Origin of the sequence: Shigella sonnei, from assembly GCF_002950395.1 — a bacterium.
GTDB lineage: Bacteria > Pseudomonadota > Gammaproteobacteria > Enterobacterales > Enterobacteriaceae > ECMA0423.
On the sequence record NZ_CP026802.1, the window covers coordinates 1,093,002 to 1,208,344 of the forward strand.

The following is a 115,343-nucleotide window of genomic DNA, read 5'->3' on the forward strand; positions in this document are numbered from 1 at the left end:
AATGAATAAATGGCACGCGGCTTTTCAGCGTCGCGATGTGCGAAATGAGAGCAAAGTCTTGCGCTTCCTGGACGTTTGCCGCACACAACATCGCGCAACCCGTCTGGCGCACCGCCATGACGTCGGAATGATCGCCAAAAATAGAGAGTGCATGTGTGGCAACGGTACGTGCCGCTACATGCAGGACAAACGGTGTGAGTTCGCCTGCCAGTTTGTACAGTGTCGGGATCATCAGCAGCAAACCCTGCGATGACGTAAACGATGTTGAAAGGGCACCCGTCTGCAAAGCGCCATGCACGGTAGCGATAGCACCCGCTTCCGACTGCATTTCAACCACGCATGGTGTGTCTCCCCAAACGTTCTTCAAGCCGTTTCCGGCCCAGGCATCAGCCTGTTCTGCCATCGTGGAACTGGGGGTAATAGGGTAGATGGCGATAACTTCACTGGTGCGAAACGCCACCGAAGCAACCGCGCCATTACCATCAATAGTAATCATATGACACCCTTACATTGCGCAAATGAGGGGCGCACGAAATTGCTGCGCGCCCAGTAGTAATCCTTCAATTTTAGCAAATGGCTTTCTTCTGCATTTTCGCTTTTGTGTCCCCCACATCAGCGTAATGAATGTTTTGATCAAACAGAGGGCAAAAAAATAGCCATAAAAAAGTAAAAATGCGGGGCAACGCGCAGGACAGCTCTCGACGCCGCCCTCTGTGCTGCCTATTATTTATGGCGGTGTCGTTTGGCTTGAAGATCAGAGGAAGAAGAGATGCGAGCAGCGTTTTGGGTAGGGTGTGCCGCTTTATTGTTGTCGGCGTGTAGTAGTGAACCTGTTCAGCAGGCGACTGCGGCGCACGTAGCGCCAGGTTTAAAAGCGTCGATGTCCAGTAGTGGAGAAGCAAATTGTGCAATGATCGGCGGTTCGCTTTCTGTTGCCCGTCAACTGGATGGTACGGCGATTGGGATGTGTGCATTACCCAACGGCAAACGCTGTAGCGAACAGTCACTTGCCGCCGGGAGCTGTGGCAGCTATTAATTCATTAAATCCGCCAGCTTATAAGTTAATGTCTGTTTCGCGGTCGCCAGCGTTAACTGGTTCGCGGTCAGATCCACTTGTGCACCTTCTTTCAGCATTTCGCTAATGGTGTTATCGAGTTCATTAAGCTGCGGGTTAGCGCACATCATACGGGTCATTGCCAGCCCTTTGGCTGTCAGTTCACCATTAGACAGTTTGCCTTCACCGCTAAAGCGGTTACACATGCTGCCGGAAATCATCATTTTTTCACCAAAGCTGATTTCTGGCGGATTTTTATCGCTGGTCACGGGCTTACCGTTTACGCTTTCCAGCACAAAGCGATGATGCTGTAGCTGTTCTGGCGTAACAGCAATTTTGTCATTACTTACACATCCCGCCATCAGCAGGCTTAGCGCAACAAACGCGGCTACTTTCTTCATTGTGGTTCTCAATTACAGTTTCTGACTCAGGGCTATTTTAAGAATAGAAGATGAAAGGTCTTTGGGGATTATCTGAATAAGCTCCCCTGGAATGCAGGGGAGCGGCAAGATTAAACCAGTTCGTTCGGGCAGGTTTCGCCTTTTTCCAGATTGCTTAAGTTTTGCAGCGTAGTCTGAGAAATACTGGTCAGAGCTTCTGCTGTCAGGAATGCCTGGTGCCCGGTAAACAGCACGTTGTGGCAGGCAGACAGGCGACGGAATACGTCATCCTGGATCACGTCGTTGGATTTATCTTCAAAGAATAGATCGCGTTCGTTCTCATAGACGTCCATACCCAACGACCCAATTTTCTGATTTTTCAGCGCTTCAATTGCTGCCTGAGAATCAATCAATGCACCGCGACTGGTATTGACGATCATCACGCCATTTTTCATCTGATCGAAGGCGGCTTCGTTCAACAGATGGTAGTTTTCCGGTGTCAGCGGGCAGTGCAGAGAGATAACGTCTGATTCAGAGAACAGGGTTGGCAGATCGACATACTCCACACCGAGTTCCAGCGCCGCTGCACTTGGATACGGATCGAACGCCAGCAGACGCATACCAAAACCTTTCAGAATGCGCAGCATCGCCACACCGATTTTACCGGTACCGATAACGCCTGCCGTTTTGCCATACATAGTAAAGCCGGTCAGACCTTCCAGAGAGAAGTTAGCGTCACGGGTACGCTGATACGCGCGGTGAATACGGCGGTTCAGCGTCATCATCATACCGATGGCGTGTTCAGCAACGGCCTCTGGATCATAGGCTGGAACACGGACTACTTTCAGCCCCAGTTCTTTTGCCGCGTCAAGGTCGACGTTATTGAAACCGGCACAGCGCAGGGCGATATATTTAACGCCGTGCTTTTTCAGCTCTTCCAGCACCGGGCGGCTGCCGTCATCGTTTACGAAAATACATACCGCTTCGCAGCCATTGGCAGTTTTAGCGGTTTTTTCCGTCAGCAGAAAGTCAAAAAATTCCAGCTCAAAGCCAAAGGACTCGTTCACCTGTTGCAGGTACTTCTTGTCGTACTGTTTTGTGCTATAAACGGCGAGTTTCATAAGACTTTCTCCAGTGATGTTGAATCACATTTAAGCTACTAAAAATATTTTACAAAATTTCAAATATAATTGAAAGCTATGGCGATATTGAAAAATTCATCAACAACAATGCTTAGTGTAGGCGCAACCTTCAACTGAACGGTTAAACATGCCACAATACCCGTATTGAATGCTTAATTTTTCGCTAAATCAGGATATTAACTACCCATGCTGGGTAAATATAAAGCCGTTCTCGCGCTGTTATTACTGATTATTCTTGTGCCGTTGACGCTGCTGATGACGCTCGGGCTGTGGGTTCCCACGCTGGCGGGCATCTGGCTACCGCTCGGGACACGTATTGCATTAGATGAAAGCCCACGCATTACGCGTAAAGGTTTAATCATTCCCGATCTCCGTTATCTGGTGGGAGATTGTCAGCTTGCGCATATCACCAACGCCAGCCTTTCACATCCCAGCCGCTGGTTATTGAACGTCGGCATGGTAGAACTTGATTCTGCTTGTCTGGCGAAATTGCCGCAGACGGAGCAATCGCCAGCTGCTCCAAAAACCCTCGCGCAGTGGCAGTCCATGCTGCCTAACACCTGGATCAATATCGATAAACTGATTTTTTCTCCCTGGCAGGAATGGCAGGGAAAACTCTCTCTCGCATTAACCTCTGATATTCAGCAACTGCGTTATCAGGGCGAAAAAGTTAAATTTCAAGGCCAGCTGAAAGGGCAACAACTTACAGTCAGCGAACTGGATGTCATCGCGTTTGAAAATCAGCCGCCGGTTAAACTGGTGGGGGAATTTACTATGCCGCTCGTGCCGGATGGACTTCCTGTAAGTGGGCATGCTACTGCGACGTTAAACTTGCCGCAGGAACCGTCACTGGTGGATGCAGAGCTGGACTGGCAGGAAAATAGCGGGCAATTGATTGTGCTGGCACGGGATAACGGCGATCCGTTGCTCGATTTGCCGTGGCAAATTACTCGTCAACAATTGACCGTAAGCGATGGTCGCTGGAGTTGGCCGTATGCAGGTTTTCCTTTGAGTGGCCGACTGGGTGTCAAAGTCGACAACTGGCAGGCAGGGCTTGAGAACGCTCTGATCAGCGGACGACTGAGTGTGCTGACCCAGGGGCAAGCGGGTAAAGGCAACGCGGTGCTAAATTTTGGCCCAGGAAAATTAAGCATGGATAACAGCCAGCTGCCTCTGCAGCTGACCGGTGAAGCGAAACAGGCGGACCTCATTTTATATGCCCGCTTACCCGCGCAGCTAAGTGGAAGTCTGACTGACCCAACGCTGGCCTTTGAGCCAGGCGCGTTATTACGTTCGAAGGGAAGAGTCATCGATTCGCTGGACATCGATGAAATCCGCTGGCCTTTAGCGGGTGTAAAAGTCACCCAACGTGGTGTTGACGGACGTTTGCAGGCCATTTTGCAGGCGCATGAATATGAACTGGGCGATTTCGTGCTGCATATGGATGGGCTGGCGAATGATTTTCTCCCTGACGCGGGCCGCTGGCAGTGGCGCTACTGGGGAAAAGGCAGTTTTACACCGATAAATGCCACCTGGGATGTCGCAGGAAAAGGTGAATGGCATGACAGCACGATTACGCTGACCGACCTCTCCACCGGTTTCGACCAGTTACAATACGGTACGATGACGGTAGAAAAGCCGCGATTAATTCTCGACAAGCCCGTCGTCTGGGTACGTGACGCACAGCATCCCTCCTTCAGCGGCGCGCTGTCACTGGACGCCGGGCAAACGCTGTTCACTGGCGGCAGTGTGTTACCGCCATCAACCTTAAAATTTAGCGTCGATGGGCGCGATCCGACGTATTTCCTCTTTAAAGGCGATTTACATGCTGGTGAGATTGGCCCGGTTCGGGTAAATGGTCGCTGGGACGGTATTCGTCTGCGCGGTAACGCCTGGTGGCCAAAACAATCACTGACTGTATTCCAGCCGCTGGTGCCACCCGACTGGAAGATGAACTTACGCGATGGGGAACTGTATGCTCAGGTTGCATTTTCTGCTGCGCCTGAACAAGGATTCCGCGCGGGAGGACACGGCGTGTTGAAAGGCGGTAGTGCCTGGATGCCAGATAATCAGGTTAACGGTGTCGATTTTGTCCTGCCTTTCCGTTTTGCCGATGGAGCCTGGCATCTGGGGACTCGCGGCCCCGTTACGTTGCGAATTGCCGAAGTGATTAATCTGGTGACAGCGAAAAATATTACGGCTGATTTGCAAGGGCGTTATCCGTGGACTGAAGAAGAACCCTTGCTGTTGACTGATGTTAGCGTCGATGTGTTAGGCGGTAACGTACTGATGAAACAATTACGTATGCCGCAACATGACCCGGCGCTGTTGCGGCTGAATAATCTCTCATCCAGCGAACTGGTTAGCGCCGTCAATCCGAAACAATTCGCCATGTCCGGGGCATTTAGTGGTGCATTGCCGTTATGGCTAAACAACGAAAAATGGATAGTGAAAGATGGTTGGCTGGCAAATAGCGGGCCAATGACCTTGCGGCTGGATAAAGACACCGCAGATGCGGTGGTGAAAGACAATATGACTGCGGGTTCAGCAATTAACTGGTTGCGCTATATGGAAATTAGCCGGTCATCGACAAAAATTAACTTAGATAATCTCGGTTTATTAACCATGCAGGCCAACATTACAGGTACCAGTCGCGTTGATGGTAAAAGCGGTACGGTAAACCTTAATTACCATCATGAAGAGAATATTTTTACGCTGTGGCGCAGTTTACGCTTTGGCGATAATCTCCAGGCATGGTTGGAGCAGAACGCACGTCTGCCGGGAAATGACTGTCCGCAAGGAAAAGAGTGTGAGGAAAAACAATGAAAATTTTACTGGCTGCGTTGACGTCATCTTTTATGCTGGTTGGCTGTACGCCGCGTATTGAAGTCGCTGCGCCCAAGGAACCGATCACTATCAATATGAACGTTAAAATTGAGCATGAGATCATCATCAAGGCAGACAAAGATGTCGAAGAGCTGCTTGAAACTCGTAGCGATCTTTTCTGAGGCGATGATGAAGAAAACATTACTTCTTTGTGCGTTTCTTGTTGGGCTGGTAAGCAGCAATGTAATGGCATTGACTCTGGATGAAGCCAGAACTCAGGGGCGGGTAGGTGAAACATTTTATGGTTATCTGGTTGCGCTGAAAACGGATGCTGAAACAGAGAAATTAGTAACCGACATTAATGCCGAACGTAAAGCGAGTTACCAACAACTGGCAAAGCAAAATAATGTGTCGGTAGATGATATCGCGAAACTCGCCGGGCAAAAGCTCGTAGCTCGGGCCAAACCGGGGGAATATGTACAAGGGATAAACGGTAAATGGGTGCGAAAATTTTAATAGCAAAACCGCAATATCGGGATAACGCTACAGGAGAAAGCGATTGATCTATTTTCCTGAAACAAGGTGAATATTCAAAAACTCCTGTCAAATTGCCTTTTGCCCTGAAAAATGCATAGTCAAATATCTGTTTTAACTAATTGGCGTTGCAGTACACACAACGCGAATTAGTTAACGGAATTTACGTCGATACTCGCCTGGCGTCATCCCAAAGCGTTGCTTAAATACCGTTGAAAAATGACTCTGGTCAGAAAATCCCCAATGAAAGCCGATGCCTGCCAGTTTTTCATCATCTGCGGCATGGCGAATCGCATCTGCACAAAAATCGAGACGACGGTTACGAATATTGGATTTGCCCCTATATTTCCAGACATCTGTTATCACTTAACCCATTACAAGCCCGCTGCCGCAGATATTCCCGTGGCGAGCGATAACCCAGCGCACTATGCGGATGCCATTCGTTATAATGCTCGAACGCCTCTGCAAGGTTCTTTGCTGCCGTTAACCCGTCTGGTTTGGGCATGATACTGATGTAGTCACGCTTTATCGTTTTCACGAAGCTCTCTGCTATTCCGTTACTCTCCGGACTCCGCACCGCCGTGTTCTTCGGTTCAAGTCCCAACATCCGGGCGAACTGGCGTGTTTCATTAGCCCGGTAGCATGAACCATTATCCGTCAGCCACTCCACTGGAGACGACGGAAGATCGTTGCCGAAGCGGCGTTCCACCGCTCCCAGCATGACGTCCTGTACTGTTTCACTGTTGAAGCCGCCGGTAGTCACCGCCCAGTGCAGTGCCTCACGATCACAGCAGTCCAGCGCGAACGTGACACGCAGTCTCTCTCCGTTATCACAGCAGAACTCGAACCCGTCAGAGCACCATCGCTGATTGCTTTCTTTCACGGCCACTCTGCCTGTATGTGCCCGTTTCGATGGCGGTACAGCAGGTTTTCGCTCAAGCAACAGCGCATTCTGGCGCATGATCCGGTAAACACGTTTGGCATTGATCGCAGGCATACCATCAAGTTCTGCCTGTCTGCGAAGCAGCGCCCATACCCGACGATAACCATACGTGGGCAGCTCTCCGATAACATGGTGTATACGGAGAAGCACATCCGTATCATCAGTGTGACGACTGCGGCGGCCATCCATCCAGTCATCGGTTCGTCTGAGAATGACGTGCAACTGCGCACGCGACACCCGGAGACAACGGCTGACTAAGCTTACTCCCCATCCCCGGGCAATAAGGGCGCGTGCGCTATCCACTTTTTTGCCCGTCCATATTCAACGGCTTCTTTGAGGAGTTCATTTTCCATCGTTTTCTTGCCGAGCAGGCGCTGGAGTTCTTTAATCTGCTTCATGGCGGCAGCAAGTTCAGAGGCAGGAACAACCTGTTCTCCGGCGGCGACAGCAGTAAGACTTCCTTCCTGGTATTGCTTACGCCAGAGAAATAACTGGCTGGCTGCTACACCATGTTGCCGGGCAACGAGGGAGACCGTCATCCCCGGTTCAAAGCTCTGCTGAACAATTGCGATCTTTTCCTGTGTGGTACGCCGTCTGCGTTTCTCCGGCCCTAAGACATCAATCATCTGTACTCCAATGACTAGTCTAAAAACTAGTATTAAGACTATCACTTATTTAAGTGATACTGGTTGTCTGGAGATTCAGGGGGCCAGTCTAAATATATTGCGCGACTACCAAACCTTTATCGGCAAACATTCGGTACAAACTACGTACTGACATACCTGTCTCTCCGGCTATCCACTCCGGGCGTAATATCTCTTCGCGAATATTATCGTCTATCAACGTAACCACTTTTTGAAACTGACGTTCACGGCGAGGTTGAACAGATTCCCGCTGATGAAGTACCGGGCGCAGCAGACACACCATCGCCTGTAGCGCAGCTTCACTTTCTGTTTCAGAAAGTGCCGGATTATTCATGCTCTCCTGTAACAGGCGATGACTGAGTTGCACCATGGGTAAGTCAGCGTCCAGTCTTTCTGCGCAGACAGGTTTTTGATGGGGAAAATATTGTTCCAGCAGAGTGCGTGGCAAAAGTAATGAAATCTGTTTAGAAGACTCCTGCCAGTAAAGCGAACAGGGGCGTGAGGCATCGAGTAACGTAATATCGCCAGCGCCAATCTGCACCTGACGCTCATCCTGCTCCATTATTGCCTGACCACTAAGCTGAAAAACGGTGTAAAACCAGGCATCGTCGCTGCCTTTTACTTCCTGCCAGGTGAGGTAGCCTGAGTTTAACGGACACTCCTTCCTGAAATAGAATGGCATCAGAAGGAGCTAATAATGAGCAGAAAAACCCAACGTTACTCTAAAGAGTTCAAAGCTGAAGCTGTCAGAACGGTTCTTGAAAATCAACTTTCGATCAGTGAAGGCGCTTCCCGATTATCTCTTCCTGAAGGCACTTTAGGACAATGGGTTACCGCCGCCAGAAAAGGGCTCGGTACTCCTGGTTCCCGCACGGTGGCTGAACTGGAATCTGAAATTCTGCAACTGCGTAAGGCGTTAAATGAAGCTCGCCTTGAGCGAGATATATTAAAAAAAGCAACAGCGTATTTTGCACAGGAGTCGCTGAAAAATACGCGTTAATCGAACAATGGCGACAACAATTTCCCATTGAAGCGATGTGTCAGGTATTTGGTGTATCCAGGAGCGGTTATTACAACTGGGTACAGCATGAACCCTCAGACAGAAAACAAAGTGATGAGCGGCTAAAACTGGAGATTAAGGTGGCACATATCCGCACTCGCGAAACATATGGAACCCGGCGGCTCCAGACGGAGCTGGCAGAGAATGGCATCATCGTTGGTCGTGACCGACTGGCACGTCTTCGTAAGGAGCTAAGGCTACGCTGTAAGCAGAAACGCAAGTTCAGAGCGACTACGAACTCGAACCACAATCTGCCAGTTGCGCCAAATCTGCTGAACCAGACGTTCGCTCCTACAGCACCAAATCAGGTCTGGGTGGCGGACCTGACGTATGTTGCCACACAGGAGGGATGGTTGTACCTCGCTGGCATCAAAGATGTTTATACGTGCGAAATTGTCGGCTACGCCATGGGAGAGCGCATGACAAAAGAGCTGACAGGTAAAGCCCTGTTTATGGCGCTCAGGAGCCAGCGCCCACCTGCCGGGCTAATCCACCACTCTGATCGAGGTTCACAGTACTGCGCATACGATTACCGGGTCATACAGGAGCAGTCTGGTCTGAAAACATCAATGTCGCGTAAAGGTAACTGTTACGACAACGCTCCGATGGAAAGCTTCTGGGGAACGCTGAAAAATGAGAGCCTGAGCCACTATCGTTTTAATAACCGGGATGAAGCCATCTCAGTAATACGGGAATACATTGAGATTTTCTACAATCGTCAGCGTCGTCACTCTCGTCTGGGGAATATCTCCCCGGCAGCCTTCAGGGAAAAATATCATCAGATGGCTGCTTAAAAAAAGAACAAATGGTAGTGTCCGCTATTGCCAGTACACCTCACTTTTCGCGTTGTTAATTTTAGCAACGCTGATAAACCGTTTTCTGCTATGGCGGTTACCGGAGAGAAAAGGGGGTGAGGTTACATTACGTATTCGTACCTGGTGGGGCATCGTCATTTGTTTTTCACTGGTGATTTCAGGTCCACGCTGGATGACGTTGGCGTTTTTTGCGCTGATAAGTTTTCTGGCATTGAAAGAATATTGTATGCTTATATCCGTACATTTTCCGCGGTGGTTATATTGGGTTATTCCTCTTAACTATTTGCTTATCGGTTTTAATTGCTTTGAGCTGTTTCTGTTATTTATACCTTTGGCTGGGTTTCTGATATTAGCCACCTGGCGAGTTTTTGTGGGTGACCCCTCCGGTTTTCTGCATACCGTGAGCGCCATTTTTTGGGGCTGGATAATGACCGTTTTCGCCTTGAGTCATGCCGCCTGGTTATTAATGTTGCCATCCATGAATATCCAGGGCGGGGCCTTACTGGTGTTATTTCTTTTGGCATTAACCGCGTCAAACGATATTGCACAGTATTTATGGGGGAAATCCTGCGGCAGAAGAAAAGTGGTCCCCAAAGTCAGCCCGGGAAAAACGCTGGAAGGTCTGGTCGGCGGCGTAATCACCACCATGATAGCGTCGATGATCATTGGACCGTTACTGACACCGCTAAATACATTACAGGCAATATTAGCGGGTTTGTTAATTGGTATTAGTGGTTTTTGCGGCGATGTAGTGATGTCAGCCATCAAACGAGATGTTGGTGTTAAAGATAGCGGGAAACTATTACCTGGACATGGCGGAATCCTTGACAGGATTGACTCATTAATTTTCACCGCTCCGGTATTTTTTTATTTTATTCGTTACTGCTGTTACTGAAGGAAAATAGAGAAAATGGAAAATTCACGCATCTCTGGGGAACATTTTTTTACCACCAGTGATAATACAGCGTTGTTTTATCGGCACTGGCCCGCTTTACAGCCAGGGGCGAAAAAGGTCATCGTCTTATTTCATCGTGGCCATGAACATTCTGGTCGTCTACAACATATCGTTGATGAACTGGCGATGCCAGATACTGCTTTTTATGCATGGGATGCCCGGGGGCATGGAAAAACTTCGGGGCCGCGTGGTTATAGCCCATCTCTTGCGCGTTCAGTGCAGGATGTCGATGAATTTGTCCGTTTTGCTGCCAGCGACAGCCAGGTTGGACTGGAAGAGGTGGTTGTGATCGCGCAAAGCGTCGGCGCAGTGCTGGTTGCCACATGGGTTCATGATTATGCGCCTGCAATTCGCGGGCTGGTGCTGGCTTCTCCGGCCTTTAAGGTTAAATTGTATGTGCCGCTGGCACGTCCTGCGCTGACGCTATGGCATCGTCTGCGTGGTCTGTTTTTTATTAATTCCTATGTGAAAAGACGCTATTTGACCCACGATCGGCAACGGGTGGCGAGTTTCAATAATGATCCGCTGATCACACGGGCGATTGCCGTCAATATCTTGCTCGATCTCTATAAAACGTCTGAACGTATTATTAGAGATGCGGCGGCGATTACGCTCCCCACGCAACTTCTGATATCAGGCGATGACTATGTGGTGCATCGCCAACCGCAGATTGATTTTTATCAGAGATTACGTAGCCCTCTGAAAGAGCTGCATCTGCTGCCAGGCTTTTATCACGACACGTTGGGTGAAGAGAACAGGGCGCAGGCATTTGAAAAAATGCAAAGCTTTATTCGTCGTTTATATGCTAACAAGTCACAAAAATTTGATTATCAGCATGAAGACCGCACTGGACCATCAGCGGATCGCTGGCGCCTCCTTTCAGGTGGACCCGTGCCATTATCGCCGGTTGATTTGGCGTATCGCTTTATGCGTAAAGCGATGAAATTGTTCGGGACGCACTCTGCGGGCCTGCATCTCGGAATGAGCACTGGCTTTGATTCAGGCAGTTCGCTGGATTATGTCTATCAAAATCAACCGCAAGGCAGTAACGCATTCGGGCGCTTAATCGACAAAATCTACCTGAACAGTGTTGGCTGGCGCGGTATTCGCCAGCGCAAAACTCATTTACAAATACTGATTAAACAAGCCGTTGCCGATCTCCACGTCAAAGGTTTAGCCGTCCGCGTGGTTGACATTGCCGCAGGGCATGGGCGCTATGTACTGGATGCACTGGCAAACGAGCCTGCCGTAAGCGATATTTTATTACGTGATTACAGTGAGTTAAATGTTGCACAGGGGCAAGAGATGATTGCCCAACGGGGAATGTCTGGGCGGGTGCGTTTTGAACAGGGCGATGCGTTTAACCCGGAGGAACTCAGCGCGTTAACTCCGCGGCCTACGCTGGCGATTGTCTCTGGACTGTATGAGCTGTTTCCCGAAAATGAGCAGGTAAAAAACTCACTCGCAGGTCTTGCCAATGCCATCGAACCGGGTGGCATTCTCATCTACACCGGGCAGCCGTGGCACCCACAACTGGAGCTGATTGCCGGGGTGTTAACCAGTCATAAAGATGGTAAACTGTGGGTAATGCGCGTGCGTACGCAAGGGGAGATGGATTTGCTCGTGCATGATGCTGGATTTGATAAATGCACACAACGGATTGATGAGTGGGGCATTTTTACGGTTTCGATGGCGGTGCGTCGTGATAACTGAACGCCGGAACGTATTGCTACAAGGAGCTGGCTGGTTATTGTTGCTGGCCCCGTTTTTCTTCTTCACCTATGGATCTCTTAATCAGTTCACCGCGGTTCAGGACAGTAATAGCCATGATATTCCCAGTCAGGTATTCGGTTGGGAAACGGCGATCCCTTTTCTTCCCTGGACTATTGTTCCTTACTGGAGTCTGGATCTTTTATATGGATTTTCGCTGTTCGTTTGTAGCACGACATTCGAACAGCGCCGACTTGTCCACCGGCTTATTCTGGCAACGGTAATGGCCTGCTGCGGTTTTTTGCTCTATCCGCTGAAGTTTAGTTTTATCCGTCCTGAAGTGAGTGGGGTGACGGGATGGCTATTTTCGCAACTTGAACTGTTTGATCTGCCTTATAACCAGTCTCCTTCGCTGCATATTATTCTCTGCTGGCTACTTTGGCGTCACTTTCGTCAGCATCTGGCTGTGAGGTGGCGTAAAGTCTGCGGCGGATGGTTTTTACTCATCGCCATTTCGACGCTGACGACATGGCAGCATCATTTTATTGATGTCATCACAGGGCTGGCGGTAGGTATGTTGATTGACTGGATGGTGCCCGTCGACCGTCGGTGGAATTATCAGAAACCTGATCAACGTCGAATCAAAATAGCACTGCCATATGTCGTAGGCGCGTGCGCGTGCATTGTGTTGATGGAGCTAATGATGATGGTTCAGTTATGGTGGTCAGTCTGGTTATGTTGGCCAGTATTATCGCTACTCATTATTGGCCGTGGGTACGGTGGGCTTGGCGCGATAACAACAGGGAAAGATAGTCAGGGGAAACTCCCGCCCGCCGTTTACTGGCTGACATTGCCCTGGCGCATCGGGATGTGGCTATCTATGCGTTGGTTTTGTCGTCGCCTGGAGCCGGTGAGCAAAATGACTGCTGGTGTTTATTTAGGGGCGTTTCCACGACATATTCCGGCACAGAATGCGGTTCTGGACGTCACCTTTGAATTCCCTCGTGGACGAGCGACAAAAGATCGACTCTATTTCTGTGTACCGATGCTAGATCTGGTGGTTCCGGAAGAGGGGGAGCTCCGACAGGCCGTGGCGATGCTGGAAACATTACGCGAAGAGCAAGGCAGCGTTCTGGTCCATTGCGCACTGGGATTATCGCGCAGTGCGCTGGTAGTGGCGGCATGGCTGTTATGTTACGGATACTGTAAAACCGTTGATGAAGCGATTAGCTTTATTCGAGCCAGACGCTCGCATATTGTGCTTAAGGAAGATCACAAAGCGATGCTGAAATTATGGGAAAACAGGTAAGTGGATTGGGATGTGGACTGGACTACAGTCCACATCAAGATCGTGTCCGGTTATGCAGCAACAATGCTGTCGATGGCTGCTTTCGCGTCAGACTGCGCTTTCGCTGCCATTTCCGGACCGTATGCGATCCCTTCGGCGAAGACAAATTTCACATCAGTAATGCCGATAAAGCCGAGGAACGTGGACAGATACGGCGTCACCAGGTCCGTTGGTCCATCTTTGTGGATCCCACCGCGGCTGGTAATAACGATGGCTTTTTTACCCGTTACCAGACCTTCCGGACCGTTCTCGGTATAGCGGAAAGTAACGCCTGCGCGTGCAACCAGGTCAAAATAGTTTTTCAACTGAGTTGAGATGTTGAAGTTATACATCGGTGCCGCAATAACGATAACGTCGTGGGCTTTCAGCTCGGCAATCAGCTCATCGGAAAGCGCCAGAGCTTCCTGCTGACGCGGAGTCAGCGGCGCATCGCTCGGACGCAGTGCACCAACCAGTTCGCCATCCAGTACCGGAATCGGATTTGCAGCCAGGTCGCGAACGGTGATTTCATCAGCGGAGTGCTTTTCGCGCCATTGTTCAACAAAATAATCGGACAACTGATTAGACTGAGAGTACCCTGCCAGGATGCTGGATTTAAGAACTAATACCTTGCTCATGGTGTTTCCTTATAGATGTTTGAATGGGCGATGCCCCGTTGCTTGTTGACACTTTATTCACAATCCTGCCACAGAGATAGCGCAATAAATCGAAGCCTATGTTCGAATTTATTGAACAACGCATAGAAAGCCGTGATGTGGTACTCTATATCTATCATTTCAAAGAAAATTAATCAGGCAGACTACTGCCCACTAACGTTATGACAGAACAACAAAAATTGACCTTTACGGCCTTGCAGCAGCGGCTGGATTCGCTGATGCTGCGTGACAGACTGCGTTTTTCTCGCCGTCTGCACGGCGTGAAGAAGGTTAAAAATCCTGATGCACAACAGGCCATTTTCCAGGAGATGGCGAAAGAGATTGACCAGGCGGCAGGGAAAGTCCTGCTGCGTGAAGCGGCACGACCGGAAATTACTTATCCTGACAATTTACCGGTTAGTCAGAAAAAACAGGACATTCTCGAAGCGATTCGTGATCACCAGGTGGTGATCGTCGCCGGGGAAACGGGTTCTGGTAAAACGACTCAGTTACCGAAAATCTGTATGGAGCTGGGGCGCGGGATTAAAGGGCTGATCGGCCATACCCAGCCGCGTCGCCTGGCGGCAAGAACGGTGGCGAACCGTATTGCGGAAGAGCTGAAAACGGAGCCGGGCGGTTGCATCGGTTACAAAGTGCGTTTCAGCGATCACGTAAGTGATAACACGATGGTCAAGCTGATGACCGACGGTATCCTGCTGGCGGAGATCCAGCAAGACCGCCTGCTGATGCAGTACGACACCATCATTATTGACGAAGCGCACGAACGCAGCCTGAATATCGATTTTCTGCTCGGCTATTTGAAAGAGTTGCTGCCGCGGCGTCCTGACCTAAAAATCATTATCACTTCCGCGACTATCGACCCGGAACGCTTTTCGCGCCACTTTAATAATGCGCCGATTATCGAAGTCTCCGGTCGGACCTATCCGGTGGAAGTGCGCTATCGACCGATTGTTGAAGAAGCCGATGACACCGAGCGCGATCAGTTGCAGGCGATTTTTGACGCCGTAGACGAACTGAGTCAGGAAAGCCCTGGCGACATTCTGATCTTTATGAGTGGTGAGCGGGAAATTCGCGATACCGCCGATGCGCTGAACAAGCTGAACTTACGCCATACCGAAATCTTGCCGCTTTATGCGCGGCTTTCGAACAGCGAACAGAACCGCGTGTTCCAGTCGCACAGCGGACGGCGCATTGTGCTGGCGACCAACGTCGCGGAAACCTCGCTGACCGTACCGGGGATTAAATACGTCATCGACCCCGGTACAGCGCGTATCAGCCGCTACAGCTATCGCACCAAAGTGCAGCGTTTGCCGATTGAACCCATTTCGCAGGCGTCTGCCAATCAGCGTAAAGGCCGCTGTGGTCGTGTGTCCGAAGGGATCTGTATTCGTCTCTATTCCGAAGACGATTTCCTCTCGCGCCCGGAGTTTACCGATCCGGAGATTCTGCGTACCAACCTGGCCTCGGTTATTTTGCAGATGACCGCGCTGGGGCTGGGCGATATCGCTGCGTTCCCGTTTGTCGAAGCACCGGATAAACGCAATATCCAGGATGGCGTGCGTCTGCTCGAAGAACTGGGCGCGATCACCACGGATGAACAGGCCAGCGCCTATAAACTGACGCCGCTCGGTCGCCAGCTCTCGCAGTTGCCTGTCGACCCACGTCTGGCGCGTATGGTGCTGGAAGCGCAAAAACATGGCTGCGTGCGTGAGGCGATGATTATCACGTCCGCGCTCTCCATTCAGGATCCGCGCGAACGTCCGATGGACAAACAGCAGGCATCGGACGAAAAACATCGTCGCTTCCACGACAAAGAATCCGACTTCCTCGCGTTTGTAAATCTGTGGAATTATCTTGGCGAGCAGCAAAAGGCGCTTTCTTCCAACGCCTTCCGTCGCCTGTGTCGTACCGATTACCTCAACTATCTGCGCGTGCGCGAATGGCAGGATATCTACACCCAGTTGCGCCAGGTGGTGAAAGAACTTGGCATTCCGGTCAACAGCGAACCGGCGGAGTATCGTGAAATTCACATCGCCTTACTGACCGGTTTGCTTTCCCATATCGGCATGAAAGATGCCGATAAACAGGAATATACCGGTGCACGTAACGCGCGTTTCTCCATCTTCCCCGGTTCTGGTTTATTCAAAAAGCCGCCGAAATGGGTAATGGTGGCGGAACTGGTAGAAACCAGCCGCCTGTGGGGGCGCATTGCTGCGCGTATCGACCCGGAATGGGTAGAACCCGTTGCTCAGCATTTGATTAAACGCACCTACAGCGAACCGCACTGGGAACGGGCGCAGGGCGCGGTGATGGCAACGGAAAAAGTCACTGTTTATGGTTTGCCGATTGTTGCTGCGCGCAAGGTCAACTACAGCCAGATCGATTCGGCGTTATGTCGTGAACTCTTTATTCGCCACGCTCTGGTGGAAGGTGACTGGCAGACGCGTCACGCATTCTTCCGTGAAAACCTGAAACTGCGGGCCGAAGTGGAAGAGCTGGAACACAAATCACGTCGCCGCGATATTCTGGTTGATGACGAAACGCTGTTTGAGTTCTACGACCAGCGCATCAGCCACGATGTAATCTCCGCTCGTCACTTCGATAGCTGGTGGAAAAAAGTCAGCCGCGAAACGCCTGATTTGCTCAACTTTGAAAAGAGCATGTTGATCAAAGAAGGGGCGGAAAAAATCAGAAAGCTGGATTACCCGAACTTCTGGCATCAGGGCAATCTCAAGCTGCGTTTGAGCTATCAGTTTGAGCCAGGCGCGGACGCGGACGGTGTGACCGTACATATTCCGCTGCCGTTACTTAACCAGGTTGAGGAAAGCGGGTTTGAATGGCAGATCCCCGGTCTGCGCCGCGAATTGGTGATTGCTCTGATTAAATCGTTGCCGAAACCGGTACGCCGTAATTTTGTGCCTGCACCAAACTACGCCGAAGCGTTTTTAGGCCGCGTCACACCGCTGGAGTTACCGTTGCTCGACAGCCTTGAGCGCGAGTTACGGCGGATGACCGGCGTTACCGTTGACCGCGAAGACTGGCACTGGGATCAGGTGCCCGATCACCTGAAAATCACCTTCCGCGTGGTGGATGACAAAAACAAGAAGCTAAAAGAAGGGCGCTCGCTACAAGATCTGAAAGATGCGCTGAAAGGCAAAGTGCAGGAAACGCTGTCTGCGGTGGCGGATGACGGTATCGAGCAGAGCGGACTGCATATCTGGAGTTTTGGTCAGCTGCCGGAAAGCTACGAACAGAAGCGTGGCAACTACAAAGTGAAGGCGTGGCCAGCGCTAGTGGATGAACGCGACAGTGTGGCGATCAAACTGTTTGATAATCCGCTGGAGCAAAAACAGGTAATGTGGAACGGTCTTCGCCGTCTACTGCTGCTGAATATTCCCTCGCCGATCAAGTATTTACATGAGAAGTTACCAAACAAAGCCAAGCTGGGGCTGTACTTTAACCCGTATGGCAAAGTGCTGGAGCTGATCGACGATTGTATCTCCTGCGGTGTGGATAAATTGATCGACGCCAATGGTGGCCCGGTCTGGACGGAAGAAGGCTTTGCTGCGCTGCATGAAAAAGTGCGTGCCGAACTGAACGACACGGTGGTGGATATTGCGAAGCAGGTCGAGCAAATCCTTACGGCAGTGTTCAATATCAACAAACGTCTGAAGGGGCGGGTGGATATGACGATGGCGCTGGGGCTTTCTGACATTAAAGCGCAGATGGGCGGGCTGGTATATCGCGGTTTTGTCACTGGTAACGGCTTCAAACGGCTGGGCGACACGCTGCGATATTTGCAGGCGATTGAAAAACGGCTGGAAAAACTGGCGGTTGATCCACATCGCGACCGTGCTCAGATGCTGAAAGTCGAAAACGTCCAGCAGGCGTGGCAGCAATGGATCAACAAACTGCCGCCTGCACGTCGTGAGGATGAAGACGTGAAAGAGATCCGTTGGATGATAGAAGAGTTGCGTGTTAGTTACTTCGCTCAACAACTTGGTACGCCTTATCCGATTTCAGATAAGCGTATTTTGCAGGCGATGGAGCAGATTAGCGGTTAACCCTGCTATTTGCCTGATAAAGAAAAAACCCGGTAAGCATTTAGCGCCGGGTTTTTTATTAATTCTAAAACGGTAAGGGTAAAAATTCAGGAATTCAGAAAAATACAATTCTCTGCTGCAAGATGAATAATGTTTATCTACAGCATTTCCTTAAAAGATATGTCAGGCTTGCGGAGTGGCGGTTAAGGAAATACGACTTCCTCCTTTCAGAGTGCTCCGCTTCTCACTATTATCTCACGCAGTATTCTTAAGGGAACGATAAGGAGGAACCATGAACATTACCCCGTTTCCGACGCTTTCGCCGGCAACTATAGATGCCATAAATGTTATCGGACAGTGGCTGGCGCAGGATGATTTCTCCGGTGAGGTGCCGTATCAGGCCGATTGCGTGATCCTTGCAGGCAATGCGGTTATGCCGACTATCGACGCGGCATGTAAGATTGCTCGCGATCAGCAAATTCCTTTACTGATTAGTGGTGGTATCGGTCACTCGACAACTTTTTTGTATAGCGCCATCGCACAGCATCCGCACTACAACACTATCCGCACCACTGGCAGAGCAGAAGCGACCATCCAGGCGGATATCGCTCATCAGTTCTGGCACATTCCGCATGAAAAAATCTGGATTGAAGACCAGTCAACAAACTGCGGTGAAAACGCACGCTTTAGCATCGCGCTATTGAATCAGGCCGTAGAACGAGTTCATACGGCTATCGTTGTTCAGGACCCCACCATGCAGCGGCGCACGATGGCGACGTTCCGCCGTATGACTGGGGACAATCCCGATGCACCACGCTGGTTAAGTTATCCCGGATTCGTTCCTCAGTTAGGAAATAACGCAGACAGTGTAATCTTTATTAATCAGTTACAAGGATTATGGCCGGTTGAGCGTTATCTCTCACTACTCACTGGCGAGCTGCCGCGTTTACGCGATGATAGCGATGTGAGGTAGCCTGAGTTTAACGGACACTCCTTCCTGAAATAGAATGGCATCAGAAGGAGCTAATAATGAGCAGAAAAACCCAACGTTACTCTAAAGAGTTCAAAGCCGAAGCTGTCAGAACGGTTCTTGAAAATCAACTTTCGATCAGTGAAGGCGCTTCCCGATTATCTCTTCCTGAAGGCACTTTAGGACAATGGGTTACCGCCGCCAGAAAAGGGCTCGGTACTCCTGGTTCCCGCACGGTGGCTGAACTGGAATCTGAAATTCTGCAACTGCGTAAGGCGTTAAATGAAGCTCGCCTTGAGCGAGATATATTAAAAAAAGCAACAGCGTATTTTGCACAGGAGTCGCTGAAAAATACGCGTTAATCGAACAATGGCGACAACAATTTCCCATTGAAGCGATGTGTCAGGTATTTGGTGTATCCAGGAGCGGTTATTACAACTGGGTACAGCATGAACCCTCAGACAGAAAACAAAGTGATGAGCGGCTAAAACTGGAGATTAAGGTGGCACATATCCGCACTCGCGAAACATATGGAACCCGGCGGCTCCAGACGGAGCTGGCAGAGAATGGCATCATCGTTGGTCGTGACCGACTGGCACGTCTTCGTAAGGAGCTAAGGCTACGCTGTAAGCAGAAACGCAAGTTCAGAGCGACTACGAACTCGAACCACAATCTGCCAGTTGCGCCAAATCTGCTGAACCAGACGTTCACTCCTACAGCACCAAATCAGGTCTGGGTGGCGGACCTGACGTATGTTGCCACACAGGAGGGATGGTTGTACCTCGCTGGCATCAAAGATGTTTATACGTGCGAAATTGTCGGCTACGCCATGGGAGAGCGCATGACAAAAGAGCTGACAGGTAAAGCCCTGTTTATGGCGCTCAGGAGCCAGCGCCCACCTGCCGGGCTAATCCACCACTCTGATCGAGGTTCACAGTACTGCGCATACGATTACCGGGTCATACAGGAGCAGTCTGGTCTGAAAACATCAATGTCGCGTAAAGGTAACTGTTACGACAACGCTCCGATGGAAAGCTTCTGGGGAACGCTGAAAAATGAGAGCCTGAGCCACTATCGTTTTAATAACCGGGATGAAGCCATCTCAGTAATACGGGAATACATTGAGATTTTCTACAATCGTCAGCGTCGTCACTCTCGTCTGGGGAATATCTCCCCGGCAGCCTTCAGGGAAAAATATCATCAGATGGCTGCTTAAAAAAAGAACAAATGGTAGTGTCCGCTATTGCCAGTACACCTCAGAGACTATTTCTTCATCGGTATAACCAAATGACTCGTTATTGGTGGTTGCTTGTTTAAGTGCGTTATTCACCTCTTCGGCAGTCACTTTTTTTCCGAGAATCGATACCAGTTCAGTGACCGAACCTGTTTTCACCGGCACGCGTTGCGCATGACCTTTCAGTTTGCCGCTCAGTTCCGGGATCACCAGACCAATGGCTTTTGCCGCCCCCGTAGTGTGGGGAATGATATTTTCTGCCGCTGCGCGTGAAGCACGTAAATCTTTACCACGTGGGCCATCCACCAGTGACTGGGTGCCAGTATAGGCATGAATGGTCGTCATCGTGCCGACTTCTATCCCGAAACTGTCATGCAAGGCTTTGGCCATCGGCGCAAGACAGTTAGTGGTGCATGACGCCACGGAAACAATGGTGTCGTTGCCATCCAGAGTGTCGTCATTGACGTTATAAACGATAGTTTTCATTTCACCGGCAGGGGCGGAAATCAACACCTTCTTCGCACCAGCATCAAGATGTGCCTGCGATTTCTCGGCGGAGGTATAAAAGCCAGTACATTCGACAATGATTTCTGCACCTTTCGCTTTCCACGGAATATTTTTAGCCTCTTTTTCGGCGTAAACCGCGATACTTTTCCCATCAACGATAAGTGAATCTTCCGTAAAATCAACGCTCCAGGGGAATGGTCCGTAGTTTGAATCATGTTTCAGCAGGTAGGCGAGAATTTTTGGGGAAGTGAGATCATTAATAGCGACAACGTCTATGTTGCTTTTGACTTCAAGTAATCGACGCAACACCAGTCGACCGATACGACCAAAACCGTTAATACCAACTTTACTCATGGTTTTCTCCTGTCAGGAACATTCGGATGAAAATTGATCCTTTCCAGGCTTAGACCAGGATTGTGGGATGGGCAATCTCCATTCTTACAGTGAAACGTAACGTACTGAAAACGGGTGAACAATATTTAATGAAATTTTGAGAAAAGCCCGTTATGTTAACGGAAAATTATGTTAAAGCAGGAAATGTTATGGAAAATAAATACTCAAGGTTACAAATCAGCATTCACTGGCTGGTCTTTTTGCTGGTTATCGCAGCGTATTGCGCAATGGAGTTTCGTGGTTTCTTCCCACGTAGCGATCGGCCACTCATCAACATGATTCATGTTTCCTGCGGCATCTCAATTCTCGTGCTGATGGTCGTTCGTCTTTTGTTAAGGCTGAAATACCCAACCCCGCCGATTATACCTAAGCCAAAACCGATGATGACGGGACTGGCGCATTTGGGACATTTGGTGATGTATCTCCTGTTTATTGCGCTGCCAGTGATTGGTTTGGTGATGATGTATAACCGGGGCAACCCGTGGTTTGCGTTTGGTTTGACGATGCCTTACGCTTCAGAGGCCAATTTCGAACGGGTTGATAGCTTAAAGTCGTGGCATGAGACGCTGGCGAATCTGGGATATTTTGTCATCGGGTTGCACGCTGCGGCTGCACTGGCACACCACTATTTCTGGAAGGACAACACACTTCTACGCATGATGCCGCGTAAACGTTCCTGAAGGATATTTCAAGAAAATGCCTGTACTAAAACCGACCCGTGGTACAGGCGAAGAATACGGGTCTACATCGGAAGCGCCTATTATATTTATTTGTATGACAAATAAAACCATAATCCTTGCCCATACGTCCATCTGGCTTATTTTTAATCAATTCACCCGATCTTTGATCTCATCAACGGTATCAAAATAAACCAGCGTATAACGTTCAAATCGAACATAAGATTCGATAAACCATGGAGGTTATATGAAAAAACTGGCACTTATTTTGTTTATGGGAACGCTTGTTTCCTTTTATGCCGATGCCGGGCGCAAACCCTGTTCTGGTTCGAAAGGGGGGATCTCACACTGTACGGCAGGCGGCAAATTTGTCTGTAATGATGGTTCTATTAGTGCATCGAAAAAAACATGCACTAACTGAAGTGTAAAAGGGGTGCCATGAGAAAATGAATCTGCTAGTCAGATGCGCGGGGAAAATCCCCGCGCTTGCCCTTACCTGGACGTGCAGGCCATGAGCGCAGCAACCTCCTTATCACCGTCCCGGAACCGCAGTTCGTAGAGCGTTTGTCGGGTCAGGAGTGTGAATGTCAGAATCGTAATGCAGATAATGAGCAGACACACTACCAGAGGGTTGTGCTTCATAGCCTTTCTCCTTGCCGGATGGCGGGTAAGAGGCTAAGATCTGAATTGCTAGGTTCATTCGTTGGCCTCGGTTGATAGAAATATCGGTCGGGGCCTTCGTCTTTCTGATTCCCGGTTAGCCTGAAAACAGAAAGTCTCAGGCACCCGCAGGCATCCTATGAGGTTTCCTTAGGGACGAAAATAATCACTTCACGAAATTGCGTGCTGTTTTCCAGAATTTTTCGTCATTCGGGTTAGCCAGTTTAGCCATTCGTTACTCTCTTCATTCCAATAGCATTAATTTTCTCTGCAATAATTGTTGTAAAAATGTGACGCAAAGAGGTTTTTGGTCATAAGTAATTACCGTCAAGTGCCGATGACTTTCTATCAGGAGTAAACCTGGACGAGAGACAACGGTAATGAATACAACTCCCTCACAGCGATTAGGTTTTTTGCATCACATCAGGCTGGTTCCGTTATTTGCCTGCATTCTTGGCGGTATCTTAGTTCTATTCGCATTAAGTTCTGCTCTGGCTGGCTATTTCCTCTGGCAGGCCGATCGCGATCAGCGTGATGTTACTGCGGAGATTGAGATTCGGACCGGGTTAGCGAACAGTTCAGATTTTTTGCGTTCAGCCCGGATCAATATGATTCAGGCCGGGGCTGCGAGTTGTATTGCGGAAATGGAAGCAATGAAGCGAAATATTGCGCAAGCCGAATCGGAGATTAAACAGTCGCAGCAAGGGTATCGTGCTTATCAGAATCGGCCGGTGAAAACACCTGCTGATGAAGCCCTCGACACTGAATTAAATCAACGCTTTCAGGCTTATATCACGGGTATGCAACCTATGTTGAAATATGCCAAAAATGGCATGTTTGAAGCGATTATCAATCATGAAAGTGAGCAGATCCGACCGCTGGATAATGCTTATACCGATATTTTGAACAAAGCCGTTAAGATACGTAGCACCAGAGCCAACCAACTGGCGGAACTGGCCCATCAGCGCACCCGCTTGGGTGGGATGTTCATGATTGGCGCGTTTGTGCTTGCCCTGGTCATGACGCTGATAACATTTATGGTGCTACGTCGGATCGTCATTCGTCCACTGCAACATGCCGCACAACGGATTGAAAAAATCGCTAGTGGCGATCTGACGATGAAGGATGAACCGGCGGGTCGTAATGAAATCGGTCGCTTAAATCGTCATTTACAGCAAATGCAGCATTCACTGGGGATGACAGTAGGGACTGTTCGACAGGGTGCGGAAGAGATTTATCGTGGCACCAGCGAAATTTCAGCTGGCAATGCGGACCTGTCATCTCGCACCGAAGAACAAGCGGCGGCTATCGAACAAACTGCCGCCAGCATGGAGCAACTCACTGCGACGGTGAAACAGAATGCGGATAACGCGCATCATGCCAGCAAACTGGCGCAAGAGGCTTCTATTAAAGCCAGCGATGGCGGGCAGACGGTTTCCGGTGTAGTAAAAACGATGGGCGCTATCTCCACGAGTTCGAAGAAAATTTCTGAGATCACCGCCGTCATCAACAGTATTGCTTTCCAGACGAATATTCTGGCACTGAATGCTGCCGTTGAAGCCGCGCGAGCGGGTGAGCAAGGGCGTGGATTTGCCGTTGTCGCCAGCGAAGTACGGACACTCGCAAGTCGCAGCGCTCAGGCGGCGAAAGAGATTGAAGGCTTGATCAGTGAATCAGTCAGGTTAATTGACCTGGGGTCGGATGAGGTGGCAACGGCCGGGAAAACCATGAGCACTATTGTTGATGCCGTCGCGAGTGTCACACATATCATGCAGGAAATCGCCGCCGCCTCGGATGAACAAAGTAGAGGCATAACGCAGGTTAGCCAGGCGATTTCTGAAATGGATAAGGTGACGCAACAGAATGCTTCTCTGGTAGAAGAGGCCTCAGCGGCGGCGGTGTCCCTTGAAGAACAGGCGGCACGATTAACTGAGGCGGTGGATGTATTCCGTCTGCACAAACATTCTGTGTCGGCAGAACCTCGCGGAGCGGGTGAACCAGTTAGTTTCGCTACGGTGTGAAAATGTTCAAGGAGGGATCGACAGATCCCTTCACCTTTCAGAACGGCATTGATTTTCGAATAGCGTTAATCATCAACTGGCAACCAGAAGAGAACGTCGCATCTACGCGGGTCAGTATTCCAATCGGTTCGCCTGCACCATGTCCCGGAACAGGCAGGGCCACCAGCGTGGCATGACGCAGGTCGTCTTTTACAGCGCCAGAAGGGACAAACCACACGTAATCGTATTCAACCGTAAGTTGACGAGATAGCGAAGCAGACAGCGTTTCGATACAACCCGAAGGAATTTTACAGCCCTGGCTCTGCACTAATGCATCTGAATGCTGGCGTGGCGCAGTGCCTTCTGGTGATACAACGACCGGCCATTCCAGCACCCGGCTTAGCGTTACGTTCTCCTGAAGTAGCGGGTGATTAGGGCGGACAACCAGCTTCAGCGATTCAAGAAACAGCAGTTCGTAATTAAGCCCGGTCATCAGTTCAGGATCTGACATCCGACCAATGCCGATATCGATTTCCCCGGTTTTTAAACCCGCCAGAATCATAGGGTTACTCATTGTCGCAACTTGCAAGGTCGTCTCTTTTTGTTGCTGATGAAACTGACCTATAACCGAAGGTAATATCCCCAGTGCCGCAGTAGGTAGTGCACCAACCCTGACGACATCATTATTAAGACCTTCTTTACGATGAAGCGACTGTCCGGCAGTGTTGATGGCGTCAAGAACTCTGACTGCATGCGTTAAAAATTGTTCGCCGGGTAAGGTAAGTTGCGCCCCCTGACGACCACGCTCAAACAAGCGAGCGCCCGTCAGCTGCTCCAGTTCATTCAATGTCTTAGAGAGCGCAGGTTGACTCAAATTAAGGGTTTCAGCCGCGCGCCCCAAAGTTCCTTGTTGTGCGACAGCTACGAATGTATGAAGGTGGCGCAAACGGATGCGCTGACTAAACAGACTATTTTTTTCCATAAGCGATGTTAAAAACGAAGCGGTGTCGCTGACAAGTGAAGTTGTTTGATTATGATAACTTGATTGCAAAATATTATTAACAATTAAAGCAATTATGTTACAGCAAAATGGATAATATTGATGTTTTCGCGGCGAGATCACAGTTTGTAAATTCTTCCCGCCAGAGTGAATGCGGTTACCTACACTCCAGATTACTGACCACTGGAGGCAGACACTATGGCGAACAGCATCACGGCGGATGAGATTCGGGAACAGTTTTCGCAGGCAATGTCAGCCATGTACCAGCAAGAAGTTCCGCAATATGGCACGCTGCTGGAACTGGTAGCTGATGTGAATCTGGCTGTGCTGGAAAACAATCCTCAACTGCACGAAAAAATGGTAAATGCAGACGAGCTGGCGCGACTGAATGTTGAACGTCATGGGGCGATTCGCGTTGGGACTGCACAAGAGCTTGCTACTCTTCGGCGGATGTTTGCCATTATGGGGATGTACCCGGTGAGCTATTACGATCTCTCGCAGGCAGGGGTGCCGGTACATTCGACAGCATTTCGGCCCATTGATGATGCTTCTCTGGCGCGTAATCCCTTCCGCGTTTTTACCTCCTTACTCCGCCTTGAGCTTATCGAGAACGAAATTTTGCGCCAGAAAGCGGCGGAGATTCTGCGTCAGCGCGATATCTTCACCCCACGTTGTCGACAACTGTTAGAGGAATATGAGCAGCAGGGCGGTTTTAACGAAACACAGGCACAGGAGTTTGTGCAGGAAGCCCTGGAAACGTTTCGCTGGCACCAGTCAGCAACGGTAGATGAAGAAACCTATCGCGCCTTGCACAACGAACATCGGTTGATTGCTGATGTGGTCTGTTTTCCTGGATGCCATATCAACCACCTGACGCCACGTACGCTGGATATTGACCGGGTGCAGTCGATGATGCCTGAATGCGGAATTGAACCCAAAATTCTCATCGAGGGGCCGCCGCGCCGCGAGGTACCGATTTTACTACGCCAGACCAGCTTTAAAGCACTGGAAGAGACGGTGTTGTTTGCGGGGCAGAAACAGGGCACGCATACCGCGCGCTTTGGTGAAATTGAGCAGCGTGGCGTGGCATTAACGCCGAAAGGGCGACAACTGTATGATGATCTTCTGCGTAACGCTGGAACCGGGCAGGATAATCTCACTCACCAAATGCATTTACAGGAAACCTTCCGCACTTTTCCTGACAGTGAGTTTTTAATGCGTCAGCAAGGGTTGGCATGGTTCCGGTACCGTCTGACGCCTTCGGGTGAGGCGCATCGTCAGGCGATTCATCCTGGAGACGATCCACAGCCCTTAATTGAACGTGGTTGGGTAGTGGCGCAACCCATCACCTATGAAGATTTCTTGCCCGTTAGCGCGGCGGGGATCTTCCAGTCAAATCTGGGTAATGAAACGCAGACACGCAGTCACGGTAATGCCAGTCGCGAAGCATTTGAGCAGGCGTTGGGTTGTCCGGTTTTGGATGAGTTCCAGCTTTACTAGGAAGCGGAAGAACGCAGTAAACGTCGCTGTGGTTTGCTTTAAATTCTGACCATCCGCCTTTGCAAAAATTTGCCTGATTTTACAAACGAATCAGGCTCATCCCATCGACATAAAAAAAATGCCGATTTATGCATATTCTCTCAGTTCAACAATTGGATTATTAATAAATATTGTCTAGAGTGAGCGGTCATAAATAAGCACTTTCTTGCCGCTGAAAACGACCAGCGCGGGACCATTCACAACACCAGAAGGACTCACTTTCAGGTATGGATCGTAGACGATTTATTAAAGGTTCAATGGCTATGGCCGCCGTGTGCGGTACCAGCGGCATTGCTTCTCTTTTTTCTCAGGCGGCATTCGCGGCAGATTCTGATATTGCCGACGGGCAAACCCAGCGTTTTGACTTCTCCATTCTACAGTCAATGGCGCACGACTTAGCGCAAACAGCGTGGCGTGGTGCGCCTCGTCCGTTACCTGACACGCTGGCGACAATGACGCCGCAGGCTTATAACAGTATTCAATACGACGCCGAAAAATCGCTCTGGCATAACGTTGAGAACCGTCAACTGGACGCTCAGTTCTTCCATATGGGAATGGGATTCCGTCGCCGCGTTCGTATGTTTTCTGTAGATCCAGCAACACATCTGGCGCGTGAAATTCACTTTCGCCCGGAGTTGTTCAAATACAACGATGCAGGTGTTGATACCAAACAATTAGAAGGGCAAAGCGATCTCGGCTTTGCCGGTTTTCGCGTGTTTAAAGCCCCCGAACTGGCGCGCCGTGATGTAGTATCATTTCTCGGCGCGAGTTATTTCCGCGCCGTTGATGATACATATCAATACGGTTTGTCGGCCCGCGGCCTGGCGATCGACACTTACACCGACAGTAAAGAAGAGTTCCCCGACTTTACCGCCTTCTGGTTTGATACGGTAAAACCGGGGGCAACTACCTTTACCGTTTATGCGTTGCTCGATAGCGCCAGTATTACTGGTGCCTATAAGTTCACTATCCATTGTGAGAAAAGTCAGGTGATTATGGATGTGGAAAATCACCTGTATGCGCGCAAAGACATTAAACAGCTGGGCATTGCGCCGATGACCAGTATGTTCAGCTGCGGTACTAATGAACGTCGGATGTGCGACACCATTCATCCGCAAATTCATGACTCTGATCGTCTGTCCATGTGGCGGGGCAACGGCGAGTGGATTTGCCGTCCGCTGAACAATCCGCAAAAATTGCAGTTCAATGCTTACACCGACAACAACCCGAAAGGGTTTGGTTTATTGCAACTGGATCGTGACTTCTCCCATTATCAGGACATTATGGGCTGGTATAACAAACGCCCAAGTTTGTGGGTGGAACCGCGTAACAAGTGGGGTAAGGGCACCATCGGCCTGATGGAAATCCCAACAACGGGCGAAACGCTGGATAACATTGTCTGCTTCTGGCAGCCAGAAAAAGCTGTAAAAGCAGGTGATGAGTTTGCATTCCAGTATCGTCTGTACTGGAGTGCGCAACCGCCTGTTCATTGCCCATTAGCGCGCGTTATGGCGACGCGTACCGGCATGGGCGGTTTCCCGGAAGGTTGGGCGCCAGGTGAACACTATCCCGAAAAATGGGCGCGTCGTTTTGCCGTCGATTTCGTTGGTGGTGATCTGAAAGCTGCCGCGCCAAAAGGCATTGAGCCGGTGATTACGCTTTCCAGTGGGGAAGCGAAGCAAATCGAAATTCTCTATATTGAACCCATCGATGGTTATCGTATTCAGTTTGACTGGTATCCGACTTCGGACTCTACTGATCCGGTCGATATGCGGATGTATCTACGTTGTCAGGGGGACGCTATCAGTGAAACATGGCTGTATCAGTATTTCCCGCCAGCGCCGGATAAACGTCAGTATGTTGACGACCGCGTGATGAGTTAATCGTTTTTTCTTCGGCACCTTCTTCGGGAGGTGCCGTCTGGTTAAACACGATCCCGCTCGCATTTTTCCCTAAGTTAAATGAGTAATCTGATGGTGTGTATTTCAGATACACCTTGTCAGCCACTAACAGGGAGTGCGTATGTTTCCAGAATACCGAGATTTAATATCCCGTCTGAAAAACGAAAATCCTCGCTTTATGTCCTTGTTCGATAAACACAATAAACTTGATCATGAAATTGCCAGAAAGGAAGGTTCCGACGGTCGAGGGTACAATGCGGAAGTGGTCCGCATGAAAAAACAAAAGCTACAGTTAAAAGATGAGATGCTCAAAATCCTGCAGCAGGAGAGCGTCAAAGAGGTGTAAACTTTCCTAAGCCGCCAGCCAGGCGGCTTTTTTAACAACAGCATGGATTGACTGGAGATAAGATGACTGAAACGATAAAAGTAAGCGAATCACTTGAATTACATGCTGTTGCGGAAAGTCACGTCACACCTCTTTATCAGTTAATCTGTAAAAATAAAACCTGGTTACAGCAGTCGCTAAACTGGCCGCAGTTCGTTCAGAGTGAAGAGGACACGCGAAAAACGGTGCAGGGTAATGTGATGTTGCATCAACGCGGCTATGCCAAAATGTTCATGATTTTCAAAGAAGATGAACTTATCGGCGTTATCTCGTTTAATCGTATTGAACCACTGAATAAAACTGCTGAAATCGGCTACTGGCTGGACGAATCTCATCAGGGGCAGGGGATCATTTCTCAGGCGCTGCAGGCATTGATTCATCATTACGCTCAGTCTGGTGAACTTAGACGCTTCGTGATCAAATGTCGGGTGGACAATCCGCAAAGCAACCAGGTCGCTTTGCGCAATGGTTTTATCCTTGAAGGTTGCCTGAAACAGGCTGAGTTCCTGAATGATGCCTATGATGATGTGAACTTATACGCGCGTATTATCGATTCATAATAACCCTGCCAGCGGCGTTCGCGTAATGCGCTCCTCGCCGTTAATGACTTTTGGACCACGGACATGAACCGTGTCGCCATCAAAGGCTTCAACGACGGCGTGGTCGGTTAACTCCACATGGTTTTCAATTATCACCGCACCTGAAATACGGCTCTCACCTTGTATTACAACGTGCTCGTCGAGCAGAATCGGTCCACCACGTACCACGGCATTTCCGCCAATCAAGACATGATGTTTTAACACACAATTACCTTCCACAATGGCATATTCCGCCACCTGCGAACTGTAATGAATCGTCGGAATGGCATCTTCTTCTATGCCAGCTTTCACCTGCGCGTGACCGTAGACTTTAGCGCAATCGCATAGCCAGACGTTGTTCTCTTCATTACCTTCAACACTGGCAAAATCAAAAACTTCGGCGCGATGTTCAATAAAAGCATACCGGACGACGGCATCGCCATAAATTTGTGCCTGGTGGACAATACGCGAGGCGCTAACCCTTGCGCGATCATAAATTTGGAGCAGGAGTTGATGGTCGGGCGTTAAGCCTTGTGCGGCGACGATCATAGAATGTTGATCAATTAAGGCGTGACCAAATATTCTACATTGCCCGTAAACTAATGAGTCACGAATGGTGACACTGTCACTTATATATGCACCCTGGCTGATTTCACTATTATCGATCCAGACGTTATCCGTTGCGTAAACCTCTCCCCACAGCACGCTGGTGCCGGTGATACGCGTATTACCAGAAATCACCGTTCCGCCGAACGCAATAGCATTCTGGTCGTAAATCCAGCAATTTCCTTCCTGTGCTAACACCGTTTCGCGATCGATCCAGCCGCCAGCGGTTCCTGCTATCACATCGTTAAAATCGCTAATGGCGATAATCTGCCGTAATAACACACTTTTTTTAGTGCCATCTTCCTGATAACTAAAGGCTCGCTGTTCTTCACTTAGACGATATTTGCGCATAGCGTTTTCTCACAGGTGACTTACTATAACCGTAGCAAATTCTGCGGCTCTGGCTATGCTCGAGAAAATTCCATAAAATGCATTTCAAATATACTTTATAAATTAAACAAAATGAGTAAGAAGATGCAGAGCGATAAAGTGCTCAATTTGCCGGCAGGCTACTTTGGTATTGTGTTGGGGACGATAGGGATGGGATTTGCCTGGCGCTATGCCAGCCAGGTTTGGCAGGTCAGCCACTGGTTAGGGGATGGGCTGGTGATTCTGGCGATGATCATCTGGGGATTATTAACTAGCGCATTTATTACCCGACTCATACGCTTTCCGCATAGCGTGCTGGCGGAAGTTCGCCATCCAGTGCTGAGCAGTTTTGTGAGTTTGTTTCCGGCAACGACGATGCTGGTGGCGATTGGTTTTGTTCCGTGGTTTCGCCCACTGGCGGTGTGCCTGTTCAGTTTTGGTGTCGTGGTTCAGTTGGCTTATGCCGCCTGGCAAACTGCGGGATTATGGCGCGGATCTCACCCTGAAGAAGCTACCACGCCTGGACTGTATCTGCCGACAGTTGCCAACAACTTTATCAGCGCAATGGCCTGTGGTGCGTTGGGCTACACCGACGCCGGTCTGGTGTTTTTAGGCGCAGGCGTTTTCTCATGGCTAAGTCTTGAACCGGTGATCTTGCAGCGTCTGCGCAGTTCGGGAGAATTACCCACGGCACTGCGGACATCACTCGGCATTCAGCTCGCTCCTGCGCTGGTGGCCTGTAGTGCCTGGTTGAGCGTCAACGGCGGCGAGGGTGATACGCTGGCGAAAATGCTTTTTGGTTATGGACTGCTGCAACTGCTGTTTATGCTACGTCTGATGCCATGGTATCTCTCCCAGCCATTTAATGCTTCATTCTGGAGTTTCTCGTTCGGCGTATCTGCACTGGCAACCACCGGTTTGCATCTGGGGAGTGGCAGCGAAAATGGATTTTTCCATACGCTGGCGGTACCGCTGTTTATCTTTACCAATTTTATTATTGCAATACTGCTCATCCGTACTTTTGCGCTTCTGATGCAGGGAAAATTGTTAGTCAGAACCGAGCGCGCCGTTTTAATGAAAGCAGAGGACAAAGAATGATCATTCGTGACGAAAACTATTTTACTGATAAATATGAATTAACCCGCACACACTCTGAAGTACTGGAAGCGGTGAAAGTGGTTAAACCGGGTAAAACGCTGGATCTGGGCTGTGGCAATGGTCGTAACAGTCTTTACCTGGCAGCCAATGGTTATGATGTTGACGCATGGGATAAAAATGCCATGAGTATCGCCAATGTAGAGCGCATTAAATCCATTGAAAATCTGGATAATTTACACACCCGAGTCGTTGATCTGAATAACCTCACATTTGATAGACAGTACGATTTTATTCTTTCGACTGTGGTACTGATGTTCCTTGAGGCTAAAACCATCCCAGGGCTGATTGCCAATATGCAACGTTGCACTAAACCTGGTGGTTACAACCTGATTGTGGCGGCGATGGATACCGCTGATTATCCATGTACCGTCGGCTTCCCGTTTGCCTTCAAAGAGGGAGAATTACGTCGATATTACGAAGGCTGGGAGAGGGTGAAATACAATGAAGACGTCGGCGAGCTGCACCGCACCGACGCCAACGGTAATCGTATTAAACTGCGTTTCGCCACGATGCTGGCACGTAAAAAATGACCCGCTAAGAATAAGGCGCGTGAAAATTCCCCACGCTGAGATGATTTACTGTTCTTCTTTTCGGTAAGCATATTTTTTATCGAAGGGATGTGAAATTAATCACAGTAGTCGAAGTTTTTTAGCAGCTTAACTTACTGAAATTTAACTACTGATGATTGACTTAGCCCCTTTTTCGGCATTGACTATGTCGTCTGAAAAGGGGCTGAAAAATTTATTTTCACCAACACTTTTTTTGCCACAACACGAAGCGGCGCTTTTTGCTATAACTTAAAAAGTAATATAATCATCTCAGGGGTGATGCTGCCAACTTACTGATTTAGTGTATGATGGTGTTTTTGAGGTGCTCCAGTGGCTTCTGTTTCTATCAGCTGTCCCTCCTGTTCAGCTACTGACGGGGTGGTGCGTAACGGCAAAAGCACTGCCGGACATCAGCGCTATCTCTGCTCTCACTGCCGTAAAACATGGCAAATGCAGTTCACTTACACCGCTTCTCAACCCGGTACGCACCAGAAAATCATTGATATGGCCATGAATGGCGTTGGATGCCGGGCAACTGCACGCATTATGGGCGTTGGCCTCAACACGATTTTACGTCACTTAAAAAACTCAGGCCGCAGTCGGTAACCTCGCGCATACAGCCGGGCAGTGACGTCATCGTCTGCGCGGAAATGGACGAACAGTGGGGCTATGTCGGGGCTAAATCGCGCCAGCGCTGGCTGTTTTACGCGTATGACAGTCTCCGGAAGACGGTTGTTGCGCACGTATTCGGTGAACGCACTATGGCGACGCTGGGGCGTCTTATGAGCCTGCTGTCACCCTTTGACGTGGTGATATGGATGACGGATGGCTGGCCGCTGTATGAATCCCGCCTGAAGGGAAAGCTGCACGTAATCAGCAAGCGATATACGCAGCGAATTGAGCGGCATAACCTGAATCTGAGGCAGCACCTGGCACGGCTGGGACGGAAGTCGCTGTCGTTCTCAAAATCGGTGGAGCTGCATGACAAAGTCATCGGGCATTATCTGAACATAAAACACTATCAATAAGTTGGAGTCATTACCCATCTCAGGAAACTATTCATGCGTACCACATCATTTGCGAAAGTTGCAGCTTTATGCGGCTTGTTGGCTCTGTCTGGTTGTGCCTCTAAAATCACCCAGCCAGATAAATATTCTGGTTTTTTAAACAATTACTCTGATTTAAAAGAAACAACCTCAGCAACAGGTAAACCTGTTTTACGTTGGGTAGACCCGAGTTTTGATCAAAGCAAATATGACAGCATCGTCTGGAACCCAATCACTTATTATCCGGTGCCAAAACCTTCTACCTAGGTAGGGCAGAAAGTTCTGGATAAAATTTTGAACTATACCAACACCGAAATGAAAGAAGCGATAGCGCAGCGTAAACCACTGGTTACCACCGCTGGGCCGCGTAGTCTGATTTTCCGTGGGGCCATTACCGGTGTAGATACCAGCAAAGAAGGGCTGCAATTCTATGAAGTGGTTCCTGTTGCATTAGTGGTTGCGGGGACGCAAATGGCTACAGGCCACCGTACCATGGATACTCGCCTCTATTTTGAAGGTGAGCTGATTGATGCAGCGACTAATAAACCGGTTATCAAAGTCGTTCGTCAGGGCGAAGGTAAAGACCTGAATAACGAAAGTACGCCAATGGCTTTCGAAAATATTAAACAAGTTATTGATGACATGGCGACCGATGCCACCATGTTTGACGTTAACAAAAAGTAGTTCCAGACGCGCCATCGTTAGATGGCGCTTTTTATCCGGTGCGCCGTAAAACCCCATCCTTCAGGGCGGGGATATAAGGCGCGGTTTTCCACCTGACCAGGTGTTTGCTGTTGTTCAATGTATTGGCGGATGACGGATATTGGCACACCTCCGCAGCTACTGGCAAAATAGCCAGGACTCCACAAAACGCCTTTGTAGTAATACCTGACTGCAATATCTGGTCGATCTCGTCGCAGTAACCTACCCGATACGCCTTTGAGGCTGTTTACCAGACTGGATATCGCCAGTTTGGGAGGTTAGTTAATTAACAAATGGACGTGATCTGGTTCGCCATCCATTTCAACCAGTTCAGCTTCAAAATAAGCACATACATTTGAAAAGTAAGTGCGTAGTTTTTCTGTCGCGTCAAAAAATCTGGCGTCGGTATCTAGTGACAAAGACCAGGTGAACATGCATCAGGAAAACACAATGCCTTCCACGCCGGATATCGGTTTCTTTTTTCACAGACCAAAGTATCATTTGACCTGTGAAACGATTACAGGCATTTAAATTCCAGTTAAGACCAGGTGGTCAACAGGAGTGTGAAATGAGGCGCTTCGCAGGCGCATGTCGTTTCGTTTTCAATCGTGCTCTGGCACGTCAGAATGAGAATCATGAGGCCGGTAATAAATACATCCCTTACGGGAAAATGGCTTCCTGGCTGGTTGAGTGGAAAAATGCCACTGAAACGCAATGGCTTAAAGATTCTCCCTCACAGCCATTGCAACAGTCACTGAAAGACCTTGAGCGGGCTTACAAAAACTTCTTCCGGAAGCGGGCTGCTTTTCCCCGATTCAAAAAGCGGGGACAGAATGATGCATTCCGCTACCCGCAGGGCGTTAAGCTCGATCAGGAAAACAGCCGTATTTTTCTGCCGAAACTGGGCTGGATGCGCTACCGGAATAGCCGTCAGGTCACGGGTGTTGTGAAAAATGTCACTGTCAGCCAGTCCTGCGGTACGTGGTACATCAGTATTCAGACAGAAAGTGAAGTATCCACTCCGGCTCACCCTTCAGCATCAATGGTCGGGCTGGATGCTGGCGTGGCTAAACTCGCCACGCTGTCAGATGGCACAGTCTTTGAGCCTGTAAACAGTTTTCAGAAAAACCAGAAGACGCTGGCGAGACTTCAGCGACAGTTAAGCCGCAAGGTCAAATTCAGCAACAACTGGCAGAAGCAGAAACGCAAAATACAGCGACTGCATTCCTGTATCGCAAATATCCGCAGGGACTACCTTCACAAAGTCACAACGGCCGTCAGCAAAAACCACGCAATGATAGTCATTGAGGATTTGAAGGTCAGCAACATGTCAAAGTCAGCAGCGGGTACGGTCAGCCAGCCGGGGCGCAATGTCCGGGCAAAATCAGGTTTAAACCGTTCGATACTGGATCAGGGCTGGTATGAAATGCACCGCCAGCTTGAGTACAAGCAGCTCTGGCGTGGCGGTCAGGTGCTTGCTGTTCCGCCAGCGTATACAAGCCAGCGTTGCGCGTACTGTGGTCATACAGCGAAAGAGAACCGCCTGTCACAAAGTAAATTCAGATGCCAGGTATGTGGATATACAGCGAACGCCGATGTAAATGGTGCTCGTAACATTTTAGCGGCGGGGCACGCCGTTCTTGCCTGTGGAGAGATGGTGCAGTCAGGCCGCCCGTTGAAGCAGGAACCCACCGAAATGATTCAGGCGACAGCCTGAACGTAGCAGGGATCCACGTCCTTCAGGGCGTGGAGGATGTCAATATCGGTTTCTGTCAGCGATTAAATTCAACACCACGTAACAAACGCCTCCGGCAATTAATCCCCAGAACGCAGAACCAATCCCGACCAGCGTCAATCCACTTGCCGTTACCAGAAATGCCACCACCGCCGCGTCGCGCTCACGCTCACGCTCATTATGCAGCGCCTGATACAAACTGCCGCCAATGGTACTCAACAGCGCCAGACCTGCCAGCATCTGGATCCAACTTACGGGCAGGGCAGCCATCTGAGGTAGCCTGAGTTTAACGGACACTCCTTCCTGAAATAGAATGGCATCAGAAGGAGCTAATAATGAGCAGAAAAACCCAACGTTACTCTAAAGAGTTCAAAGCCGAAGCTGTCAGAACGGTTCTTGAAAATCAACTTTCGATCAGTGAAGGCGCTTCCCGATTATCTCTTCCTGAAGGCACTTTAGGACAATGGGTTACCGCCGCCAGAAAAGGGCTCGGTACTCCTGGTTCCCGCACGGTGGCTGAACTGGAATCTGAAATTCTGCAACTGCGTAAGGCGTTAAATGAAGCTCGCCTTGAGCGAGATATATTAAAAAAAGCAACAGCGTATTTTGCACAGGAGTCGCTGAAAAATACGCGTTAATCGAACAATGGCGACAACAATTTCCCATTGAAGCGATGTGTCAGGTATTTGGTGTATCCAGGAGCGGTTATTACAACTGGGTACAGCATGAACCCTCAGACAGAAAACAAAGTGATGAGCGGCTAAAACTGGAGATTAAGGTGGCACATATCCGCACTCGCGAAACATATGGAACCCGGCGGCTCCAGACGGAGCTGGCAGAGAATGGCATCATCGTTGGTCGTGACCGACTGGCACGTCTTCGTAAGGAGCTAAGGCTACGCTGTAAGCAGAAACGCAAGTTCAGAGCGACTACGAACTCGAACCACAATCTGCCAGTTGCGCCAAATCTGCTGAACCAGACGTTCGCTCCTACAGCACCAAATCAGGTCTGGGTGGCGGACCTGACGTATGTTGCCACACAGGAGGGATGGTTGTACCTCGCTGGCATCAAAGATGTTTATACGTGCGAAATTGTCGGCTACGCCATGGGAGAGCGCATGACAAAAGAGCTGACAGGTAAAGCCCTGTTTATGGCGCTCAGGAGCCAGCGCCCACCTGCCGGGCTAATCCACCACTCTGATCGAGGTTCACAGTACTGCGCATACGATTACCGGGTCATACAGGAGCAGTCTGGTCTGAAAACATCAATGTCGCGTAAAGGTAACTGTTACGACAACGCTCCGATGGAAAGCTTCTGGGGAACGCTGAAAAATGAGAGCCTGAGCCACTATCGTTTTAATAACCGGGATGAAGCCATCTCAGTAATACGGGAATACATTGAGATTTTCTACAATCGTCAGCGTCGTCACTCTCGTCTGGGGAATATCTCCCCGGCAGCCTTCAGGGAAAAATATCATCAGATGGCTGCTTAAAAAAAGAACAAATGGTAGTGTCCGCTATTGCCAGTACACCTCACTACCAAACAGACCTGCGAGCAAATAGAAAATGCCTGCAACGGCAGCTGCCAGCCAACGTTGATCTTTATCCGGATGCGCTTCCGGGCTTTGGCAAATAGCCGCGGTGATTGCCGCAATACCGACGGAATAAACGCCGAAAGGGGAAAAAACCAGTGCCAGCAATCCAGTAAATACAATTAATGGCGAAACAGGAGCCGAATATCCAGCTGCTTTCATTGCTGCGATACCCGGTGCGTTTTGCGATGCCATCGTCACCAGAAAAAGGGGGAGTGCAACGCTCAGGCTGTGAGCAAACGAAAAATCAGGGGTAATATAAGTGGGGAGAACGGGTTTAAAGACAACATCAGTTGTGACAACGTCACCTTGCGCGATAACGATCACGATCCCAATAATCATCGCGGCAATTACCGCATAGCGCGGCGCAACGGCCTTGGTTGCCAGCCATACCAGCAACATACTTCCACACAACGTAAATTGACCGTCCAGACTGGCAAACGCCTGTAAACCAAAGCGTAATAAAATCCCGGCAAGCATTGCCGCCGCAAGCGAGTGCGGAATAATGCGCATCAGACGAGCAAAGAGTCCCGTTATGCCGCAGAGGACTATTAACGCGTTGGTGACAATAAAAACGCCGATGGCTTCGTTAAGTGTTAGTCCCTGCAATCCGGTGACCAACAAAGCCGCGCCAGGCGTTGACCATGCGGTGAGAACAGGTACGCGATACCATAATGTCAGAGTCAGCGTACTGACGCCCATTGCCAGCCCCAGCGCCGTCATCCAGCCAGAGATTTGTGCAGTGGTGGCTCCGGCGACAATCGCTGCTTGCCAGATTATTGCCGCTGAACTGGCGTAGCCAATTAATACCGCCAGAAACCCCGCCAGTAGCGTGGGTGGAGGAATAGAAAACAGACGCATAGTCACCTCGTGCGTTATAGCGTACAGGCACCGTAGCATTTGTCCGTTATAACGCACAAGTGATAAACTTCCGTTTTGCCGGAGGAGTCGCATGGAAAATCTCGCTCGCTTTTTATCCACTACACTTAAACAACTACGCCAGCAGCGCGGCTGGAGTCTTTCGCGACTGGCAGAAGCGACGGGCGTTTCTAAAGCAATGTTAGGGCAGATTGAGCGTAATGAGTCCAGTCCGACGGTCGCGACATTATGGAAAATTGCCACCGGGTTGAACGTACCATTTTCAACATTTATTTCTCCGCCGCAGTCCGCTATGCCTTCAGTTTATGATCCACAACAGCAGGCGATGGTGATCACTTCGCTGTTTCCTTATGATCCACAACTCTGCTTTGAACACTTCTCGATTCAGATGGCATCTGGTGCAATAAGCGAATCGACGCCCCATGAGAAGGGGGTAATCGAACATGTCGTCGTCATTGATGGACAACTTGATCTGTGCGTTGATGGGGAATGGCAGACCCTTAATTGTGGGGAAGGCGTTCGATTTGCTGCAGACGTCACGCATATCTATCGTAATGGTGGGGAGCAAACCGTACATTTTCATTCCCTCATCCATTACCCGCGCAGTTAAGCGGGAAAACTATTTCGCAACGTCGCGCTTGTGGCTAAAATAGCCGCCATTTTTCAGCTACTGGATAAGAATGTGACCGTATCTTCTCATCGACTTGAACTGTTAAGCCCGGCACGCGATGCCGCCATTGCCCGCGAAGCTATTTTGCACGGTGCCGATGCTGTTTATATCGGCGGCCCTGGTTTTGGTGCCCGTCATAATGCCAGTAATAGCCTGAAAGATATTGCCGAGCTGGTGCCGTTTGCCCATCGTTATGGTGCAAAAATTTTCGTCACGCTTAACACCATTTTGCATGATGATGAGCTGGAACCCGCGCAACGGCTGATTACTGACCTCTACCAGACCGGTGTCGATGCGCTGATTGTTCAGGATATGGGGATTCTGGAACTTGATATTCCGCCGATTGAACTGCACGCCAGTACGCAGTGCGACATTCGTACAGTTGAAAAAGCGAAGTTCCTCTCTGATGTTGGCTTCACGCAGATTGTGCTGGCGCGAGAGCTGAATCTTGATCAGATCCGCGCGATTCACCAGGCTACGGACGCGACCATTGAATTCTTTATTCATGGGGCACTGTGCGTGGCCTATTCGGGTCAGTGCTACATTTCTCATGCGCAAACAGGGCGTAGCGCCAACCGTGGCGATTGCTCGCAGGCGTGCCGTTTGCCATACACATTGAAAGACGATCAGGGGCGGGTGGTTTCCTATGAAAAACATCTGCTGTCGATGAAAGATAACGATCAGACTGCTAACCTCGGCGCGCTGATTGATGCTGGCGTACGCTCCTTCAAGATTGAAGGGCGTTACAAAGATATGAGCTACGTGAAGAATATCACCGCCCATTATCGCCAGATGCTGGATGCCATTATTGAAGAACGTGGCGATCTGACGCGTGCTTCATCAGGTCGTACTGAACATTTCTTTGTTCCATCGACGGAAAAGACTTTCCACCGTGGTAGCACAGATTATTTTGTGAATGCCCGTAAAGGCGATATTGGCGCGTTCGATTCGCCGAAATTTATCGGCCTGCCGGTGGGTGAAGTATTGAAAGTGGCGAAAGATCATCTCAATGTTGCCGTCACCGAGCCACTGGCAAATGGTGATGGCCTGAACGTGATGATTAAACGTGAAGTCATCGGTTTTCGTGCCAATACGGTCGAGAAAACCGGAGAAAATCAGTACCGCGTCTGGCCCAATGAAATGCCAGCAGATTTGCACAAAATTCGTCCACATCACCCACTAAACCGTAATCTTGATCATAACTGGCAGCAGGCACTGACAAAAACCTCTAGCGAACGTCGGGTGGCGGTAGACATTGAACTGGGCGGCTGGCAGGAACAACTGATTCTGACCCTCACCAGTGAAGAGGGTGTCAGCATCACGCATACGCTGGACGGGCAGTTCGACGAAGCCAATAACGCCGAAAAAGCAATGAACAATCTGAAGGATGGTCTGGCAAAACTGGGGCAAACCCTCTATTACGCCCGCGATGTGCAAATTAATTTGCCGGGGGCGCTGTTTGTACCAAACAGTCTGTTAAACCAGTTCCGCCGTGAAGCTGCTGACATGCTGGATGCTGCGCGTCTTGCCAGTTACCAGCGCGGCAGCCGTAAACCGGTTGCTGATCCTGCGCCGGTTTTTCCGCAAACGCATCTGAGTTTCCTCGCGAACGTATACAACCAGAAAGCGCGTGAATTTTATCATCGCTATGGTGTGCAGCTGATTGACGCGGCGTATGAGGCACATGAAGAGAAGGGCGAAGTCCCGGTGATGATCACCAAGCATTGTCTGCGCTTTGCCTTTAATCTGTGCCCGAAACAGGCGAAAGGCAATATCAAAAGCTGGAAGGCGACGCCAATGCAACTGGTTAACGGCGATGAAGTATTAACGCTAAAGTTTGATTGCCGCCCATGCGAGATGCACGTCATTGGCAAAATCAAAAATCACATACTGAAAATGCCGTTACCGGGAAGCGTAGTGGCATCCGTAAGTCCGGATGAGCTGCTGAAAACATTGCCTAAGCGAAAAGGGTAAAACGCCAGTTTTCTGGTTACTCACAACTCATTGAATCTGCATGATATTGCCTGCCGGGTAAGGCGTCACGCCGCATCCGGCATCAAACGACTCAACGTTGTCCCGCTTCTGGTTTGCGCGATTTTTGCCAGTAAAAATGCTCGCGCAAACCTTCCGCCGACTCTTCCGCCACAGCACGCAATTCATCGCTGTCCGCTTCATGACGCAGCTGATGATCCACATTCTTTACCCACACAAATTCATGTCCTTTGTGCCCTGCCATGAGTTGTCCTGAGAACAGCGCACACGTTAATAAGACAACCGATAACGCCTTCGTAAACATCCTGCCACCTTTTTCTTACCTTTTGCCGCTATGATGCCGATCGTTTCTTGAGGTTATTATTCAGTTTTGCAAATTAGCGCAAAGAAATTCTGGAATCTTCCTTCCTGATTTTGCATTGCATTCTGCCGTTGCGGCGATTTAGTGCTATTTTCGAGCAAATTACACATAGGGGTAAACACTAATGTTTACTTTATTGATATACTCAGCGGCAGGGAGGCGATGTGAAACAAAGCGAGTTCAGACGTTGGCTCGAATCTCAGGGCGTCGATGTAGCGAATGGCCGCAACCATTTGAAACTCAGGTTTCATGGGAGGCGCAGTGTCATGCCGCGTCACTCCTGCGTAAAGCAATCCTGAAACAACTCGGTTTGAGTTAATCGCCAATTAAAAAGGTTAATGACATGCGAGAGACAGTCGAAATTATGCGTTATCCCGTCACTCTTACACCCGCGCCGGAAGGCGGTTATATGGTTTCTTTTGTGGATATCCCTGAAGCGTTGACGCAGGGCGAAACTGTCGCTGAAGCGATGGAAGCGGCAAAAGATGCTTTACTGACCGCATTTGATTTTTATTTTGAAGATAACGAGCTTATCCCGTTACCTTCGCCATTAAATAGTCATGATCACTTTATTGAAGTACCTTTGAGCGTCGCCTCTAAAGTATTGCTGTTAAATGCTTTTTTACAGTCAGAAATCACTCAGCAAGAGTTAGCCAGGCGAATTGGCAAACCTAAACAGGAGATTACTCGCCTATTTAACTTGCACCATGCGACAAAAATCGACGCCGTCCAGCTTGCGGCAAAGGCGCTTGGCAAAGAGTTATCGCTGGTGATGGTTTAATTACAGTTAACGAAAAGTTGTCATTTTTAACAACTGATATAGACTGCCGAATCATCTGCACATAATTACGATTCGATAATGAAAAAATACCAGCAGCTTGCAGAACAATTACGCGAGCAGATTGCGTCGGGTATCTGGCAACCCGGCGATCGTTTGCCTTCGTTGCGTGACCAGGTGGCGCTTTCAGGCATGAGCTTTATGACTGTCAGCCATGCCTATCAGTTGCTCGAAAGTCAGGGATATATTATCGCACGACCGCAGTCGGGTTATTACGTTGCGCCACAGGCAATAAAAATGCCGAAAGCGCCAGTCATTCCAGTCACTTGAGATGAAGCAGTCGATATCAACACTTATATTTTTGATATGTTGCAGGCCAGTCGCGAACCGTCGGTCGTTCCGTTTGCCTCGGCCTTTCCCGACCCGCGACTTTTCCCCCTCCAACAACTAAACCGCTCGCTGGCGCAGGTAAGCAAAACCGCCACAGCGATGAGCGTGATTGAAAACTTACCGCCAGGAAACGCAGAACTGCGTCAGGCTATTGCTCGTCGCTATGCCTTACAGGGCATCACCATTTCTCCTGATGAAATTGTCATTACTGCCGGGGCGTTAGAGGCATTAAACCTCAGTTTGCAAGCGGTAACTGAACCGGGCGATTGGGTGATAGTAGAGAATCCTTGTTTCTACGGTGCGTTGCAGGCGCTGGAGCGGCTACGGCTGAAGGCGTTATCGGTGGCGACGGATGTTAAAGAAGGGATCGATCTTCAGGCGCTGGAACTGGCGTTGCAGGATTATCCGGTGAAAGCGTGCTGGCTGATGACTAATAGCCAGAACCCACTCGGATTTACCTTAACGCCGCAAAAAAAAGCACAACTGGTGGCGTTACTCAATCAGTACAACGTAACGCTGATTGAAGATGACGTTTACAGCGAACTTTATTTTGGACGGGAAAAACCGCTGCCTGCGAAAGCGTGGGATCGCCACGATGGCGTTTTGCATTGCTCTTCGTTTTCGAAATGTCTGGTGCCTGGTTTTCGTATTGGTTGGGTCGCCGCCGGAAAACATGCACGTAAAATTCAACGCTTGCAGTTGATGAGTACGCTTTCCACCAGCTCACCGATGCAACTTGCGCTGGTGGATTACCTTTCCACGCGCCGATACGACGCCCATCTTCGTCGCCTGCGTCGCCAGCTTGCGGAACGTAAACAACGTGCCTGGCAGGCACTGCTGCGTTATCTGCCTGCGGAAGTTAAAATTCATCATAGTGACAGCGGTTATTTTCTCTGGCTGGAGCTCCCCGAGCCGTTAGATGCCGGCGAATTAAGCCTGGCGGCACTGACGCATCATATCAGTATTGCGCCGGGTAAAATGTTTTCTACCGGTGAAAACTGGTCACGTTTTTTTCGTTTTAATACCGCGTGGCAGTGGGGAGAACGTGAAGAACAGGCGGTAAAACAATTAGGCAAACTTATTCAAGAACGGCTGTAATAGCGTTTAATTTAATTCCTCTTAGATTGGGTAATATGAATTTCGAATAGCAGTCATATTTCCTAACCCCTTGTCTATACTCCAGAAGATAACCTTACAGACGGCATAATGCGCGGTAGCTCACAACCTGATTAAATTTTCTCAGGGACGAAGGTGTGCCTGCAAGCCGCCGTCTATGGTTAAACAAGGAGATATTTTTACGGCACGGCGGCTGAACAATTAATTACGACAGGAGTAAGACCTTATGAGCAAGACATTTGCCCGCAGCAGCCTGTGTGCGCTCACCATGACAATAATGACCGCTCACGCCGCCGAACCACCTACCAATTTAGATAAACCGGAAGGGCGACTGGATATTATCGCCTGGCCGGGATACATCGAACGCGGACAAACTGATAAACAATACGACTGGGTAACGCAATTTGAAAAAGAGACAGGCTGCGCGGTGAATGTGAAAACCGCCGCGACTTCCGATGAAATGGTCAGTCTGATGACCAAAGGGGGTTACGATCTGGTTACGGCATCCGGCGATGCCTCGCTGCGTTTGATTATGGGCAAACGCGTGCAGCCGATTAATACCGCCTTGATTCCCAACTGGAAAACGCTCGATCCGCGCGTGGTTAAAGGCGACTGGTTTAATGTTGGCGGCAAAGTTTACGGCACACCTTACCAATGGGGGCCGAACCTGCTGATGTACAACACTAAAACCTTCCCGACGCCGCCGGATAGCTGGCAAGTGGTTTTTGTTGAGCAAAATCTGCCGGACGGCAAGAGCAATAAAGGCCGCGTTCAGGCTTATGATGGCCCTATCTACATTGCGGACGCTGCGTTGTTCGTTAAAGCCACTCAGCCGCAGTTGGGCATCAGCGATCCGTATCAACTAACCGAAGAACAGTACCAGGCGGTGCTGAAAGTGCTGCGCGCTCAACACAGTTTGATCCATCGCTACTGGCATGACACTACCGTGCAAATGAGCGATTTCAAAAACGAGGGTGTGGTTGCTTCCAGTGCCTGGCCCTATCAGGCCAACGCCCTGAAAGCCGAAGGCCAGCCTGTTGCTACCGTTTTCCCGAAGGAGGGTGTTACCGGTTGGGCTGATACCACCATGCTGCATAGCGAAGCGAAACATCCGGTTTGCGCCTACAAATGGATGAACTGGTCATTAACGCCAAAAGTGCAGGGCGATGTGGCGGCCTGGTTTGGCTCGTTACCGGTAGTGCCGGAAGGGTGTAAAGCCAGTCCGTTATTAGGCGAAAAAGGTTGTGAAACCAACGGTTTTAACTATTTCGACAAAATCGCCTTCTGGAAAACGCCTATAGCAGAAGGGGGCAAGTTTGTTCCCTACAGTCGCTGGACGCAGGATTACATTGCCATTATGGGCGGTCGCTAACTTCGCTGGGGTGCTTTATGACGTACGCAGTGGAGTTTGACAACGTCTCGCGGTTGTACGGTGACGTGCGCGCAGTAGATGGCGTCAGTATTGCGATAAAAGATGGTGAGTTCTTCTCTATGCTGGGGCCGTCCGGCTCCGGCAAAACCACCTGCCTGCGCCTGATTGCTGGCTTCGAACAGCTTTCCGGCGGGGCTATCTCTATCTTTGGTAAACCCGCCAGCAATCTGCCACCGTGGGAGCGGGACGTGAATACTGTCTTTCAGGACTACGCGCTATTTCCGCATATGTCGATTCTTGACAATGTCGCCTATGGGCTGATGGTCAAAGGCGTGAATAAAAAGCAGCGGCACGCAATGGCGCAAGAGGCGCTGGAGAAAGTGGCGTTGGGGTTTGTACAGCAACGTAAACCGTCACAACTTTCTGGTGGTCAGCGCCAGCGGGTTGCTATCGCCAGAGCATTGGTGAATGAACCGCGCGTATTGCTGTTGGATGAACCGCTCGGCGCACTGGATCTCAAATTGCGTGAGCAGATGCAGCTGGAACTGAAAAAACTGCAACAGTCTCTCGGTATCACTTTTATCTTCGTTACCCACGATCAGGGCGAAGCGTTATCGATGTCCGATCGTGTGGCGGTTTTCAATAATGGACGCATTGAGCAGGTCGATTCCCCGCGCGATCTCTATATGCGCCCGCGCACGCCGTTTGTTGCCGGGTTCGTTGGTACATCGAATGTTTTTGATGGACTGATGGCAGAGAAACTTTGTGGCATGACGGGAAGCTTCGCCCTGCGACCGGAACATATCCGCCTCAACACCCCTGGTGAACTGCAGGCCAATGGCACGATCCAGGCGGTGCAATATCAGGGCGCGGCAACTCGTTTTGAACTGAAATTGAACGGCGGTGAAAAACTGCTTGTGAGTCAGGCCAATATGACAGGCGAAGAACTGCCTGCCACGCTCACGCCCGGACAACAGGTGATGGTTTCCTGGTCGCGTGATGTGATGGTGCCGCTGGTTGAGGAGAGGTGAATGGCGATGAATGTATTGCAATCACCTTCACGTCCAGGTCTGGGGCTGTTTTTACTGCTGCTTGGCCCGCTAATGTGGTTTGGCATTGTCTATTTCGGCTCGCTGCTGACACTGTTATGGCAGGGATTTTATACTTTTGACGATTTCACCATGTCGGTAACGCCGGAACTGACGCTGGCGAATATCCGTGCGCTGTTTAATCCGGCGAATTACGACATCATTCTCCGCACGCTGACTATGGCTGTGGCAGTCACTATCGCCAGCGCCATTCTGGCTTTTCCAATGGCGTGGTATATGGCGCGCTATACCAGCGGGAAAATGAAAGCGTTTTTATATTGCGGTAATGTTGCCGATGTGGGCGAGCTACATTGTTAAAGCCTATGCCTGGACGTTATTGCTGGCAAAAGATGGCGTGGCTCAGTGGTTTTTACAACATCTTGGGCTGGAACCACTGCTGACTGCGTTCCTTACATTACCTGCGGTGGGCGGAAATACGCTGTCAACTTCCGGGCTGGGGCGCTTTCTGGTGTTTCTCTATATCTGGTTGCCGTTCATGATCCTGCCCGTTCAGGCGGCGCTTGAGCGTTTGCCGCCGTCATTGTTGCAGGCGTCGGCTGATCTCGGCGCACGTCCACGACAAACCTTTCGCTATGTGGTGCTGCCGCTGGCAATCCCGGGTATTGCCGCTGGCTCTATCTTTACCTTCTCACTCACACTGGGCGATTTTATCGTCCCGCAGCTGGTTGGTCCTCCAGGATATTTTATCGGCAATATGGTTTATTCCCAGCAGGGGGCGATTGGCAATATGCCGATGGCGGCGGCATTCACCCTGGTGCCGATTATTCTCATCGCACTGTACCTGGCGTTCGTGAAACGTCTGGGAGCGTTCGATGCACTCTGAACGCGCACCGTTTTTCCTCAAACTGGCGGCCTGGGGCGGCGTTGTTTTCCTACATTTTCCCATCCTGATAATCGCCGCCTATGCGTTTAACACTGAAGATGCGGCGTTTAGTTTTCCACCGCAGGGCCTGACGCTGCGCTGGTTTAGCGTGGCAGCACAGCGTAGTGATATTCTTGATGCCGTGACACTGTCACTTAAAGTGGCGGCGCTGGCGACATTAATTGCGCTGGTGTTAGGGACGCTGGCAGCTGCCGCGCTGTGGCGACGAGACTTTTTCGGCAAAAACGCCATTTCGCTGTTACTGCTGCTGCCCATTGCGCTGCCGGGCAGCGTCACTGGTCTGGCGTTATTAACCGCCTTTAAAACCATCAATCTGGAGCCGGGATTTTTCACCATCGTGGTCGGTCATGCGACTTTTTGTGTAGTTGTGGTGTTTAACAATGTCATCGCCCGTTTTCGCCGCACCTCCTGGAGTCTGGTTGAGGCGTCAATGGATCTTGGGGCCAATGGCTGGCAAACCTTCCGCTACGTAGTGTTGCCGAATCTCAGTTCGGCGTTACTGGCAGGAGGAATGCTGGCGTTTGCCTTGTCGTTCGATGAAATCATCGTTACGACCTTTACGGCAGGTCATGAACGAACGTTACTGTTGTGGTTGCTCAATCAGCTTGGGCGACCGCGTGATGTACCGGTAACTAACGTGGTGGCACTGCTGGTTATGTTGGTAACAACCTTGCCGATCCTGGGGGCCTGGTGGCTAACCCGCGAAGGCGACAATGGTCAATAACCACTGATACAGGAATATGCTATGCAACATAAGTTACTGATTAACGGAGAACTGGTTAGCGGCGAAGGGGAAAAACAGCCTGTCTATAATCCGGCAACGGGGGACGTTTTACTGGAAATTGCCGAGGCATCCGCAGAGCAGGTCGATGCTGCTGTGCGCGCGGCAGATGCAGCATTTGCCGAATGGGGGCAAACCACGCCGAAAGTGCGTGCGGAATGTCTGCTGAAACTGGCTGATGTTATCGAAGAAAATGGTCAGGTTTTTGCCGAACTGGAGTCCCGTAATTGTGGCAAACCGCTGCATAGTGCGTTCAATGATGAAATCCCGGCGATTGTCGATGTTTTTCGCTTTTTCGCGGGTGCGGCGCGCTGTCTGAATGGTCTGGCGGCAGGTGAATATCTTGAAGGTCATACTTCGATGATCCGTCGCGATCCGTTGGGGGTCGTGGCTTCTATCGCACCGTGGAATTATCCGCTGATGATGGCCGCGTGGAAACTTGCTCCGGCGCTGGCGGCAGGGAACTGCGTAGTGCTTAAACCATCAGAAATTACCCCGCTGACCGCGTTGAAGTTGGCAGAGCTGGCGAAAGATATCTTCCCGGCAGGCGTGATTAACATACTGTTTGGCAGAGGCAAAACGGTGGGTGATCCGCTGACCGGTCATCCCAAAGTGCGGATGGTGTCGCTGACGGGCTCTATCGCCACCGGCGAGCACATCATCAGCCATACCGCGTCGTCCATTAAGCGTACTCATATGGAACTTGGTGGCAAAGCGCCAGTGATTGTTTTTGATGATGCGGATATTGAAGCAGTGGTCGAAGGTGTACGTACATTTGGCTATTACAATGCTGGACAGGATTGTACTGCGGCTTGTCGGATCTACGCGCAAAAAGGCATTTACGATACGCTGGTGGAAAAACTGGGTGCTGCGGTGGCAACGTTAAAATCTGGTGCGCCGGATGACGAGTCTACGGAGCTTGGACCTTTAAGCTCGCTGGCGCATCTCGAACGCGTCAGCAAGGCAGTAGAAGAGGCGAAAGCGACAGGGCACATCAAAGTGATCACTGGCGGTGAAAAGCGCAAGGGTAATGGCTATTACTATGCGCCGACGCTGCTGGCTGGCGCATTACAGGACGATGCCATCGTGCAAAAAGAGGTATTTGGTCCAGTAGTGAGTGTTACGCCCTTCGACAACGAAGAACAGGTGGTGAACTGGGCGAATGACAGCCAGTACGGACTTGCATCTTCGGTATGGACGAAAGATGTGGGCAGGGCGCATCGCGTCAGCGCACGGCTGCAATATGGTTGTACCTGGGTCAATACCCATTTCATGCTGGTAAGTGAAATGCCGCACGGTGGGCAGAAACTTTCTGGTTACGGCAAGGATATGTCACTTTATGGGCTGGAGGATTACACCGTCGTCCGCCACGTCATGGTTAAACATTAAGTTAGATGTTAGTGGCTGTTATAGGACGGCCACTATCGTTTTAGGTTCTGAGTTTAATGGCGGTTAAGTATTAGAATGATTACATTAATAACTAGCGTAAAAATTAGGCTAAATGTTTGATGGCGATTTTTCATCCTGTCACAGTTGATTAGCATAAGGCTTTAGAGTATCGTTATTAAACTAATAATTTATAAGTAGAAGTATTAACAATGAAAGTTCAATTGTACAAATTCACGGAAGATAAAAATAAAACCCTTACCTTCAGATGGACGAAAAAACACTTTGAGTTTTGTATGGATAATAAAATCTTTTGGTGATGCTGCCAACTTACTGATTTAGTGTATGATGGTGTTTTTGAGGTGCTCCAGTGGCTTCTGTTTCTATCAGCTGTCCCTCCTGTTCAGCTACTGACGGGGTGGTGCGTAACGGCAAAAGCACTGCCGGACATCAGCGCTATCTCTGCTCTCACTGCCGTAAAACATGGCAACTGCAGTTCACTTACACCGCTTCTCAACCCGGTACGCACCAGAAAATCATTGATATGGCCATGAATGGCGTTGGATGCCGGGCAACTGCACGCATTATGGGCGTTGGCCTCAACACGATTTTACGTCACTTAAAAAACTCAGGCCGCAGTCGGTAACCTCGCGCATACAGCCGGGCAGTGACGTCATCGTCTGCGCGGAAATGGACGAACAGTGGGGCTATGTCGGGGCTAAATCGCGCCAGCGCTGGCTGTTTTACGCGTATGACAGTCTCCGGAAGACGGTTGTTGCGCACGTATTCGGTGAACGCACTATGGCGACGCTGGGGCGTCTTATGAGCCTGCTGTCACCCTTTGACGTGGTGATATGGATGACGGATGGCTGGCCGCTGTATGAATCCCGCCTGAAGGGAAAGCTGCACGTAATCAGCAAGCGATATACGCAGCGAATTGAGCGGCATAACCTGAATCTGAGGCAGCACCTGGCACGGCTGGGACGGAAGTCGCTGTCGTTCTCAAAATCGGTGGAGCTGCATGACAAAGTCATCGGGCATTATCTGAACATAAAACACTATCAATAAGTTGGAGTCATTACCCATCAAATAAACCAGCCAAATCTCATAGAGATAAGAGTAAACAAACCAACAGCAGCAAAGACATTTATCAGTACTACAGTTCTACTGGAAACATTCATTTTTGCCACCTTTTATCATTGCCCCTATGTGTATAGTACGGGTTAAGAAAATCCGCAATAATACTCATTCTGAAGATGGATAAGGGCAAGTTGCTGTTTGATGATTTTTTCTCAAACTGGTGAAAAAACTTGATGCACGTCAAAAAATGACGCATATTTGCGCGCGTTTTATTCATCTGGCTGGACGCCCGTACATGTCTCTCTATCAACATATGCTTGTTTTTTATGCGGTTATGGCAGCAATCGCATTTCTTATCACCTGGTTTCTTTCTCACGATAAGAAACGCATCCGTTTCTTAAGCGCCTTTCTGGTGGGGGCAACATGGCCGATGAGTTTCCCGGTGGCGCTGTTGTTTTCACTGTTTTAAATCTTACTCACTGGCTTGACGGCACCACGCAGACTTATATCATTTGGATGAATCGATAAATTTCACAAGTGGTTAAGGAGAAAGTATGTCGCATCTGGATGAAGTCATCGCGCGCGTGGATGCCGCGATTGAAGAGAGCGTCATTGCCCATATGAACGAATTATTAATCGCCCTGAGCGATGACGCGGAGTTAAGTCGGGAAGATCGCTACACCCAGCAGCAGCGTTTGCGCACCGCTATTGCTCATCACGGTCGCAAGCATAAAGAAGATATGGAAGCGCGCCACGAACAGTTAACCAAAGGCGGCACCATCCTCTGATTAAAATGAGCGTCTGGCTACCAACCAGGCGCCAACCACAAGTAAAATTGCGCCACAAATTGGGCCGAACAACGCCCGTAGTGGTACGCCATGACTGCGGAAGATATCCAGCATCAGACCGCCAATTAGCTGGCTGGCGACCAGTACTGCAATAGTTGTCGCCGCTCCCACATTCTGATATCCGCTGATACTGGCGAAGACAAAAAACGATCCCAGCAAGCCGGGTATAAGTGTCCACCAGCGCACGCTGGACACCAGTTCGCCAAACCCCGCCATGCCTTGTTTAAACCATAAAATAGAAACAAAGAGCACAATCCCCACCAGTGAGTTCAGCAACATGGCGATGAGAATGGTAGAGGAGGTCTGGGTGATGCGCACCATCAGCGTGTTCTGGACTACCAGACCAATTCCGGCGGCAATCAAAAAAGCAAGGGTGAGCGACTGATTCATCCAATCGCGTCCGGTTCAGTGCGTTCGTCGAGTTGCAACTGCATAAATGTCAGATCCAGCCAGCGCCCAAATTTAGTGCCCACCTGCGGCATTTGTGCGGTGACGACAAATCCCAGCGAATGGTGCAGATGCAGCGAGGCCTGATTTTGCGATTCGATCCCGGCGACCATGACATGCTTCCCGCAATCCCGCGCTTCATCAATCAATCGGCTTAACAATTTACGCCCCAGACCTTTGCCCTGATGATCGGGATGGACATAAACCGAATGTTCCACGGTATGGCGAAAACCATCGAAACTACGCCAGTCGCCAAACGAGGCATATCCCGTCACTACGCCATCTTCTTCACTTACCAGCACCGGATAACCTGCTATGGTCCGCGCTTCAAACCAGGCAATGCGGTTATCTGCATCAACCGTTTGGTCATTCCAGATAGCCGCCGTATACAACACGGCGTGGTTATAAATTTCCGCAATGGCAGCACAATCGGCTTTGCGGGCAAAACGGATGGACATGTCTGACCTCGATAAAATAATGATGATGATGTTATCAATACTATCGAAAACAGCCCGAAGCAACGGATTCCTCGATGAAATTATTGCGTGTTGCAGAGGGGATGTGACGGCTGCAAACAAAACCAATCCCGTGAGCCTGCTACTATTGATGGATTCATGCCAAAAGCACAGGAGAGCATTATGGGGCAACAAAAGCAGCGTAATCGACGTTGGGTTCTGGCCTCGCGTCCACATGGCGCACCGGTTCCGGAGAATTTCCGTCTTGAAGAAGATGATGTCGCCACACCGGGTGAAGGACAGGTGTTACTGCGCACAGTTTATTTGTCCCTGGACCCGTATATGCGTGGACGTATGAGCGATGAGCCATCTTATTCACCGCCTGTTGATATTGGCGGCGTGATGGTCGGCGGCACGGTGAGCCGTGTTGTGGAGTCGAATCATCCTGATTATCAGCCTGGCGACTGGGTGCTGGGCTACAGTGGATGGCAGGACTATGACATATCCAGTGGTGATGATCTGGTGAAACTTGGCGATCATCCGCAAAATCCATCGTGGTCGCTGGGTGTGCTGGGGATGCCAGGCTTTACCGCTTATATGGGGCTGCTGGATATCGGTCAGCCTAAAGAGGGCGAAACGTTGGTGGTAGCTGCGGCGACAGGTCCTGTGGGAGCAACGGTGGGGCAAATCGGCAAACTTAAAGGTTGCAGGGTGGTGGGGGTTGCCGGTGGCGCGGAAAAATGCCGCCATGCTATCGAGGTGCTGGGCTTCGATGTTTGTCTTGATCACCACGCGGATGATTTTGCCGAACAACTGGTGAAAGCGTGCCCAAAAGGTATTGATATCTATTATGAAAACGTGGGCGGTAAGGTATTTGATGCAGTGCTACCATTACTTAATACATCTGCGCGCATTCCCGTTTGTGGCTTAGTGAGCAGCTATAACGCTACAGAGCTACCACCCGGTCCGGATCGTTTACCCCTGTTGATGGCAACGGTGCTGAAAAAACGTATTCGCTTGCAAGGGTTTATTATCGCTCAGGATTATGGTCACCGCATCCATGAGTTTCAGAAGGAGATGGGGCAATGGGTGAAAGAGGATAAAATCCACTACCACGAAGATATTACTGATGGTTTAGAGGGTAATGACTCCAACTTATTGATAGTGTTTTATGTTCAGATAATGCCCGATGACTTTGTCATGCAGCTCCACCGATTTTGAGAACGACAGCGACTTCCGTCCCAGCCGTGCCAGGTGCTGCCTCAGATTCAGGTTATGCCGCTCAATTCGCTGCGTATATCGCTTGCTGATTACGTGCAGCTTTCCCTTCAGGCGGGATTCATACAGCGGCCAGCCATCCGTCATCCATATCACCACGTCAAAGGGTGACAGCAGGCTCATAAGACGCCCCAGCGTCGCCATAGTGCGTTCACCGAATACGTGCGCAACAACCGTCTTCCGGAGACTGTCATACGCGTAAAACAGCCAGCGCTGGCGCGATTTAGCCCCGACATAGCCCCACTGTTCGTCCATTTCCGCGCAGACGATGACGTCACTGCCCGGCTGTATGCGCGAGGTTACCGACTGCGGCCTGAGTTTTTTAAGTGACGTAAAATCGTGTTGAGGCCAACGCCCATAATGCGTGCAGTTGCCCGGCATCCAACGCCATTCATGGCCATATCAATGATTTTCTGGTGCGTACCGGGTTGAGAAGCGGTGTAAGTGAACTGCAGTTGCCATGTTTTACGGCAGTGAGAGCAGAGATAGCGCTGATGTCCGGCAGTGCTTTTGCCGTTACGCACCACCCCGTCAGTAGCTGAACAGGAGGGACAGCTGATAGAAACAGAAGCCACTGGAGCACCTCAAAAACACCATCATACACTAAATCAGTAAGTTGGCAGCATCAACGGTTTAGAGAATGCGCCACAGACGTTTATCGGCCTGCTGAAGGGTAAAAACTTCGGCAAAGTGGTGATCCGCGTCGCGGGTGATGATTAAAGTTTCAACGGCGGCGTAAGCCGCCATAAAAATCCAGGCAAAAAGCTTATTTTCAGCTTTAATTAACTAACCACGTCATTGTTCTGCTGCTAATAACAACAAAGGTGGGTGGTTTATGATTATTCACTTTAATACACCAGGTGAACTCCTTCTGCCGTGCAGGCAGGGTTGGACAGAAAACACGCGAAGGAATTAAAATGCCTGGAACGGGAAAAATGAAACATGTCAGTTTGACTCTGCAGGTTGAGAACGACCTGAAACATCAGCTTAGTATTGGCGCATTAAAACCTGGCGCACGCCTGATTACTAAAAATCTGGCGGAGCAATTAGGTATGAGTATTACACCTGTGCGTGAAGCATTATTACGTCTGGTTTCGGTGAATGCGCTTTCTGTCGCACCTGCACAAGCATTTACAGTTCCGGAAGTGGGGAAACGTCAATTAGACGAAATCAATCGGATCCGCTACGAACTGGAATTAATGGCAGTTGCTCTGGCTGTTGAAAACTGAGGTGTACTGGCAATAGCGGACACTACCATTTGTTCTTTTTTTAAGCAGCCATCTGATGATATTTTTCCCTGAAGGCTGCCGGGGAGATATTCCCCAGACGAGAGTGACGACGCTGACGATTGTAGAAAATCTCAATGTATTCCCGTATTACTGAGATGGCTTCATCCCGGTTATTAAAACGATAGTGGCTCAGGCTCTCATTTTTCAGCGTTCCCCAGAAGCTTTCCATCGGAGCGTTGTCGTAACAGTTACCTTTACGCGACATTGATGTTTTCAGACCAGACTGCTCCTGTATGACCCGGTAATCGTATGCGCAGTACTGTGAACCTCGATCAGAGTGGTGGATTAGCCCGGCAGGTGGGCGCTGGCTCCTGAGCGCCATAAACAGGGCTTTACCTGTCAGCTCTTTTGTCATGCGCTCTCCCATGGCGTAGCCGACAATTTCGCACGTATAAACATCTTTGATGCCAGCGAGGTACAACCATCCCTCCTGTGTGGCAACATACGTCAGGTCCGCCACCCAGACCTGATTTGGTGCTGTAGGAGCGAACGTCTGGTTCAGCAGATTTGGCGCAACTGGCAGATTGTGGTTCGAGTTCGTAGTCGCTCTGAACTTGCGTTTCTGCTTACAGCGTAGCCTTAGCTCCTTACGAAGACGTGCCAGTCGGTCACGACCAACGATGATGCCATTCTCTGCCAGCTCCGTCTGGAGCCGCCGGGTTCCATATGTTTCGCGAGTGCGGATATGTGCCACCTTAATCTCCAGTTTTAGCCGCTCATCACTTTGTTTTCTGTCTGAGGGTTCATGCTGTACCCAGTTGTAATAACCGCTCCTGGATACACCAAATACCTGACACATCGCTTCAATGGGAAATTGTTGTCGCCATTGTTCGATTAACGCGTATTTTTCAGCGACTCCTGTGCAAAATACGCTGTTGCTTTTTTTAATATATCTCGCTCAAGGCGAGCTTCATTTAACGCCTTACGCAGTTGCAGAATTTCAGATTCCAGTTCAGCCACCGTGCGGGAACCAGGAGTACCGAGCCCTTTTCTGGCGGCGGTAACCCATTGTCCTAAAGTGCCTTCAGGAAGAGATAATCGGGAAGCGCCTTCACTGATCGAAAGTTGATTTTCAAGAACCGTTCTGACAGCTTCGGCTTTGAACTCTTTAGAGTAACGTTGGGTTTTTCTGCTCATTATTAGCTCCTTCTGATGCCATTCTATTTCAGGAAGGAGTGTCCGTTAAACTCAGGCTACCTCAAACCTCACCCCGCAAGACCTGACGGAACTCCAGGAATTGCTCGAGAAATTACAGCAGGCGCAAGAAAAGGGCGACATGGAACAAATCATTAATGTAAACAGGCTATTTCGCTTAGCGATTTATCATCGCTCAAATATGCCCATCCTGTGTGAGATGATTGAGCAACTGTGGGTCAGGATGGGGCCTGGTTTACATTATCTCTATGAAGCGATTAATCCAGCGGAATTACGGGAGCATATAGAAAACTATCATCTGTTACTCGCTGCGTTAAAAGCAAAAGACAAAGAGGGATGCAGACATTGTCTTGCTGAAATTATGCAACAAAATATTGCTATTTTATACCAGCAATACAATCGTTAAAGTAAATGCCCGGCAAATACCGGGCATCAAGGTAATTACTCAAATCTCCACGCAATATTCATGCCGACACCATAATTTCGTCCGGGCGAAGGTTCGTAATATCGCCCGTTTGACTCATTGACAATGACAGAACCAACGTATTCTTTATCGAATAAATTATCGACACGACCAAATAAATCCACAGTTAAATTGTGGTAATTGTATTTATACCCGGTGAATAAGCCGACGAGAGTATAAGACGGCGCTTTTGCCGTATTTTCATCATCTGCCATAATATCGCCCATATAACGCGCTTCCGTGCCTGCATACCAACCATCTTCCGGTACATAACCTATCGACGCAAAGCCCATATTACGGGCGATCCCTGGCATCCGATTACCGTTACAATCCTGTTCATTGCAAACATTGCTGCGATAGGTCGCATCAAGCCAGGTCCAGGACGCGTTTACGCGAAAATCTCCTGCGAAACGTTGATCCCATGCCAGTTCAGCGCCTTGACGACGGGTCTTTCCGGCATTTTTGTAAGTCGTACGCCCACCGCTACTGCTATCGACAACAATTTCATCATCAGTGTCGGTCTGAAACAATGCGAGACTAAGCAGCCCATCACCAATACGCGTTTTACTGCCGATCTCAATTGTATCGTTGGTGGATGGTTTTAAACCAAAGTTCATACCGCTTTGCCCATCAGCACGATAAGACAGCTCATTAATCGTCGGCGTTTCAAAACCTCGCCTGGCTGCCAGATAGATATTCCAGGCATCGGTCATTGCATATTTTAACGAACCGGCAGGTAGCCATTTATGATAACTGGCATCACCGCTGTCATCGCCGTTACCCGGAGTAACGTAATGGTCGTTGGAATCAAACCACACGGAGCTGTAGCGCACGCCAGCATCCAGCGACAGTTTTTCGCTCAGCTGCCACTGCGTCTGTAAATAGGGATCGATGTTCCACATCAGATTGCGTTCGTCGCGACGCAACTCACCTTTTTGCCCGTACTCCGGCATGCCGCTATTCAGGCGGAAGTTATTGTAGCCCTTGCGGTTTTCACTCATGTTTTCGTAGTTCAGGCCGGTAGTGAACGTGACCGGAACGCCCAGTTCACCACGGTGTGTCCAGCGGCTGTCTATCCCCTGGTAATGGCGTTGCAGGGTAATCACGCCGCCCGCATGTGACGGGTTAAGTTGTGGTGCCATGGGTATTGACTGGTACTGGGTCGTTTCTCGCTCTCCGGCATACATCATCACACTCATATCATCTTGCGCGCTCAGGCTACGCTCATAGCGCAACCCAGCCTGAGTTTGCTTGATGGTTTTTCGCGTGTCGTACTGTTCTGCACGAGGCGCTTGTTGTGGATTAGCCTTCCATTCTGCTTTGGTTAGCCCACCCGGGTCATCTGCTTTGATATCCACACTATTGAAAATCAGACTTAATTTGCTGGCTTCATCAATGCGTACGCCCAGTTTGGCATTGGCTAAATTTTTCTGTGCGCCACTATGGTCACGATAGCCGTGGGTCGTAAAACGCGTGGTTGAGACGGTGTAATCGACATCGCCAGGCTGTGTGCCGTCTCCCGTTGCGCCCGTTGCTTTCAGCCCATAGCGCCAGCTGCCAAAACTGCCGTAGTAACTACTGGCTTCAATGGTTGGTGGCTGTTGTCCGGTCTGGGTGGTGACATTCATTACCCCACCAGACGCGTTGCCATACAGGGCAGAGAAGGGGCCACGCAGCACTTCCACATTTTGCACACTGCTTAAATCGATGTTGGATGTTTGCCCTTGCCCGTCGGGCATGGTGGCGGGAATACCGTCCACATACAGGCGAATACCGCGAATACCGTAAGTGGAGCGGGAGCCAAATCCGCGAATCGACAGCTGTAAATCTTGCGCATAGTTCTGCCGGTTTTGTACCTGCAAACCAGGCACGTCGGTCAGTGATTCGGACAAGTTAATGCGCGGTGTTGCCAGGCGCATCTCCTCGCCATCCACCACGCTTACTGCTGCTGGGATATCCAGTTCTGAAACCACCTGCGGTGCGGCACTGACAATCATGGTCTGTTCATCAGCGGCAAAAACAACGGGGGAAAGGGCAAGTAGTGCGGGCAAAACGGTCTGTCGGACGGAAAAAATCTTCATGAAAAAAGCCAGGTTAAGAATGGGAAAACGCCGTTATGGTAATAAAATTGTAAATTCATGGAAAACGAAACGGCACGATACGTTAAGTAATTGAGAAAATTGTAGTCGTAACGGCAAGAAATGCTCCACATTTGAGAAAATAATGATTACCATTCCCATTTATAACAAGAGCGTAACGATGATTACGCTTAGCGAAGCATTGTGAAGCAGCAAAAATATCGGTTCATCAAAGGGAGTCGTCATGCATTTACGTCATCTGTTTTCATCGCGCCTGCGTGGTTCATTACTGTTAGGTTCATTGCTTGTTGCTTCATCATTCAGTACGCAGGCCGCAGAAGAAATGCTGCGTAAAGCGGTAGGTAAAGGTGCCTACGAAATGGCTTATAGCCAGCAAGAAAACGCGCTGTGGCTCGCCACTTCGCAAAGCCGCAAACTGGATAAAGGCGGCGTGGTTTATCGTCTTGATCCGGTCACTCTGGAAGTGACGCAGGCGATCCATAACGATCTCAAGCCGTTTGGTGTCACCATCAATAACACGACTCAGACACTGTGGTTTGGTAACACTGTAAACAGCGCGGTCACGGCGATAGATGCCAAAACGGGCGAGGTGAAAGGCCGTCTGGTGCTGGATGATCGTAAGCGTACGGAAGAGGTGCGCCCGCTGCAACCGCGTGAGCTGGTAGCTGACGATGCCACGAACACCGTTTACATCAGTGGTATTGGTAAAGAGAGCGTGATTTGGGTCGTTGATGGCGAGAATATCAAACTGAAAACCGCCATCCAGAACACCGGTAAAATGAGTACCGGTCTGGCGCTTGATAGCAAAGGCAAACGTCTTTACACCACTAACGCTGACGGCGAATTGATTACCATCGACACCGCCGACAATAAAATCCTCAGCCGTAAAAAGCTGCTGGATGACGGCAAAGAGCACTTCTTTATCAACATTAGCCTTGATACCGCCAGGCAGCGTGCATTTATCACCGATTCTAAAGCCGCAGAAGTGTTAGTGGTCGATACCCGTAATGGCAATATTCTGGCGAAGGTTGCAGCACCGGAATCACTGGCTGTGCTGTTTAACCCAGCGCGTAATGAAGCCTACGTAACGCATCGTCAGGCAGGTAAAGTCAGTGTGATTGACGCGAAAAGCTATAAAGTAGTGAAAACGTTCTATACGCCGACTCATCCAAACAGCCTGGCGCTGTCTGCCGATGGCAAAACGCTGTATGTCAGTGTGAAACAAAAATCCACTAAACAGCAGGAAGCTACCCAGCCAGACGATGTGATTCGTATTGCGCTGTAATAGATATGGCGAGGGTGAAAACGGAGAGACTTGCCTGACTTTTATCACGCCGCATGCGGCACACCTTCGTCAGTAATCTAAATTTGCCCGGCACGTAGCCGGGCAATTTTGCAATTAGCTCGCCGTTTCAGGCTTAAACACAATTTCCTGTTTTTCTTCATCTTCCTCGACGACTGGCGCAGTGCTGTGAATTTCAGCAACGCGTTTGCGCACACCAAACCAGCCTATAACCAGCAGAATACCGATAATCGGCAGCGCCGCGATAGTATAAGTCCCGTTCGGGTAATCGAACGCCATCAGCACAAGGACACTCAGTAAAAACAGTAATGTCAGCCAGGAAGTGAAGGGCGCGCCAGGCAGTTTAAAACTGACATCCGCTGCTTTGCCTTCTTTAATCGCTTTACGCAGGCGCATCTGGCACACGATGATAAACGCCCATGAAGCGATGATTCCCAGCGACGCGAAGTTCAACACAATCTCAAATACGCGCGACGGCACCAGATAGTTGAGGAATACGCCGACGACATACACAACCAGTGTCGCCAGAATCCCGGCATACGGCACATGCTGACGACTCATTTTCGCCATAAAACTCGGTGCGGAACCGCCCATCGCCATCGAGCGCAGAATACGCCCGGTGCAGTACAGACCTGAGTTCAGGCTGGAGAGGGCAGCGGTCAGCACCACAATGTTCATAATGCTGCCGATATATGGCATACCCAGTTTAGAGAAAAACGTCACGAACGGACTTTGCCCCGCCTGATACGCGCTCCACGGCAATAACATAACCAGCAACACCACGGAGCCGACGTAAAACAGGCCAATACGCCAAATCACACTGTTAATGGCTTTAGGCACCATGGTCTGCGGATCTTTACATTCTCCGGCAGCTGTACCCACCATTTCAATGGAGGCAAAAGCAAACACTACGCCCTGAATCAACACCAGCGCAGGCAGCAAACCGTGGGGGAAGAAGCCGCCATTATCGGTGATTAAATGAAAGCCAGTGGTGTTGCCATCCAGCGGCTGACCACTACCGAGGAACACTGTACCCACGACCAAAAAGGTCACAATGGCGAGCACTTTAATAAGCGCAAACCAGAACTCCATCTCCGCAAACCATTTCACACCGATCATATTCATGGTGCCAACGATGGTAAGTGCAGCGAGCGCAAAGACCCACTGCGGCACGCCGCCAAACGCACCCCAGTAATGCATATACAGAGCGACGGCGGTAATATCAACAATCCCCGTCATCGCCCAGTTGATGAAGTACATCCAGCCAGCAACATAAGCGGCTTTCTCACCCAAAAACTCACGGGCATAAGAGACAAAACTGCCACTGGAAGGGCGGTGTAGCACCAGCTCACCCAATGCACGCAGAATAAAAAACGAAAACAAGCCACAAATTAAATAAACCAGTGCCAGTGCTGGACCCGCCATTTGCAGTCGGGCTCCTGCACCTAAAAACAAGCCGGTGCCAATCGCGCCGCCAATGGCGATCATCTGTACCTGGCGATTGCCCATCGCTTTGTGATACCCCTCTTCGTGGGCATTAAGCCAGCGGCGTTTCGCGGCGTGTTGATCTGAAGTGTCGGTGTCGTGTTTACTCATTGCTCTCCCTGATTGCTTTAATGAAAAAGTCATATAAGTTGCCATGAACAATGTTTATTCATCCTGGCGATGATAGTTATCACCATTATTCTTTATGGGTATAAAACTATCGGCGCAGCATCCTACCCGTTATCGATATACGATGCAAAACATCCCCTTACAATCCTGAAGGGGATTCATACAACTGACGAAAAAATGACAAATACTTTTGCTGGTTAACCTGTGTACTGTCCTACACTTAATCTTTAAAAGATTGTGAGGGGCATATGATTAAGGTGTATGGCGTACCCGGATGGGGCTCTACAATCAGTGAGCTGATGCTAACACTGGCTGATATTCCTTATCAGTTCGTTGATGTCAGTGGTTTTGACCACGAGGGAACTTCACGCGAGTTATTGAAAACCCTGAACCCGTTGTGTCAGATTCCGACACTGGCGCTGGAAAATGACGAGATTATGACGGAGACAGCGGCGATTGCATTGATGGTTCTCGATCGTCGCCCGGACCTTGCGCCACCGGTTGGGCGCGCCGAACGTCAGCAGTTTCAACGGCTATTGGTCTGGCTGGTTGCTAATGTCTATCCAACATTCACTTTCGCCGATTACCCTGAGCGTTGGGCTCCTGACGCACCTGAACAGTTAAAGAAGAATGTTATTGAATATCGTAAATCGCTTTATATCTGGCTGAATTCACAATTGACCGCTGAACCTTATGCGTTTGGTGAGCAACTAACGCTGGTGGACTGTTATCTTTGCACTATGCGCACATGGGGGGCTGGGCATGAATGGTTTCAGGATAATGCCACGAATATCAGTGCGATTGCTGATGCTGTATGTCAGTTACCGAAATTACAAGAAGTATTAAAAAGGAATGAAATTATTTGAGTGGGATACCAGAGGATTATGTTATTTATTATTCAGTAACTTTATCCACAATGATGGGCGTAATTAATTAAATTCATGTTATGTTTTTTGATTTATATCACTCTCCCCTTCAGTCAGCTTGTCTATTTCATTTCCTCTGAAAAGAAACTAACTATTCACATTGTGCAGATGTTTCACTTGTTATCACAGGTATTCTATAATCTCAAAAAGTTTTTAATGATGGATATGCTCGGAGTTGGAGATGCAATTAATATTAATGCAAATAAAAATATCCGGCAGGTATGCTAAAAGGATAAATGGCGTTCTCTGTATTTATTCGCAATTATCTATAGGACAAATATGGAGAGCTTGATGAGTCAGAGCTAAAACAGCAATTGATAAATAAATATGTTGATTTATTCAAGAAAATGGATGTATTTTAAATATTGATTCTTAATATAACCTAATCAATAGATTATCACGTGAGAGCTGCACATTATTGGCGGGGCCGGGGAAAACATCATTTTGGGAACAATGAATCAGGTACTCTTACCACTGAAGCAAGATCATCCGGGCACCAGGTGGTGGTGCAGTGCTTTGGAAATGGTCCTCTCGGGGGGAGTTGCCATTATTTTCTATGCTATTTGCTTATTATATTCATCAGGTGAATTTAATAAATTCCTAATTTGAAATATCCACTATTAAGCCAGTGTTTAACGACGTTAAGATGGCAATGTGCAGATCATGTTATCAGGGTGGGCGGTAGCGTATATTCCTTATACAAACCATCATTCATTTCAATGATTGTTATTGAATTATTTATTGTTGTGAATAAAAAGACATTATGAATATTGGTTTGACTTTGCATATCAGGTTTTTTATTACTCGCTGTAATGTACGAGCCTGTCGTGAATAACGTCGAGAACCCATCCGTTGCGTTTGTGATTATTTTGTTGACTAAACAGACACCCGTTTCTCTGAAGTAAAATCCCAGACTAAATCATCACATAACCATGACATTTTTCTGATATTCCCCGGTAACGCCAGATGTCGACTCGCTTATCTCATCCGCCCGACATGTTGTACATGCAATATGTGCGGATTATTATTCATTTTCACGGAGGTTGCTATGTCAACCGGATTACGTTTCACACTGGAAGTGGACGGCCTGCCACCGGATGCTTTTGCGGTGGTTTCCTTTCATTTGAACCAGTCACTCTCTTCGCTCTTTTCCCTCGATCTCTCTCTGGTCAGCCAGCAGTTTCTCTCCCTTGAATTTGCGCAGGTGCTGGACAAAATGGCCTACCTGACGGTATGGCAGGGCGATGACGTACAGCGCCGGGTGAAAGGTGTGGTGACCTGGTTTGAACTGGGGGAGAACGACAAAAACCAGATGCTGTACAGCATGAAGGTATGCCCACCGCTGTGGCGCATAGGGCTGCGCCAGAACTTCCGTATCTTCCAGAATGAGGACATCGAAAGCATCCTCGCGACGATCCTGAAGGAAAACGGTGTGACCGAGTGGAGTCCGCTGTTCAGCGAGCCGCATCCTTCCCGTGAGTTTTGTGTCCAGTACGGCGAAACTGATTACGATTTCCTGTGCCGGATGGCGGCGGAGGAAGGCATCTTCTTTTATGAGGAGCACGCGCAAAAAAGTACCGACCAGAGCCTGGTCCTGTGCGACACCGTGCGTTATCTGCCGGAGTCCTTTGAGATCCCCTGGAACCCGAACACCCGTACCGAGGTAAGTACCCTCTGCATCAGCCAGTTTCGCTACAGCGCACAAATCCGTCCTTCTTCCGTAGTGACCAAAGACTACACCTTTAAACGTCCCGGCTGGCCAGGGCGTTTTGATCAGGAAGGCCAGTACCAGGATTACCAGCGCACGCAGTATGAAGTGTATGACTACCCCGGACGTTTCAAGGGTGCCCACGGGCAGAACTTTGCCCGCTGGCAGATGGACGGCTGGCGAAACAACGCAGAAGTGGCGCGCGGAACAAGCCGTTCGCCGGAGATATGGCCGGGACGGCGAATTGTGCTGACGGGGCATCCGCAGGCGAACCTGAACCGGGAATGGCAGGTGGTGGCGAGCGATCTTCACGGCGAACAGCCGCAGGCGGTACCGGGACGCAGGGGTTCAGGCACCACGCTGGAGAACCATTTTGCGGTAATCCCGGCAGACAGAACATGGCGGCCACAGCCGTTGATGAAACCGCTGGTGGATGGCCCGCAGAGCGCCGTCGTGACGGGACCGGCAGGCGAGGAAATCTTCTGTGATGAACATGGCCGCGTGCGGGTGAAATTTAACTGGGACCGCTATAACCCGTCAAACCAGGACAGTTCATGCTGGATCCGTGTGGCACAGGCGTGGGCAGGCACCGGCTTTGGCAACCTGGCGATACCGCGTGTGGGTCAGGAGGTGATTGTGGACTTCCTCAACGGCGACCCGGACCAGCCGATTATTATGGGGCGTACCTACCACCAGGAAAACCGCACACCCGGCAGCCTGCCGGGGACGAAGACGCAGATGACCATTCGTTCGAAAACCTATAAGGGCAGCGGGTTTAATGAACTGAAGTTTGACGATGCGACAGGGAAAGAACAGGTCTACATCCACGCGCAGAAGAACATGAACACCGAGGTGCTGAATAACCGCACCACGGATGTGATAAACAACCATGCTGAAACCATTGGCAACAATCAGATGATTGCGGTTACCAACAATCAGATAGAGACGGTGGGCGTTAACCAGATAGAGACGGTGGGCAGTAACCAGATAATTAAAGTGGGTTCTGTTCAGGTGGAAACGATTGGACTTGTTCGTGCGCTGACGGTGGGCGTGGCGTATCAGACGACGGTAGGTGGCATTATGAACACCTCGGTGGCACTGATGCAGTCCTCGCAGATCGGTTTGCATAAATCGTTGAGGGTCGGGCTGGGTTATGACGTCAAAGTCGGAAATAACGTTACCTTCACCGTTGGTAAAACGAAAAAGGATGATACCGGGCAGACCGCGATTTACTCCGCCGGTGAGCATCTGGAGCTCTGCTGTGGTAAGGCAAGGCTGGTGCTGACGAAGGACGGACAAATTTTTCTCAACGGCACAAAAATTCATTTGCAGGGTAAGGAGCAGGTTAATGGTGACTCACTGTTGATTAACTGGAACTGTGCAGCCTCGAAATCCCCACCGAAGACCCCTGATGAAAAGCAGGATACGCCGGATATGAGAGAGTACTGATCCCGTACCTGTTCGGTATTCAGTAACAAACCAGCATTAAAAATAAACAGAAGAAGGAATTTGAATCATGAGCGGAAAACCAGCGGCGCGTCAGGGAGATATGACTCAGTATGGCGGTCCCATTGTCCAGGGTTCGGCAGGTGTAAGAATTGGCGCGCCCACCGGCGTGGCGTGCTCGGTGTGTCCGGGCGGGATGACTTCGGGCAACCCGGTAAATCCGCTGCTGGGGGCGAAGGTGCTGCCCGGCGAGACGGACCTTGCGCTGCCCGGCCCGCTGCCGTTCATTCTCTCCCGCACCTACAGCAGCTACCGGACGAAGACGCCTGCACCGGTGGGCGTTTTCGGCCCCGGCTGGAAAGCGCCTTCTGATATCCGCTTACAGCTACGTGATGACGGACTGATACTCAACGACAACGGCGGGCGGAGCATTCACTTTGAGCCGCTGCTGCCGGGGGAGGCGGTGTACAGCCGCAGTGAGTCAATGTGGCTGGTGCGCGGTGGTAAGGCAGCACAGCCGGACGGCCATACGCTGGCGCGGCTGTGGGGGGCGCTGCGCCGGATATCCGGTTAAGCCCGCATCTTTACCTGGCGACCAACAGCGCACAGGGGCCGTGGTGGATACTGGGGGGGGCTGAGCGGGTGCCGGGTGCTGAGGACGTACTGCCAGCGCCGCTGCCGCCGTACCGGGTGCTTACCGGGATGGCGGACGCTGACGTACCGGCGTGAGGCCGCCGGTGACCTGGCCGGGGAAATCACCGACGTGACGGACGGTGCCGGGCGGGAGTTCCGTCTGGTGCTGACCACGCAGGCGCAGCGTGCGGAAGAGGCCCGCACCTCTTCGCTATCTTCTTCTGACAGTTCCCGCCCTCTCTCAGCCTCAGCGTTCCCCGACACACTGCCTGGTACCGAATACGGCCCCGACAGGGGTATCCGCCTTTCGGCGGTGTGGTTGATGCACGACCCGGCATACCCGGAGAGCCTGCCCGCTGCGCCACTGGTGCGGTACACGTATACGGAAGCCGGTGAACTGCTGGCGGTATATGACCGCAGCAATACGCAGGTGCGCGCTTTCACGTATGACGCGCAGCACCCGGGCCGGATGGTGGCGCACCGTTACGCGGGAAGGCCGGAGATGCGCTACCGCTACGACGATACGGGGCGGGTGGTGGAGCAACTGAACCCGGCAGGGTTAAGCTACCGCTATCTTTATGAGCAGGACCGCATCACCGTCACCGACAGCCTGAACCGGCGTGAGGTGCTGCATACAGAAGGCGGGGCCGGGCTGAAACGGGTGGTGAAAAAAGAACTGGCGGACGGCAGCGTCACGCGCAGCGGGTATGACGCGGCAGGAAGGCTCACGGCGCAGACGGACGCGGCGGGACGGCGGACAGAGTACGGTCTGAATGTGGTGTCCGGCGATATCACGGACATCACCACACCGGACGGGCGGGAGACGAAATTTTACTATAACGACGGGAACCAGCTGACGGCGGTGGTGTACCCGGACGGGCTGGAGAGCCGCCGGGAATATGATGAACCGGGCAGGCTGGTATCGGAGACATCGCGCAGCGGGGAGACAGTACGCTACCGCTACGATGACGCGCACAGTGAGTTACCGGCGACGACAACGGATGCGACGGGCAGCACCCGGCAGATGACGTGGAGCCGCTACGGGCAGTTGCTGGCGTTCACTGACTGCTCGGGCTACCAGACCCGCTATGAATACGACCGCTTCGGCCAGATGACGGCGGTTCACCGCGAGGAAGGTATCAGCCTTTACCGCCACTATGACAACCGTGGCCGGTTAACCTCGGTGAAAGACGCACAGGGCCGTGAAACGCAGTATGAGTACAACGCCGCAGGCGACCTGACTGCCGTTATCACCCCGGACGGCAACCGGAGCGAGACACAGTACGATGCGTGGGGAAAGGCGGTCAGCACCACGCAGGGCGGGCTGACGCGCAGTATGGAGTACGATGCTGCCGGACGTGTCATCAGTCTGACTAACGAGAACGGCAGTCACAGCGACTTCAGCTACGATGCGCTGGACCGGCTGGTACAGCAGGGCGGCTTTGACGGGCGGACGCAACGTTATCATTATGACCTGACCGGAAAACTCACGCAGAGTGAGGATGAGGGGCTTGTCACCCTCTGGCACTACGATGCGTCGGACCGCATCACGCACCGGACGGTGAACGGCGACCCGGCAGAGCAGTGGCAGTATGACGGCCACGGCTGGCTGAGAGAAATCAGCCACCTGAGCGAAGGCCACCGTGTCGCTGTCCACTACGGCTACGACGATAAGGGCCGCCTGACGGGCGAACGGCAGACGGTGGAGAACCCGGAGACGGGGGAACTGCTGTGGCAGCATGAGACGAAACACGCCTACAACGAACAGGGGCTGGCAAACCGCGTCACGCCGGACAGCCTGCCGCCGGTGGAGTGGCTGACCTACGGCAGCGGTTACCTGGCGGGCATGAAGCTGGGCGGGACGCCGCTGGTCGAGTATACGCGGGACAGGCTGCACCGTGAGACGGTGCGCACCCTCGCACCGGACCTGGACATCCGCATCCCGTATGCCACCGACCCGGCGGGAAACCGCCTGCCGGACCCGGAGCTACACCCGGACAGCACGCTCACGGCGTGGCCGGATAACCGCATCGCAGAGGATGCGCACTATGTTTACCACTATGATGAATACGGCAGACTGACGGAGAAGACGGACCGCATCCCGACGGGTGTGATACGGACGGACGACGAGCGGACCCACCACTACGACAGCCAGCACCGCCTGGTGTTCCACACGCGGATACAGCATGGCGAGCCACTGGTCGAGAGCCGCTACCTCTACGACCCGCTGGGACGGCGAATGGCGAAACGGGTATGGCGGCGGGAGCGTGACCTGACGGGGTGGATGTCGCTGTCGCGTAAACCGGAGGAGACATGGTACGGCTGGGACGGCGACAGGCTGACGACGGTACAGACCGACACCACACGTATCCAGACGGTATACGAGCCGGGAAGCTTCACGCCGCTCATCCGGGTCGAGACAGAGAACGGCGAGCGGGAGAAAGCGCAGCGCCGCAGCCTGGCGGAGAAGCTGCAGCAGGAAGGGAGCGAGGACGGGCACGGCGTGGTATTTCCGGCTGAACTGGTGCGGCTGCTGGACAGACTGGAGGAAGAAATCCGGGCAGACCGCGTGAGCAGTGAAAGCCGGGTGTGGCTTGCGCAGTGCGGGCTGACGGTGGAGCAACTGGCCAGACAGGTGGAGCCGGAATACACACCAGTGCGAAACGTTCATCTTTACCACTGCGACCATCGGGGCCAGCCGCTGGCGCTCATCAGCGAAGACGGCGATACGGTGTGGAGCGGGGCGTATGATGAGTGGGGCAACCAGCTAAATGAGGAGAACCCGCATCATGTGTATCAGCCATACCGTCTGCCGGGGCAGCAGTATGATGAGGAGTCGGGGCTGTACTACAATCGTCACCGGTACTATGATCCGTTGCAGAGACGGTACATCACCCAGGACCCCATTGGGCTGAAAGGTGGGTGGAATCTGTATCAGTATCCGCTGAATCCGGTGAGCAGGATAGATCCGTTGGGGTTATTCTCATGTGAGAGTTGTAGTCATTTTATAGATGATATAAATAATAAACTGGATAACCTTCCGTTTAACCCGACAAAAATGTTTACAGCTAGTTTAAATACTGCTAATTCAGCAAGGCTGTATGCAAGTGGCATGACAAAATTCGGTATAAGTGTTGCTGCCGATGGAACGATCATTGCTGCCCCAGTCGGTGCAGCTTCTATGGCTTTAGGGGCGTGGAATATAAAATCTGCGACAGCTGCATATAACAGAGCAAATTTACAATTATCAGAATCACTTCAGGAAAATGGTAGAGATAGGTGTTGGAGAAATTTATTGGGTATTTTACCTTATGGTGAGCAGTTTGATGACCCTGGTGAACCATCAATATTAGACGTTTATGGTGAAAAGATTGAGAATATCAAAGATTCTCCAATGAAGTTTTTTGAAGAGCTTGGGACGCTGGGGTTGTAATGTGTATTTTTAATGATATTTTTATGTTTGTGTTTATTGTTAGTAGTATACTTGTAACCGTGCATTTTGTGTATTCTTTATTTTTTAAAAGTGGAAAGGTAAAAGATAAGGTAAACAAATGGATTAAAGTAATGTGTGATTTATTTTGGGGGATAGGATAGTGGTGTGATATGGATAAATATAAATTACAGTGGCTGGCATATTTCGACCTGACGCCGGAGTAGATAAAAAAACAGACAGGATTGGAGTATAGCAAGCGTCTGACAATCTCTCGGGACAGTAGTATGATGAAGAGGCGGGGTTGTACTATAACCGTAACCGGTACTACGATCCGCTAAAGGGCAAGTATATGACTCAGGGAAAGATCATCAGAAGTTCACTTTTTGTACTAAATAATTCGCATTTTATGTTTAAAAATTGAGATATTCCTCATTACCTGAAGCTGTTTTTTTATTGCTTATACATAATCAAATACTCCTTACATAATTAAGGAGAACAAAATGGAAATTAAAAAATTGATGGAACATTTTTTGAAGCAATATGGTGATTTTGAAAATGGCATTCCTGTTCACGATACCATTGCCAGAGTTGTATCCTGTATCAGTCCTGCAAAATTTCATGAGTGCTTTATTAACTGGATGCGTGACTGCCATTCTTCAGATGATAAAGACGTCATTGCAATTGATGGAAAAACGCTCCGGCACTCTTATGATAAGAGTCGTCGCAGGGGAGCGATTCATGTCATTAGTGCGTTCTCAACAATGTACAGTCTGGTCCTCGGGCAGATCAAGACGGATGAGAAATCCAATGAGATTACAGCCATTCCTGAACTTCTTAACATGCTGGATATTAAAGGAAAAATCATCACAACTGATGCGATGGGTTGCCAGAAAGATATTGCAGAGAAGATACAAAAACAGGGAGGTGATTATTTATTCGCTGTAAAAGGAAACCAGGGGCGGCTAAATAAAGCCTTTGAGGAAAAATTTCCGCTGAAAGAATTAAATAATCCAGAGCATGACAGTTACGCAATCAGTGAAAAGAGTCACGGCAGAGAAGAAATCCGTCTTCATATTGTTTGCGATGTCCCTGATGAACTTATTGATTTCACGTTTGAATGGAAAGGACTGAAGAAATTATGCGTGGCAGTCTCCTTTCGGTCAATAATAGCAGAACAAAAGAAAGAGCCAGAAATGACGGTCAGATATTATATCAGTTCTGCTGATTTAACTGCAGAAAAGTTCGCCACAGCAATCCGAAACCACTGGCACGTGGAGAATAAGCTGCACTGGCGTCTGGACGTGGTAATGAATGAAGACGACTGCAAAATAAGAAGAGGAAATGCAGCAGAATTATTTTCAGGGATACGGCACATTACTATTAATATTTTGACGAATGATAAGGTATTCAAGGCAGGGTTAAGACGTAAGATGCGAAAAGCAGCCATGGACAGAAACTATCTGGCGTCAGTCCTTGCGGGGAGCGGGCTTTCGTAATCTTGCCCTGCTGAAGAGTTTGAAAGGGCACGGATCCTTTCAAAAGAATACATTGAGAAATATATAAGCTAAAGATGATTAGCTGTATTTCATGATAATAATCTAATGAGGGATTTTTCTGAACATCAAATTGCATCGAAGTTAGTTAGAGTGCTGCGATTGTCTTGCACGTAATAAATTCAGAGAGAAAATATAGTTGTGGGTATGAGAAAATAACCAACCTAATGTAAATCAATTCAGATGAAGAGGAATAAACCATGAGCGGAAAACCGGCGGCGCGGCAGGGCGACATGACCCGCAAGGGACTGGATATTGTGCAGGGTTCAGCGGGTGTGCTGATAGGTGCGCCGACGGGAGTGGCCTGTTCGGTGTGTCCGGGAGGGATTACCTATGCTAACCCGGTGAACCCGGTGCTGGGTGCGAAGGTGCTGCCGGGCGAGACGGACCTTGCGCTGCCCTGCCCGCTGCCGTTTATTCTTTTCCGCGCCTACAGCAGCTACCGGACCAGAACACCCGCGCCGGTGGGGGTGTTTGGTCCCGGCTGGAAAGCGCCCTTCGATATCCGCTTACAGATACGCGATGAAGGCCTGATACTCAACGACAGCGGCGGCAGGAGCATTCACTTTGAGCCGCTGTTTCCCGGCGAGATAAGCTACAGCCGCAGCGAGTCACTCTGGCTGGCGCGGGGCGGAGTAGCGGCGCAGCACAGTTCGCAGCCGCTAAGCGCGCTCTGGCAGGTGCTGCCGGAAGATGTTCGCCTGAGTCCGCATGTGTACCTGGCGACAAACAGCCTTCAGGGGCCGTGGTGGATACTCAGCTGGCCGGAGCGGGTGCCGGGGGCGGACGAGGTGCTGCCGCCGGAGCCGCCCGCATACCGGGTGCTGACGGGCGTGGTGGACGGCTTCGGGCGGACGCTGGCCTTTCACCGGGCAGCGGAGGGTGACGTGGCGGGCGCGGTGACGGGGGTGATGGACGGCGCGGGCCGCCGTTTTCACCTGGTGCTGACCACACAGGCGCAGCGGGCGGAAGAGGCCCGTAAACCGCACACCGCTTCGTTATCTTCCCCTGACAGTCCCTGCCCTCTCTCAGCTCCTTCCTTCCCCGACACGCTGCCCGCCGGTACAGAGTACGGTGCCGATAACGGTATCCGGCTGGAGGCGGTATGGCTGACACACGACCCGGCATACCCGGATGAACAGCCGACTGCGCCGCTGGCGCGCTACACGTACACGGCCGGTGGTGAACTGCGGGCGGTGTATGACCGCAGCGGGATGCAGGTGCGCGGGTTTACTTATGATGCGGAGCACGCCGGGCGGATGGTGGCGCACCATTATGCGGGGAGGCCGGAGAGCTGCTACCGGTATGATGATACCGGTCGGGTGACGGAGCAGGTCAACCCGGAGGGGCTGGACTACCGCTTTGAGTACGGAGAGAGCCGGGTAATCATCACGGACAGCCTGAACCGGCGGGAGGTGCTGTACACGGAAGGCGAGGGTGGCCTGAAGCGGGTGGTGAAGAAGGAGCATGCCGACGGGAGCATCACCCGCAGCGAGTATGATGAGGCGGGGAGGCTGAAGGCGCAGACGGATGCGGCGGGACGGCGGACGGAGTACCGACTGCATATGGCGTCTGGAAAGCTGACTTCAGTGATACTGCCGGACGGCAGGACGGTACGGTATGGCTATAACAGCCAGCGGCAGGTGACGTCGGTGACGTACCCGGACGGGCTTCGCAGCAGCCGGGAGTATGATGAGAAGGGAAGGCTGGCGGAAGAGACCTCGCGCAACGGTAACATTACGCGCTGGTTTTATGATTCTTCCCGCAGTGGCCTGCCCTGTGCGGTGGAAGACGGAACCGGGGTGAGGCGGAGAATAACGCGAAACCGGTACGGTCAGCTTCAGGCGTTTACGGACTGCTCGGGGTACACGACGCGGTATGAGTATGACCGGTACGGTCAACAAATCGCCGTTCACCGGGAAGAAGGCATCAGCACTTACAGCAGTTATAACCCGCGCGGTCAACTGGTCAGTCAGAGGGATGCGCAGGGGCGTGAAACCCGTTATGAGTACAGCGCCGCAGGAGACCTCACCGCTATCGTTGCCCCGGACGGCAGCCGCAGTGAGATACAGTATGATGCGTGGGGAAAGGCCGTCAGCACCACGCAGGGCGGTCTGACGCGAAGCATGGGGTATGACGCCGCCGGGCGCATCACTGTGCTGACCAACGAGAACGGCAGCCAGTCCACGTTCCGGTATGACCCGGTCGACAGGCTGACGGAGCAGCGCGGCTTTGACGGCCGGACGCAACGTTACCAGTATGACCTGACCGGAAAACTCACGCAGAGTGAAGATGAGGGGCTTATCACCCTCTGGCATTACGATGCGTCGGACCGTATCACCCGGCGCACGGTGAACGGTGAACCGGCGGAGCAGTGGCAGTATGACGATCACGGCTGGCTGACAGAAATCAGCCACCTGAGTGAAGGCCACCGTGTGGCGGTCCACTACGGCTATGACGATAAAGGCCGTCTGACGGGCGAACGGCAGACGGTGGAGACCCCGGAGACGGGGGAGATGCTGTGGGAGCATGAGACGGGGCACGCGTACAGCGAACAGGGGCTGGCGACCCGTCAGGAGCCGGACGGCCTGCCGCCGGTGGAGTGGCTGACGTATGGCAGCGGTTATCTTGCGGGGATGAAGCTGGGCGGAACACCGCTGGTCGAGTACACGCGGGACCGGCTGCACCGTGAGACGGCCCGCAGCTTCGGCGGGGAGGCATATGAACTTGCCACCGCCTGGAATACCAGCGGCCAGCTCCGGAGCAGGCACCTGAACCTTCCGCAGCTTGACCGTGACTACGACTGGAACGACAACGGACAGCTAATCCGCATCAGTGGCCCGCAGGAGAGCCGGGAGTACCGTTACAGCGACACGGGGAGGCTGACGGGCGTCCACACCACGGCAGCGAACCTGGATATCGATATCCCGTATGCAACAGACCCGGCAGGAAACCGGCTGCCGGACCCGGAACTGCACCCGGACAGCACCCTCACGGCGTGGCCGGATAACCGCATCGCGGAAGATGCGCACTATGTCTATCGCTACGATGAATACGGCAGGCTGGCGGAGAAGACGGACCGTATCCCGGAAGGGGTTATCCGGATGCACGACGAGCGCACCCACCACTATCACTACGACAGCCAGCACCGCCTGGTGTTCTACACGCGGATACAGCACGGCGAACCACAGGTGGAGAGCCGGTACCTCTATGACCCGCTGGGCCGCCGGACGGGAAAACGGGTATGGCGGCGGGAGCGTGACCTGACGGGGTGGATGTCGCTGTCGCGTAAACCGGAGGAGACCTGGTACGGGTGGGACGGTGACAGGCTGACCACTGTACAGACCCAACAGACAAGAATCCAGACGGTATACCAGCCGGGAAGCTTCACGCCGCTCCTGAGAATCGAAACAGAGAATGGCGAACAGGCGAAGGCGCGGCACCGGAGCCTGGCGGAGGTGTTGCAGGAGGACACGGGGGTGACGCTTCCGGCGGAGCTGGCGGTGATGCTGGGGAGGCTGGAGCGGGAACTGCGTGCGGGTGCGGTGAGTGCGGAGAGTGAGGCATGGCTTGCGCAGTGCGGGCTGACGGTGGAGCAGATGGAAAGCCAGATGGAGGCGGAATACATCCCGGAGCGGAGGCTGCATCTTTACCACTGTGACCACCGGGGACTGCCGCAGGCGCTCATCAGCCCGGAAGGGGAAACGGCGTGGCGCGGGGAGTATGACGAGTGGGGGAACCAGCTTAATGAGGAGAACCCGCATCACCTGTACCAGCCGTACCGTTTGCCGGGGCAGCAGTATGATGAGGAGTCGGGACTGTATTACAACCGTCACCGGTACTACGATCCGTTGCAGGGGCGGTATATCACCCAGGATCCGATAGGGTTGAAGGGGGGAATAAATCTATACACGTATCCACTGGCACCAATACGTTACACTGATCCACTGGGGTTAGAACGAGTTATAAGTGTATATGGGCCTCCCGCTCCAGACCGGGCAGGTGCTGAAACTCCTCTTGTTCTTACTGATATGACTGGAGGAGTGACTATTTATTATGATCCTGAAACAGGTGATTCAATGACTTTTGATAGTAGCAATAGAATTGATCGTCGTTCTCAACGTGGTGCTGGTGATCCATATACAGGTGAAGTCGTTGGTTGTGAGACAAATGGATCAGGAATATCGGCAGCATATGGCACAACGAAGATCTATACTACAGATACTAGAGCAAGATGGCTACATGGTGGGGGATCATCGTTGCGCGATCCTTATGCTCCTCGACAAGGCTGGAAACCAACTATGGGATGTACCCGTGCACAGAATGAAGATGTAGATGAGTTGTGTAAGAAAGTGACAAGTTGGATGTATTCGCATCCTGGAGAGAGAATTAGATATGAACGTTTTAAGACACGTTAATGCGATTAACATGGGAGTGTGCATTCTAATTTTGGTTATTGGATGTGCAAATGCTAAAGTTCTTAAACGATGTATATTACCCGCTCCTGATGGTGGCGTAGAAAAACTATCAAAACCCAACTTACATGGAGTAATTAAAAAAGTTGATTTGAACACAAATGAAGCGGAAATTAAAATAAAAGAGGGTGCCCCTATTAAGTTGTCAAGCATGTTATGACCCCTGCGGGGTATAAAAAGTCCCGTCGCGCATCATGGCGAACAGAACGTCGCAGCGTCGTCTCGCCAGGGCGATAAGCGCCTGATTGTGTCGTTTTCCCTGACTCATTTTGCGGTGATGCTGCCAACTTACTGATTTAGTGTATGATGGTGTTTTTGAGGTGCTCCAGTGGCTTCTGTTTCTATCAGCTGTCCCTCCTGTTCAGCTACTGACGGGGTGGTGCGTAACGGCAAAAGCACTGCCGGACATCAGCGCTATCTCTGCTCTCACTGCCGTAAAACATGGCAACTGCAGTTCACTTACACCGCTTCTCAACCCGGTACGCACCAGAAAATCATTGATATGGCCATGAATGGCGTTGGATGCCGGGCAACAGCACGCATTATGGGCGTTGGCCTCAACACGATTTTACGTCACTTAAAAAACTCAGGCCGCAGTCGGTAACCTCGCGCATACAGCCGGGCAGTGACGTCATCGTCTGCGCGGAAATGGACGAACAGTGGGGCTATGTCGGGGCTAAATCGCGCCAGCGCTGGCTGTTTTACGCGTATGACAGTCTCCGGAAGACGGTTGTTGCGCACGTATTCGGTGAACGCACTATGGCGACGCTGGGGCGTCTTATGAGCCTGCTGTCACCCTTTGACGTGGTGATATGGATGACGGATGGCTGGCCGCTGTATGAATCCCGCCTGAAGGGAAAGCTGCACGTAATCAGCAAGCGATATACGCAGCGAATTGAGCGGCATAACCTGAATCTGAGGCAGCACCTGGCACGGCTGGGACGGAAGTCGCTGTCGTTCTCAAAATCGGTGGAGCTGCATGACAAAGTCATCGGGCATTATCTGAACATAAAACACTATCAATAAGTTGGAGTCATTACCCATTTTGCGGGTGTAGTAAGCCCTGGAGAGCGGATCCCTGAGCGCGGCGAAGGCCGACAGGAACAACGCCCGTTTGAGAGCTTTATTACCCCGTCGCGAGGGATGCTCACCGCGTATTGACGAGCCGGATCGCCGAGTTACCGGCGCAAGGCCAGCATAAGCAGCGAGATGTGCGGCAGAGGCGAAGGCGCGGCAGGCGACCTCGGTGAGGAGTCTGGCTGCGGTCCTGACACCGACTCCGGGCATACTGGTCAGGACCGGGTAAAGAGGGTGAGCAAGAACTCGCTGTTCTACCTCAAGCGCCACCTCGTCTCTTTGCTTACGCAGCGTGATGAGCTGGAGTGCCAGACGTGGCAGTACTACGGCAGCGGCATTCGTGCCGGGAACGACGACGGTTTGTTCGGCCAGTGCCTGAGCTATGTCTGCTGCAAGGCGTTTACCCAGACGAGGCGCAAGTTTGCAGAGCTGGGCTGCCAGCTTCTTCTCACCCAGCGAAGCCCAGCGAAGCGAGTTTTTCTGGTGAGGGATATCGCTGGAGAAGATCGAGTACCGCCGGGTGCTCAAGTCTCGGACCGAGAACGCGCTCCAGTGCCGGATGTATCTGGGTCAGAAGGCCGCGGATACGGTTGCTGGCCTGCGTTGTCTGTGCGGCAAGATCATCATCGAAGCCGCAGAGCATGGAGAGTTCGGCGATTTGCTCGTCAGCCAGTTTCAGCGTGCGTAGCGCGTGAGGTGCAAAATGGCATCTGAATCGATCGCAGTTTGGCATTCGAATCGATCATGATTTGGCATCCATCTCCGATCACAGTTTGGCATCACAATCGATCACGATTTGGCATACTTCCGATCATTGATTGGAATTCGCCAGTCACTCCGGGAATTAACTCTTTTCACCACAGTCTCCATTGCCGTGTTTAAACCAGTGGAGACGTCAATGTCCAAAAAGAGAAAATCCAGGAGCACTATGGAAACTTGTTTTAAGATCCTTCAGCTCAAGTTCGATAAGAAGCTGACTAACCGTTGTATCGGACTGACGTTACACATCAGCGCCTCAACCGTTTTTGAGGTTCTTGCCCGCTTCAAAGCCTCTTCTCTGTCATGGCCATTACCTGCGGATATATCCCATGACACGCTGGAGAAACTCATTTTCCCGCCCAAAGACACCTCTGCGTCAGAGCTTGTTATGCCTGACATGCTGTACTTCGATACGGAAATGAGAAAACCTGGCGTGACGCGCCAACTGTTGTGGATGGAATACAAGGCACAGGCGGGTGACAAAGCGATGGGATACTCACACTTCTGCCGTTGCTACCGGAAGTGGAAAAAAACGCGACGCCTCTCCATGCGACAGGAGCATCGTGCTGGCGAAAAGCTCTTTATCGACTTCTGTGGTCCTACGGTCCCTGTTATTAATCCGGACACCGGAGAGATACGCCGCGTGGCAATCTTCGTGGCTGTAATGGGGGCGTCCAACTATACCTATGTTGAAGCGTGCGAAGGTCAGGACATGATGTCATGGTTAAATGCCCACAGCCGTTGCCTGACCTTCCTGGGCGGCGTACCGAAGCTGCTCATCCCCGATAACCTCAGAAGCGCAGTGAAAAAAGCCGATCGCTATGAGCCTGTCATCAACGACAGTTATCAGGCGCTGGCTGAGCACTATGGCACGGTTATTATCCCGGCCCGCCCGCGCAAACCTAAAGATAAACCAAAAGCAGAAAACGGCGTCCTCATCGTCGAGCGATGGCTTCTTGCCCGCATCCGTAATGAAACCTTCCACACGCTCAGGGCGCTGAATGCACGCCTTCGGGAGTTGCTGACGGACATGAATAACCGACCAATGAAGGGATACGGTAATCAAACCCGCGCAGAACGCTTCCGCATGCTGGATGCACCAGCACTCTCTCCGCTGCCTCTGGAGCCTTATGAATACACGGAATACAAAGCCGTGAAGGTTGGCCCTGACTACCACGTTGAATATGCCCGTCACTGGTACTCCGTTCCACACGAACTGGTCGGTCAGCGTCTGTCACTGAAGGTGGGGCAGTCGGTGGTACAGCTCTGGCACAAGGGGCAGTGTGTGGCGCAACATCCGCGCAGCACACATGAATATAAACACACAACCAATCCGCTTCACATGCCAGAACGCCACCGGCGGCATGGGACATGGACACCGGAACGCCTTATCGAGCAGGGAAACCGTACAGGTCCGTCCACAGGCCGGGTGGTTGAATCCATGCTGAAAGCCAAACCCCATCCGGAGCTGGCTTACCGTGCAGTCCTGGGTCTGCTGGCACTTCAGAAAAAATACGGCCCGGAACGGCTGGAAAAGGCCTGTTACGTTGCCCTGCACTATAACGCCCCGGACAGACGCTTTATCGACAATCTGCTGCGTCATCATCGGGATAACGTTGAGCTTCCGTTATCCCGCCAGGGCGAACAACATCCGGCATATGCTTCAGAGCATGAAAACCTGCGTGGTCCTGGCTACTACCACTGACAGAAGGAACAACCGTATGAGTGATAATCTGTTAAACAAACTGACCCAACTGAAACTCCCGGCGATGGCCGGGAGCCTGATACGGCAACGGGAAACGCCTCAGACTTACGACGAACTGTCGTTCGAGGAAAGGCTGACACTGCTGGTTGATGACGAGCTTCTGAGCAGAGAAAACAGTCGTGTGGCACGGTTGAGAAAAAATGCCTGCCTGAAATATCAGGCAACACCGGAAGGGCTGCGTTATCCGGCCTCAAGAGGTCTGCGGGCTGAACAGATGAGGGAACTGCTGAACGGCCACTACATAATCCACAGGAAAAACCTACTGATAACCGGTCCGACAGGATGCGGTAAGAGCTGGATAGCCAATGCGCTGGGCGAACAGGCATGTCGACAGAAATACAGCGTCCGGTACTGTAGAACCGGGCGATTACTGGAACAGTTGGCTCAGGGACGTGTTGATGGCAGTTGGCTGAAATATCTGAAACAGTTGCAAAAAATACAGGTTCTAATCCTGGACGATCTGGGGCTGGAACAGTTAAGTAACGCCCAGTGTAATGACCTTCTGGAGATCACAGAGGATCGTTACGGACAAAGCAGCACGATAGTGGTAAGCCAGTTCCCGGTAGATAAATGGCATGGTCTGATGGAGAACCCAACAACAGCAGATGCCATCCTGGACAGACTGGTACATAACTCACACAGAGTGGTCCTTCAGGGAGAGTCCCTGAGGAAAAATCCCCCGACAGTGGAAAGCAGCGAAAAAACGAGTTAAAAAGCGGTAGAAAAAGTTAAGTTCCCGGTTGATCGAATGGATGCGAATCGCTGATCGAACTTCGATGCCAATCCGTGATCGAATAGAGCGGAATACGCACGTGAGGCAGGGTACGGGCAGCTTCGGCAATGATGGCAGCGTCACGAGCATCAGTTTTAGCTTCACCGGCGTGTAAGTCGGCTATGCGGCGCATGGCCAGTCCAGGGAGGTATCCGACAAGGACTCCTTCTGAGCGGGCAACGGCGACAGGTAACGCACCGATGGTAGCTGGCTGATCAACAACCAGCAGTATCTGACCATGTTGTTTCAGGTCAGATATTAGCGACCTGAGTTTGTTTTCGTCGTTGGGTAATGCTTTATCGAACAGGCGTTTACCTGAACGATTAATGGCAACAGCGTGATGCGTATCTTTACCGACATCAACGCCGATAAAGACCTGGACGGATTCGTAATCGCTGGATTCGGTCATTCTGTCTCCCTTGTATATGGGTTAACCAGATAACCACGGGGAGCAGGTACCGGCATCCACGTTACAGACGGTCCCGGCAAAAGTGCCTGACCTGACCCCTATTAGCGGTTACCAGCGCCCCACCAGACCCGGTGACATCACCCCCCGGATCATGGACGACTGGGGGCAGTAATCATGCCGGGTCTGGCTGGCTAACACCCCATTATAAGGGGGGTGATGCTGCCAACTTACTGATTTAGTGTATGATGGTGTTTTTGAGGTGCTCCAGTGGCTTCTGTTTCTATCAGCTGTCCCTCCTGTTCAGCTACTGACGGGGTGGTGCGTAACGGCAAAAGCACTGCCGGACATCAGCGCTATCTCTGCTCTCACTGCCGTAAAACATGGCAACTGCAGTTCACTTACACCGCTTCTCAACCCGGTACGCACCAGAAAATCATTGATATGGCCATGAATGGCGTTGGATGCCGGGCAACTGCACGCATTATGGGCGTTGGCCTCAACACGATTTTACGTCACTTAAAAAACTCAGGCCGCAGTCGGTAACCTCGCGCATACAGCCGGGCAGTGACGTCATCGTCTGCGCGGAAATGGACGAACAGTGGGGCTATGTCGGGGCTAAATCGCGCCAGCGCTGGCTGTTTTACGCGTATGACAGTCTCCGGAAGACGGTTGTTGCGCACGTATTCGGTGAACGCACTATGGCGACGCTGGGGCGTCTTATGAGCCTGCTGTCACCCTTTGACGTGGTGATATGGATGACGGATGGCTGGCCGCTGTATGAATCCCGCCTGAAGGGAAAGCTGCACGTAATCAGCAAGCGATATACGCAGCGAATTGAGCGGCATAACCTGAATTTGAGGCAGCACCTGGCACGGCTGGGACGGAAGTCGCTGTCGTTCTCAAAATCGGTGGAGCTGCATGACAAAGTCATCGGGCATTATCTGAACATAAAACACTATCAATAAGTTGAAGTCATTACCTATAAGGGGTACGAATAAAGTAACGGGGGGCAGTGAGTTTTATTTTTAATGAGGAAACATTGTATTTTACTGTTTTTGGTGGGGATTTTATTATGGATGATTTAAAAATAGTAAAAAATACGGAAGCATGGGTATGGTATAAAAATTGCGATAGTAAAAATAAAAAAGTGGCAGTTGAACTTCTTCAAATCTACGAATTGCATCAATGAAAAATATAGTTAAATAGAGGAGGTTATTAATAGCAGGAAAAGCATCACGTGATGCTGATTTTTTGCACTAAATAATTCGCGCTAATGTTCAATAGTTAATATATCCCTCATCAGGGAAAGATCACGGTGTGCCGTAGGCACAAAGATGCAAAACGGGACGTTTTGCATGTAACATGTAATAAGCATAAGCTTGTGAAGAGATGGTGGCAGGCCAGGGAAAGATCATCAGAAGTTCACTTTTTGTACTAAATAATTCGCATTTTATGTTTAAAAATTGAGATATTCCTTATTACCTGAAGCTGTTTTTTATTGCTTATACATGATCAAATACTTCTTACATAATTAAGGAGAACAAAATGGAACTTAAAAAATTGATGGAACATATTTCTATTATCCCCGATTACAGACAAGCCTGGAAAGTGGAACATAAATTATCGGATATTCTACTGTTGACTATTTGTGCCGTTATTTCTGGTGCAGAGGGTTGGGAAGATATAGAGGATTTTGGGGAAACACATCTCGATTTTTTGAAGCAATATGGTGATTTTGAAAATGGCATTCCTGTTCACGATACCATTGCCAGAGTTGTATCCTGTATCAGTCCTGCAAAATTTCACGAGTGCTTTATTAACTGGATGCGTGACTGCCATTCTACAGATGATAAAGACGTCATTGCAATTGATGGAAAAACGCTCCGGCACTCTTATGACAAGAGTCGCCGCAGGGGAGCGATTCATGTCATTAGTGCGTTCTCAACAATGCACAGTCTGGTCATCGGACAGATCAAGACGGATGAGAAATCTAATGAGATTACAGCTATCCCAGAACTTCTTAACATGCTGGATATTAAAGGAAAAATCATCACAACTGATGCGATGGGTTGCCAGAAAGATATTGCAGAGAAGATACAAAAACAGGGAGGTGATTATTTATTCGCGGTAAAAGGAAACCAGGGGCGGCTAAATAAAGCCTTTGAGAAAAAATTTCCGCTGACAGAATTAAATAATCCAGCGCATGACAGTTCCGCAATGAGTGAAAAGAGTCACGGCAGAGAAGAAATCCGTCTTCATATTGTTTGCGATGTCCCTGATGAACTTATTGATTTCACGTTTGAATGGAAAGGGCTGAAAAAATTATGCGTGGCAGTCTCCTTTCGCTCAATAATAGCAGAGCAAAAGAAAGAGCCCGAAATGATGGTCAGATATTATATCAGTTCTGCTGATTTAACCGCTGAGAAGTTTGCGACAGCGATTCGAAATCACTGGCACGTGGAGAATAATCTGCACTGGCGTCTGGACGTGGTAATGAATGAAGACGACTGCAAAATAAGAAGAGGAAATGCAGCAGAATTATTTTCAGGGATACGGCACATTGCTATTAATGTTTTGACGAATGATAAGGTATTCAAGGCAGGGTTAAGACGTAAGATGCGAAAAGCAGCCATGGACAGAAACTATCTCGCGTCAGTCCTTGCGGGGAGCGGACTTTCGTAATCTTGCCCTGAGGAGTTCACTTTTTGTACTAAATAATTCGCATTTTATGTTTAAAAATTGAGATATTCCTTATTACCTGAAGCTGTTTTTTATTGCTTATACATGATCAAATACTCCTTACATAATTAAGGAGAACAAAATGGAACTTAAAAAATTGATGGAACATATTTCTATTATCCCCGATTAAAAACAAGCCTGGAAAGTGGAACATAAATTATCGGATATTCTACTGTTGACTATTTGTGCCGTTATTTCTGGTGCAGAAGGCTGGGAAGATATAGAGGATTTTGGGGAAACACATCTCGATTTTTTAAAACAATATGGTGATTTTGAAAATGGTATTCCTGTTCACGATACCATCGCCAGAGTTGTATCCTGTATCAGTCCTGCAAAATTTCACGAGTGCTTTATTAACTGGATGCGTGACTGCCATTCTTCAGATGATAAAGACGTCATTGCAATTGATGGAAAAACGCTCCGGCACTCTTATGACAAGAGTGCCGCAGGGGAGCAATTCATGTCATTAGTGCGTTCTCAACAATGCACAGTCTGATTCTCGGGCAGATTAAGACGGATGAGAAATCCAATGAGATTACAGCCATTCCTGAACTTCTTAACATGCTGGATATTAAAGGAAAAATCATCACAACTGATGCGATGGGTTGCCAGAAAGATATTGCAGAGAAGATACAAAAACAGGGAGGTGATTATTTATTCGCGGTAAAAGGAAACCAGGGGCGGCTAAATAAAGCCTTTGAGGAAAAATTTCCGCTGAAAGAATTAAATAATCCAGAGAATGACAGTTACGCAATTAGTGAAAAGAGTCACGGCAGAGAAGAAATCCGTCTTCATATTGTTTGCGATGTCCCTGATGAACTTATTGATTTCACGTTTGAATGGAAAGGGCTGAAGAAATTATGCGTGGCAGTCTCCTTTCGGTCCATAATAGCAGAACAAAAGAAAGAGCCAGAAATGACGGTCAGATATTATATCAGTTCTGCTGATTTAACCGCAGAGAAGTTCGCCACAGCAATCCGAAACCACTGGCACGTGGAGAATAAGCTGCATTGGCGTCTGGACGTGGTAATGAATGAAGACGACTGCAAAATAAGAAGAGGAAATGCAGCAGAATTATTTTCAGGGATACGGCACATTGCTATTAATATTTTGACGAATGATAAGGTATTCAAGGCAGGGTTAAGACGTAAGATGCGAAAAGCAGCCATGGGCAGAAACTACCTGGCGTCAGTCCTTACGGGGAGCGGGCTTTCGTAATCTTGCCCTGGGCATTATTGTCGTATAAACGCTTTACCGGACACATGACATTCACAATGTGTGTTAATTTTACTGACATCTTTCAAAAGGAGCGTAATCATGCCGCACATCGACATTAAATGCTTTCCGCGTGAACTGGACGAACAACAAAAAGCAGCACTTGCTGCAGATATTACCGACGTTATTATTCGCCATCTGAACAGTAAAGATAGCTCGATAAGCATTGCTCTACAGCAGATTCAACCAGAATCTTGGCAAGCTATCTGGGATGCCGAAATCGAGCCCCAAATGGAGGCTTTGATAAAGAAACCCGGTTACAGCATGTAATGCTTAACCTGCCGTAACACGCTTGCCGCTAGTAACAAACGTGCCAGCACCTAAATGATGCAACGTATTGAGCTTATCATCATCAAACTGCCAGCGGCCTTCGACAAATACCCGTGCGTCTGCCGCTGCTGATACCACCTCGCCAAACAGCGTGTCGTATTTTTGTTGCGCAGAAGTCGCAGGTAGCAGGCGGCACTCCATCCACGCCAGGCATTTCTCTTCAACAAGTGGCAAACCAAGCACCGGACCTTTCACCACCGGAATGCCATAGCAATTAAATTTATCTTCTTCACGCACCGACACACTTCCCACCGCCCACGTCCAGTTAGTTGCTGCAACGCCCGGGATAACGATGCCAAACTTACCGTTACGTTCAATCAACTCCCTGGTCCATGTCGATTTATCTACCACAATTGCCACGCGTGGAGGTTCAAACTCCACCGGCATTGACCAGGCTGCAGCCATAATGTTACGCCGCTGGGATTGCTCATCGAAACTGGTGATCAAGACAGTTGGGCCATGATTTAACAGACGGCTGGCATGGTGTAATTCTATGGGGATGAATCGGCTCATGGTATCGCCTCGCGAAGAAGGTTTTTTTAAGCGTAGTCCGTAACGCAATAAGTAACGAAATTAACGGGATTGGCGATTTGCAAACGTGATGCATGTCCGCGATCGCACAAAATAGCCGGTGCGGCGTCTATTCCAGGTTATAAGTTGAGAAAACCACTAAGGGAAACGCCTGATGACGCCCATTCTGAATCACTATTTTGCCCGTATTAACTGGTCGGGAGCTGCTGCGGTCAATATTGATACGCTTCGTGCATTGCACCTGAAACACAATTGCACCATTCCGTTTGAAAACCTTGACGTTTTGCTGCCGAGGGAAATACAGCTTGATGATCAATCGCTGGAAGAGAAACTGGTGATAGCCCGTCGTGGCGGTTACTGTTTTGAGCAGAATGGCGTGTTTGAGCGGGTGTTACGCGAGCTGGGGTTTAACGTTCGCAGCTTGTTAGGGCGCGTAGTGTTATCAAATCCGCCAGCATTACCGCCGCGCACCCATCGTTTGCTGTTGGTGGAACTGGAAGGGGAAAAATGGATTGCTGATGTCGGTTTCGGTGGGCAGACGCTAACCGCGCCGATTCGTTTAGTTTCCGATCTCGTGCAGACCACGCCACACGGAGAGTATCGGTTGTTGCAGGAGGGTGATGATTGGGTGTTGCAGTTTAATCATCATCAGCATTGGCAGCCGATGTACCGCTTCGATCTCTGCGAGCAGCAACAAAGCGATTATGTGATGGGCAATTTCTGGTCGGCGCACTGGCCGCAGTCGCATTTTCGCCATCATTTGCTGATGTGCCGCCATTTGCCGGACGGCGGCAAGCTGACACTGACCAATTTTCATTTTACCCATTATGAAAATGGGCACGCGGTGGAGCAGCGAAATCTACCGGATGTGGCGTCGTTATATGCCGTGATGCAGGAACAGTTTGGTCTGGGCGTGGATGATGCGAAACATGGCTTTACTGTGGATGAGTTAGCGCTGGTGATGGCGGCGTTTGATACGCATCCGGAGGCGGGAAAATAATTTATGTCAGGTTGCCGGATGCGGCGTAAACGCCTTATCCGGCATACATTAGCCCGGTTGTAGACCTGACAGGCGAAGCGCATCAGGCAACGATTTCAGATTTCAATTGCCCATTCGGCATGAAACAAAATCACCGCTGTGCCTGAAATGGTGACTTTTTCCGGTTGGTTATCACGAATTGTCACCGTCACTTCAATCATGCCGTCACGCCCCAATGCGCGCCCCTGATGGCCTTTAACACACAACACGTTGCCATCGTGGGGCAATACGTTGTGATGTACCAACCATGCACCCATCGGGCCATTGGCATTGCCAGTCACCGGATCTTCCACAATACCAATCGCAGGCGAGAACATACGACCATCGGTTTCGTTTTTGCCTGGACGGATCTGGAACGGGAAGAAACCATTGCAGCCAATCTGTTTACTGATAGCGGTCAGCGCATTAAGGTCAGGCGAAAGAGCGTCGATATCCACTTCCGGCTTCAATGGGATCATCACTTTAGAATGCCCGGTCGTCGCGACCTGGATCGGCAAACCCGGCAGAATATCGTCTTCAGTAAGATGCAATGCGTTGATAATCGCCGCGCGTACTTCACCCTCCAGCGGCAGTTCAAAGCCCGGCGTACCTTGTTCCAGCGAAATACGATAATCATCGTTGTGCTTTTCGATAGTCACGCGATGTTTTCCTGCCAGCGATGTTTGCCAGATCGTGCAATTTCCTAAACCTAACACCTTCGCACGTACATAGTGCGCAGCTACTGTCGCGTGACCGCAAATCGGCACTTCAACCGTTGGCGTAAAGTAGCGGATGCGCACATCGCTGTCGTCGCTGTGCAGCAGAAAAGCAGTTTCCGAATGGCCTAACTCGCGGGCGATAAGCTGCATTTGTGCTTCGCTAAGATTATCGGCGGGGAAAACAACACCGGCAGAATTGCCGCGAAATGGTTGAGAGGTAAAAGCATCGACGTGGTACACCTGCGGTTTCATTAACGTTCTCCTGTGACTGGAGAACTATCATAGCCTGCAAGTGGCCGGAGAGCGAAGGGCTATCCGGCCAGGGTGAAATTATCGCCGCGAACGCACAATTTGATATCGACGAGTAAAGTACTCAAACGGCGCGCTCCACACATGCACCAGTCGGGTGAACGGGAAGAGCAGGAAGATGGTCATTCCCAACACCAGATGCAGGCGGAAGACGAACGCTACGCCGTTGAGCATCTCTGACGATCCACCACGGAAAGTGACAATGCTTTGCGCCCAACCCACCAGCTTCATCATTTCGCTACCATCAGGATACTGTGCTGAAAACGGTATGGTACTTAGCCCCAACAGACACTGGATCAGCAAAATGCTCATGATGATGATATCCGGCGTAGTGGAAGTGGCACGCACGCGCTGATTTGTCAGACTGCGCCACAGCAGTCCTGCGCCGCCAATCAACGTCAACACACCGCAAATACCGCCGAGCACCATCGCCATGAGTTGTTTCGCTGCCACTGGCAAAAACCACGCGTACATCCAGTGCGGCGTTAACATGCCGAACAAGTGCCCGAAGAAAATCCCCAAAATGCCGATATGGAACAGATTCGACCATATCACCATCCCGCGTTTATCGAGCATTTGACTTGAGGAGGCGCGCCAGGTGTACTGCCCGTAGTCGTAGCGCAGCCAGCTGCCGAGGAAAAACACCGTCGCACAAATGTACGGGTAGATATCGTAAAAAAAGACGTTCAGATACTGAATCATTTCCCACCTCCCGCACTGATGTCGACATACTGCGGCGCGACATCCTGGCTAAAGCGTCGCTGATATTGATTAAGCGGCGAGCTGTCACACGCCGTGGCGTTATCTTCAATAAACTTCACCTGTTCCTCTTCCCACACTGCATCAAGCGCCTGGCGGGTGTCATCGCGCTCTTCGCTGTTTACTTGTTTTGTGACACTGTCACTTGAAAGTATACTTCCCGCCAGTTGCAGCAGAGCATCAAACAACGCGTACCACGGTGCCTCGCGTTGTTTTAAGCGACCGCCAAGCAGGGCGAGGATCGGCGCAACATTGAGCAATCCTTCTTTCGCCTGATCGTCAGGCAGTACGCTTAAATACTCCAGATACAGCGGTAGATAATCGGGCAGTTCCCGACAATCCAGCTGCAGGCCGACCTTTTCATACTCCGCCAGCAGGTCCACCATTGCCTGGCCGCGATCGCGGGACTCGGCATGAACATGTTCGAACAGCAGCAGCGACGTGGTGCGCCCGCGGTCAAACACTTCGCACCATTCGGCCTGTTTATCCAGCAGCGGCGCGTTAAGCAGGTTGTGGGTGAAATCCGTAAGCATCGGCGCGTCGCGGCGGATCAACGCCAGCGCGTCCTCCTTGCATTCCCACAACAGCTCATCCGGATACTCCATCAACAGGCCGATCACTTTGAGGATCTGCATTATTCGCCCTCCGCTTTGTCGCGCACTTCGGTGATGTTGATGGCATCGATACGGCTACTGTTGAACAGGTTGAATTTACTGTCCGAACCGTGGCAACCGTCGCCAAAGGTAAAACCGCAGCCGTTGCGTTCTGCGAAGGCATCGCCCGCCATTTCCCGATGGCTGGTCGGGATAACAAAACGATCTTCATAGTTGGCAATGGCGAGATAGCGATACATTTCTTCGACCTGGGCGACGCTCAGGCCTACTTCGTCGATGGCACGAGTATCAGTAACGCCTTCCACGGTTTGTGAACGCATATAGTGGCGCATCGCCATCATCCGTTTCAGCGCCCGCAGTACCGGACCGGTATCGCCGGCACTCAACATATTGGCGAGATATTGCACCGGAATACGCAGGCTTTCGATGGCGGGCAGCACGCCTTCGCTTTTCGGCAAACCGCCCGCATCTGCGTAGGACTGAATCGGCGACAGCGGAGGAACGTACCAGACCATTGGCAGGGTGCGATATTCAGGGTGCAGCGGTAGCGCCAGTTTCCAGTCCATCGCCATTTTGTAGACAGGCGAACGCTGGGCAGCTTCAATCACGTTTTGTGGAATACCTTGTTTCAGGGCTTCCTCGATCACTGAGGGATCGTGTGGATCGAGGAACACTTCGCACTGACGTTCATAGAGGTCAACTTCGCGCTCGGTGCTCGCCGCTTCCTCAATGCGGTCGGCGTCGTAAAGCAGCACGCCCAGATACCGGATGCGACCCACGCAGGTTTCTGAGCACACGGTGGGTTGGCCTGACTCAATTCGCGGATAACAGAAGATACATTTTTCTGACTTGCCGCTTTTCCAGTTGAAGTAGATTTTTTTGTACGGACAACCGCTAATGCACAAACGCCAGCCACGGCATTTATCCTGATCAATCAGCACAATGCCGTCTTCTTCGCGTTTGTAGATAGCGCCGCTTGGGCAGGTCGCCACGCAACTGGGATTGAGGCAGTGTTCGCACAGGCGCGGCAGGTACATCATGAAGGTGTTTTTAAACTGCCCGTACATCTCCTTTTGCATGGCCTCGAAGTTGCGGTCGCGGGCACGTTTTTCAAACTCGCCGCCCAGCAGTTCTTCCCAGTTTGGCCCCCAGATCACTTTGTCCATCCGCTTACCGTCAATCAGCGAACGCGGGCGAGCAGTAGGGATATGTTTGCCTTCCGGTGCGCTATGCAAATGTTCGTAGTCGAAGGTGAAAGGTTCGTAGTAATCATCAATCTGCGGCACCACCGGGTTGGCGAAGATTTTGGTTATTACGCCCATCTTGCTGCCCAGACGCGGGCGTATCTTGCCATTCACATCGCGGACCCAGCCGCCTTGCCACTCTTCCTGATCTTCCCAGTTTTTCGGATAACCAATGCCCGGTTTGGTTTCGACGTTGTTAAACCATGCGTACTCCATGCCTTCGCGTCCGGTCCAGACGTTTTTACAGGTCACCGAACAGGTATGGCAACCGATACATTTGTCGAGGTTAAGCACCATGCCGACTTGCGAACGTATTTTCATTTTTTCGCCTCCTGTACCTGATCGCGACCTTCATCATCCAGCCAGTTAACGTTCTTCATCTTGCGGATCATGATGAATTCGTCGCGGTTCGAGCCGACGGTGCCGTAGTAGTTAAAGCCCCAGGCCAGCTGCGCGTAACCGCCAATCATATGCGTCGGTTTCGGGCAAACACGGGTGACCGAGTTATGAATGCCGCCGCGCATGCCAGTTACTTCCGAACCAGGAATATTCATAATGCGTTCCTGGGCGTGATACATCATGGTCATACCCGGCGGTACACGTTGGCTGACCACCGCACGAGCCGTCAGCGCGCCGTTGGCGTTAAAGACTTCCACCCAGTCGTTATCGACAATGGTCAGTTCTCGGGCATCGGTTTCGCTGATCCAGACAATCGGTCCACCGCGAGAGAGCGTCAGCATTAGCAGGTTTTCACTGTAGGTTGAGTGAATGCCCCATTTCTGGTGCGGCGTCAGGAAGTTAAGTGCTTTTTCCGGGAAGCCGTTTGGCGGGATCTGGCGCATCTCACTGACGCTACGGGTGTCGATAGGCGGGCGATAAGCCACCAGGCTTTCACCAAAAGCACGCATCCACGGATGATCCTGATAGAGCTGCTGGCGTCCCGACAGCGTGCGCCACGGAATTAACTCATGAACGTTGGTGTATCCCGCATTATAGGAGACGTGATCGCTTTCCAGACCGGACCATGTGGGGCTGGAGATAATTTTACGCGGCTGCGCCTGAATATCGCGAAAGCGAATCTTCTCGTCCTCTTTGTGCAGCGCCAGATGGGTATGTTCGCGCCCGGTGATCTCGCCCAGCGCCTGCCACGCTTTGACTGCAACATGACCGTTGGTTTCCGGTGCCAGTGCCAGAATCACTTCTGAAGCGTCAATGGCGGTGTCAATCAGCGGACGCCCCTGTGCCGGGCCATCACGCTTGGTGTAATTGAGTTTGCCGAGGAAATCGATTTCATCCTGGGTATTCCACGAAATCCCTTTACCACCATTGCCAAGTTTGTCCATCAATGGCCCGAGCGAGGTAAAGCGTTCATACGTAGCAGGGTAGTCGCGCTCCACCGCCACAATATTCGGCGCGGTTTTGCCTGGAATCAGATCGCATTCGCCTTTGCGCCAGTCGAGCACTTCACACGGCTGTGAGAGCTCTGCCGGAGAGTCATGCAGTAGGGGTTGTAATACCACGTCGGTTTCTTTGCCAAGATGACCCACGCACACTTGCGAAAATGCTTTGGCGATACCTTTGTAGATTTCCCAGTCGCTGCGTGATTCCCACGCCGGATCGACCGCCGCAGAAAGCGGATGAATAAACGGATGCATATCCGAGGTGTTCATATCGTCTTTTTCGTACCAGGTGGCGGTGGGCAGAACGATATCGGAGAACAGGCAGGTACTGGACATGCGGAAGTCGAGCGTCACCAGCAGGTCGAGCTTGCCTTCAATCGCCGCAGTTTGCCACTCGACTTCTTCCGGTTTGATCCCGTCGCTGGCACCGAGTTCCTCGCCCTGAATCCCGCTTTCGGTCCCCAGCAGATACTTCTGCATATACTCGTGGCCTTTGCCGGAGGAGCCAAGCAGGTTAGAGCGCCAGACAAACAAATTACGCGGATGATTGCTGCCGCTATCTGGTTGTTCGCAGGCCATACGTAAATCGCCCGATTTCAGCGCCTGGGCGGTAAATTCTGTGGGGGATAATCCGGCCTTGTCGGCTTCAGCTTTAATCCCGAGCGGGTTACGCCCCAGCTGCGGCGCAGAAGGTAGCCAGCCCATGCGTTCGGCGCGAACGTTGAAATCAATCAGATGACCGCTGTACTTACTGGCATCGGCAAGCGGTGAAAGTAACTCCTGAGCAGAGACTTTTTCATAGCGCCATTGGCTGGAATGATTGTAGAAAAACGAGGTACTGTTCATCTGGCGCGGTGGGCGGTTCCAGTCGAGCGCAAAGGCCAGCGGCAACCAGCCGGTTTGTGGGCGCAGTTTTTCCTGACCGACATAGTGCGCCCAGCCGCCGCCGCTTTGCCCGACACAACCGCAGAAGATCAGCATATTGATCATCCCACGGTAGTTCATATCCATGTGATACCAGTGGTTGACGCCAGCGCCGAGGATAATCATTGAGCGTCCATGCGTTTTATGGGCGGTATCGGCAAATTCGCGGGCGATGGTTTCAATATACTGGCGCGGTACGCCGGTAATTTGCTCACCCCAGGCTGGGGTGTACGGTTTGATTTCAGCGTAATCTTTCGCGCTGTTTTCATCTTCCAGCCCGCGATCGAGGCCGTAATTCGCCAGCACCAAATCATAAACGCTGACCACCGGACAGGTGTTGCCATCGACTAACGTCAGGTTTTTAACGGGCAATTGGCGCACCAGCACCGGATTGTGTTTTACGCTGCGAAAATGCGGATTTTCAATGCCGCCAAAGTAGGGGAAGGCCACGCCTGCAACAGCGTCATGTTGACCGAGCAGGGTTAACGACAATTCGGTTTCCTTACCGGCGGCAATGGATTCCAGATTCCATTTGCCTTTTTCTCCCCAGCGGAAACCAATCGAACCATTCGGCACTACCAATTCACCTGCGGTATTAACCGCCACGGTTTTCCACTGCGGATTATTGCTTTCGCCTAGTCCATCTACCAGGTCAGACGCGCGGATCATGCGCCCGGGTACGTAGCTACCATCGTCGCGAGGTTCCAGCATTACCAGCATCGGCATGTCGCTATAGCGGCGGCAGTAGTTGATAAAGTAGTCGCTGGGATTATCGAGATGAAACTCTTTTAAAATCACATGGCCCATTGCCATCGCCAGGGCGCTATCAGTGCCTTGTTTCGGTGCCAGCCACTGGTCGCACAATTTGGCCACTTCAGAGTAGTCAGGGGTAATGGCGATAGTTTTGGTGCCTTTGTAACGTACTTCGGTAAAGAAGTGGGCGTCCGGCGTACGTGTCTGCGGTACGTTAGACCCCCAGGCGATGATGTAACTGGAGTTATACCAGTCGGCAGATTCCGGCACGTCGGTTTGTTCGCCCCAGGTCATCGGCGAGGCGGGCGGCAGGTCGCAATACCAGTCGTAGAAGCTTAAACAGGTGCCGCCTAACAGCGACAGATAACGCGTTCCGGCAGCGTATGACACCATCGACATCGCCGGGATCGGCGAGAAACCGGCAACGCGATCCGGACCATAGATTTTGATGGTCCAGACGTTAGCGGCGGCAATCAGTTGGTTAAGTTCCTGCCAGTTGGAGCGGATAAACCCGCCGCGCCCACGCACTTGTTTGTAGCTTAAGCACTTTTGCGGATCGTTCATAATCGATGCCCACGCCAGTACCGGATCGCTGTGTTGCTTGAGAGCTTCACGCCACAGTTCAATCAGTCGTTTACGAATGAGCGGGTATTTCAGGCGGTTAGCGCTGTAGAGATACCAGGAGTAACTTGCGCCACGCGGGCAGCCGCGAGGTTCATGATTGGGCTGGTCAGGGCGAGTGCGCGGGTAGTCGGTCTGTTGGATTTCCCAGGTCACCAGACCATTTTTAACGTAGATTTTCCAGCTACAGGAGCCTGTACAGTTAACACCGTGGGTGGAACGCACGATTTTGTCGAACTGCCAACGCTGGCGATAGCTGTCCTCCCAGTCGCGGTTGCTATGCATCACCTGTCCGTGACCATCGGCAAAGGTTTCGCCCTTTTGTTTGAAGTAGCGAAAGCGATCCAAAAGTTTACTCATGACATGACTCCTGCTCCAGGAATGAATTGGGATCTGATGCCTTGTCGGATGCGACACGGTTGTACATCAGGCATCGATCTCTTATTTTTGGCTGAACTTCCGCCGACCATAAACCAGCCAGGTCAGCAGCACACAAACGATGTAGAAGATTAAAAACACTTTCATCGCGCCGACCGGAGAGCCGGTCATATTGAGCGACATGCCAAACGCCTGCGGAATAAAAAAGCCGCCCACTGCGCCAATGGCTGAGATAAAGCCCAGAGCCGCCGCCGTTTCGGTGATGGCTTCTTTCTGAGCTTGCTCATCACTACCGCCTTTCATCTTCACCCGATAAATGGTTATCTGGCGAAAGATGACGGCGATCATCTGGAAAGTAGAACCACTTCCCAGACCCGCAGTCAGAAACAGCCCCATAAATACGGCGTAAAAGGCGATGAAATTACCGGAGCCTGTGCCCGGTAAGGTAAGGAACAGCAGGGCACTGAAAATCGCCATAAAAATAAAGTTGATCAACGTCACCCGCACGCCGCCGAATTTATCGGAAATAGCACCACCAACCGACCGCGCGATGGCACCGATAAATGGGCCAAAGAACGCCAGGCGCAGAATATTCACATCCGGGAACTGGGTTTTTGCCAGCATGGCAAAACCCGCAGAAAAACCGATAAACGAACCGAAGGTGGCAAGGTAAAGCAGGCTCAGCAGCCAGAGATGCAGGCGTTGTAAGACAGGGAGCTGGTCGTCAATTGAGGCGCGTGAACTGGCGATATCATTCATCCCTGACCAGGCGGCGATCGTGGCAATCGCCAGTAGCGGTACCCAAATCCATGCGGCATTCGCCAGCGACATCACCGAACCGTCGGCCTGCGGTACGCCATTGACGCCGAGAAAGGCAAATACAGGTACAAAAATGACCAGCGGTGCAACCAGCTGCATTACACTTACACCTAAGTTTCCTAATCCGCCATTAATCCCAAGAGCGCTCCCTTGTTTGGCTTTTGGAAAGAAGAAACTGATATTGCCCATGCTCGAAGCAAAGTTTGCACCTGCAAAACCGCATAGCAAAGCGATAACGATAAATATCCCAAAAGGAGTATTCGGATTTTGCACGGCAATTCCGAGCCAGACGCAAGGAATAATCAGGATTGCAGTACTAAAAACCGTCCATCGGCGTCCACCGAATATAGGCACCATAAAGGAGTAGGGAACACGCAATAATGCGCCAGAAACGGAGGGTAATGCGGTTAATAAAAAGAGTTGATCGGTAGTAAAATTAAAACCGATTTTATTGAGATTAACGGTAACTGCGCTAAATAGCATCCAGACACAGAAGGCAAGAAGTAGACAACTGACTGATATCCAGAGGTTTCTTCGAGCAATATGTTTTCCTTTATTTTCCCAGAAGGCCGGATTTTCTGGTTTCCAGTCGCGTAAAAGATAACGACTATTTTTCTCATTTTGCAGTGCCATATTGTTCCTCACATGCACACATTGGTAATGAAAAAAGACAAAACAGGAGGTAAGGCGCAATAGCCAGTTATTAGAATTAAGGATGAATTGGGTGAAGTGCTGATTGAAAGAATAGATAAGAAAGCGTAACCGCGGGGCAGAATGGGGATTAAGTAGCCAGATATGTGTTACTAAATGTAACTAACAAGCTAACCTTCAAACGGGGTTAATCTTTGAACGTATGTCATGTTTCAACCCTTCAGATCGTGAATCTAAAGGGTTACATATTAACTATATTATCAACAAGACCAGACACTTATAGAATTAGTGATGATTTATTCACTAAAAAGGCCATGAACTGGAGGAAAACGATCTGTCCAGAAGGTCTATCGGTTCCTCTCTTATTGCCTGATTGTAATAATCGTTATTACAGTAAGTATTGTTTATTTCATCTAAGGTCATGTTTTTAACTTTTATATTCCTCTGGTTTACAACTTCCTCTGTCTTGTAAGTGTGTATATTATATGGGGTATATGCTATTTTTAATAGGATAGTGAAACAATTCGTTATCCACATCTATTCCGTCAGAGTGAACTTCAAATGCACCAGGCGAAAGAATTGCCAGGCCAGTATTAAGCTTAAGTGTTGGGGAAAACAAATTAAATAACATGAGCTGCATAGTAGGGCAATTGTTCTTCCAGAAACATTTAAAAAATTTAAGTTTTTGCTCTGTTTTATTATGGGAAATAAAGTTCCAATATCGGATGTATTATTAGTATCAATATGGGTTATTTTATTGTTGTCCAGTCTTAAACTTTTAATAGATGGAAGACAAGTCAGGAAATCAAGATTTATATTTTTCAACTGGTTGTTAGCAGCGTTTAATGTCTGAACATTGCAGAAGTTGCTATAGAATATTTTAATTTCAGAAAGCAGGTTTTTGTTAATAAGTAACGTATTCAAGTTGGGAAATAAGACATTGTGTAAACTTGTTAGTTTATTATGGGATAGATCCAGCAGTAAGAGTTAATTTTTATTACCTGCAACAATATCAGATAATTGATTATGGCTGAGATTCAGGTATTGCAGACATTCGCAAGATTCTAATTGCACAAACTCTAAATAGCTGCGCTTAATACCGCTACACTTTTGCCAGCCCATGTTTGCCTCCGGGGAATGGGCTGACGGTTTCCATAAAATGGCGAACTTTTTTCAACAGTTGCCACATTGAGCTGCACTGATGATTACGCGTTATTGTGTCGTGAAGTGCCTGCCATAGCCGTTCAACATGATTCACCCATGGCGAGTAAACCGGCTGATAAATGACCCTGAACTTCGGGTTCTCCTTCAGCCAGCTCTGTGTTTCCCGGCTTTTGTGGATAATGTAGTTGTCCACGATCAGCGTGATGGTTTTCGCCCGACGGTATGTCGCTTTAAGCCGCTTCAGCAGGCTGATGAACAGCGCCGAACTTTTGCTGTTGCCGCCCACACAGCTGACTTTACCTGTCCCGCTGTGCAGCGCTCCGGCCAGATAATATTTTTCATTCTGTCCCGGCGTGACCACCCGTTTTTGCTGTCCGCGCAGTTGCCAGTCCGCACCGATTTTGGGATTAAGATGGATATCCACTTCATCTTCATAAAAGACCGGATGCTCTGCGCTGCATTCGTCCAGTGCTTTATGGATTGCTGCCATCTTTTCATCTTTATGCGGGTCACGGATACGCAGAGTTGGCGCAGCCCTTCGCCACACAATCCCCGCAGACGGCAACCAGCGGCGAACGGTTCCGGCATTTAACTGGCAACCGGTTATCTCATTGATTTTTATTGCCAGCAGTTCTGTACTCCAGCGTGAACGCTGGTAGCCAAAGTCGCCGGGAGAATGTTTTACCAGCTCACGTAACAGTGTGCAGATATGCTCAAACGGCCAGCGACGGGCACGCCCGGCAGGTAATGATTTCAGTCCCTCAACACCCGACTGCGTGAACCAGTTAATCCAGCGTCCAACAGAGGAACGGGCGCAGCAGAGCGTTCTGGCAACGTCGCTGACACGGTCGCCCCGGTGCAGCATCAGCATGGCAGTCAGTCTGCGGGCATAATTTTTATCGTGTGTTTTATGGATGGCTTTCTGCATCAGGCGTCGTTCGTCACGGGAAATTGGTGCTATGATCGGCATTGCTCAGTCCGGTTGGTGATTTGTTTTGATTTGGCGATTGATCAGATCGCACAATCCGGGCTAAGTTCCCTCAAAGTGATCTACTATTCCGCGCAGCTATTTAGTTGATTATGTGCCGCACTAAAATAAGTAACTGATGAAAGCCTATCTATATCAATATTTCTGAGAGCATTATTATTCATAGATATATGTGTAATACTTACATTTCTGCCTTGAGGAAAATTTATTGACTCAAGAGCATTACTATTCAGACTTAGCTTTACGAGTCTATCGTAGTTGGTTGCATCAAAATGTGTGAGTTGGTTATTATCAAGATTGATAGATGTGAAGTTTTGCAGCCCTGGTGGTTGAGTGGTTAAATTAAGTCCTGATAAATCAATGGTCACTTCATTAGTGTCATCAATTATATTTCTTACTGCAGTCCAGTACTGCATTTGTGCAAGTGGATCATTGTTGATGCCGTTAACTAATACATGCCAAAGATGTTTTGATGATATTAGTTGATCAATGTCATTGGTTGGCAGTAAATTGTTATTGCTTAAGTTTAAATATTCCAGTTTTGTAGTGTTTTTGGCGTTTAAATGTGCAATATGGTTGTCGTTTAAAGTGATTGTTTTCATCCTGGGATGATTGTGTAATATAAGGTCAGTGATCATATTGTGATGGGCACTTAACTCAATCAGAGATTCTTGCCGGGAGACATCCAGCGATGCTAGCTTGTTATAATCAAGATTAAGAAATTTCAGTTTATAACTATCAGAAATATTAATTTTTGTCAGTTTGTTATTTTGCGCTTCCAGATTAACCAATGAATGCTGATTTTTTAAATCTAAACTTTCCAGATTGTTATGATCAATATAAATGTTTTCCAGTTTTGATTCTTTTGGAAAGGTTATCGTGTTAATTTTATTAACGCTGAGGTTGATATTAACGAGACTGGCATTGTCAGCTAAGTCAAGACAAGTTAGACAATTGTTTTCCAGATTTAACGTATTAACTGTCGAGGGGATAGGCGGTAATTCACTCAAATCAAGATATGACAAATCAAGAGATGCCATGTTCGAATTGTAAGCTTCTTTAATTCGCTCCACGGCAATTGCTCTTTCTTCACCATTATTAACCGATTTATTACCCCATTGTTCTAGTCGTTCACAAAAATTGCTGGAGATGGTTTCTTTGTTAGGTAATGCGTTATTAAGTTGATAACTGGCATTATTTTTTACACAAGCTGTATTAATATTGGTCATAATCACTCATCAATAAATATTATAGTAAGATGTCCCCGGAGGATATGGAATAATATTAATTGAGGTGAATGACCAGAAATATCAAAAATTGCTCATTTTTACTTAAGGAGTCATACAGCAGCACTTAAATCAAAAACCAGCCCAGAGAAGGGCTGGTCAGGAGAGGACGTTAGAACTGATAGGTAATGCCCGTAGCGACGATGTTATCGGTCCGAATATCTACGGCACGGGTAAAGTCGCTTTCATCAATCAGGTTGATTTTATAATCAACATAGGTCGACATATTTTTGTTGAAGAAATACGTCGCACCAACGTCGATATACTCAATCATGTCCTGGTCGCCGTAGCGGCCCAGATCTCTGCCTTTCGATTTCAGGTAAGCGAGTGATGGGCGCAAGCCGAAGTCGAATTGATATTGCGCCACCACTTCAAAACTTTGTGCTTTGTTAGAGATATAACCATCCCCATAGGTGGTCATGTTTAATGTTTCAGCGTAATTAGCTGCAAAGTAGATGTTGTTGGCATCATACTTTATACCTGTGGCCCATAGTTCTGCATTCTTACCGGAGGCATTGAGAGGATTAGCAGCGGCTCTTTCCTGCGCATTTGTCCGATCGGATTTGGTATATACCGCACCGATACCAAAGCCATCATAAACATAAGTTGAGGAGATACCGAAACCGTCACCGTTGGCACGCGTGTAGTCAGCACCATAAAGATGACTGTTGTCAGTACGTTCATTTTTGCCTTGATATTGCGCGGCAAAGTTCAGCCCTTCAATTAAGCCAAAGAAATCGTAGTTGCGATAGGTTGCTAGACCGGTGGTACGGTATGTCATGAAGACATCTTTCTGACTCCAGGTATCGCCACCAAATTCTGGCAACATATCGGTCCATGAACCAATGTCGTAGCCGACACCGTAGTTACGACCATAGTCCAGAGAGCCAAATTCACTAATTTTTAAACCAGCATAGGCCAGACGGGTCTTGTTGCCGCGCGAGCCGTTGGCTTCATCGTTATAGCCTTTAAAATCATATTCCCAGTGACCAAAACCAATCATTTGATCATTGATTTGCGTTTCTCCTTTAAAGCCGAGACGGGCATAAGTTTTATCACCATCGTCACGCTTATCATCAGTAAAATAACGTAGAGCGGTAACCTTGCCATAAAGGTCGAGTTTATTACCATCCTTGTTATAGACTTCGGCAGCGTGTGCTACGTTCGCAGCTAACAAACCAGTTACAACCACCGCAACTATTTTTAATTTCATTTAACAGAATCCTTTTAATTATCGTTAAACGTATTTTCTAAACGAATTTTAAACGGCGTCATTTATAAATGACATACTGTTTTTAAAATAGAATGGTGATTAAAAACAATGAGAAAAATAGATGAAATAATATTATTTATCGATATGTGATCGAAGTCGAAATGAGATATAAGGTGAATTACTGGTATTTGAAATTTATTTTTTAATATTGTCGGAATTTATCTGATTAACTGCCGGGCCGTAGACCCGGCAATTATTTTAACCACGACGTGTCGCCAGCCAGCAGAGCAGGGAACCGCCGCAGACCATTAGCGCGCCTTGCCAGAACGAGAACGACAGCGGGGCGCTGAGCAGCACGGCTGCAAGCGCTGAGGAAAGTACAGGCGTAAAATACGAGCCTACCGCCATTATGGTGACATTGCCATGCAATATACCGACATTCCATGCAGCATAAGCAAATCCTAAGGTAAATGCCGCAGAGATGAGTTTAATCATGACGGGCGTGCTAAATACCATTTCTGGTTGTGGCGTGAGAAAATAGTAAATCCACAGACATGCTCCCGTTAGCAGGACAAAAACGGTAATTCCGTTAAATCCGCGTGCGTATTTATTCGTTACTGTGCAATAGGCTGCCCAGATAAACGCACCAATAAACGCCAGGAAATAACTCAATGGGCTGGTGGTGATATTATTGATGATTTCATCATAATGTAACCCATTCTCACCGCCTAACACCCAGCAGACGCCGACCAGGGCTAATAATAATCCTGGTACAATCAGCCAGTTGGTTTTCTGACCATTAAACAGAATGGCAAAGAGAATTGTCAGGCTGGGCCACAGATAGTTCACCATACCCACTTCAATCGCCTGATGACGGGTCGCCGCATACCCTAAGGAAAGCGCCAGACAGATTTCATAGCTGACGAATAACAGACTCCCGGCGAGTAAATAGCCTTTCGGAATCTGCCGAATACGCGGAAATCCAACCGTGAAGATTAACAGCAGCCCGCTTAATGAATAGATAGCAGCTGCGCCGCCGACCGGACCGAGCCCCTCGCTGACACCGCGAATCAATCCTACCATCGTGCTCCACAGGACGATCGCTATTAGCCCTATGAGCGTTGCTTTTTGTCGTGTCATGCTCGCTGTTTTGTCTCTCTTGCCGTTAAAAATTAAGCTGAATTTTATAGCATTTTTTTAACTGGCCTGTCAGGCAGTGGTGCGTTTTTCTACCGCTATTGAGGTAGGTTAATTTGCGCAGGCGGATTATTTTGTGGCATACACGTGTTCTTTTTGATTTCGCGCAAAAAGATTCAGAATTTTACTGTTAGTTTCCTCGCGCAGTAATACCCCTGAAAAAAGAGGAAAGCAATGGACGTCAGTCGCAGACAATTTTTTAAAATCTGCGCGGGCGGTATGGCTGGAACAACGGTAGCGGCATTGGGCTTTGCCCCGAAGCAAGCACTGGCTCAGGCGCGAAACTACAAATTATTACGCGCTAAAGAGATCCGTAACACCTGCACATACTGTTCCGTAGGTTGCGGGCTATTGATGTATAGCCTGGGTGATGGCGCGAAAAACGCCAGAGAAGCGATTTATCACATTGAAGGTGACCCGGATCATCCGGTAAGCCGTGGTGCGCTGTGCCCAAAAGGGGCCGGTTTGCTGGATTACGTCAACAGCGAAAACCGTCTGCGCTACCCGGAATATCGTGCGCCAGGTTCTGACAAATGGCAGCGCATTAGCTGGGAAGAAGCATTCTCCCGTATTGCGAAGCTGATGAAAGCTGACCGTGACGCTAACTTTATTGAAAAGAACGAGCAGGGCGTAACGGTAAACCGTTGGCTTTCTACCGGTATGCTGTGTGCCTCCGGTGCCAGCAACGAAACCGGGATGCTGACCCAGAAATTTGCCCGCTCCCTCGGGATGCTGGCGGTAGACAACCAGGCGCGCGTCTGACACGGACCAACGGTAGCAAGTCTTGCTCCAACATTTGGTCGCGGTGCGATGACCAACCACTGGGTGGATATCAAAAACGCTAACGTCGTAATGGTAATGGGCGGTAACGCTGCTGAAGCGCATCCCGTCGGTTTCCGCTGGGCGATGGAAGCGAAAAACAACAACGATGCAACCTTGATCGTTGTCGATCCTCGTTTTACGCGTACCGCTTCTGTGGCGGATATTTACGCACCTATTCGTTCCGGTACGGACATTACGTTCCTGTCTGGCGTTTTGCGCTACCTGATCGAAAACAACAAAATCAACGCCGAATACGTTAAACATTACACCAACGCCAGCCTGCTGGTGCGTGATGATTTTGCTTTCGAAGACGGCCTGTTCAGCGGCTACGACGCTGAAAAACGCCAGTATGATAAGTCGTCCTGGAACTATCAGTTCGATGAAAACGGCTATGCAAAACGCGATGAAACACTGACTCATCCGCGCTGTGTGTGGAACCTGCTGAAAGCGCACGTTTCCCGCTACACGCCGGACGTCGTTGAAAACATCTGCGGTACGCCAAAAGCCGACTTCCTGAAAGTGTGTGAAGTGCTGGCCTCCACCAGCGCACCGGATCGCACAACCACCTTCCTGTACGCGCTGGGCTGGACGCAGCACACCGTGGGTGCGCAGAACATCCGTACTATGGCGATGATCCAGTTGCTGCTCGGTAACATGGGTATGGCCGGTGGCGGCGTGAACGCATTGCGTGGTCACTCCAACATTCAGGGGCTGACTGACTTAGGTCTGCTCTCTACCAGCCTGCCAGGTTATCTGACGCTTCCGTCAGAAAAACAGGTTGATTTGCAGTCGTATCTGGAAGCGAACACGCCGAAAGCGACGCTGGCTGATCAGGTGAACTACTGGAGCAACTATCCGAAGTTCTTCGTTAGCCTGATGAAATCTTTCTATGGCGATGCCGCGCAGAAAGAGAACAACTGGGGCTATGACTGGCTGCCGAAGTGGGACCAGACCTACGACGTCATCAAGTATTTCAACATGATGGACGAAGGCAAAGTCACCGGTTACTTCTGCCAGGGCTTTAACCCGGTTGCGTCCTTCCCGGACAAAAACAAAGTGGTGAGCTGCCTGAGCAAGCTGAAGTACATGGTGGTTATCGATCCGCTGGTGACTGAAACCTCTACCTTCTGGCAGAACCACGGCGAGTCGAACGATGTCGATCCGGCGTCTATTCAGACTGAAGTATTCCGTCTGCCTTCGACCTGCTTTGCCGAAGAAGATGGTTCTATCGCTAACTCCGGTCGCTGGTTGCAGTGGCACTGGAAAGGTCAGGACGCGCCGGGCGAAGCGCGTAACGACGGCGAAATTCTGGCGGGTATCTACCATCATCTGCGCGAGCTGTACCAGGCCGAAGGTGGTAAAGGCGTAGAACCGCTGATGAAGATGAGCTGGAACTACAAGCAGCCGCACGAACCGCAATCTGACGAAGTGGCGAAAGAGAATAACGGCTATGCGCTGGAAGATCTCTATGACGCTAATGGCGTGCTGATTGCGAAGAAAGGTCAGTTGCTGAGTAGCTTTGCGCATCTGCGTGATGACGGTACAACCGCATCTTCTTGCTGGATCTACACCGGTAGCTGGACAGAGCAGGGCAACCAGATGGCTAACCGCGATAACTCCGACCCATCCGGTCTGGGGAATACGCTGGGATGGGCCTGGGCGTGGCCGCTCAACCGTCGCGTGCTCTACAACCGTGCTTCGGCGGATATCAATGGTAAACCGTGGGATCCGAAACGGATGCTGATCCAGTGGAACGGCAGCAAGTGGACGGGTAACGATATTCCGGACTTCGGCAATGCCGCACCGGGTACGCCAACCGGGCCGTTTATCATGCAGCCGGAAGGGATGGGACGCCTGTTTGCCATCAACAAAATGGCGGAAGGTCCGTTCCCGGAACACTACGAGCCGATTGAAACGCCGCTGGGCACTAACCCGCTGCATCCGAACGTGGTGTCTAACCCGGTTGTTCGTCTGTATGAACAAGACGCGCTGCGGATGGGTAAAAAAGAGCAGTTCCCGTATGTGGGTACGACCTATCGTCTGACCGAGCACTTCCACACCTGGACCAAGCACGCATTGCTCAACGCAATTGCTCAGCCGGAACAGTTTGTGGAAATCAGCGAAACGCTGGCGGCGGCGAAAGGCATTAATAATGGCGATCGTGTCACTGTCTCAAGCAAGCGTGGCTTTATCCGCGCGGTGGCGGTGGTAACGCGCCGTCTGAAACCGCTGAATGTAAACGGTCAGCAGGTTGAAACGGTGGGTATTCCAATCCACTGGGGCTTTGAGGGTGTCGCGCGTAAAGGTTATATCGCTAACACTCTGACGCCGAATGTCGGTGATGCAAACTCGCAAACGCCGGAATATAAAGCGTTCTTAGTCAACATCGAGAAGGCGTAAGGGGGCGAACAGATGGCTATGGAAACGCAGGATATTATCAAAAGGTCCGCAACTAACTCCATCACGCCGCCTTCTCAGGTGCGTGATTACAAAGCAGAAGTCGCAAAACTTATCGACGTTTCCACCTGTATCGGCTGTAAAGCCTGTCAGGTGGCGTGTTCGGAGTGGAACGACATCCGTGATGAAGTGGGGCACTGCGTCGGGGTTTACGATAACCCCGCCGATCTGAGCGCCAAGTCCTGGACGGTGATGCGCTTTAGCGAAACCGAACAGAACGGCAAGCTGGAGTGGCTGATCCGTAAAGACGGCTGTATGCACTGTGAAGATCCCGGCTGCCTGAAGGCGTGCCCGTCTGCTGGTGCAATCATTCAGTACGCTAACGGGATTGTCGATTTCCAGTCGGAAAACTGCATCGGCTGTGGTTACTGCATTGCCGGGTGTCCGTTTAATATTCCGCGCCTCAACAAAGAGGATAACCGGGTATATAAATGCACGCTCTGCGTCGATCGCGTCAGCGTCGGCCAGGAACCGGCTTGTGTGAAAACCTGTCCGACCGGGGCTATCCACTTCGGCACCAAGAAGGAGATGCTGGAGCTGGCGGAAGAGCGCGTGGCGAAACTGAAAGCGCGTGGTTACGAACATGCTGGCGTCTACAACCCGAAAGGGGTCGGTGGTACGCACGTTATGTACGTGCTGCATCACGCCGATCAGCCGGAGCTGTATTACGGTCTGCCGAAAGATCCGAAGATCGACACCTCGGTAAGCCTGTGGAAAGGCGCGTTGAAACCGCTGGCAGCGGCTGGCTTTATTGCCACTTTTGCCGGGTTGATTTTCCACTACATCGGTATTGGCCCGAATAAGGAAGTGGACGATGACGAGGAGGATCATCATGAGTAAGTCGAAAATGATTGTGCGCACCAAATTTATTGATCGCGCCTGTCACTGGACCGTGGTGATTTGCTTCTTCCTGGTGGCGCTGTCCGGGATTTCGTTCTTCTTCCCGACGCTGCAATGGCTGACGCAAACCTTCGGTACGCCGCAGATGGGACGCATTTTGCACCCGTTCTTCGGCATTGCGATTTTCGTCGCACTGATGTTTATGTTTGTGCGTTTTGTGCATCACAACATCCCGGATAAGAAAGATATTCCGTGGCTGTTGAACATTGTCGAAGTATTAAAAGGCAATGAGCACAAAGTGGCGGATGTTGGTAAGTACAACGCCGGGCAAAAGATGATGTTCTGGTCGATCATGAGCATGATTTTCGTGCTGCTGGTGACCGGGGTGATTATCTGGCGTCCGTACTTTGCGCAGTACTTCCCGATGCAGGTTGTTCGCTACAGCCTGCTGATCCACGCGGCTGCGGGTATCATCCTGATCCACGCCATCCTGATCCATATGTATATGGCATTCTGGGTGAAAGGGTCGATTAAAGGGATGATCGAAGGGAAGGTGAGCCGTCGCTGGGCGAAGAAACACCATCCGCGCTGGTATCGTGAAATCGAGAAGGCAGAAGCGAAAAAAGAGAGTGAAGAAGGGATATAATCTCTTTTGAACTTTAAGCTGAAAATGGCGCTGTAAAAGGCGCCATTTTCATATTGTAGACAACGTGGGCTTTGTTCATCCCGGATGCGTCGTGAATGCCTTATCCGGCATGAAAACCCTTCAAATACAATAGATTGAAGTGAACGTGTAGGCCTGATAAGCGTAGCGCATCAGGCAATGTTGCGTTTGTCATCAGTTTCAAATGGCGCTTTATAAGGTGCCATTTTTTATTGCGTAACCAGACGGCGTAATCGCGACACATCCACCGTTTTTTCTGCCTCTGCCAGACTCCAGGCGTTTTGCAGATTCAGCCACATTTGCGGCGAACTGCCGATCACCACGGAAAGTTTAATTGCCATTTCTGGCGTCAAAGCTGCTTTTCCGGTCAGCAATCGGCTTGCCGTTGAGGGCGCAATTTCCATTGCTCTGGCAAACTCGCGCAGGCTGACATTAAGTTCGTCCAGTGATTCCTGAATAATGTCCCCCGGGCGGGGATGATTGGCCATTTTCATTAGTGTCTTTACTCTCAGTAGCGTTCCTTCTCTGGGAACACTATCATTATTGTTCCTTCCTACGCAACAATAATCCATTTAGCCATTTCATGTTGGAGAGTGTGCGATGCTGCGACCCGAACATGGGAGTCGCAGCAAAGACCTCTTAGTGACGGAAATCAATCACCATACGGCCACGGATTTTGCCTTCTTCCATCTCGGTAAAGATGGTGTTGATGTCCGCTAACGGACGCAGGGCGACTTTCGGCACCACTTTGCCTTCGGCGGCAAACTGGAAGGCTTCGGTTAGATCCTGGCGCGTGCCGACCAGCGAACCGACCACTTCAATGCCATCCAGCACAAGACGTGGGATATCCAGGCTCATAGACTCCGGCGGCAGACCGACAGCCACAACACGACCGCCTGCACGGACAGCATCAACTGCCGAGTTAAACGCAGCTTTAGCTACTGCTGTTACCACCGCAGAGTGAGCGCCACCGGTTTTCTCCTGCACAATTTTGGCGGCGTCTTCGGTGCGTGAGTTAATCGCTAAATCTGCACCCATTTCGGTTGCCAGTTTTAACTGCTCATCATTGACATCAATGGCGATCACTTTGGCGTTAAAGACATTCTTTGCGTATTGCAGGGCGAGGTTACCCAGACCGCCAAGACCGTAGATAGCAATCCACTGCCCGGGACGAATTTTTGACAGCTTAACGGCTTTGTAGGTGGTGACCCCCGCACAGGTAATGCTGCTGGCCGCCGCCGAGTCCAGACCATCTGGCACTTTTACCGCGTAATCGGCGACCACGATGCACTCTTCCGCCATCAACGCTGTATCCGGCATTTTTAACTGAACGGCAGAGCGTTTCGTTACCACTGTTACAGTATTCGCAATGACCGCATCCTTCGTAGAACCACGCCACGCTGGCACGATCGCCTGGTTTTAATGAGGTGACACCTGGACCCACTTCTGCCACCACACCGATGCCTTCATGGCCCAGAATTACGTCGGTTTTGTCACCAAAATCGCCATTCTTAACATGAAGATCGGTATGACATACACCACAACACTCCATTTTCAGCAGGGCTTCGCCATGTTTCAGTGAGCGCAGTGTTTTATCCGTAACGTCAACATGATGATCCTTCGTAACAACTGCAGCCTTCATAGTTCCTCCTTTTCGGATGATGTTCTGCATAGCAGGTGAGGCAAATGAGATTTATTCGCCACTACCCAGTATGGATGAGATCTGAAAAAGGGAGAGGAAAATTGCCCGGTAGCCTTCACTACCGGGCGCAGGCTTAGATGGAGGTACGGCGGTAGTCGCGGTATTCGGCTTGCCAGAAATTATCGTCAATGGCTTGTTGCAAAGCTTCGGCAGAGGTTTTCACCGCCACGCCTTGCTGCTGCGCCATTTTGCCAACCGCAAACGCAATTGCACGGGAGACTTTCTGAATATCTTTTAGTTCCGGTAGTACCAGACCTTCGCCGTTCAGCACCAGCGGCGAATACTGTGCAAGCGTTTCACTTGCCGACATCAGCATCTCATCGGTGATACGTGACGCGCCGGAAGCAATAACCCCCAGGCCGATGCCCGGGAAAATAAAGGCGTTGTTACACTGGGCGATAGGGTAGATTTTATCTTTCCATACCACTGGATTAAACGGGCTGCCCGTGGCGACCAGCGCGTTACCTTCGGTCCAGGCGATAATGTCCTGCGGTGTGGCTTCCACGCGTGACGTCGGGTTAGACAGCGGCATCACGATCGGACGCGGACAGTGTTTATGCATCTCACGGATGATCTCTTCCGTAAACAGCCCGGTCTGTCCTGAGACGCCAATCAGAATATCTGGTTTTACATTGCGCACCACATCCAGCAGTGACAGCACATCGCTGTCGGTATCCCAGTCACTGAGGTTTTCGCGTTTCTGCACCAGTTTGGTCTGGAAAGGCAGCAGGTTCGGCATCTTGTCCGTCAGCAGGCCAAAGCGATCGACCATAAAGACTTTCTGCCGCGCCGCTTCCTCGCTTAATCCTTCGCGCTGGGTCTGGGCGATGATCATTTCGGCAATGCCGCATCCCGCTGAACCTGCGCCAAGGAAGACGATTTTTTTCTCGCTTAACTGACCACCTGCCGCTCGGCTTGCTGCGATCAGTGTGCCGACTGTTACCGCCGCAGTGCCCTGAATGTCATCGTTAAAAGAACAAATTTCATTGCGATAGCGGTTAAGTAACGGCATCGCATTTTTTTGAGCAAAGTCTTCAAACTGCAACAGCACGTCTGGCCAGCGTTGTTTCACAGCCTGGATAAATTCATCAACGAATTCATAGTATTCGTCGTCAGTGATACGCGGATTACGCCAGCCCATATACAGCGGATCGTTAAGCAGTTGTTGGTTGTTCGTTCCGACATCCAGCACCACCGGAAGGGTATACGCCGGGCTGATGCCGCCACAGGCGGTATAGAGCGACAGTTTACCGATCGGAATGCCCATCCCGCCGATGCCCTGGTCACCAAGCCCCAGAATACGTTCACCGTCAGTCACCACAATCACTTTGATATTATGGTTCGGTACGTTTTGCAGAATATCGTCCATATTGTGGCGGTTCTGGTAAGAGATAAACACGCCGCGTGAACGGCGGTAGATCTCAGAAAAACGCTCACAGGCTGCGCCGACGGTTGGGGTATAAATAACAGGCATCATCTCATCAAGATGATTGTTTACCAGACGGTAGAAGAGGGTTTCGTTGGTGTCCTGGATGTTACGCAGGTAGATGTGTTTGTCGATTTCGGTTTTGAATCCCTGATACTGGATCCATGCTCGTTCCGCTTGTTCTTCGATGGTTTCGACCACTTCCGGCAGTAACCCCAGCAGGTTGAAGTTACGGCGTTCTTCCATGCTGAAGGCACTGCCTTTATTCAACAACGGAAATTCCAGCAGTACAGGGCCAGCGTAAGGGATATAAAGCGAACGCTGTTTTTTTGTTTTTGGTTCCATGTCACTCACTCTTTTTTGAATATCCATCCCTGGCACGCTTTTATCGTCTTTGCTTTACCGCCAGGGCGTCGGCCCCAAGTATAAAGCAGATAAAAACAAAAACACCATTGCGCAGGCAATGGTGTTTAATCGTCATTGAGGACTGATGGTTATGAATTACTTTTCAGCGGGGCGTTTTCTGCCGGTTGGGTTATTTACCACGCTGGATTTGTCACCTTCGGTAACTATTTTGCGCTGGTTAGAAATTTTATGGTCCAGTCCAAGAATATGACGTGCCTGACGGTTCGATTTCATTTTAACTCCTCAATCCTGTTGCTAGTTTTAAGGACAACATCGCCGTAGCGAAGAAACACGTGCTAAACCCCTAAATTAGGTTGCCGATCAAGCATAGCACCTTAAAGCGTAGGGTGCTGGCCACTGACCACATAATTGATCGTTTGCTGGTAGATATCACTGAGGATGTCGTTATCAGAAGCTTCCACCCATTTGGTCAGCTCCATGAGAATGTCATCTTCAGTGACAACACCTTGCTCTGCCCGAAGGCCTTGCTCAATGGCATTAACCAGAGCGGGTTCTGCTGTTGAATTTTCTGCCTGATAATAAGTAAACATAGTGATTCTCCGTGTCTGTGTATTTATGGTGTCTGCTACGGATCGCAGATTTATAAAGCACATTCAGCATGGCAAATATTTGCCGCTTCGTTGTTAAGATTAGTCCTGGTTGATGATTTTTATATTTTAACTCCATGATATTGATATGTATTATTATTGTGGTGAGTTGATTGATATTGATGCAATATCTCTTGAGATATATATTCCCGGTTATCTATTGTGGGAATTTAATTTAAGTGCAGAAGTAATATTTTCGCCGTATTTTATTCGGAATATCCTGCTTATCCTCGTGCTGTTTCTCACGTAGTCTATAATTTCCTTTTTAAGCCCACAGGAGAGCAACAATGACAATCCATAAGAAAGGTCAGGCACACTGGGAAGGCGATATCAAACGCGGGAAGGGAACAGTATCCACCCAGAGTGGCGTGCTGAACCAACAGCCGTATGGATTTAACACGCGTTTTGAAGGCGAAAAAGGAACCAACCCTGAAGAACTGATTGGCGCAGCGCATGCCGCATGTTTCTCAATGGCGCTTTCATTAATGCTGGGGGAAGCGGGATTCACGCCAACATCGATTGATACCACCGCCGATGTGTCGCTGGATAAAGTGGATGCCGATTTTGCGATTACGAAAATCGCACTGAAGAGTGAAGTTGCGGTGCCGGGTATTGATGCCTCTACCTTTGACGGCATCATCCAGAAAGCAAAAGCAGGATGCCCGGTTTCTCAGGTACTGAAAGCGGAAATTACGCTGGATTACCAGTTGAAATCGTAAAGCATTGCCGGATGACGCGTCAGGCGCGTGAATGCCTGATGCGTTGTTAGCATCTCTACAGCGCCCGCCAGCACCGGAGCTCACGTCCGTCCTCCCTTATTGCTAATGATTGCCGGACTTCACATCCGTGGGTTGCCAGAGGGCAACGTTCGTAGAAAAAACAGCCTTGTGGCAACGTGCGGTTTCCCGGCAGATCCGTTTTACATAATGCCCATTCTTCCTCCAGCGGTTTATCAATGGCGGGGAGGGAATCCAGCAATAATCGGGTGTATGGATGTGCAGGTGCCGTCAGCACCTGCTGCGCGTCGCCCAGTTCTACAATCTGCCCGAGATACATCACCGCCACCCGATCGCTCATATGACGTATCACCGAGACATTGTGTGAAATCAGCACATAAGTCAGCCCGTGATTTTCCTGTAGCGTTACCAGTAAATTGAGGATCTGCGCCTGCACGGAGATATCCAGCGCCGAGGTTGGCTCATCAAGCACAATCACGTCAGGCTGCGAAGAGAGTGCTCTGGCAATGGCAATGGCGATGCGTTGCCGCTGCCCGCCGGAGAACGCATGAGGCAGGCGGTCGAGATACTCCGGACGAATACCCACCTGCACAGCCAACTCCTTTGCCAACGCTCGCCGCTGTTGTTCACTACTACGCTTAGCTATCCAGAGCGGTTCTGTGATGATGCGCCACACCGATAAGCGCGGATTAAGCGAAGAGAGCGGGTCCTGAAACACCATCTGCATAATGCGTTGTGATCCTGAACGGATGTATTGCCCGTGGCTCGGTTGCAGCATACCCATTAAAAGCTGTGCGAGGGTGCTTTTGCCGCAGCCTGACTCACCGACGATCCCTAAGGTTTCACCACGGCGGATCTGTAAATCAATACCATTAATCGCATGAACATGTTCCGTAGTTTTACCAAGCCAGCTTTTACGGGCCGGGAAATTGATATGGACGTCGCGTAACGTTAATAACGTGTCAGATACTTATGACCTCCTGCTGCGGATACCAACAGGCGCAGCGCTGGTTGTTGTCACCACACGCTGTCAGCGCCGGGACGTTTTCACACTGTGCACCTGCCGCATAGCAACGATCGCGAAAAGCGCAGCCGTCAGGCAAATGGGTGAGGTTTGGTACCGTCCCTGGAATGGCGGGTAATGGCTGGCGTGGTACTCCATGTTCTGGTGCGCATTGCAGCAAACCAATGGTATACGGATGCCGGGGATGATGGATAACGTCTGCCGTCACGCCGCTTTCAATTACGCTTCCGGCATACATCACGTAAACGCTATCGCACAGTTGCGACACCACGGCCATATCATGGCTGATGAACAGTACCGCAGTTCCACTGGCGCGAGCTTTATGTTTAAGCAAACGCAGTACCTGCAACTGTACCGTGACGTCCAGCGCCGTAGTCGGTTCGTCGGCAATAATCAATTGCGGCTCGCAGGAGAATGCCAGCGCAATCATTACCCGCTGGCGCATACCACCTGAAAGCTCAAACGGATAGCGCGACATAACTTCCACGGCATCCGGGATTTGCATCTCTTCCAGCAGGGTAATCGCTTTAGCTCTGGCTTCCCGACGACTTATTGGTTGATGATGGCGGATCACGTCCATCATCTGAAGACCTATTCGACGTGTCGGATTGAGGGCGGTCATCGGTTCCTGAAAGATCATCGCCACTCGTGCGCCGCGCCACTGACGAAGCTGTTTCTCCCGAGCGTTAAGAACATCGTCTCCCAGCAGTGAAATCTGCCCCCGATGTACGCAATAACTGCCCGTCGGTAGCAGACGCATAATCAGCATTGCGGTGACTGATTTACCTGAGCCGGATTCTCCCACCAGACCGACAATTTCACCGCGGTTAATCTGCAAGGACACATTGTTGAGCACGTGAACATAACCGTTAAAACCGGGGAAACTCAAATGCAGCTGTTGAATGTCCAGAACGGGTTGGGTCATGACTGCTTTCCTCCTGCTTTCGGGTCAAGCAGATCGCGAATACCATCACCAAAGAGATTAAACCCGACGGCGGTAAGCAAAATCGCTGCCCCCGGAAATGCGCAATACCACCACTGATCGAGTACATAGTTGCGACCATTAGCTACCATCGCGCCCCATTCAGCACTCGGTTGTTGAGCACCCAGGCCAATAAATCCCAACGTGGCGGCCATTAAAATCGCGCTACCGATATCCAGCGATGCCTGCACGATCAGCGGCGGCAGGGAGTTACGTAAAATATGCCAGCTGATCAGATGCCAACGCGACGCACCAAAGGTTTTCGCCGCCTGAACATAGGTATACTGGCGTACAACTAATGCTTGCCCCCGCGCCAGGCGCACATAAAAGGGAATTCGCACAATAGCAATCGCCAGCATGGCGTTAAATAAACTCGGCCCGAGAGCGGCAGCCAGTGCCATTGTCAGTACCAACGAAGGAATCGACAGCATAATGTCCATGATGCGCATGATGATGGCGTCTGCGCGTCCGCCAAGCACACCGGATAGACATCCGAGTAGCGAACCAATCATACCCGCAATGGCAACCACGACTAATCCGGCGAGAATTGATTGCTGACTGCCGACCAGTACGCGGCTGAACAGATCGCGTCCCACTTCATCGGTGCCAAACCAGTGCGCCGCAGAAGGCGGCAAAAGGCGGGCGGTTAAATCAATGGCGTTGGGATCATGCGTCGCAAGCCACGGTGAAAAAATCATCATCAATAGCATTAATACAATGATGACTGCGCCGGTCACGGTGAGCGGACTGCCTTTCAGCATCCATACCAGTTTTGCACCGTTAAATCGCGTTTGTTTTTGTGGGCGTACGGCGGACGTTTCCTCGCTTAGCATCATTCACCACCTCCACGTCCGATACGCGGATCAATCCACAAATAGAGCAAATCCACCACCAGGTTGACCAGCACATAAGCAAATGAAACCACGACGGCAAAGCCCATCACTGCCGGGAAGTCGAGCGCCTGTATTGATGTTACTACCCATGCACCCATTCCGGGCCAGGCAAAAACGGTTTCGGTGAGCACTGCGCCATACAACAAATCGCCCAGCGCCAGACCCAATACGGTAATCGATGGGATCAACGCATTGGGTAGCGCATAACATAAAACGATATACCAGCCGGGCAAGCCGCTGGCCCGGGCGGTACGAATGTAGTCTTCACTCAATTGTTCCAGCATCGCTGAGCGGATCTGGCGAGCGACAATTCCCAGGTGAACGAACGCCAGCGTTAATGCCGGTAAGATGAGATGTTGCAACGCATTGAAGAAGACTTCACCGTTGCCTTCAAGCAGCGCATCGAGCAGATAAAAGCCGGTAACGTGCGTTGGTGGATCCAGCCAGTCATCAAGCCTTCCGCCGCCGGGAAGAATTTGCAGATGACCATAAAACAGCACAATGACGCCCAGTCCAAGCCAGAACGCAGGTGTGGAGATTCCGGTAATGGCCATTATTCGCACCAGATGATCCAGCCAGCGATTTCGCCAGACTGCAGAGAGTATGCCCAGCGGGATGCCAATCAGGAGTGCCAGCAGCAGGGCACAAAAAGCCAGTTCCAGCGTCGCCGGGAAAAATATACGCAACTCTTCCAGCACCGGACGCCCGGTACGAATGGATGTTCCCAGGTCACCATGAAACAGGTCGCTGAAGTAGCGGTAAAACTGTACATACAGTGGCTGGTCCAGTCCCAGTTGCTGGCGAATATTTTCCACGATAGCATCGCTGGCGCGGTCACCCGCCAGTAACCGCGCCGGATCGCCAGGGATCAGATGCGAGATAATAAACGTAATCACGCAGACGCCCGCCACCACGAGCACCAGCCCCCAGCAGCGTTGGCGTAAAATACTCCAGAAGGTCACGTTATTTACTCATGGTATTGATATTGAAGACCTGTTCCAGCATGGGATTGAACACAAAGCCTTTCACCTCTTTGTTCATCGCCAGTTGGTAGTTTTTCTGGAACAGGTACACATAAGCAGCGTCATCAATGACGATTTTCTGTGCCTGCTGGTAGTCCCGGGTACGCTGCGTCTGGTCGGTGGTCGCAAGCGCATTGCGCAGTAACTTATCGACCTCACTGTTTTCATAGAACGAGCGGTTACCCGGCAGACCTTTTTTGTCTGACTCAAACCAGTAATTCATAAACATATACGGGTCGGCAAAATCCGGACTCCAGTTGCCAATCGCAATGTCGTAATCACCTTTACCCACTCTGTCGCGCATGGTGGCGTTCGCCAGCTTTTCCAGCTTCACATTGATGCCCAGCTTGTTGAGACTGGATTGTGTCGCCAGAGCAATAGGCTCCCAGTTCGGATCGTTATCGGAGTAGAGAAAC

87 protein-coding genes and 26 pseudogenes (2 of these 113 cut by a window edge) are annotated in these 115,343 nt (G+C 50.4%); 65 read left to right on the top strand and 48 right to left on the bottom strand.

Annotated features, from left to right (window positions below; all coding sequences use genetic code 11):
* Nucleotides 1–496, bottom strand: partial view of a pyruvate:ferredoxin (flavodoxin) oxidoreductase gene (nifJ, locus tag C1P89_RS05870; RefSeq protein WP_000628142.1) — the beginning only. It extends 3,029 nt beyond the left edge of the window; 496 of the gene's 3,525 nt are visible here — the first part of the coding sequence; it begins with the start codon at nucleotides 494–496; the stop codon falls past the left edge of the window.
* A gap of 273 nt (nucleotides 497–769) precedes the next feature.
* On the opposite strand from nifJ, the gene C1P89_RS05875 reads away from it, so the two are divergent.
* A complete protein-coding gene (locus tag C1P89_RS05875; RefSeq protein ID WP_001295715.1) occupies nucleotides 770–1,036 on the top strand; it encodes a putative hemolysin in 267 nt (88 codons plus the stop codon).
* Here C1P89_RS05875 and hslJ read toward each other — a convergent pair.
* Together hslJ and ldhA are read right to left on the bottom strand one after the other, a co-directional pair.
* Nucleotides 1,033–1,455: a heat shock protein HslJ gene (gene hslJ / locus C1P89_RS05880; protein ID WP_001298828.1), complete on the bottom strand. Its 423-nt coding sequence runs from the start codon at nucleotides 1,453–1,455 to the stop codon at nucleotides 1,033–1,035. The two genes, C1P89_RS05875 and hslJ, sit on opposite strands and share 4 nt — an antisense overlap.
* A 110-nt stretch (nucleotides 1,456–1,565) precedes the next feature.
* Entirely contained in the window at nucleotides 1,566–2,555 is a 990-nt protein-coding gene (gene ldhA, locus C1P89_RS05885) for a D-lactate dehydrogenase (RefSeq protein ID WP_000762229.1), read from the bottom strand.
* Nucleotides 2,556–2,762: 207 nt separating this feature from the next.
* Here ldhA and C1P89_RS05890 point away from each other — a divergent pair, with 207 nt between their 5' ends.
* The 3 genes from C1P89_RS05890 to C1P89_RS05900 are packed head-to-tail and all read left to right on the top strand — an operon-like array spanning nucleotide 2,763 to nucleotide 5,918.
* On the top strand, nucleotides 2,763–5,402 hold the full coding sequence (locus tag C1P89_RS05890; RefSeq protein ID WP_000900907.1) for a YdbH family protein: 2,640 nt from the start codon (nucleotides 2,763–2,765) through the stop codon (nucleotides 5,400–5,402).
* Nucleotides 5,399–5,584 carry a YnbE family lipoprotein gene (locus C1P89_RS05895; protein WP_000698145.1) on the top strand — a complete coding sequence of 62 codons (186 nt, stop codon included), beginning with the start codon at nucleotides 5,399–5,401 and terminating at the stop codon, nucleotides 5,582–5,584. The genes C1P89_RS05890 and C1P89_RS05895 overlap by 4 nt, the downstream gene beginning before the upstream one ends.
* A 4-nt stretch (nucleotides 5,585–5,588) precedes the next feature.
* A complete protein-coding gene (locus C1P89_RS05900; protein ID WP_001325798.1) occupies nucleotides 5,589–5,918 on the top strand; it encodes a YdbL family probable chaperone protein in 330 nt (109 codons plus the stop codon).
* Between the two features lie 171 nt (nucleotides 5,919–6,089).
* Here the strand turns inward: C1P89_RS05900 and C1P89_RS05905 are convergent.
* The 3 genes and pseudogenes from C1P89_RS05905 to feaR all read right to left on the bottom strand — a co-directional run.
* A pseudogene (locus C1P89_RS05905) lies at nucleotides 6,090–6,263 on the bottom strand (helix-turn-helix domain-containing protein); the annotation flags it as partial.
* Between the two features lie 13 nt (nucleotides 6,264–6,276).
* Nucleotides 6,277–7,505, bottom strand: a protein-coding gene (locus C1P89_RS05910) for an IS3-like element IS2 family transposase (protein ID WP_088895425.1) whose coding sequence is annotated in 2 segments (ribosomal slippage) — nucleotides 6,277–7,190 and nucleotides 7,190–7,505 — 1,230 coding nt in all. Because the reading frame shifts where the segments join, the coding sequence is not laid out codon by codon here.
* A gap of 91 nt (nucleotides 7,506–7,596) precedes the next feature.
* A pseudogene (gene feaR, locus C1P89_RS05915) lies at nucleotides 7,597–8,157 on the bottom strand (transcriptional regulator FeaR); the annotation flags it as partial.
* 63 nt (nucleotides 8,158–8,220) lie between these two features.
* Here feaR and C1P89_RS05920 point away from each other — a divergent pair.
* From C1P89_RS05920 to C1P89_RS05935, 4 genes are all read left to right on the top strand, one after another.
* A protein-coding gene (locus C1P89_RS05920) for an IS3-like element IS600 family transposase (protein ID WP_087879964.1) occupies nucleotides 8,221–9,377 on the top strand; the annotation gives its coding sequence in 2 pieces (ribosomal slippage) (nucleotides 8,221–8,470 and nucleotides 8,470–9,377; 1,158 coding nt in all).
* On the top strand, nucleotides 9,370–10,293 hold the full coding sequence (locus C1P89_RS05925; RefSeq protein ID WP_049801002.1) for a phosphatidate cytidylyltransferase: 924 nt from the start codon (nucleotides 9,370–9,372) through the stop codon (nucleotides 10,291–10,293). The genes C1P89_RS05920 and C1P89_RS05925 overlap by 8 nt, the downstream gene beginning before the upstream one ends.
* A gap of 15 nt (nucleotides 10,294–10,308) precedes the next feature.
* On the top strand, nucleotides 10,309–12,066 hold the full coding sequence (locus tag C1P89_RS05930) for a bifunctional alpha/beta hydrolase/class I SAM-dependent methyltransferase (RefSeq protein WP_000431894.1): 1,758 nt from the start codon (nucleotides 10,309–10,311) through the stop codon (nucleotides 12,064–12,066).
* Complete coding sequence (locus C1P89_RS05935) at nucleotides 12,056–13,372, top strand: phosphatase PAP2/dual specificity phosphatase family protein (protein WP_000627394.1); 1,317 nt, start codon at nucleotides 12,056–12,058, stop codon at nucleotides 13,370–13,372. Before C1P89_RS05930 ends, C1P89_RS05935 begins: the two co-directional genes overlap by 11 nt.
* A 50-nt stretch (nucleotides 13,373–13,422) precedes the next feature.
* On the opposite strand, the gene azoR is transcribed toward C1P89_RS05935, so the two are convergent.
* Nucleotides 13,423–14,028 (bottom strand): FMN-dependent NADH-azoreductase, encoded by a 606-nt coding sequence (gene azoR, locus C1P89_RS05940; RefSeq protein ID WP_000048948.1) that lies wholly within the window; start codon nucleotides 14,026–14,028, stop codon nucleotides 13,423–13,425.
* A gap of 200 nt (nucleotides 14,029–14,228) precedes the next feature.
* Here azoR and hrpA point away from each other — a divergent pair, with 200 nt between their 5' ends.
* The 3 genes from hrpA to C1P89_RS05955 all read left to right on the top strand — a co-directional run bounded on the left by hrpA (nucleotide 14,229) and on the right by C1P89_RS05955 (nucleotide 20,296).
* Nucleotides 14,229–18,131 carry an ATP-dependent RNA helicase HrpA gene (gene hrpA / locus C1P89_RS05945; RefSeq protein ID WP_000139576.1) on the top strand — a complete coding sequence of 1,301 codons (3,903 nt, stop codon included), beginning with the start codon at nucleotides 14,229–14,231 and terminating at the stop codon, nucleotides 18,129–18,131.
* A gap of 271 nt (nucleotides 18,132–18,402) precedes the next feature.
* A complete protein-coding gene (locus tag C1P89_RS05950; protein WP_001027948.1) occupies nucleotides 18,403–19,083 on the top strand; it encodes a YdcF family protein in 681 nt (226 codons plus the stop codon).
* A gap of 56 nt (nucleotides 19,084–19,139) precedes the next feature.
* A protein-coding gene (locus C1P89_RS05955) for an IS3-like element IS600 family transposase (RefSeq protein WP_094096605.1) occupies nucleotides 19,140–20,296 on the top strand; the annotation gives its coding sequence in 2 pieces (ribosomal slippage) (nucleotides 19,140–19,389 and nucleotides 19,389–20,296; 1,158 coding nt in all).
* Between the two features lie 42 nt (nucleotides 20,297–20,338).
* On the opposite strand, the pseudogene gap reads toward C1P89_RS05955, so the two are convergent.
* Nucleotides 20,339–21,175 (bottom strand): annotated as a pseudogene (gene gap, locus C1P89_RS05960) (type I glyceraldehyde-3-phosphate dehydrogenase); the annotation flags it as partial.
* A gap of 188 nt (nucleotides 21,176–21,363) precedes the next feature.
* On the opposite strand from gap, the gene cybB reads away from it, so the two are divergent.
* The 3 genes from cybB to yncP all read left to right on the top strand — a co-directional run bounded on the left by cybB (nucleotide 21,364) and on the right by yncP (nucleotide 22,406).
* A complete protein-coding gene (cybB, locus tag C1P89_RS05965; RefSeq protein WP_005136298.1) occupies nucleotides 21,364–21,894 on the top strand; it encodes a cytochrome b561 in 531 nt (176 codons plus the stop codon).
* A 244-nt stretch (nucleotides 21,895–22,138) separates the two neighbouring features.
* Nucleotides 22,139–22,312, top strand: a complete 174-nt coding sequence (locus C1P89_RS05970; protein WP_000731833.1) for a YdcA family protein — start codon at nucleotides 22,139–22,141, stop codon at nucleotides 22,310–22,312.
* Between the two features lie 25 nt (nucleotides 22,313–22,337).
* On the top strand, nucleotides 22,338–22,406 hold the full coding sequence (gene yncP / locus C1P89_RS25825) for a hypothetical protein (RefSeq protein WP_212591405.1): 69 nt from the start codon (nucleotides 22,338–22,340) through the stop codon (nucleotides 22,404–22,406).
* Here yncP and hokB read toward each other — a convergent pair.
* Complete coding sequence (gene hokB / locus C1P89_RS05975) at nucleotides 22,384–22,533, bottom strand: type I toxin-antitoxin system toxin HokB (RefSeq protein ID WP_001320773.1); 150 nt, start codon at nucleotides 22,531–22,533, stop codon at nucleotides 22,384–22,386. The two genes, yncP and hokB, sit on opposite strands and share 23 nt — an antisense overlap.
* 398 nt (nucleotides 22,534–22,931) lie before the next feature.
* Here hokB and trg point away from each other — a divergent pair, with 398 nt between their 5' ends.
* Nucleotides 22,932–24,572 (top strand): methyl-accepting chemotaxis protein Trg, encoded by a 1,641-nt coding sequence (gene trg / locus C1P89_RS05980; protein ID WP_001098543.1) that lies wholly within the window; start codon nucleotides 22,932–22,934, stop codon nucleotides 24,570–24,572.
* A gap of 37 nt (nucleotides 24,573–24,609) precedes the next feature.
* Here the strand turns inward: trg and C1P89_RS05985 are convergent, their stop codons facing one another.
* On the bottom strand, nucleotides 24,610–25,533 hold the full coding sequence (locus C1P89_RS05985; protein ID WP_000414564.1) for a LysR substrate-binding domain-containing protein: 924 nt from the start codon (nucleotides 25,531–25,533) through the stop codon (nucleotides 24,610–24,612).
* A gap of 216 nt (nucleotides 25,534–25,749) precedes the next feature.
* Between C1P89_RS05985 and hglS the strand changes: the two genes are divergently transcribed.
* The 4 genes from hglS (at nucleotide 25,750) to rimL (ending at nucleotide 29,936) form a co-directional block, all read left to right on the top strand.
* Nucleotides 25,750–27,051, top strand: a complete 1,302-nt coding sequence (gene hglS / locus C1P89_RS05990; protein WP_000013788.1) for a 2-oxoadipate dioxygenase/decarboxylase HglS — start codon at nucleotides 25,750–25,752, stop codon at nucleotides 27,049–27,051.
* A 266-nt stretch (nucleotides 27,052–27,317) separates the two neighbouring features.
* The gene (opgD, locus tag C1P89_RS05995) at nucleotides 27,318–28,973 is read left to right on the top strand and encodes a glucan biosynthesis protein OpgD (RefSeq protein WP_000375956.1); all 1,656 of its coding nucleotides are present in this window, start codon (nucleotides 27,318–27,320) and stop codon (nucleotides 28,971–28,973) included.
* A 139-nt stretch (nucleotides 28,974–29,112) separates the two neighbouring features.
* Nucleotides 29,113–29,337, top strand: a complete 225-nt coding sequence (locus C1P89_RS06000) for an HP1242/YdcH family protein (protein ID WP_001296778.1) — start codon at nucleotides 29,113–29,115, stop codon at nucleotides 29,335–29,337.
* Nucleotides 29,338–29,399: 62 nt separating this feature from the next.
* Entirely contained in the window at nucleotides 29,400–29,936 is a 537-nt protein-coding gene (gene rimL, locus C1P89_RS06005; RefSeq protein WP_000140884.1) for a 50S ribosomal protein L7/L12-serine acetyltransferase, read from the top strand.
* On the opposite strand, the gene ydcK is transcribed toward rimL, so the two are convergent.
* Nucleotides 29,931–30,911 carry a YdcK family protein gene (gene ydcK, locus C1P89_RS06010; RefSeq protein ID WP_001234073.1) on the bottom strand — a complete coding sequence of 327 codons (981 nt, stop codon included), beginning with the start codon at nucleotides 30,909–30,911 and terminating at the stop codon, nucleotides 29,931–29,933. The two genes, rimL and ydcK, sit on opposite strands and share 6 nt — an antisense overlap.
* Nucleotides 30,912–31,034: 123 nt before the next feature.
* On the opposite strand from ydcK, the gene tehA reads away from it, so the two are divergent.
* The 4 genes and pseudogenes from tehA to C1P89_RS06030 all read left to right on the top strand — a co-directional run bounded on the left by tehA (nucleotide 31,035) and on the right by C1P89_RS06030 (nucleotide 34,365).
* On the top strand, nucleotides 31,035–32,027 hold the full coding sequence (tehA, locus tag C1P89_RS06015) for a dicarboxylate transporter/tellurite-resistance protein TehA (RefSeq protein ID WP_001341359.1): 993 nt from the start codon (nucleotides 31,035–31,037) through the stop codon (nucleotides 32,025–32,027).
* Nucleotides 32,024–32,617 (top strand): tellurite resistance methyltransferase TehB, encoded by a 594-nt coding sequence (tehB, locus tag C1P89_RS06020; RefSeq protein ID WP_000586732.1) that lies wholly within the window; start codon nucleotides 32,024–32,026, stop codon nucleotides 32,615–32,617. Before tehA ends, tehB begins: the two co-directional genes overlap by 4 nt.
* 348 nt (nucleotides 32,618–32,965) lie before the next feature.
* Nucleotides 32,966–33,663 (top strand): IS1-like element IS1A family transposase gene (locus tag C1P89_RS06025; protein WP_237158176.1). Its coding sequence is split into 2 segments (ribosomal slippage): nucleotides 32,966–33,215 and nucleotides 33,215–33,663, totalling 699 coding nucleotides; the frame shifts between segments, so codons are not numbered across the junction.
* A 33-nt stretch (nucleotides 33,664–33,696) separates the two neighbouring features.
* Nucleotides 33,697–34,365, top strand: a pseudogene (locus C1P89_RS06030) (DUF3313 domain-containing protein).
* A 17-nt stretch (nucleotides 34,366–34,382) separates the two neighbouring features.
* Here C1P89_RS06030 and tnpA read toward each other — a convergent pair.
* Nucleotides 34,383–34,884, bottom strand: a pseudogene (tnpA, locus tag C1P89_RS06035) (IS200/IS605 family transposase).
* Between the two features lie 7 nt (nucleotides 34,885–34,891).
* On the opposite strand from tnpA, the gene C1P89_RS06040 reads away from it, so the two are divergent.
* A complete protein-coding gene (locus C1P89_RS06040) occupies nucleotides 34,892–36,100 on the top strand; it encodes an RNA-guided endonuclease InsQ/TnpB family protein (protein ID WP_000826419.1) in 1,209 nt (402 codons plus the stop codon).
* A gap of 39 nt (nucleotides 36,101–36,139) precedes the next feature.
* Here the strand turns inward: C1P89_RS06040 and C1P89_RS06045 are convergent.
* A pseudogene (locus C1P89_RS06045) lies at nucleotides 36,140–36,388 on the bottom strand (benzoate/H(+) symporter BenE family transporter); the annotation flags it as partial.
* 65 nt (nucleotides 36,389–36,453) lie between these two features.
* Between C1P89_RS06045 and C1P89_RS06050 the strand changes: the two are divergent.
* A protein-coding gene (locus C1P89_RS06050; protein WP_087879964.1) for an IS3-like element IS600 family transposase occupies nucleotides 36,454–37,610 on the top strand; the annotation gives its coding sequence in 2 pieces (ribosomal slippage) (nucleotides 36,454–36,703 and nucleotides 36,703–37,610; 1,158 coding nt in all).
* Between the two features lie 36 nt (nucleotides 37,611–37,646).
* Here C1P89_RS06050 and ydcO read toward each other — a convergent pair.
* A pseudogene (ydcO, locus tag C1P89_RS06055) lies at nucleotides 37,647–38,570 on the bottom strand (BenE family transporter YdcO); the annotation flags it as partial.
* Between the two features lie 91 nt (nucleotides 38,571–38,661).
* Between ydcO and sutR the strand changes: the two are divergent.
* The gene (sutR, locus tag C1P89_RS06060) at nucleotides 38,662–39,198 is read left to right on the top strand and encodes a DNA-binding transcriptional regulator SutR (RefSeq protein ID WP_000429142.1); all 537 of its coding nucleotides are present in this window, start codon (nucleotides 38,662–38,664) and stop codon (nucleotides 39,196–39,198) included.
* A gap of 72 nt (nucleotides 39,199–39,270) precedes the next feature.
* The gene (gene rlhA / locus C1P89_RS06065; RefSeq protein WP_005136303.1) at nucleotides 39,271–41,232 is read left to right on the top strand and encodes a 23S rRNA 5-hydroxycytidine C2501 synthase; all 1,962 of its coding nucleotides are present in this window, start codon (nucleotides 39,271–39,273) and stop codon (nucleotides 41,230–41,232) included.
* A 91-nt stretch (nucleotides 41,233–41,323) separates the two neighbouring features.
* On the opposite strand, the gene C1P89_RS06070 is transcribed toward rlhA, so the two are convergent.
* Nucleotides 41,324–41,554 carry a YncJ family protein gene (locus tag C1P89_RS06070; RefSeq protein ID WP_000494244.1) on the bottom strand — a complete coding sequence of 77 codons (231 nt, stop codon included), beginning with the start codon at nucleotides 41,552–41,554 and terminating at the stop codon, nucleotides 41,324–41,326.
* A gap of 221 nt (nucleotides 41,555–41,775) precedes the next feature.
* On the opposite strand from C1P89_RS06070, the pseudogene C1P89_RS06075 reads away from it, so the two are divergent.
* From C1P89_RS06075 to C1P89_RS06120, 10 genes and pseudogenes are all read left to right on the top strand, one after another.
* A pseudogene (locus C1P89_RS06075) lies at nucleotides 41,776–41,930 on the top strand (mRNA interferase).
* 45 nt (nucleotides 41,931–41,975) lie between these two features.
* Nucleotides 41,976–42,392 carry a type II toxin-antitoxin system antitoxin HicB gene (gene hicB / locus C1P89_RS06080; protein ID WP_001270286.1) on the top strand — a complete coding sequence of 139 codons (417 nt, stop codon included), beginning with the start codon at nucleotides 41,976–41,978 and terminating at the stop codon, nucleotides 42,390–42,392.
* 78 nt (nucleotides 42,393–42,470) lie between these two features.
* Nucleotides 42,471–43,877, top strand: a pseudogene (locus tag C1P89_RS06085) (aminotransferase-like domain-containing protein).
* A gap of 244 nt (nucleotides 43,878–44,121) precedes the next feature.
* On the top strand, nucleotides 44,122–45,267 hold the full coding sequence (gene ydcS, locus C1P89_RS06090) for a putative ABC transporter substrate-binding protein YdcS (RefSeq protein WP_000047456.1): 1,146 nt from the start codon (nucleotides 44,122–44,124) through the stop codon (nucleotides 45,265–45,267).
* Nucleotides 45,268–45,284: 17 nt separating this feature from the next.
* Nucleotides 45,285–46,298: an ABC transporter ATP-binding protein gene (locus tag C1P89_RS06095; protein ID WP_000220411.1), complete on the top strand. Its 1,014-nt coding sequence runs from the start codon at nucleotides 45,285–45,287 to the stop codon at nucleotides 46,296–46,298.
* Nucleotides 46,299–47,199, top strand: a pseudogene (locus C1P89_RS06100) (ABC transporter permease). It begins immediately after the preceding gene.
* Complete coding sequence (locus C1P89_RS06105) at nucleotides 47,189–47,983, top strand: ABC transporter permease (RefSeq protein WP_000555464.1); 795 nt, start codon at nucleotides 47,189–47,191, stop codon at nucleotides 47,981–47,983. The pseudogene C1P89_RS06100 and the gene C1P89_RS06105 overlap by 11 nt, the downstream one beginning before the upstream one ends.
* Before the next feature lie 21 nt (nucleotides 47,984–48,004).
* Nucleotides 48,005–49,429, top strand: coding sequence for an aminobutyraldehyde dehydrogenase (gene patD / locus C1P89_RS06110; protein ID WP_001163875.1), 1,425 nt, complete (start codon nucleotides 48,005–48,007; stop codon nucleotides 49,427–49,429).
* Nucleotides 49,430–49,638: 209 nt separating this feature from the next.
* Nucleotides 49,639–49,740: pseudogene (locus C1P89_RS06115) on the top strand (CatB-related O-acetyltransferase); the annotation flags it as partial.
* Nucleotides 49,741–49,796: 56 nt separating this feature from the next.
* Nucleotides 49,797–50,494 (top strand): IS1-like element IS1A family transposase gene (locus C1P89_RS06120; protein ID WP_094096600.1). Its coding sequence is split into 2 segments (ribosomal slippage): nucleotides 49,797–50,046 and nucleotides 50,046–50,494, totalling 699 coding nucleotides; the frame shifts between segments, so codons are not numbered across the junction.
* Between the two features lie 17 nt (nucleotides 50,495–50,511).
* On the opposite strand, the gene yncL is transcribed toward C1P89_RS06120, so the two are convergent.
* Nucleotides 50,512–50,607 (bottom strand): stress response membrane protein YncL, encoded by a 96-nt coding sequence (yncL, locus tag C1P89_RS06125; RefSeq protein ID WP_001303494.1) that lies wholly within the window; start codon nucleotides 50,605–50,607, stop codon nucleotides 50,512–50,514.
* Between the two features lie 194 nt (nucleotides 50,608–50,801).
* On the opposite strand from yncL, the gene ortT reads away from it, so the two are divergent.
* On the top strand, nucleotides 50,802–50,975 hold the full coding sequence (gene ortT / locus C1P89_RS06130) for an orphan toxin OrtT (RefSeq protein WP_000061178.1): 174 nt from the start codon (nucleotides 50,802–50,804) through the stop codon (nucleotides 50,973–50,975).
* A gap of 85 nt (nucleotides 50,976–51,060) precedes the next feature.
* Nucleotides 51,061–51,294: a DUF2526 family protein YdcY gene (gene ydcY / locus C1P89_RS06135; protein ID WP_000018633.1), complete on the top strand. Its 234-nt coding sequence runs from the start codon at nucleotides 51,061–51,063 to the stop codon at nucleotides 51,292–51,294.
* Here the strand turns inward: ydcY and C1P89_RS06140 are convergent, their stop codons facing one another.
* Both C1P89_RS06140 and C1P89_RS06145 read right to left on the bottom strand, forming a co-directional pair.
* Complete coding sequence (locus tag C1P89_RS06140) at nucleotides 51,295–51,744, bottom strand: DMT family transporter (protein ID WP_001076535.1); 450 nt, start codon at nucleotides 51,742–51,744, stop codon at nucleotides 51,295–51,297. It abuts the gene before it with no gap.
* Nucleotides 51,741–52,259, bottom strand: a complete 519-nt coding sequence (locus tag C1P89_RS06145) for a GNAT family N-acetyltransferase (protein WP_001296723.1) — start codon at nucleotides 52,257–52,259, stop codon at nucleotides 51,741–51,743. The genes C1P89_RS06140 and C1P89_RS06145 overlap by 4 nt, the downstream gene beginning before the upstream one ends.
* A 180-nt stretch (nucleotides 52,260–52,439) precedes the next feature.
* Between C1P89_RS06145 and curA the strand changes: the two are divergent.
* Nucleotides 52,440–53,396, top strand: a pseudogene (gene curA / locus C1P89_RS06150) (NADPH-dependent curcumin/dihydrocurcumin reductase); the annotation flags it as partial.
* 15 nt (nucleotides 53,397–53,411) lie between these two features.
* Here curA and C1P89_RS06155 read toward each other — a convergent pair.
* Nucleotides 53,412–54,109, bottom strand: a protein-coding gene (locus C1P89_RS06155; protein WP_094096600.1) for an IS1-like element IS1A family transposase whose coding sequence is annotated in 2 segments (ribosomal slippage) — nucleotides 53,412–53,860 and nucleotides 53,860–54,109 — 699 coding nt in all. Because the reading frame shifts where the segments join, the coding sequence is not laid out codon by codon here.
* Between the two features lie 52 nt (nucleotides 54,110–54,161).
* Between C1P89_RS06155 and C1P89_RS26415 the strand changes: the two are divergent.
* A pseudogene (locus C1P89_RS26415) lies at nucleotides 54,162–54,254 on the top strand (hypothetical protein); the annotation flags it as partial.
* A gap of 197 nt (nucleotides 54,255–54,451) precedes the next feature.
* Nucleotides 54,452–54,760, top strand: a pseudogene (gene mcbR, locus C1P89_RS06160) (colanic acid/biofilm transcriptional regulator McbR); the annotation flags it as partial.
* 43 nt (nucleotides 54,761–54,803) lie between these two features.
* On the opposite strand, the gene C1P89_RS06165 reads toward mcbR (C1P89_RS06160), so the two are convergent.
* Nucleotides 54,804–55,960 (bottom strand): IS3-like element IS600 family transposase gene (locus C1P89_RS06165; protein ID WP_087879964.1). Its coding sequence is split into 2 segments (ribosomal slippage): nucleotides 54,804–55,711 and nucleotides 55,711–55,960, totalling 1,158 coding nucleotides; the frame shifts between segments, so codons are not numbered across the junction.
* 55 nt (nucleotides 55,961–56,015) lie between these two features.
* Between C1P89_RS06165 and mcbR (C1P89_RS06170) the strand changes: the two are divergent.
* Nucleotides 56,016–56,384: pseudogene (gene mcbR, locus C1P89_RS06170) on the top strand (colanic acid/biofilm transcriptional regulator McbR); the annotation flags it as partial.
* A gap of 35 nt (nucleotides 56,385–56,419) precedes the next feature.
* Here mcbR (C1P89_RS06170) and pqqU read toward each other — a convergent pair.
* On the bottom strand, nucleotides 56,420–58,522 hold the full coding sequence (gene pqqU, locus C1P89_RS06175) for a TonB-dependent receptor PqqU (protein WP_000689301.1): 2,103 nt from the start codon (nucleotides 58,520–58,522) through the stop codon (nucleotides 56,420–56,422).
* Nucleotides 58,523–58,763: 241 nt separating this feature from the next.
* Between pqqU and yncE the strand changes: the two genes are divergently transcribed.
* Nucleotides 58,764–59,825 carry a 7-bladed beta-propeller protein YncE gene (gene yncE / locus C1P89_RS06180; protein ID WP_000550687.1) on the top strand — a complete coding sequence of 354 codons (1,062 nt, stop codon included), beginning with the start codon at nucleotides 58,764–58,766 and terminating at the stop codon, nucleotides 59,823–59,825.
* A 114-nt stretch (nucleotides 59,826–59,939) separates the two neighbouring features.
* Here yncE and ansP read toward each other — a convergent pair whose 3' ends face one another.
* Complete coding sequence (gene ansP / locus C1P89_RS06185) at nucleotides 59,940–61,439, bottom strand: L-asparagine permease (RefSeq protein ID WP_005142642.1); 1,500 nt, start codon at nucleotides 61,437–61,439, stop codon at nucleotides 59,940–59,942.
* A 266-nt stretch (nucleotides 61,440–61,705) separates the two neighbouring features.
* Here ansP and C1P89_RS06190 point away from each other — a divergent pair, with 266 nt between their 5' ends.
* The 8 genes and pseudogenes from C1P89_RS06190 (at nucleotide 61,706) to C1P89_RS06230 (ending at nucleotide 75,791) form a co-directional block, all read left to right on the top strand.
* Nucleotides 61,706–62,323, top strand: coding sequence for a glutathione S-transferase family protein (locus C1P89_RS06190; protein ID WP_000598866.1), 618 nt, complete (start codon nucleotides 61,706–61,708; stop codon nucleotides 62,321–62,323).
* A gap of 75 nt (nucleotides 62,324–62,398) precedes the next feature.
* Complete coding sequence (locus tag C1P89_RS06195) at nucleotides 62,399–62,611, top strand: YncH family protein (protein WP_000882240.1); 213 nt, start codon at nucleotides 62,399–62,401, stop codon at nucleotides 62,609–62,611.
* Nucleotides 62,612–63,431: 820 nt separating this feature from the next.
* On the top strand, nucleotides 63,432–65,540 hold the full coding sequence (locus tag C1P89_RS06200; protein ID WP_000103256.1) for a type VI secretion system Vgr family protein: 2,109 nt from the start codon (nucleotides 63,432–63,434) through the stop codon (nucleotides 65,538–65,540).
* A gap of 67 nt (nucleotides 65,541–65,607) precedes the next feature.
* A pseudogene (locus tag C1P89_RS06215) lies at nucleotides 65,608–69,603 on the top strand (RHS repeat-associated core domain-containing protein).
* A 283-nt stretch (nucleotides 69,604–69,886) separates the two neighbouring features.
* A pseudogene (locus C1P89_RS26420) lies at nucleotides 69,887–69,970 on the top strand (hypothetical protein); the annotation flags it as partial.
* Nucleotides 69,971–70,130: 160 nt separating this feature from the next.
* Nucleotides 70,131–71,099, top strand: a pseudogene (locus C1P89_RS06220) (ISAs1-like element ISEc1 family transposase); the annotation flags it as partial.
* Nucleotides 71,100–71,356: 257 nt separating this feature from the next.
* Nucleotides 71,357–75,574 (top strand): RHS element core protein, encoded by a 4,218-nt coding sequence (locus C1P89_RS06225; protein ID WP_000015417.1) that lies wholly within the window; start codon nucleotides 71,357–71,359, stop codon nucleotides 75,572–75,574.
* Nucleotides 75,552–75,791: a hypothetical protein gene (locus tag C1P89_RS06230; RefSeq protein ID WP_001101831.1), complete on the top strand. Its 240-nt coding sequence runs from the start codon at nucleotides 75,552–75,554 to the stop codon at nucleotides 75,789–75,791. Before C1P89_RS06225 ends, C1P89_RS06230 begins: the two co-directional genes overlap by 23 nt.
* Here C1P89_RS06230 and C1P89_RS25835 read toward each other — a convergent pair.
* Nucleotides 75,786–75,905, bottom strand: a pseudogene (locus C1P89_RS25835) (hypothetical protein); the annotation flags it as partial. The gene C1P89_RS06230 and the pseudogene C1P89_RS25835 overlap by 6 nt on opposite strands.
* Before the next feature lie 54 nt (nucleotides 75,906–75,959).
* On the opposite strand from C1P89_RS25835, the gene C1P89_RS06235 reads away from it, so the two are divergent.
* Nucleotides 75,960–76,657, top strand: a protein-coding gene (locus C1P89_RS06235) for an IS1-like element IS1A family transposase (RefSeq protein ID WP_094096600.1) whose coding sequence is annotated in 2 segments (ribosomal slippage) — nucleotides 75,960–76,209 and nucleotides 76,209–76,657 — 699 coding nt in all. Because the reading frame shifts where the segments join, the coding sequence is not laid out codon by codon here.
* Nucleotides 76,658–76,672: 15 nt separating this feature from the next.
* Here the strand turns inward: C1P89_RS06235 and C1P89_RS06240 are convergent.
* A pseudogene (locus C1P89_RS06240) lies at nucleotides 76,673–77,405 on the bottom strand (transposase); the annotation flags it as partial.
* 231 nt (nucleotides 77,406–77,636) lie between these two features.
* On the opposite strand from C1P89_RS06240, the gene istA reads away from it, so the two are divergent.
* Both istA and istB read left to right on the top strand, forming a co-directional pair.
* Nucleotides 77,637–79,172 carry an IS21-like element ISSso4 family transposase gene (istA, locus tag C1P89_RS06245; RefSeq protein WP_000447022.1) on the top strand — a complete coding sequence of 512 codons (1,536 nt, stop codon included), beginning with the start codon at nucleotides 77,637–77,639 and terminating at the stop codon, nucleotides 79,170–79,172.
* Between the two features lie 16 nt (nucleotides 79,173–79,188).
* The gene (gene istB, locus C1P89_RS06250; RefSeq protein ID WP_001282649.1) at nucleotides 79,189–79,944 is read left to right on the top strand and encodes an IS21-like element ISSso4 family helper ATPase IstB; all 756 of its coding nucleotides are present in this window, start codon (nucleotides 79,189–79,191) and stop codon (nucleotides 79,942–79,944) included.
* A gap of 100 nt (nucleotides 79,945–80,044) precedes the next feature.
* Here istB and C1P89_RS06260 read toward each other — a convergent pair.
* Nucleotides 80,045–80,413, bottom strand: a pseudogene (locus C1P89_RS06260) (IS110 family transposase); the annotation flags it as partial.
* A 267-nt stretch (nucleotides 80,414–80,680) separates the two neighbouring features.
* On the opposite strand from C1P89_RS06260, the gene C1P89_RS06265 reads away from it, so the two are divergent.
* The 5 genes and pseudogenes from C1P89_RS06265 (at nucleotide 80,681) to pptA (ending at nucleotide 84,697) form a co-directional block, all read left to right on the top strand.
* Nucleotides 80,681–81,378 (top strand): IS1-like element IS1A family transposase gene (locus tag C1P89_RS06265; RefSeq protein WP_094096600.1). Its coding sequence is split into 2 segments (ribosomal slippage): nucleotides 80,681–80,930 and nucleotides 80,930–81,378, totalling 699 coding nucleotides; the frame shifts between segments, so codons are not numbered across the junction.
* A gap of 47 nt (nucleotides 81,379–81,425) precedes the next feature.
* Complete coding sequence (locus tag C1P89_RS25840; RefSeq protein ID WP_000008097.1) at nucleotides 81,426–81,602, top strand: hypothetical protein; 177 nt, start codon at nucleotides 81,426–81,428, stop codon at nucleotides 81,600–81,602.
* A 356-nt stretch (nucleotides 81,603–81,958) separates the two neighbouring features.
* A complete protein-coding gene (locus C1P89_RS06270; RefSeq protein WP_000420813.1) occupies nucleotides 81,959–83,095 on the top strand; it encodes an ISAs1 family transposase in 1,137 nt (378 codons plus the stop codon).
* A gap of 139 nt (nucleotides 83,096–83,234) precedes the next feature.
* Nucleotides 83,235–84,370 (top strand): annotated as a pseudogene (locus tag C1P89_RS06275) (ISAs1 family transposase).
* A 99-nt stretch (nucleotides 84,371–84,469) separates the two neighbouring features.
* The gene (gene pptA / locus C1P89_RS06280) at nucleotides 84,470–84,697 is read left to right on the top strand and encodes a tautomerase PptA (protein WP_001120145.1); all 228 of its coding nucleotides are present in this window, start codon (nucleotides 84,470–84,472) and stop codon (nucleotides 84,695–84,697) included.
* A 3-nt stretch (nucleotides 84,698–84,700) separates the two neighbouring features.
* On the opposite strand, the gene C1P89_RS06285 is transcribed toward pptA, so the two are convergent.
* Entirely contained in the window at nucleotides 84,701–85,270 is a 570-nt protein-coding gene (locus C1P89_RS06285; RefSeq protein WP_000085905.1) for a flavin reductase family protein, read from the bottom strand.
* A gap of 172 nt (nucleotides 85,271–85,442) precedes the next feature.
* Here C1P89_RS06285 and nhoA point away from each other — a divergent pair, with 172 nt between their 5' ends.
* Nucleotides 85,443–86,288, top strand: a complete 846-nt coding sequence (gene nhoA, locus C1P89_RS06290) for an N-hydroxyarylamine O-acetyltransferase (RefSeq protein ID WP_000187911.1) — start codon at nucleotides 85,443–85,445, stop codon at nucleotides 86,286–86,288.
* A 95-nt stretch (nucleotides 86,289–86,383) separates the two neighbouring features.
* On the opposite strand, the gene C1P89_RS06295 is transcribed toward nhoA, so the two are convergent.
* The 12 genes and pseudogenes from C1P89_RS06295 to yddG form a co-directional block, all read right to left on the bottom strand.
* Nucleotides 86,384–87,277, bottom strand: a complete 894-nt coding sequence (locus C1P89_RS06295) for a PhzF family isomerase (protein ID WP_000804382.1) — start codon at nucleotides 87,275–87,277, stop codon at nucleotides 86,384–86,386.
* A gap of 78 nt (nucleotides 87,278–87,355) precedes the next feature.
* Entirely contained in the window at nucleotides 87,356–88,036 is a 681-nt protein-coding gene (gene narI, locus C1P89_RS06300) for a respiratory nitrate reductase subunit gamma (RefSeq protein WP_000617118.1), read from the bottom strand.
* Entirely contained in the window at nucleotides 88,033–88,728 is a 696-nt protein-coding gene (narW, locus tag C1P89_RS06305; RefSeq protein WP_001166349.1) for a nitrate reductase molybdenum cofactor assembly chaperone, read from the bottom strand. Before narW ends, narI begins: the two co-directional genes overlap by 4 nt.
* The gene (gene narH, locus C1P89_RS06310) at nucleotides 88,728–90,272 is read right to left on the bottom strand and encodes a nitrate reductase subunit beta (protein ID WP_000702571.1); all 1,545 of its coding nucleotides are present in this window, start codon (nucleotides 90,270–90,272) and stop codon (nucleotides 88,728–88,730) included. The genes narW and narH overlap by 1 nt, the downstream gene beginning before the upstream one ends.
* Entirely contained in the window at nucleotides 90,269–94,009 is a 3,741-nt protein-coding gene (gene narZ / locus C1P89_RS06315) for a nitrate reductase Z subunit alpha (RefSeq protein ID WP_000040489.1), read from the bottom strand. The genes narH and narZ overlap by 4 nt, the downstream gene beginning before the upstream one ends.
* 81 nt (nucleotides 94,010–94,090) lie before the next feature.
* On the bottom strand, nucleotides 94,091–95,479 hold the full coding sequence (gene narU / locus C1P89_RS06320; protein WP_001207913.1) for a nitrate/nitrite transporter NarU: 1,389 nt from the start codon (nucleotides 95,477–95,479) through the stop codon (nucleotides 94,091–94,093).
* A gap of 321 nt (nucleotides 95,480–95,800) precedes the next feature.
* Nucleotides 95,801–96,580 (bottom strand): annotated as a pseudogene (locus C1P89_RS25845) (leucine-rich repeat domain-containing protein); the annotation flags it as partial.
* Nucleotides 96,581–96,599: 19 nt separating this feature from the next.
* Nucleotides 96,600–97,631: an IS630-like element IS630 family transposase gene (locus tag C1P89_RS06325; protein ID WP_005136263.1), complete on the bottom strand. Its 1,032-nt coding sequence runs from the start codon at nucleotides 97,629–97,631 to the stop codon at nucleotides 96,600–96,602.
* 101 nt (nucleotides 97,632–97,732) lie between these two features.
* A pseudogene (locus tag C1P89_RS06330) lies at nucleotides 97,733–98,287 on the bottom strand (leucine-rich repeat domain-containing protein); the annotation flags it as partial.
* A 114-nt stretch (nucleotides 98,288–98,401) separates the two neighbouring features.
* A pseudogene (locus C1P89_RS25850) lies at nucleotides 98,402–98,884 on the bottom strand (hypothetical protein); the annotation flags it as partial.
* Nucleotides 98,885–99,047: 163 nt separating this feature from the next.
* The gene (gene ompC, locus C1P89_RS06335) at nucleotides 99,048–100,148 is read right to left on the bottom strand and encodes a porin OmpC (protein WP_000768387.1); all 1,101 of its coding nucleotides are present in this window, start codon (nucleotides 100,146–100,148) and stop codon (nucleotides 99,048–99,050) included.
* 258 nt (nucleotides 100,149–100,406) lie between these two features.
* Nucleotides 100,407–101,288, bottom strand: a complete 882-nt coding sequence (yddG, locus tag C1P89_RS06340; RefSeq protein ID WP_000198219.1) for an aromatic amino acid efflux DMT transporter YddG — start codon at nucleotides 101,286–101,288, stop codon at nucleotides 100,407–100,409.
* Nucleotides 101,289–101,519: 231 nt separating this feature from the next.
* Here yddG and fdnG point away from each other — a divergent pair, with 231 nt between their 5' ends.
* From fdnG to fdnI, 3 genes are read left to right on the top strand one after another with little or no spacing between them, the layout of a single operon-like run.
* Nucleotides 101,520–104,567 (top strand): formate dehydrogenase-N subunit alpha, encoded by a 3,048-nt coding sequence (gene fdnG, locus C1P89_RS06345; RefSeq protein ID WP_011310214.1) that lies wholly within the window; start codon nucleotides 101,520–101,522, stop codon nucleotides 104,565–104,567.
* A gap of 12 nt (nucleotides 104,568–104,579) precedes the next feature.
* Nucleotides 104,580–105,464 carry a formate dehydrogenase N subunit beta gene (gene fdnH / locus C1P89_RS06350; RefSeq protein ID WP_001240576.1) on the top strand — a complete coding sequence of 295 codons (885 nt, stop codon included), beginning with the start codon at nucleotides 104,580–104,582 and terminating at the stop codon, nucleotides 105,462–105,464.
* Nucleotides 105,457–106,110 (top strand): formate dehydrogenase-N subunit gamma, encoded by a 654-nt coding sequence (gene fdnI, locus C1P89_RS06355; RefSeq protein WP_000045648.1) that lies wholly within the window; start codon nucleotides 105,457–105,459, stop codon nucleotides 106,108–106,110. Before fdnH ends, fdnI begins: the two co-directional genes overlap by 8 nt.
* Before the next feature lie 227 nt (nucleotides 106,111–106,337).
* Here fdnI and C1P89_RS06360 read toward each other — a convergent pair whose 3' ends face one another.
* From C1P89_RS06360 to bdm, 5 genes and pseudogenes are all read right to left on the bottom strand, one after another.
* Nucleotides 106,338–106,622 (bottom strand): HigA family addiction module antitoxin, encoded by a 285-nt coding sequence (locus tag C1P89_RS06360; RefSeq protein ID WP_000781370.1) that lies wholly within the window; start codon nucleotides 106,620–106,622, stop codon nucleotides 106,338–106,340.
* A gap of 145 nt (nucleotides 106,623–106,767) precedes the next feature.
* Nucleotides 106,768–107,770: pseudogene (adhP, locus tag C1P89_RS06365) on the bottom strand (alcohol dehydrogenase AdhP).
* Between the two features lie 133 nt (nucleotides 107,771–107,903).
* Nucleotides 107,904–109,601 carry a malate dehydrogenase gene (gene maeA, locus C1P89_RS06370; protein WP_000433464.1) on the bottom strand — a complete coding sequence of 566 codons (1,698 nt, stop codon included), beginning with the start codon at nucleotides 109,599–109,601 and terminating at the stop codon, nucleotides 107,904–107,906.
* A 156-nt stretch (nucleotides 109,602–109,757) separates the two neighbouring features.
* Entirely contained in the window at nucleotides 109,758–109,895 is a 138-nt protein-coding gene (sra, locus tag C1P89_RS06375) for a stationary-phase-induced ribosome-associated protein (RefSeq protein WP_000841554.1), read from the bottom strand.
* A gap of 101 nt (nucleotides 109,896–109,996) precedes the next feature.
* Nucleotides 109,997–110,212, bottom strand: a complete 216-nt coding sequence (gene bdm, locus C1P89_RS06380; RefSeq protein WP_000495769.1) for a biofilm-dependent modulation protein — start codon at nucleotides 110,210–110,212, stop codon at nucleotides 109,997–109,999.
* Between the two features lie 344 nt (nucleotides 110,213–110,556).
* On the opposite strand from bdm, the gene osmC reads away from it, so the two are divergent.
* Nucleotides 110,557–110,988 carry a peroxiredoxin OsmC gene (gene osmC / locus C1P89_RS06385; protein WP_000152316.1) on the top strand — a complete coding sequence of 144 codons (432 nt, stop codon included), beginning with the start codon at nucleotides 110,557–110,559 and terminating at the stop codon, nucleotides 110,986–110,988.
* Nucleotides 110,989–111,043: 55 nt separating this feature from the next.
* On the opposite strand, the gene C1P89_RS06390 is transcribed toward osmC, so the two are convergent.
* The 5 genes in view from C1P89_RS06390 to C1P89_RS06410 are tightly spaced (at most 28 nt apart) and all read right to left on the bottom strand, a layout consistent with a single transcriptional unit that may run on beyond the window.
* Nucleotides 111,044–111,940 (bottom strand): oligopeptide/dipeptide ABC transporter ATP-binding protein, encoded by an 897-nt coding sequence (locus tag C1P89_RS06390; protein WP_049800985.1) that lies wholly within the window; start codon nucleotides 111,938–111,940, stop codon nucleotides 111,044–111,046.
* 28 nt (nucleotides 111,941–111,968) lie between these two features.
* Nucleotides 111,969–112,955, bottom strand: a complete 987-nt coding sequence (locus C1P89_RS06395; protein WP_000193571.1) for an ABC transporter ATP-binding protein — start codon at nucleotides 112,953–112,955, stop codon at nucleotides 111,969–111,971.
* Nucleotides 112,952–113,848 (bottom strand): D,D-dipeptide ABC transporter permease, encoded by an 897-nt coding sequence (ddpC, locus tag C1P89_RS06400; RefSeq protein ID WP_000979613.1) that lies wholly within the window; start codon nucleotides 113,846–113,848, stop codon nucleotides 112,952–112,954. Before ddpC ends, C1P89_RS06395 begins: the two co-directional genes overlap by 4 nt.
* On the bottom strand, nucleotides 113,845–114,867 hold the full coding sequence (locus C1P89_RS06405; RefSeq protein ID WP_000145100.1) for an ABC transporter permease: 1,023 nt from the start codon (nucleotides 114,865–114,867) through the stop codon (nucleotides 113,845–113,847). The genes ddpC and C1P89_RS06405 overlap by 4 nt, the downstream gene beginning before the upstream one ends.
* 1 nt (nucleotide 114,868) lies before the next feature.
* Nucleotides 114,869–115,343, bottom strand: partial view of an ABC transporter substrate-binding protein gene (locus tag C1P89_RS06410; RefSeq protein WP_000830572.1) — the final stretch only. Its footprint extends 1,076 nt past the window's final position; 475 of the gene's 1,551 nt are visible here — the last part of the coding sequence; its start codon lies off the right edge, out of view; it ends in the stop codon at nucleotides 114,869–114,871.

Coding starts and splice junctions, on each gene's coding strand:
- ompC (WP_000768387.1), bottom strand. CDS start 100,148: ATGAAATTAAAAATAGTTGCGGTGGTTGTAACTGGTTTGTTAGCTGCG.
- C1P89_RS05875 (WP_001295715.1), top strand. CDS start 770: ATGCGAGCAGCGTTTTGGGTAGGGTGTGCCGCTTTATTGTTGTCGGCG.
- C1P89_RS06095 (WP_000220411.1), top strand. CDS start 45,285: ATGACGTACGCAGTGGAGTTTGACAACGTCTCGCGGTTGTACGGTGAC.
- osmC (WP_000152316.1), top strand. CDS start 110,557: ATGACAATCCATAAGAAAGGTCAGGCACACTGGGAAGGCGATATCAAA.
- yncL (WP_001303494.1), bottom strand. CDS start 50,607: ATGAATGTTTCCAGTAGAACTGTAGTACTGATAAATGTCTTTGCTGCT.
- trg (WP_001098543.1), top strand. CDS start 22,932: ATGAATACAACTCCCTCACAGCGATTAGGTTTTTTGCATCACATCAGG.
- narU (WP_001207913.1), bottom strand. CDS start 95,479: ATGGCACTGCAAAATGAGAAAAATAGTCGTTATCTTTTACGCGACTGG.
- C1P89_RS05900 (WP_001325798.1), top strand. CDS start 5,589: ATGATGAAGAAAACATTACTTCTTTGTGCGTTTCTTGTTGGGCTGGTA.
- C1P89_RS06285 (WP_000085905.1), bottom strand. CDS start 85,270: ATGAGCCGATTCATCCCCATAGAATTACACCATGCCAGCCGTCTGTTA.
- pqqU (WP_000689301.1), bottom strand. CDS start 58,522: ATGAAGATTTTTTCCGTCCGACAGACCGTTTTGCCCGCACTACTTGCC.
- C1P89_RS06295 (WP_000804382.1), bottom strand. CDS start 87,277: ATGAAACCGCAGGTGTACCACGTCGATGCTTTTACCTCTCAACCATTT.
- C1P89_RS06070 (WP_000494244.1), bottom strand. CDS start 41,554: ATGTTTACGAAGGCGTTATCGGTTGTCTTATTAACGTGTGCGCTGTTC.
- ydcK (WP_001234073.1), bottom strand. CDS start 30,911: ATGCGCAAATATCGTCTAAGTGAAGAACAGCGAGCCTTTAGTTATCAG.
- tehB (WP_000586732.1), top strand. CDS start 32,024: ATGATCATTCGTGACGAAAACTATTTTACTGATAAATATGAATTAACC.
- sutR (WP_000429142.1), top strand. CDS start 38,662: ATGGAAAATCTCGCTCGCTTTTTATCCACTACACTTAAACAACTACGC.
- C1P89_RS06230 (WP_001101831.1), top strand. CDS start 75,552: ATGAACGTTTTAAGACACGTTAATGCGATTAACATGGGAGTGTGCATT.
- ansP (WP_005142642.1), bottom strand. CDS start 61,439: ATGAGTAAACACGACACCGACACTTCAGATCAACACGCCGCGAAACGC.
- C1P89_RS06140 (WP_001076535.1), bottom strand. CDS start 51,744: ATGAATCAGTCGCTCACCCTTGCTTTTTTGATTGCCGCCGGAATTGGT.
- fdnH (WP_001240576.1), top strand. CDS start 104,580: ATGGCTATGGAAACGCAGGATATTATCAAAAGGTCCGCAACTAACTCC.
- maeA (WP_000433464.1), bottom strand. CDS start 109,601: ATGGAACCAAAAACAAAAAAACAGCGTTCGCTTTATATCCCTTACGCT.
- narW (WP_001166349.1), bottom strand. CDS start 88,728: ATGCAGATCCTCAAAGTGATCGGCCTGTTGATGGAGTATCCGGATGAG.
- ydcY (WP_000018633.1), top strand. CDS start 51,061: ATGTCGCATCTGGATGAAGTCATCGCGCGCGTGGATGCCGCGATTGAA.
- C1P89_RS06225 (WP_000015417.1), top strand. CDS start 71,357: ATGAGCGGAAAACCGGCGGCGCGGCAGGGCGACATGACCCGCAAGGGA.
- ddpC (WP_000979613.1), bottom strand. CDS start 113,848: ATGATGCTAAGCGAGGAAACGTCCGCCGTACGCCCACAAAAACAAACG.
- tehA (WP_001341359.1), top strand. CDS start 31,035: ATGCAGAGCGATAAAGTGCTCAATTTGCCGGCAGGCTACTTTGGTATT.
- fdnI (WP_000045648.1), top strand. CDS start 105,457: ATGAGTAAGTCGAAAATGATTGTGCGCACCAAATTTATTGATCGCGCC.
- yddG (WP_000198219.1), bottom strand. CDS start 101,288: ATGACACGACAAAAAGCAACGCTCATAGGGCTAATAGCGATCGTCCTG.
- C1P89_RS06195 (WP_000882240.1), top strand. CDS start 62,399: ATGTTATGTTTTTTGATTTATATCACTCTCCCCTTCAGTCAGCTTGTC.
- rimL (WP_000140884.1), top strand. CDS start 29,400: ATGACTGAAACGATAAAAGTAAGCGAATCACTTGAATTACATGCTGTT.
- hslJ (WP_001298828.1), bottom strand. CDS start 1,455: ATGAAGAAAGTAGCCGCGTTTGTTGCGCTAAGCCTGCTGATGGCGGGA.
- narZ (WP_000040489.1), bottom strand. CDS start 94,009: ATGAGTAAACTTTTGGATCGCTTTCGCTACTTCAAACAAAAGGGCGAA.
- patD (WP_001163875.1), top strand. CDS start 48,005: ATGCAACATAAGTTACTGATTAACGGAGAACTGGTTAGCGGCGAAGGG.
- bdm (WP_000495769.1), bottom strand. CDS start 110,212: ATGTTTACTTATTATCAGGCAGAAAATTCAACAGCAGAACCCGCTCTG.
- C1P89_RS05930 (WP_000431894.1), top strand. CDS start 10,309: ATGGAAAATTCACGCATCTCTGGGGAACATTTTTTTACCACCAGTGAT.
- C1P89_RS06395 (WP_000193571.1), bottom strand. CDS start 112,955: ATGACCCAACCCGTTCTGGACATTCAACAGCTGCATTTGAGTTTCCCC.
- C1P89_RS06105 (WP_000555464.1), top strand. CDS start 47,189: ATGCACTCTGAACGCGCACCGTTTTTCCTCAAACTGGCGGCCTGGGGC.
- C1P89_RS06325 (WP_005136263.1), bottom strand. CDS start 97,631: ATGCCGATCATAGCACCAATTTCCCGTGACGAACGACGCCTGATGCAG.
- C1P89_RS05985 (WP_000414564.1), bottom strand. CDS start 25,533: ATGGAAAAAAATAGTCTGTTTAGTCAGCGCATCCGTTTGCGCCACCTT.
- hokB (WP_001320773.1), bottom strand. CDS start 22,533: ATGAAGCACAACCCTCTGGTAGTGTGTCTGCTCATTATCTGCATTACG.
- ortT (WP_000061178.1), top strand. CDS start 50,802: ATGTCTCTCTATCAACATATGCTTGTTTTTTATGCGGTTATGGCAGCA.
- azoR (WP_000048948.1), bottom strand. CDS start 14,028: ATGAGCAAGGTATTAGTTCTTAAATCCAGCATCCTGGCAGGGTACTCT.
- istB (WP_001282649.1), top strand. CDS start 79,189: ATGAGTGATAATCTGTTAAACAAACTGACCCAACTGAAACTCCCGGCG.
- yncE (WP_000550687.1), top strand. CDS start 58,764: ATGCATTTACGTCATCTGTTTTCATCGCGCCTGCGTGGTTCATTACTG.
- istA (WP_000447022.1), top strand. CDS start 77,637: ATGGAAACTTGTTTTAAGATCCTTCAGCTCAAGTTCGATAAGAAGCTG.
- hglS (WP_000013788.1), top strand. CDS start 25,750: ATGGCGAACAGCATCACGGCGGATGAGATTCGGGAACAGTTTTCGCAG.
- pptA (WP_001120145.1), top strand. CDS start 84,470: ATGCCGCACATCGACATTAAATGCTTTCCGCGTGAACTGGACGAACAA.
- cybB (WP_005136298.1), top strand. CDS start 21,364: ATGGAAAATAAATACTCAAGGTTACAAATCAGCATTCACTGGCTGGTC.
- C1P89_RS06145 (WP_001296723.1), bottom strand. CDS start 52,259: ATGTCCATCCGTTTTGCCCGCAAAGCCGATTGTGCTGCCATTGCGGAA.
- C1P89_RS06190 (WP_000598866.1), top strand. CDS start 61,706: ATGATTAAGGTGTATGGCGTACCCGGATGGGGCTCTACAATCAGTGAG.
- hrpA (WP_000139576.1), top strand. CDS start 14,229: ATGACAGAACAACAAAAATTGACCTTTACGGCCTTGCAGCAGCGGCTG.
- nhoA (WP_000187911.1), top strand. CDS start 85,443: ATGACGCCCATTCTGAATCACTATTTTGCCCGTATTAACTGGTCGGGA.
- C1P89_RS06000 (WP_001296778.1), top strand. CDS start 29,113: ATGTTTCCAGAATACCGAGATTTAATATCCCGTCTGAAAAACGAAAAT.
- C1P89_RS06360 (WP_000781370.1), bottom strand. CDS start 106,622: ATGAAAATGGCCAATCATCCCCGCCCGGGGGACATTATTCAGGAATCA.
- hicB (WP_001270286.1), top strand. CDS start 41,976: ATGCGTTATCCCGTCACTCTTACACCCGCGCCGGAAGGCGGTTATATG.
- opgD (WP_000375956.1), top strand. CDS start 27,318: ATGGATCGTAGACGATTTATTAAAGGTTCAATGGCTATGGCCGCCGTG.
- C1P89_RS05970 (WP_000731833.1), top strand. CDS start 22,139: ATGAAAAAACTGGCACTTATTTTGTTTATGGGAACGCTTGTTTCCTTT.
- sra (WP_000841554.1), bottom strand. CDS start 109,895: ATGAAATCGAACCGTCAGGCACGTCATATTCTTGGACTGGACCATAAA.
- narI (WP_000617118.1), bottom strand. CDS start 88,036: ATGATTCAGTATCTGAACGTCTTTTTTTACGATATCTACCCGTACATT.
- narH (WP_000702571.1), bottom strand. CDS start 90,272: ATGAAAATACGTTCGCAAGTCGGCATGGTGCTTAACCTCGACAAATGT.
- C1P89_RS05895 (WP_000698145.1), top strand. CDS start 5,399: ATGAAAATTTTACTGGCTGCGTTGACGTCATCTTTTATGCTGGTTGGC.
- C1P89_RS06270 (WP_000420813.1), top strand. CDS start 81,959: ATGGAACTTAAAAAATTGATGGAACATATTTCTATTATCCCCGATTAC.
- C1P89_RS06200 (WP_000103256.1), top strand. CDS start 63,432: ATGTCAACCGGATTACGTTTCACACTGGAAGTGGACGGCCTGCCACCG.
- ydcS (WP_000047456.1), top strand. CDS start 44,122: ATGAGCAAGACATTTGCCCGCAGCAGCCTGTGTGCGCTCACCATGACA.
- ldhA (WP_000762229.1), bottom strand. CDS start 2,555: ATGAAACTCGCCGTTTATAGCACAAAACAGTACGACAAGAAGTACCTG.
- C1P89_RS05950 (WP_001027948.1), top strand. CDS start 18,403: ATGAACATTACCCCGTTTCCGACGCTTTCGCCGGCAACTATAGATGCC.
- C1P89_RS05890 (WP_000900907.1), top strand. CDS start 2,763: ATGCTGGGTAAATATAAAGCCGTTCTCGCGCTGTTATTACTGATTATT.